Here is a 111896-nt window from a genome sequence, read left to right as displayed (position 1 = left end):
CCTCAGCACCGAAGAAATCTGCGCGCGCTCACGCGAACTGCTGGCGCGCCGCTGCAAGAAGCTGGTCGATCACAACAACTGAATCCTGCCGCACATCTCCACCATGCCCTTTGCCCTGAGCGACAACCGCAAAATCCACTACCAGGTCGAGGGTGAAGGCCCGCCCCTGCTCCTGCACCATGGCTTTACCAGCAGCCTGGAAGCCTGGCGCTTCTTCGGCTTCACCTCGGTGTTGCGCCAGCATTACCAGGTCATCATGTTCGATGCCCTGGGCCATGGCCAGAGCGACAAGCCACATGAAACCGCCGCCTACACCCAGCTGCAGCGCTGCCGCGACGCCGTGGCCGTGCTGGACGCCCTGCAGATCGAGCGCGCCCATTTCTTCGGCTACTCGCTGGGCGGCTGGGTCGGCTACGGGCTGGTACGGCATGCGCCACAGCGCCTGCGCAGCCTCATCCTGGGCGCCGCCCATCCGTATGAAGACCGCAGCTGGGATGGCTTCCACGGCATCGACGGCCGCGACCCCGAGGCCTTCATCGCCACCTTCGAAGCCCTGCTGGACGAACAGATTTCGCCCCAGGTGAAGATGCTCATCCGCGCCAACGACCTGGTGGCCCTGGCCGCCGCCGCCCAGCAACCGCGTCCCTCGCAGCAAGACCTGCTGGCACGGATGGACCTCCCCTGCCTGCTCTTCTGCGGCGACGCCGATGCGCGCCATGCCGCCGTCGAGCGCACTGCGGCCTTGTTGCCACAGGCAGAATTTGTCAGCCTGCCCGGCGTCACGCATTTCGGCGGATTGATGCAAAGCGCGCTGGTACTGCCTCCCGTGCAATCCTTCCTGGCCCGGCAACACGGATGAGCTGCCCGCATCCGCATGCAAAATAAATCACGTCGCCCGCAGACTGCGCTGTTATACTGCGGCCTGCGCGGCGTATAGCCAGTCAAGTCCGCGCCCTCCTCAAGTTCCAACCCGTTTGCCTGCGACTGGCGCCCGTACGGGGCCACAGGCCAAACCCATTTTCAGAGTCTCATGTCATTTTCCGCGCTCGGCTTGTCCGACGAAATCGTTCGTGCCGTTTCCGAACAAGGCTATACCTCCCCCACCCCGATCCAGGCCCAGGCTGTCCCCGCAGTGCTCTCCGGTGGCGACCTGCTGGCCGGCGCCCAGACCGGCACCGGCAAGACCGCCGGCTTCACCCTGCCGCTGCTGCAACGCCTCTCGGCCATGCCGCGCAACAAGATCAACGGTCATCTGCCGATCCGCGCCCTGATCCTGGCCCCCACCCGCGAACTGGCGGCCCAGGTCGAGGAAAGCGTGCGCCAGTACGGCAAGTACCTGCCACTGACCTCGGCCTGCATCTTCGGAGGTGTCGGCATCAATCCGCAGATCACGCTGTTGAAGCGCGGCGTCGATATCCTGGTCGCCACCCCCGGCCGCCTGCTGGACCACATGCAGCAAGGCACCGTGAACCTGCAGCACATCCAGATCCTGGTGCTGGACGAAGCTGACCGCATGCTGGACATGGGCTTCATCCGCGACATCCGCAAGGTGCTCGCCGCCCTGCCGCCCAAGCGCCAGAACCTGCTGTTCTCGGCCACCTTCGCCGACGAGATCAAGAAGCTGGCCGACAGCCTGCTGAACAACCCGGCCCTGATCGAAGTGGCCCGCCGCAACTCCACCGTGGAAGTGATCGCGCAAAAGATCCACCCGGTCGACCGCGACAAGAAGCACCCCATGCTGGCGCACCTGATCAAGACCCACCAGTGGAAGCAGGTGCTGGTCTTCACCCGCACCAAGCACGGCGCCAACAAGCTGGTCGAGCAACTGGCCCGCGATGGCATCACCGCCATGGCGATCCACGGCAACAAGAGCCAGTCGGCCCGCACCAAGGCCCTGGCCGAGTTCAAGGACGGCAAGCTGACCGCCCTGATCGCTACCGACATCGCTGCCCGCGGCATCGACATCGACCAGTTGCCGCACGTGGTCAACTATGATCTGCCCAACGTGCCGGAAGACTACGTCCACCGCATCGGCCGTACCGGCCGCGCCGGCGCCACCGGCGAAGCCGTGTCGCTGGTCTGCGTGGACGAGCGCGACCTGCTGCACGACATCGAGCGCTTCATCAAGCGCGAAATCCCGGTGGAAGTGATCGCCGGTTTCGAACCGGACCCGACCGCCAAGCCGCAACCGATCCAGCTGCGCAGCGGCCAGGGTCGTCACCAGAACGCCGGTGGCGGACGTGGCGGTCAACGCAATGCACCGCGCAAGCCGGCTGCAGCCGGCAATGGTAATGGCGGCTCCAAGCCGGCCAACGCCGGTGGCGGCGCAGCGCAGCAGGCCAAGCCGCGCAATCCCGGCAATGGCAATGCGCCGCGCGGCCAGGGTCGTCCTCAGGGCGGCCAGGCCGGTAATGGCGGTGGCAACGGTGGCAATGGCGGCAACAACGCCAATCGCGCCCCCCGTCCGGCCAATGCCGCGCCGGCCCGCAGCCAGGGTCAGCCGCGCCAGGGCGGCCCGCGTCCGTCCGCGCTCACGCACGGCGGCCAACGCGCCAGCGGCAAGTAATCCGGTCGCGGCACGTCGATTCGATCAGAGGAAAGGGAAGATATGGCAGTTTCCGTCGTCAAGGCCGATCTCGACAATGCAGCCCACGCGGCCGCACTGTTCGAGACCCTCAACGCCTATGCCAGCGACGCCATGGGCGGCGGACAGGCCTTGTCGGACTACGTACGCCAGAACCTGGCGGCAGAACTGAAGAAACGTTCCACCGCCCATGTCTTCCTGGCCTTCGACGGCGACACCCCCGCTGGTCTTGCCACCTGCATCGAAGGGTTCTCGACCTTTTCCTGCAAGCCGCTGCTGAACCTGCATGACCTGGCCGTGATGCCGGCCTATCGCGGCCAGGGCGTGGCCCGGCAGTTGCTGGCCAGCGTGGAACAGCAGGCCCGCGCACTGGGCTGCTGCAAGCTCACGCTGGAAGTCCTGGAAGGCAATACGGTGGCCCGTTCGCTGTATCGCGCCAGCGGCTTCGAAGGCTATGAATTGAAGGCCGAGACCGGCAAGGCGATGTTCATGCAGAAACTGCTGGACTGAACCTGCGCCTGCCCCTTACGCCCGCCCGCACATGACAACGCCCGCATCATCGATGCGGGCGTTGTCTTTTGAAGAGCCGATTTGAAGAACCGGTGACGCGCTCAGCAGCGATACCCCGGCCCCGCCTCCTGCACCAGCCGCAAGGCCGCCTCCCAGGCCAGGTCGATGATGCCGCTGGCCTGGTCGTTGTCGAACTGGCGTGCGGCACGCAGGCGCACTTCCTCCGCCGGCAGGTGCAAGGCGGCCCCACCCGCTTGCGCCGCCACCTGCGCCTGGCAGGCCCGTTCCAGGAAATAGATTTCATGGAAGGCCGCCGCCACCGATTCCCCCGCCGCCAGCAAGCCATGGTTGCGCAGGATCATGGCCTTGTGCGACCCCAGCGCTGCCACCAGCCGCTCCCGCTCTTCGGTATCGAGGGCGATGCCTTCGTACTCGTGATAGGCCAGCTTGCCGTAGAACTTGAGCGCATGCTGGCTGATCGGCAGCAGCCCGTCACGCTGGGCCGAGACCGCGATCCCGGCCGTGGTATGCGTGTGGATCACGCAATGCAGGTCCGGCCGGGCCTGATGCACCGCCGAATGGATCACGAAGCCGGCGCGATTGACCCGCTGCGCCGGCGCGGCGGTGCTGCCCATCTGCACCGCCTGCCCCTGGGCATCCACCTTGACCAGATCGGAAGCGCGCATCTCGTGGAACAGCACGCCATAGCGATTGATCAGGAAGTGACCAGCCTGCCCCGGTACCCGCGCCGAGATGTGCGTATCGATCAGGTCGGTCATGCGGAAATGCGCCAGCAGCCGGTACAGCGCCGCCAGTTCGCAGCGCGCCTGCCACTCCACATCCTCGGCCCCCGTCAGGCCCAGCCGGCGGGCGGCGGCCTGCTCGGCTTCATCAAACTCGACGCCGGCCATGACTCACTTGCCCTGGTTGAGCGCAGCCGGCATGGCGCTGCCCTGCAGCTTGTACTTGGCCAGCAGCTTGTCGTAGGTCCCGTTGGCCTGCAGGCGCTTCAGGGCCTCCAGCACCGCATCACGCAGGCCCGGTTCGCTCTTGGAGACCGGAATGCCGGTCTCCTGCGCAAACAGCGGCTGCCCCAGCAGGACATAGGTATTGGGTTCCATGCCCTGGAAGTAAGGCAGGGTCTCGCTGCCCTGCACCGCCACGTCGATGCGGCCGGTCTTCAACTGGGTGCGCGCATCCACCGAGCCTTCGGTGCCGATCACGGTGATGGCCGGCTTGCCCTTGGCTTCGCAGTTATCCTTGCTCCAGCCGGCGATCTGGCCCGGCCAGTTGGTATTGCGGCTGGCACCGACCTTGGTGCCGCAGACGTCGGCGATGCCCTTGATGCGGGCCGCATTGGCCTGCAGCGTGAAGAATTGCGGGCCAGTCTTCATGTAGTCGATGAAATCGGCCACCTTCTGGCGTTCGGCCGTGTCGCTGATGGCCACCATGGCGATGTCGGCGCGGCCGGTGGTGAGCGAACTGAAGACCTGGGCAAAGGCGGTTTCCTGGTACTCCACCTTCAGGCCCAGTTCCTTGGCGATGGCCGCCCCGAGGTCGATGTCCAGCCCCATCAGCTCGCCCGTGGCCGGGTCCTTGTAGGCGATGGGCGGGTAGTTGGCCTGCGAGGCGATGACCAGCTTGCCGGCCTTCTTGATGCGGTCCGGCAGATCGGCCGCGTGTGCGGCGCTGGCGGCCAGGGTGACGGTGGCGGCCAACGTAGCCAGGCCCAACATGGTCTTGTGTTTCAGCTTCACGGGATTCCCCTTTCTGGTTGAGTTCTGCAATGCCGCATCAGGCCAGGATGGCCGCGATGAATTCCTGGGTACGTCGGTGCTGCGGGCGCGCCAGCACTTCACCGGGGGTGCCGGCCTCGATCACCTGGCCGCCATCCATGAACACCACCCGGTTGGAGACTTCACGTGCAAAGCCCAGCTCATGCGTGACCACGATCATGGTCATGCCGCTTTTGGCCAGATCCTTCATCACCGCCAGCACTTCGCCGACCAGCTCCGGGTCCAGCGCCGAGGTCGGTTCATCGAACAGCATCAGCTTGGGCCGCATGGCCAGTGCGCGGGCAATCGCCACGCGCTGCTGCTGGCCACCGGAAAGTTCAGAGGGATAGGCATCGGCCTTGCCCGCCAGGCCCACCCGGGCCAGCAGGGCCAGCGCCTCTTCCTTCACTTCGGCACGACGGCGCTTCTGCACCACCACCGGGCCTTCCATGATGTTCTGCAGTGCCGTCATATGGGCAAACAGGTTGAAGCGCTGGAACACCATGCCGCTGGCCAGGCGTTGGCGGGCGATCTCGCCGTCGGACAGCTCGATCAACTGGTCGCCACGGCGGCGATAGCCCAGCAATTCACCGCCGACCCAGATGGCCCCGCCATCGATGCTTTCCAGCTGGTTGATGCAACGCAGGAAGGTGCTCTTGCCCGACCCCGAAGGACCGACGATGCAGGTCACGGCACCGGCCTCGACGTCCAGGTTCACGCCCTTGAGCGCGTGGAAGCCACCGTAGTATTTCTGGACCTCATGGGCCACGATCATGGGTGTGCTCATCCTGTGGCTCCCTGTGTGCCGGCCGCACGGGTACGTGCCCGGGCACGGCGCTCGCGGGAAAATACCTGTTCCAGGAAATGCTGGCCGATGGAAAACACCGTCACCACCGCCAGGTACCAGATGGTCGCCACGATCAGCAGTTCGATCACGCGGGCATTGGCGAAATAGATGGTCTGGGCGTTGTGCAGGATTTCGGAAAACTGGATCACGCTGGCCACCGAAGTCAGCTTGATCATGCTGATCACCTCATTGCCCACCGGTGGGATGATCACCCGCATGGCCTGCGGCAGCACGATGCGGCGCAAGGCGGTCAGGCGCGTCATGCCGATGGCCTTGGCGGCCTCGGTCTGGCCGTTGTCCACCGCCAGGATGCCGCCGCGCACCACCTCGGCGGTATAGGCGCCCTGCCCGATGCCCAGTCCCAGGAGGCTGGCCACGAAGGGCGTGATGATGTCCACCGTGCGCGCCTCGAACCAGCCGGGAATACCCATGGTCGGGAACACCAGCGCCAGGTTGAACCACAGCAGCATCTGCAGCAGCAGGGGCGTACCCCGGAAGAACCAGATGTAGAAGGTCGCCACCGCCTTGAGCAGCTTGTTGGGCGACATCACCATCACCGCGAAGACCACGCCCAGCACGATGCCCACCACCATCGCATAGATGGTCATGAGGATGGTGTTCAGGAGACCCTGCAGGATCACCTTGGCCGTCATGAACTTGGCCACCACCGCCCACTCGATCTGGCCGTGGGCGAAGGCGTGTACCACGAATCCCAGCGCCAGCAGGATCAACGCGGCCGACAGCCAGCGTCCGTAGTAGCGGCGCGGTACCACCTTGAGGTGGTCGATGGCATAGGGAGAGATGGTGCTCATGCTGTCGCTCCCGCTGCTGATGGCAACACCGCCTGCTGCGTCCACTGGCGCTGCACAGCCACGGTAGCCTGCAATCTCTCCAGCTGAGCCTGCACCTGCAGCGGTGCGGTACCGCCATGGCCGCTACGCGCCGCCACAGCGGCCTCGGGCGTGAGAACCGTTCGTACTTCCGGCAACAGATGTGAACTAATGACTTTCAACTCTGCATCGCTCAGCTGGTGCAGCTCCACTCCGCGCTCTTCGCAGGCGCGCACCATGGCACCGGTGATCTCGTGCGCCTGGGCGAATGGCACACCGCGTCGCGACAGCCAGTCCGCCACTTCGGTGGCGAGGGTGAAGCCCTGGGTGGCATCGGCGCGCATGCGCTCCTTGTTCACCTGCAGCGTGCGCATCATGCCGGCCATGGCGGGCAAGACCATGTGCAGCACGTCGATGGCCTCGAAGGCCGAATACTTGTCTTCGGACAGATCGCGATTGTAGGAAAACGGCAGCCCCTTCAAGGCCACCAGCATGTCCATCAGCAGCGAGATCAGGCGCGCCGAACGGCCACGCGTGAGTTCGGCGATATCGGGGTTCTTCTTCTGCGGCATGATGGAACTGCCGGTGGAGAAGGCATCGTCCAGTTCCACCCAGCGGAACTGGCGCGACACCCACAGCGTGACTTCTTCCGACAGGCGCGAGAGATGCGTCCCCAGCATGGCACAGACGAACAGGAATTCGGCCACGTGATCACGGCTGCCGACGGCATCGATGGAGTTTTCGCAGGGGCCGTCATAGCCCAGCTCGGCGGCCGAGATCGCCGGATGCAGGGCAATGGCGGACCCCGCCATGGCCGCCGCACCCAGCGGCGAATAGGCGGCGCGCCGGTCCCAGTCGATCAGGCGCGAGATGTCGCGACTGAAGGTCTGCGCATGGGCCAGCAACTGGTGTGCAAACACCACCGGCTGCGCCGCCTGCAGATGGGTGAAGCCGGGCACCAGCGTATCGAGATGCTGGCCGGCCTGGTGCGTCAGGGAGTCCTGCAGGTCCAGCAGCAAGGCGCCGATGGCGCGTGCCTGCTCCCGCAAATAGAGCTTGAGGTTGTTGGCCGCCTGGTCATTGCGCGAACGGCCGGCCCGCAGCTTGGCGCCGGTCGGGCCGAGCGCTTCCACCAGCACGCGCTCCATGAAGGTATGCACGTCCTCGTCGCCTGCCGTGGGCCGCACGGCACCACTGGCGATGGCGGCATCAAGTTCGCCGAGCTTGGCGACGATGGCGTTGCATTCGGCCTCGGTCAGCAGCCCGGCCAGGCGCAACTGGCGCGCATGGGCCTGGGACGAGACGATGTCGAAACGGGTCAGCCGGAAATGATCCAGGCCGCCCCGCGAGAGTGTCATCAGGGCCGGGTCGGGTGGCGAACGGAAACGCGCGCCCCAGAGGCGGGTATCAGTCATGCTGCTTCCTTCTCATGCGGTAGTGGCGGGGTGATGCAATGGGTTGCAGTATCGGGCGCGCGATCAGGCACGATATTTCACACCCGGGAAGACACAGAGCATTTCGTATGCCAGGTTGGCCGCCACCAGCGCGGTGGTGCCGGCCTGGTCATAGGGTGGCGAGACCTCGACCACGTCGGCCGAGACGATGTCCAACCCCTTGCAGCCACGGATGATCTCCATCCCCTGCTGCACCGTCAGTCCGCCGATTTCCGGCGTGCCGGTGCCGGGCGCGAAGGCCGGATCGAGGCCATCGATATCGAAGGTGAGATAGACCGGCCCGTCGCCCATCTGCGCGCGCACCTCTTCCATCAGCGGCGCCAGCGAGCGATGCCAGCACTCCTCGGCCTGCACCACCCGGAAACCCTGGGCGCGGCACCAGTCGAAGTCGTCGGCGTGGTAACCGGTACCACGCAGGCCGATCTGCACCACCCGCTTCGGGTCCAGCAGGCCTTCTTCGAAGGCGCGCCGGAAGGGTGTGCCGTGGGCGATCTTCTCGCCGTTCATGGTGTCGTTGACGTCGGCATGGGCGTCCACGTGGATCAGCCCGACCGGACCGCGATGACGCGCCATGGCCCGCAGGATGGGCAAGGTCAGCGTATGGTCGCCGCCCAGGCTGATGGTCTTGCAGCCGGTGGCATAGATGGCGTCGTAGGCTTCCTCGATCATGCGCACCGAATCCAGCAGGCTGTAGGGATTCAGGGCCACGTCGCCGAGATCGGCCACCTTCAGCGAATCGAAGGGCGCGGCCCGGGTGGCCATGTTGTAGGGGCGCAGCAGCACCGATTCGGTGCGGATCTGGCGCGGACCGAAACGCGTGCCGGAGCGGTTGGAAGTGCCGATATCCAGCGGCACGCCGACGAATCCGACGTCCAGGCCAGCGGGATTTTCCACATGCGGCAGGCGCATCATGGTGGCAATCCCCCCAAAACGGGGCATCACATTACCCCCGAGGGGCTGATATAGTGCATGTTCCATCGATGCTTATCCTTGTATCGCCAATGAGCTTGAATGCATTCTAGCGAGGCATGATTAGCGAAAATATATCGATGTGGCGACGTTTACATCGATTTTCATCAATGCAAGAATGCGGTCTCCCCCCACGACCTCGCCGCCCTCGCCGCCCGCCCACTCATCATGCTCAACAATGTCTTCGATCTGGACCTGCGGCTGATCCGCGTCTTCCTGGCGGTGGTGGATTCGCATGGGGTGTCGGCGGCGCAGGCCAAGCTCAATGTCGGCCAGTCCACCATCAGCGCCCAGTTGAACACGCTGGAGACGCGCCTGGGTTTTCGTCTCTGCGAGCGCGGCCGGGCCGGTTTCAAGCTCACCGCCAAGGGCGAGAAGTTTGCCGATTCGGCGCGCCGCATGATGGATGCGCTCTCCGAGTTCGGCATGGAAGCCCGCAATCTCGACAAGCGCCTGGTCGGCACCCTCTCCATCGGCTTGATCGGCCACACCCCGGCCCACCACAACACCCGACTCTCGGACGTGATCCGCCAGTTCCGCCAGCGTGATGAGGCGGTGCGCATCGAACTGCTGGTGCGCACCCCCAGCGAGCTGGAAGAGATGCTCCTGAACGGCAGCATCCAGATCGCCATCGGCTACTTCTGGCGCCGCGTCACCGCCCTGCAGTACACGCAGCTGATGCTGGAGCGCCAGGTGGCCTATTGCGCCCCGCCCCACCCGCTGTTCGACCAGCCCGGCGAGATCGCCCCGGAACAGGCCGCACAACACGCCTGGGCCTGGCGCGACTATCCGGTGCCGCCCGGCCATGTGCCCATCCACCGGCGCAACATCATGGCCGTGACCGGCAATATGGAAGCCATGTCCATCCTCATCCTCTCCGGCCAGCACCTGGGTTACCTGCCCGAGGAGATGGGGCGCGAGTATGTAGCGCGCGGGCAGATGCGGGCCTTGAACCGGACCGAGCTGTCCTATGAGGTCGGCATCAGCGTGGTCACCAATCGCAGCAGCGTGAACGAACCCATCGTGGCAGCCTTCCTGGAAGACCTGAAGGCGGCGCAATAAGCCACGGTGAAGCGCTGCATGACGCAAAAAAAGGGCAATGCCTGCGCATTGCCCTTCTGCTTTCCACGGCTGATGTGAAGAATCAAGCCGCCATCGCCATCCCGCGCGACTTGCCCGAACTCAGATAGCTGGCGATCGAATCCTGGGTCACCTCGCCCAGGTAGCTGCCATCGTTGGCGATCACCGGCATCCAGCTGGTGCTGTGCTTGTACATCTTGGAGAGCACCACGCGCAGGTTTTCATCCGGGGCGGCATTCATGGTGAAGGGACGGACCATGTCCTCGGCCACGCCGGTATTGCCGCGCACATCACGGCGGGTCAGGTAGCCCAGGGCGCGGTTGTCAGCATCGATGATGGTCAGATAGCGCGAATCCTGGTCATCCATCAGTGCCAGGGCCTGATCGCAAGACACATCCGGCTGCGCCGTGGCGGGGGTGGTGGCGGCCTCGCCGGCACGCACCAGCAGCAGGCGCTTCAAGGTGTGATCCTGGCCGACGAAGGCGCTCACGAAATCATCCTTGGGACGGGCCAGCAAGGTATCGGGATTGTCGAACTGCACCAGCTTGCCGGCGCGGAAGACGGCCACCTTGTCGCCCAGCTTGATGGCTTCGTCGATGTCATGGCTGACCATGATGACGGTCTTGTTCAACTGCCGCTGCATCTGGAAGAACTCGTTCTGGATCGATTCGCGGTTGATCGGGTCGACTGCGCCGAAGGGTTCGTCCATCAGCAGCACCGGGGCGTCCGCCGCCAGGGCGCGGATGACGCCGATGCGCTGCTGCTGGCCGCCGGACAATTCGCGCGGATAGCGCTTGAGGAATTTCTTCGGGTCCAGCGCCACCATGGCCATCAGCTCGGTAGCGCGCTCGCGGCAGCGCTTCTTGTCCCAGCCCAAAAGGCGCGGAACGATGGTGATGTTTTCCTCGATGGTCATGTTGGGGAACAGGCCGATCTGCTGGATCACGTAGCCGATATGGCGGCGCAGTTCGACTTCATCGATGCCGGAGGTGTCCTGCCCGTTCAACAGCACGCGGCCGGAGGTCGGATTGATGAGGCGGTTGATCATCTTCAGGGTGGTGGTCTTGCCGCATCCCGAGGGGCCGAGGAAGACGCAGATTTCGCCTTCGGCCACCTTCAGGCTGACGGCATCCACCGCCTTGACCTGGGTGCCATCCTTTTGGGTGTAGGTCTTGCTCAGTTGGTCCAGTGCTATCATTTTTGAACTCCTTTCGGTGTCAGGATTTTCTGCAGTCGTTGCAGCAGGGTGTCGGCGATGATCGCAAGGACGCTGATCATCACGGCGCCGACCACGAGTTTTTGCATATTGCTCTGGCTGATGGCATGCAGGATCAGCACGCCCAGGCCGCCGGCGCCGATGACGGCGGCAATGGCCATCACGCCGATATTCATCACCACGGCGGTGCGCACGCCGCCCAGGATCACCGGCACCGCCAGCGGCAGGTCCACCATGCGCAGGCGCTGCCAGAAGGTCATGCCGATGCCGATGCCGGCCTCCTTGACGCCGGCTTCGATGTTTTCCAGCGCCAGGTAGGTGTTGCGCATGATCGGCAACAGCGAATACAGGAACACGGCGGTGATGGCCGGCAAGGGGCCGATGCCCGCGCCGAATTTGGAGAACACCGGGATCATCAGCCCGAACAGGGCGATGGAGGGCAGCGTCAGCACGATGGTCGCCAGGCCCATCAGCGGACCAGCCAGCCAGCGCACGCGCACCACCAGGATGCCCAGCGGCACGCCGAAGAGGATCGCCAGGCTGACCGCGATGCCCACCAGCTTCAGGTGTTGCAGGGTCAGTTCAAGGATGTGGGGCCAGTCCGATTGCAGGTATTGGAAGATGTTCATGGTCCCCTCCTCAGATCAGGCCGGCTTGCTTCAAGAAGTCGGCGGCCACCTTGGCCACCGGTTCCTGGTCGATGTCGACGCGCTTGTTCAGTTCGGTCATGGTCGCCGTGTCGATCTTGGCGGCCAGTTCGTTCAATTGCCCGGCCAGCTCGGGGTTCTTCTCCAGGATGTCCTGGCGCACCACCGGGGTCGCCTTGTAGGCGGCGAAGTAGCCCTTGTCATCCTCCAGCAGCTGCAGGTCGAAGCCCTTGATGCGGCCGTCCGAGGCATAGGTCAGGCCGACGAAGATCTGTTCGTTCTTCAGGGCCGTATAGACCAGTCCCGGGTCCATCTGCTTGACCTCGCTGCGATCGAGCTTGAAGCCGTAGAGATCCTGCATCGGCCCCAGGCCGTCGGGGCGGGAGGCGAACTCGTAGTCCACGCCCATGAGGTGGGGCTTGTTGCCTTCGCGATCATCCTCGTTGATGCGATTGGCCAGGTCTTGCAGCGTGTGGATCTGGTACTTCTCGGCCAGCTCGCGCGGCATGGCGAAGGCGTAGGTGTTGTTCAACTCGGACTGGTTCAGCCAGGTCAGGCCACGCGGGGCATCCAGCTCCTTGACCTTCTGGTAGATCTGGTCGGGATCGAGCTTGTCCTCGATGTGGTTGTAGACGATCAGGGCGGTGCCGGTGTAGTCCCAGACGATGTCGAGCTGCCCGCTTTCCAGGGCCGAACGCATCAGGGTGGTACCCAGGCCGTTCTTCAATTCGGTGTCATAGCCCTTGGCGCGCAGGTATTGCGCGGTCATGTCCGAGAGCAGCAATTGCTCGGTGAAATTCTTGCCGCCGATGACCAGGTTCTGCGCCTGCGCACGGGCTGCGCCGAACATGGCCAGGCCCATGGCGAGGGCACACAGGGCGTATTTTGCGATGGTCTTGCTTGTCATGCTTTCCTCTCTACCGCTATGCCGATACGACGGCGTGCGGTCGTTCTTGTGATGGAAGTCTGCGCTGCGCGGCTTCAGGTACGCAGCCCGCGTCGGGCCAGGTAGAGGCCGGAGAGCGTCGTCACCAGGGCATCGAGCACCAGTGCCAGCAAGGCCGTGGCCGCCGCGCCCAGCAGCAGCTGGCCGTGGTTGTTGAGGTAGATGCCGGGGAAGATCAGGCCGCCCAGGCTCTCGCCGCCGATCAGCATCGACAGCGGTGCGGTCCCGACGTTGATCGCCAGCGCGGTGCGCACGCCACCGACGATGATGGGCAGCGCATTGGGCAACTCCACCCGCAGCAGGATCTGGTGCGGCTTCATGCCAATACCGCGCGCCGCCTCCTTCATGGCGGCCGGCACGTTCTTCAAACCCTCGAAGGTATTGCGCACGATGGGCAGGAGCGAAGCCAGCCACAGCGCCAGGATGGTGGGGCCATTGCCGATGCCGAAGAAAGCCAGTGCCAGCGCCAGCACCGCGATGGACGGGATGGTGTTACCGATGTTGAAGATCTGGATGAATTTTTCTGCACTGCGCTGCATCGAGGGACGCGAGAGCGCAATACCGGCCGGAATGCCCGCCACCAGGGCCAGCGCCATGGAAAAGAAGACCAGTTCCAGATGCTTGCCGGTGTAGTAGATCAGGTCACCGCGATACTTCTGGATGACCTCCGGACCGATCCACCAGACCAGTCCTGCAAGGACCAGCGCAATACCGCATGCGCCGGCGAAGACGTGACGAACACGTGTCATGTTACCCCCGTTGGTATAGCCGGCACGACATGACGCCGCGACGACGGGTTATAGAGTCAATTTTTAAGGGGTTCGCTGCCCATCAGGGCGTATCGTTTGGATGCGAACCGAAAGCTGCAAGGGCAGCGATGAAACCGAAGCGATGAAGCCAGCCTCGGCATGATGCACACCGGACAGGGATGGGAACGGGTCACCGTGGAGAACGGGAGGGCGTTCGCGCTGCCAGCCGGAAATTTGGACAACCCGCACAAGCGCGGATCGGACACTGCTGAGAGTCGTAGTTGAACAAGTTATGTCGCGAAGACAAACGATAGTTTAAACCAATCGCTTAATGCTGTCCAGCAATGTAGCAATATGAATCCATAACTTGGAGATCTGAAGCACTTTTAAAAGTTCCCAACAGCGGTCAATATGCTGTTAAAAGAGGGTAACCCGAAAACCGCCCACCCCGCGCTATCCCTTGCCCCAAGCGGCATCCTGCCGAGCTTGGCGAGGATGTAAAGCGTCAAAAAAAAATCGCCAGTCACGGCTGTGACTGGCGATTTTTTTCATGCAACCTGCTGGCGGCGGCCAGCGTCGGAAATCAGGAATCGGCCTGGATCGTATTCAGCGGATGGCCCCAAACACCTTGCCGATGATGGCGCTGCCACTGCCCACCGGGTCCTTGCGGATCGCCTTTTCCTCTTCGCCGATCATCAGGAACAGACCATCCAGCGCGCGCTGCGTGACGTAGCCCTCCACCGTGCTCTGGTCGGCGCTGACCAGTCCGGACTTGGCGACCTGCCCCATCACCGCGTTATAGCGGCCGGAGAGCCCGTTGCGGTCGGTGATCTGCTTGACCAGAGGCAGGAACTTCACGGCCAGCTCACCCGAGGTCTTCTGGCGGAAGAAGTCGGTCACCGAGGTGTCGCCACCGGTCAGGATGTTCTTGGCATCGCTCACCGACATGGACTTGACCGCGTTGATCAGCAGCGGCTTGGCCAGCGGCACGGCGGCTTCGGCGGCGTGGTTCATGTCGGCCACCAGGCCATCGACCTGGCCACCCATGCCGGTCATGCGCAGGATGGGCATGGCCTGCTCCAGAGCACCGGGCAGGTGGATCTTGACCTTGTCGTTATTGAGGAAGCCATTGGGACGCCCGAGGTTGGCGACCGCCGTGCTGGCGCCCTTTTCCAGCGCGGCCTTCAAGCCGGCGCTGGCGTCCTGGTTGCTCAGGTCGGAGAGGGAAAATGCGAAGGCGCTGCAGGAGGCGAGGATCAGGCTGGACGCAACCAGGCGCCGCAGCGGGGAGGAAGGAAGGGACATGCGGAACTCCATCGTGACGGTGCGGCGATGATACCAGCCCTGCCCCGTCTCCCCTATCGGCTCATTTGCCGCGCGACAGCTCCAGGCCAGCGTTGTGCGGCAGCCTGCCGCTGATCGGCACCGAGGCTACCGAGAACAGGCCGATCACCACGAAGGCCGGCCAGAAGTCGGCAGCGACGATGCTGGAATGGCCTTGCAGGTGGTTCGACAGCTGCAGCACAATGCCGGCCACGGTCACGCCCAGGCCCAGCGACAGCTGCTGGATCACGCTGGCCAGGCTGGTGACGCGACCGGCATCGCGGTTGTCGATGTCGGCATAGGCAATCGAATTGAGACAGGTGAACTGCAGCGCCGGGAACACGCCGCCCATCAACACGATGGTGACAATGAGCAGATAAGGCGTATGGATGCTGAAGATACCGTACGCCGCCAGGGCAATACCGGCGAACACGGCATTGACCATCAGCACCGTGCGGAAGCCATAGCGGCGCAGCACACGGCTGGCCAGCAGGCGGATGAACAGCGAGCCGAAGGCCGAGGCACAGGTGATGCTGCCGGCCTGGAAGGCGGTCATCCCCAACCCTTCCTGCAAGGCCAGCGGCAGCAGGAAAGGCACGGCGCCCAGGCCGATGCGAAACAGCGAACCACCCACCACGCTGGCATGCAGGGTGGGAATGCGCAGCAGCCGGAAGTCCAGCAGCGGGAAGGCGATCTGGGTGGAATGGCGGTAGTACATCACCAGCGCGATGGCGCCGATGGAGCACATGGCCACCGGCGTGGCGCCATCCACCAGATGGCTGCCGAACAGCGACAGGCCCAGCATGATCATGGCTGCGCCGACCGAGGTCAGTACAAAACCCTTCACATCCAGCGGTGCCGGGTCGTCTTCCTTGAAGTTCTGGATGAAGCGCTTGGCCAGGTACAGGCCGAGGAAGCAGAACGGGATATTGATCAGGAATACCCAGCGCCAGTGGAAGTAGGTGGTGATGAAACCACCCAGCAGCGGCCCCACCACCGGCCCCAGCAGCGCCGGCAGGGTGAGGTAGCTGACCGCCTTGACCAGTTCGGACTTGTCCACCGAGCGGGCGATGATGACCCGCCCCACCGGCACCATCATGGCCCCGCCGATGCCTTGCAGGAAGCGCGCCGCCACGAAGGTCACCAGCGACCCGGAGACCGCGCACAGGATGGAACCGGTCATGAACACGATCATGGCCGCGCTGAACACCTTGCGCGCGCCCAGCTTGTCGGCCATCCAGCCGGAGATCGGGATGAACACGCCCAGCGCCGCGACATAGGCGGTCATGGCCAGCTTGAGGGTGATCGGGTCCTGGTTGAGATCGCGCGCCAGCGCGGGGAGCGAGGTGGCCAGCACGGTGGCGTCCATGTTTTCCATGAACAGCGCACAGCCGACGATAAGCGGGATGAGCAGCGAAGGTCGCACGATGGGCAACAGATGGCGGAATGAAGGTGGCGGAGGTTCTGTGCCTCCTGAAGCTTCACAGTTTATACCAGTTGAGCTTTTCTTGCGGGCAAGCCCCGCGGGCCTTTGCTGACCGGTGCCTGTTGCTGAACTTCACTTCTGTTTGTAGCTCTACCTTAAGGCAAGGCGCCGTGCGCGCACTACAATGTGCCGGGCCGCCTACTTTTTACGGTTTTGAACTGCACTTTTTCTGGAGCCTGCATGAACAACGACACCCATAGCAAAACCCTGGGCTACCTGCTCTGGATCTTTGGATTCACCGGCGCTCACCGCTTCTACTACGGCAAGCCGGTGACGGGCACGATCTGGTTCTTCACGCTGGGCTTGCTGGGCATCGGCTGGATCATCGACCTGTTCCTGATCCCTTCGATGGACCGCCAGGCCGATGCGCGCTTCGTCGGTGGCGAGGTCAATTACTCGGTGGCGTGGCTGCTGCTGACCTTCCTGGGCCTGTTTGGCGTACACCGCATGTATATCGGCAAGTGGATTTCGGGCATCGTCTACCTGTTCACCGGCGGCTTCTTCCTGCTGGGCGTGCTCTACGATTTCTGGACGCTTAACGCGCAGATTTCGGAACGCAACCACGGTGCCAGGACGTAGGCTCGCGGCGGCACACGGCCGCCGCTATTTCTTCTTCAGGGCCTTCAGGCGCTTGGCGGCGAGATGGACGGTTTCCAGCTGCGCCTTGCGCTTCATCGATTTCCAGTCCTTGATTTCATCCCGGGTGCGCCCGCAGCCGGTACAGACTTCGTGCTTGAGCTTGCACAAGGAGACGCAAGGGCTCTTGACCTCTTTTCCCAATTTCACTTCCCACCTGAATACGCCAAAGGCCTGACTGTACTTCAATGTGGCGGGCGCTGCAGGCCGGGCATCATTGACGGCATCATCAATACGGAAATCGACCGACGAAAAAAGCCCGCATCCTTGCGGATGCGGGCTGCCCACGACTACCTCTGCTACGGTTACTTCAGTTACTGCGTTACTGCATTTGCTGCATTTGCTGCATTTGCTGCATTTGCTACTTTTTGAAACGGCCGTCTGCTTTCCCCGAGTACCAGTCTTTCAAGCAAACGACCGAGGGGAAGTATCCAGATTTGGGCAGGTCGTGAGGATAGGAAAAATCTGAAAAACCGCATTAATCCGTACCGATTACCTTGTCGGTCTTGTCCGTCTTGTCCGTGCGGTCCTGCTTGAAGCGCGTCACCAGCAACTGGTTGATGCGATTGCCCTCGATATCCACCACCTCGAACTTGAAGTCCGAGAACAGCACGAAATCGGTCTTCTTGGGAATCTTGCGCAGCATGTACATGATGAAGCCGGCCAGGGTCTCATAGCCGACCGGGTTGGGATATTCGTCGATGTCCAGTTCGTTCATCACGTCGTTGAGCGGCGTGAGGCCATCCATCAGCCAGGAGTTTTCGTCGCGGCGCACGATCTGCTGCTCTTCCTCGGCCATGGCCAGCAGGTTGCCCATCAACACCCCGGTGACATCGGTGATGCTGATGATGCCCACCACCAGCGCATATTCGTTGACCACGATCGCCAGGTCCTCGTCCATGGCCTTCATGCGCTCCAGCACTTCCCACAGGTTCAGGCTGTCGGGGATGGACAGCGGGGTATGCACCAGTCCCTTGTCGGCCAGGGAAAACTGCTCGCCCTTGAGCAGGCGCTTCAAGACGTCCTTGCTGTCGATATAGCCCAGTACGGCATCGATATGGCCTTCGCAGACCAGGAAGCGCGAATGCGGATGCTCGATGATCTTCTGGCGTATCGTGTCTTCACTATCGGTGAGCAGGAAGTAGACGATGCTGTCGCGCGGCGTCATGGCCGAGGGCACGTAGCGGCTTTCCAGCTCGAACACGTTTTCGATCAGGTGATGCTCCTGCGTGAGCAGCACGCCGGCCTGGGCACCGGCATCGACCATGGCGTGGATCTCGTTGGGGGTGATGACTTCGGTGCGCACCTGGGGCAGGCCGAAGAGCGTGAAAATCCACTTCGACAGGCTGTTGAAGAACCACACCAGCGGCTTGAAGAGCTTCTCCAGCAACAGCATCGGCTTGACCAGCGCCACCGCCGCCCGCTCCGGCGCCACCATGGCCAGGCGCTTGGGCATCAGATCGGCGAAAAGGATGAAGAAGGCCGTCACCACCAGGAAGGACATGGCGAAGCTGACGTTCTCCAGCAGCGGGCCGACATAGAAGGTGCTGATGATCTCGCGCATGTGCGGCGTCAGCGCCGGCTCGCCGACCACACCACCGAGGATGGCCACGGCATTCAGACCGATTTGCACCACCGTGAAGAAATTGCCCGGCTGCGCCTGCAGCGAGAGCACGCGGTCGGCATTTTGCACGCCCTCCTTGGACATCATCTCCAGGCGGATCTTGCGGGAGGCTGCAATGGAAATCTCGGCGCAGGAAAGAAAGGCGCTGACCACCACCAGGAGCAGGATCAGCAGCAGGCTGGCGAATAGGCTCATGTTGTTCTTATCTCATTGATTTGATGTGACATTCTCTCGCGCAACGGGGATAAAAAGCAAATAAAGCAAATACCGGCAAATCCATGGGATTTCCCGGCATTGTCAGCCAACTTCACCTGTGAGGCCCGACGCCTGCCCTCAATAGACGTCGCGCCGGTAACGCCCCTGCTCGGCCAGCGCCTGCAGGGCCGCCTCGCCCAGAATCTCCTGCAGCGCCAGCGTGACGCCGGCCGCCATGCCCTGCAGGCTGCCGCACACGTACAGGCTGGCGCCCTGCTCCACCCACTGCTGCAGCTCAGCGGCGGCCGCGCGCAGCTTGTCCTGCACGTAGACGCCCTGCGCCTGGTCGCGCGAGAAGGCCAGGTCCAGCCGCTGCAGATCGCCCTCGGCCAGCCAGCCCTGCAGTTCGTCGCCATGGAAGAAGTCGTGCCGATGCGAACGCTCGCCGAAGACCAGCCAGTTGCGGCGCTGCCCGGCGGCGATGCGCTGGCGCAGATGCGCTCGCAGGCCGGCCAGCCCGGTGCCGTTGCCGATCAGGATCAGCGGACGGTCGTCCTGCGGGCCATGGAAGGCGGTGTTGACCCGCACCCGCAGGTCGATCTCCTGACCCGGCGCGGCATGCAGGCCCAGCCAGCCGGAACCGATGCCGGCCCGGCCATCGGGCTGGTGCATCAGCCGCACCATCAGCTCCAGGCCACCATCTGCCGGCAGCGAGGCAATCGAATAGGCACGGTGCGGCAAGGGTTTCAGGCGGGCGAGCAGGTCAGCGCCGGACAAGCCGCGCAAGGCCTGCAGCGCTGCGGCCTCATGCGGCAGCAAGCGGCTGGCCAGGGCCGGAGCCAGGGTTGTCGTTTCATTCTGCAAACCCAGCGCCTGTATGAAGTTCTGTACTGCCTGGTCGCTGTTGCGCGGGCCGATCTCGGCGATGTCGCCGGCCTGCCAGCTCGGTGCGGGCAGGTCCAGCGGCGTGAGTTGCAGGTGGTACACCGCTCCACCGGCGCTACCCGGATTGAGCAGCCGACGCTGCGCCAGCCGCCAGCGTCCGTAGGCCGGGGCGCTCCAGTCGGCCTCGTCGCTGTGACCGCTGAGTACGCCCAGCTGATGTTGCCAATGGCGCAGCGCGCCGTCGTCGCCGTTGTCGACGTCGATCACATCGAACAGCGGCTGCGCATGGCGGCGCCCCAGCCAGGCATGCAGCGCATAGCCGAAGGCGCAATATTGCTGGTAGCTGCGGTCGCCCAGCGCCAGCACGCCGAATTGCAGTTGCGGCAGCGGCGCGCCCGGGGACGCCTGCGCCATGCGTTGCGTCAGGGCGGCGGCCATGTCGGGCGCATCGCCCTCGCCGGTGGTGCTGACCACGAACAGGACCAGTCGACTGCGCAGCAGGTCATCCTCCTGCAACTGGTCCAGCGGCAGCACGCGTACCGCCATGCCGCCGGCCCGCAAGCTCTGCGCGCTCTGCAGGGCCAGCCGCTCGGCCGTGCCGGTCTGGCTGGCAAAGGCCAGCAGCACGGTGGCGGCATCGCTGTTGCCTGCGCCCGCCCATTGCGCCTGCTGCCGACGCTGCGCGCGGCGATAGGTGAGCGCCGTCATGACGCAGAAGACGAGGTAGGTCAGCGCGATGAGCGCCGCCAGCAGGTAACGGGTCTGCAGTGCCATGCTCACTCCAGCATGGCGGCCAGGGCCGGGGTCATGGTCTCGCGGTAAGCCTGCGGCTGCGCGCTGATGAACAGCGCCGCAATACCGCGCTGGCGAGCGAAGGCCATGCCGGCCTCCTCGCCCAGCACGGTCAGCACGGTGGCCAGTGCATCGGCCACCATGCACTGCCGGTGCAGTACCGTCACCGAAGCCAGCGCCTGCCGTACCGGTGCGCCAGTACGCGGATCGATGGTGTGGGCATAGCGCTGGCCCTGATGATCGACATAGCGGCGATAGTCGCCCGAGGTCGCCACCGACAGGCCGTGCAGCGCCACCACCATGCCCGGGGCGGTATCGTGCGGGGGCCGTTCCAGCGCCACCCACCAGGGCTGGCCGTCGGCCTTGAGGCCCTGCCCGGCCAGCTCGCCACCGATTTCCACCAGCCAGCTTGCACAGCCAAGTTCATGCAGGGCCTGCGCCACCAGATCGACCGCGTAACCCTTGGCGATGCCTGAAAAATCCAGAGAAACGCCACCGGCCTGCAGCACCCGGCGCTGCTCGCGGTCCAGCACGATGCGCTGCCAGCCGCAGCGCTGGCGCACGGCCGCAAGGCGCTCCGGATCGGGCAGGCGCAGACGGTCGGCGGCCACGCTACCGGCGCCAAAACCCCACAGATCGACCAGCGGCCCGACCGTGGGATCGAAGGCGCCTTCGCTGTCGGCCGCCATGGTCAGCGCGGCATCGAGCACCGTAAAGAACGCTGGCGGCAATGCATGCCAGCTACCGGCCTCGGCCTGGTTGAAGCGGCTGATGATGGACTGCGGCGACCAGGTGCTCATCTCGTCGATCACGCGCTGCAACTGCGCCTGGATGGCATCGGCAATGGCGGCCGTGGCCAGCGCCGGTGGGGCCAGCAACTGCACGCTCCAGGTGGTGCCCATGGTGTCGCCGGCCAGGCGATGGGCCACTGCCCCGGCGGGCAGCGCGGCCGGGGCCTCCAGGTCGATGGGGATCAACACGCGATGGGACATCGTCACCGCTCACACTCCAAACAGGTATCCAAAATGAAAACGGCGCCCGCATCGCAGGCGCCAACAAGGTCGGTCAGGCCGTGCTCAGGGCAGCACTTCGATGGTGGCAATGTAGGTGGCGCGGCGTTGGGTGGCCTGCGGCAGCGTGGTCTTCTGGTCGGCGACGCTGGCTTCCATCCAGTACATGCCCGGGCCCGCCCACTTCACGCTGAACTTGCCATCAGCCGCGGTCTTGAGCTTGGTGTCGAGCAGCTTGTCGCGATAGCGGATGCCGCCGGGCACCAGTTCCACCTCGATGTCGGGGGCCGGCTTGCCATCCAGCAGCAGCTGGAAGGTCGCGGTGTCACCCGCCACCAGGTCGGTGGGATGGGTCACGGGGACCAGCTCCAGACCGGTGCCGGTCGGCGCCAGGGCCGCCGTGGTCGGCTTGCCGGCGGTCACGAAGGTCTCCACCCGGCTATTCATCTGGGTCACCTTCAGTTCGGTGGCGTTGGCCGGGATCTCCTTGGCCAGGGCCTCAGCGCTACCGCGCCAGCGCTTCTGCTGGCCATCGATCTTGTAGCTGGCGAAGACGCCGTTGTTGACCACGGCAATCTTGTAGGTGCCGGGCTGGCTCAGTTGCACATCGAAGGTGCTGCGATACTTGCCGGTGGCGGCATTGACCGCCTGCAGCGGCTTGCCGTCGGGGCCGGTCACGACCAGCCCGTCCAGGCGCAGCGGGAAGTGTTCGAAATAGAACAGGTCGTTGGAGACCGCCGCATCCACCGTCACCCAGGCCTCGCTGCCGGAGAGCACGGTGGCCGAGGGCAGCAGCCACTGGCGATGGGCATGGGCCGACAGCGGCAGGCTGATGGCCAGGGCCAGCGCGGCGATCTTCATGGAACGGGCGGTGAAGTGCTTCAGGGAAAACGTCATGACAGGTTCCTCTTTCTTGATGGTTTTATGGTGTGATGCTGCGCTTCTGTGCCTCAGGGCTTCAGTTCCAGCGCTACCGCCCCCAGTTCACTGCTGCCCTGGCCCTTGGCGCTCTGGACCGACTTGGGCGGCCACTGGAACGGCACCTTGACCAGTTCGCGACCGCCGACTTCGCGGGCGGCTTCCACCATCAGCACATAGTCACCCGGGGCCAGATTGGCCAGCGGCCCCTTGGCAGAACCGAAATTTAGCTTCTGCTCACCCGGCGCGCGGGTGGCACCGCTGACGCCGTCGATCGGCATCTGCTGCTCGCGGCCAGTACGACGCCACCACTGGCGCATATCCTTGAGCCACTTCTCGCCTTCCTTGTCCTTCTTCTTGACGTCGTACCAGACCGCCAGGTTGGCCGCCACGCTCTGGTCGGCCCGTTCAATCCAGGCCGCCAGGTAGGGCCGGTGGTATTCGGCCACATTCAGGGTGGGAACCTCGATCTTCAGGTTCATCTCCGCCGCACCGGCCGGGGCGGCCGTGGCGAACAGCGCCGCCATGGCCAGCGCCAGGGCGGTCGGTTTGAGCAGCATGGAATGACTACGCTTCATGTGACCTCGCAAAATAAGACAGGATGACTGGCTGCAAGCCCACCGGGCTCGTCTGGCTGGGAGAAAAACGCAAGCTTCAATGCATGAACAGCAGCGCCAGCAACAGTGGCGCCACCAGGCCCAGCGCGACCAGCGGCCAGGTGGCCGGGCGCTTGCCGGCATGCATCTGCAACAGGAACAGCCCGGTGATGCAGAACACCAGGCAGGCTACGGCGAAAACATCGATGAACCAGCTCCAGGCGGCGCCGGTATTGCGGCCCTTGTGGAGGTCGTTGAAATAGGAGATCCAGCCGCGATCGGTCTTTTCGTATTCCACCTGCCCGTCTTCCAGCGCCACCCGCAGCCAGGCATCGCCGCCGGGACGTGGCAGCGCCACATAGACTTCGTCGGTCGACCACTCCGCCGCCTGCGTGCCCACCGCCACCGACCATTGCTGGGCCACCCAGTCCCGCACCGGCGCAGGCAAGGGGTCCTTGCTGCCGCCTTTGGTATCGACGGCGGAGGCCGCCTCGGCCTGCTGGCGTAGCGGGGTCAGCAGCGCGGGCGGCAACACCGCGGTGCGATGCACCACCTGCGGCTTTGCTTCGATCTGTGCGGCGTGGTTCAGCGTCAGGCCGGTGACGGCGAAAGCCAGCATCGCCACCAGGCAGATGCCGGAACTGATCCAGTGCCACTGGTGCAGGTGCTTGAGCCAGAAGGCCCGACGCTTCTGGTCCGCAATGGCATTGACAGGGATGATCGAAGAATCCTTCATGAAAGCGACAACCGAAATGAAGCAGGCTGCAAATAATAACAATTCTCAATTATAGCTTTACTGCTGCGCTGTGCCAGCCCCATCGCGGGTCTTTTACTTTGCGATACATGACGATACAAACCCGCCCAGGCAGCTCCCGCAGCCGTCCGTCTCAAGGCGCCAGCCCGGCAGCGATACGCAGCGCCGGGGCCAGTGAGGCCGGCAGCATCGGTCCGTGCGCCAGCCCCGGGAAGCTGCGCATCTGCACCTCCAGCCCCTGGCGCTGACGCAGCCGCACTGCCATTTCCTGCAGCGCCTGGGGCGGTAACCAGGCGCGCGCGGCCAGCATGGCGCGGCTACGTTCATCGAGCTCCCGGGCGGGCTTGCGCTCGCGCTGTTCGGCCTCCCCCACCATCAGCCACAGCCGGGCGCCGGGCGCCTCCGTGAAACGCCGTTCTTCGTCCAGGATCAGACCGCGCTGCCACCACAGCGACGGGCTGGCGGCGATATAGCGGGAGAACAGCCCCGGCCGGGTGAACAGCGTATGCAAGACGAACAAGCCACCATAGGAATGCCCCCACAGACTCAGGCGCCCACTGTCCAATGGCGCCAGCCGGCGCACCTGCGGCAGGATGCGATCCTGCAGCAGGTCCAGGAACACATCGGCCCCACCGCCCCGGCGTCCGCGCAGGGCTTCGTCATCGGCCTGCCCGGCAGGAATGGGCGGCGTGTAGTCATAGGCGCGGGCCGCGACATCGAAGCGCAGGTCAGTGTCGTAGCCGATGGCCACGATCACCGGTGGACCGGCCGCATCCAGCGCCTGCAACTGCGCTTCGTCGATGGCCGCCAGCGCGGCATTGCCGTCCAGCAGGACGATGGCCGGATAACCGTCCGCCGGCGCGGCACGGCGTGGCAGGCACACGGTCACCCGGTAGCCGCGCTGGCCGTCCTGCGAGCGCAGCGCAAAGCGCTCGAAGCGATACCAGGCCGAACCGTGCTCGGCAATCGTCGGCCCCAGCCGCTGCGACAGGTCCGGCTGGGCCGCCGCCATTGCCGGCAGGCTGGCCAGCATGGCGGCCACCAGCAGGCGCCGCCGGTGCAGATCGACGCCGGCCATCAGAAGCGCTGCGTCAGGCTGACCCACAGGCGGCGCCCATCGCCGACGGTGTTGAAGCTCTGCTCATCCAGACGCTTGTCGGTGAGGTTGTAGATCGCCGCGCTGACCGAGGTGAGCTGGTTGATGTCATGCGTCACCCCCAGGTCGGCCAGGGTATAGCCCTGGTACTCCTTGACCCCCGACGAGGAAATGGTGGTGCCGGCAGTCCCCACGCGCGCAGCTGCATTGACCTCCTTGCCGTGGTAGGCCAGCGCACTCCAGACGGTCCAGGCATCGGCCGGGGTCCAGTCGGCACGCAGGTTGAACATGTGCTTGGGCGTGCGGGCCAGCGCATAGCCGTCATAGGCGCCCCCCTTCTGGCGCGAATCGGTATAGGTGTAGTTGGACTTGAACGCCACGCTGCGGGTGGCCTGCCAGCGCCCGCTCAACTCGATGCCCTTGATCGTGGCGCGATCGACGTTGTAGCTGGTCCAGAGACGATAGTTGCTGTTGGCCGACCAGCGCGCAATGCTGCCATTGGCGTTATAGACCAGGGCATTGCTGACCTTGTCCTTGAAGTCGGTGTAGAACAGCGTGGCACCGGCGGCCAGGCCGGCGTGGTTATCCCACTGTGCGCCCATTTCCCAGCTGGTGCTGGTCTCGGGCTTGAGGTTGGGGTCGCCGATGATGACCCCACAGGTGCCGGTGGGGCCGACCGTGCAGCCAGCGCCCCCGGTGGTATAGGCGTAGCCCGGTGCGATGGTGCGAATGTCCGGCGCCCGGAAACCACGCGAGACGCCACCCTTGAGCACCAGTTGCTCGCTGCCATGCCAGACCGCATACAGGCGCGGGCTCCAGTGGTTGCCATAGACCTGGTGGTGGTCCAGGCGCAGGCCGCCGGTGAGGGCCAGGCGTTCAGTCAGCTTCCACTCGTCCTCGACGAACAGCGCCTTCTGGGTGATCTTGAACTGCTGCACCAGGGTACTGCTCACGCCCGGGTTGACGTCGGTCAGGGTGGCCTCGTTCCACTGGCCGCCCAGTACCAGCCAGTGCGCCCCCAGCGGCAGGGACAGCTTGCCGTCCATCACCAGGTTCTCGATCTTGGGGGCGCGCGCGGCCTGGGTGTAGCTGTCGCTGCCGACCGGGCGTTCGGTGTAGCTCTTGCGCTGCGCCTTCTCGTAGGAGATGGACACATCCGAGGTGGCCCAGCCATAGCGACCGGTGTGCGACAGCGACATGTGGTCGCGCGGGTTTTCGTTGTAGGTATCGGCCGTGGTACGCGTGGCCGCCAGGGTGTGATAGCTGGAGGCATCGCGCCGGACCTGGGTGGTGCCGATCTCGGCCAGGATGTCGTGGTCCTTGTTGGGCGTCAGCGCCAGGCGGGCGGTAAAGTCGGTGTCCAGCGCCTTGGTATTGCCGTTGAGGATGCGGTCTTCCTGGCGCTTGTAGACCTTGCCCCACATCTGCAGTCCCAGCACATCGCTGGCGATGGGACCGTTGACGTAGAACTGGCCCTGGTAGGCATCTCCCGAGTCGGCATGCTGCTGCAAGGTGGTATCGACGCTGACCGAGCCGCCCCACTGGCGCGCCACCTTCTTGGTGATGATGTTGATCACGCCGCCCATCGCATCTGAGCCGTAGAGCGAGGACATCGGCCCGCGCACCACCTCGATGCGTTCGATGGCCGCCAGCGGGGGAATGAAGGATTGCTCGAAGCCGGAATTGCCGTTGGTGCGCGCATCGCGCGTGCTCTGCCGCTTGCCGTCCACCAGGATCAGGGTATAGGCACCGGGCAGGCCACGAATGAAAATGTCCTTTTCGCTGGCGGTGCCGGTGACAGTCACGCCCTCGACATCCTTCAAGGCATCGGTAAGGTCGCGAAAGGGCTTCTTCTTCAATTCATCCTGGCCGATGACGGTGATGCTGGCCGGTGCATCGATGACTTCCTGCTCGAAACCGGTGGCGGTGACCACCACCTGGCTGAGGCCGGCTTCGGCCTGCTGTGCCTGCGCCAGACCGGCCGACAAGGCCAGTGCGGCAGCCACCGCGAGCGTCATGCGATTGGGTGTGAAAAGACGGTATGCGTACATGTGATTGCTTCCCCTGTTGGATGCCAGCGTGCCGACGTCCGGGCGCAAACGCTCCCCTGCTGGCCACGGTCATGGCCTGCAACGTCGCTGGGGAAATGGATTTGCGCCAGACCGGACGGGTCCTGGTCGATTGCCGTTGATTTGCAAATGAGAATTATATTCATTTAAAATCGGCAAAAGTTTGTCAAAGTGTGCCAAGCCAAGGCCACCGGAGAAGGAACAAGCATGCAAGCGCAACGCCACATCCTGGTGGTGGATGATCATCCCGATATCTGTGAACCGCTGGCCGCCTACCTGCGCCGCCAGGACCTGCTGGTGAGCATGGCCCTGGATGCCGCGCAGGCGCGCGCGCTGCTGGGCAGGCAACGCTTCGACCTGGTGGTGCTGGATGTGATGATGCCGGGCGAGGACGGCCTCTCGCTGTGCCGCTACATCGACCAGCAGCTGGGTACGCCTGTGATCCTGCTGACGGCCATGGCCTCCAGCGACGACCGCATCCGCGGCCTGGACACCGGCGCCGACGACTACCTGATCAAGCCCTTCGAACCCGGCGAATTGCTGGCCCGCATCCGCAGCGTACTGCGCCGCATCGCCCGCCAACTGCCGGGCGCGGCGCTGCCCGCGGCTCCGCTGGCGGTGCGGCGCTACCTCTTCGATACGTGGACCCTGGATGTGGACAAGCGCGAACTGCGCGACCGCGACGGCGCCAGCGTGACCCTCTCCAGCGTCGAATACCGCCTGCTGCGCGTCCTGCTGGAACATCCCAACACCGTGCTCTCGCGCGACCGCCTGCTGGACCTCACCGCCGGCACCGAAGCCTTGGCCTTCGATCGCAGCATCGACAGCCAGGTCAGCCGCCTGCGCAAGAAACTCGAACCCGACCCGCGCCGCCCCAGCCTGCTCAAGACGGTATGGGGCAACGGTTATCTGCTGGCGGCCCAGGTCAGCGCAGAGCCCGCCGTCTCATGAGACTGTGGCCGCGCACCATGACCGGCCAGTTGCTGGCCCTGCTGCTGGTGGGTCTGGTAGCGGCCCATGCCATCGGCCTGATGCTGGTACTGGGCAATGGCGAACGCATCCACGTGATCTCGCGCGAGCAGATGGCCGAACACGCCGCCATCGCCTGGCGCCTGGGCCTGCTGCCCACGCCCCAGGCCCGGGCGGCGTTGCACCAGGCCAGCCTGGACAGCCGACGCTATACGCTGGACCCGCAACCGCACATCGATGCCCAGCACCAGCGAGGACGCGATCAGGACATCCTGCGCCAGCGCCTGCAGGACCTGCTGGCGCTGCCCGCCGATGCCCTGCGGGTGAGCCTGTACGAACCCCCGGAAGGCCCGGCCACGCTGCGCATGGCGTTGCGCACGCCAGATGGGCATTGGGTCAACACCGTGCAGTTCCCGGTGATCACCCAGGGCTGGCAGCGCCCGCTACGCTTCTCGGTGCCGGTCTCGACGCTGCCGGTGCTGGTCATCGTGGCGCTGTTCCTGCGCCGCATCCTGCGCCCGATCAAGGCCCTGGCACAGGCCGCCGAACGGGTCAGCCGGGGTGAGCAGATCGACGCCCTGCCGGTCACCGGCCCGCAGGAAGCGCGCGACGTCACCAGCGCCTTCAACCTGATGCAACAACGGCTGCGCCGCTTCGTGGAAGACCGCACCCGCATGCTGGCCGCCATCAGTCATGATCTGCGCACGCCGATCACCTCCCTGAGACTACGGGCCGAACTGGTGGACGATGCCGCGCTGCGCACGGCGATGATCCGCACCCTCGAGGAGATGCGGGTCATGGTGGAAGAAACGATGCACTTTGCCCGCGACGATGCCCACGCCGAAGCCACCCAACAGATCGATCTGCAGGCACTATTGCGCGAGATCGCCGAGGAACAGTCGGCCCAGGGCCACCAGGTGCTGCTGGAAGAGGCGACTTCCCAGCCCTATCGCTGCCGCCCGATCCACCTGCGCCGCGCCCTGGGCAACCTGGTGGACAACGCAGTGCGCTATGGCCAGTGCGCGCGCCTGTCGCTGAGGGCGCAGTCCGATGGCGCGCTCACGATCCTGGTCGATGATGACGGCCCCGGCATCGCCGAGGCGCAATTGGAGGAAGTCTTCAAGCCCTTCGTGCGCCTGGACCCGGCCCGCCATCGGGGCCGCGACAGCCATGTCGGCCTCGGGCTGGCCATCGCACGCTCCAGCGTGGAGGCCCATGGCGGGCGCCTGCTGCTGTGCAATCGCAGCGGCGGTGGCCTGCGCGCCCAGGTGAGCTTGCCGGCCTGAAATCTCCCGCGCCGAAGGCTAGCGCAACAGCTCGTAAGGCCCGCCCTTTTCCAGCGCCCGCTGGTAGGCCGGCCGGGCGTGGATGGCCTCCAGGTAGTGGAGCAGCCTGGGATAACGCGCATCCAGCCCACCTCGCGCCCGCAGCCCCTCGACCGGGAAACTCATCTGGATGTCGGCCCCCGTGAACTGCGCCCCGGCGAACCAGCCGTCCTTGCCCAGTTCGGCTTCCATGAACTTGAGCTGCCGCTCCTGCTGCGGCGCGACCACGCGGCTGCGCATGCCCTGCGCCAGCATCCTGGCGATCGGACGGATCAGCACCGGCACGGCCCCGGGCATCTTGGCGAAGATCAGGCCCAGCAATAGCCAGGGCATGGCCGAGCCCTCGGCGAAGTGCAGCCAGTAGCGATAGCGCAGGCGCTCGGCGGTGCCGGCGGCCGGCAGCAGGCCACTGTCGGCGCCGTAGCGCTCCAGCAGGTATTCGATGATGTTGCCCGACTCGGCCACCGTCAGGTCGCCATCGGTGATGACGGGCGACTTGCCCAGGGGATGGACCGCCAGCAGTTCCGGCGGCGCCAGCATGGTCTTGGGATTGCGCTGGTAGAACCTGATCTGGTAATCCAGCCCCAGCTCTTCCAGCAGCCACAGCACGCGCTGCGAGCGGGAGTTGTTCAGGTGATGCACGGTGATCATGGCGGCGTCCTTGTAGAATGCGGGCTTAGCACTTTAACACCGCTGTCCCACATCCCTCTTCCATGGTCGCCATGCCTCTCTACAAACAATTTGCCGACCAGCTGGCGGCCTCGATCCGCGCCGGCGTGCTGCGCCCGGGCGAGCGCATCGCCTCGGTACGCATTGCCAGCCAGCAACACAAGGTCAGTGTCACGACCGTGGTACGCGCCTACGAACTGCTGGAAAGCCAGGGCATCATCGAAAGCCAGCCGCAATCCGGCTACTTCGTGCGGGCCCAGGCCGAGACCGTGGCCATGCCCGTGGCCAAGACCTCGCGCGAGGATCACCCGGCCTGGCAGGAATCGACCGAGGTCGACGTCAGCCGGCTGGTGCTGGCCACGCTCAGGACCATCCAGCAGGACGGCACCGTGCCGCTGGGGTCGCCCTACCCCAACCCGGCGCTGTTCCCCTCGCACCGGCTGGCGCAGTACGCCGGCAAGATCGCCCGCCATGCCAGCCAGTCCAGCGTGTTCGACGACCTGCCGCCGGGCCATCCGGAACTGCTGCGCCAGATCGCCCGCCGCTACCTGGAAAACGGTCTCAAGGTCGATCCCGAGGAAATCGTCATCACCGTCGGTGCGACCGAGGCCATCAACCTCTGCCTGCAAGCCGTGGCCAAGCCGGGCGACACCATCGCGGTCGAGACCCCGACCTTCTACGCCATGCTGCACGCCATCGAGCGACTGGGCATGCGGGCGCTGGAAATCCCCACCGATCCCGAGCGCGGGATGGACGTCGGAGCCCTGGAAGAATGCCTGAAGACGCAAGCCGTGGCGGCCTGCATGGTGATGCCCAACTTCCAGAATCCACTCGGATTCCAGATGCCGGACAGCGAAAAGGAAAGGCTGGTGCGCCTGGCCGAACAGCACCAGATGCCGCTGATCGAAAACGCCGTCTACAGCGAGCTCTATTACGGCAACGCCCATCCGTCCTCGTTGAAGAACTACGACCGCGACGGCCTGGTGCTGCACTGTTCGTCCTTTTCCAAGAGCCTGACCTCGGCCTACCGCATCGGCTGGGCCATGCCCGGCCGCTACCGCGATCAGGTGGAAAAGCTCAAGTTCCTCAACACCCTGGCCACGCCCACCGCGCCGCAACGGGCCATCGCCGAATACCTGACCCAGGGCGGCTACGAGCGTCACCTGCGCCGGGTACGCCGCGCCTTTGCCCAGCAACGCGAGTTGATGCGGCACTTCGTGCTGCGCTTCTTCCCGGAAGGCACGCGGGTCTCCGCGCCCGAAGGCGGTTATGTGCTGTGGGTGGAATTGCCGCCGCAGGTGGATGCGATGGAGCTGTATCGCCGCAGCCTGGCACTGGGCATCACGGTGGCGCCGGGACGCATCTTCGCGGCCACCAATCGCTACAGCCATTTCATCCGGCTCAACTACAGCTATGACTGGTCGAGGGAGATCGAACAGGCCCTCAAACTGATGGGCAAGCTGGTGCAGGAACTGGCGGATTGAGTTGTCTGCGGCTGCTCACGGCGGCGGTGGCGCCTAGGTCGCTCAGGTAGCGCTTACAGAGGCGGCGGCACCAGCAAGCTGACGCTGCCGGTCCCGTCCTCATTCATCGCTACCTGCACCACGCCGGCCTCTTCCAGCGCCGACAGCAGCCGCCGCAAGGTACTCATGCGCAGTTGCGTGCGCTTGGACAGGCGCGCCAGTGACAGCGCGCCGCCCTCCTTCTCTTCGGCGTCGGCCTGCAAGGTTTCGACGATGAGCAGTACCTCGGGCGGCACGCCCAGCTGGCGCGAGCGCTCCTGCAGGTCGCCGCTGCCCGGGTCCGCCGAGTCCGCCATGTCTGCCATGTCCACCATCTCTGCTTACGCCGCCGTGCGCTGCACCGCCGAACGCGACAGCAGCACCGGAATCGACTTCGAGGTCGGCGTGCGGGCCTGGTCGGCAAAGCTTTCCAGCGGCACCAGCGGATTGGTCTCGGGATAGTAGCTGCCGATGCAACCACGGGGAATGTCGTAGGCCACCAGCAGGAAACCATCGGCGCGACGTTCCACGCCATCGTCCCAGACGCTGGTGATATCGACCCACTCGCCATCCTTCAAGCCCAGCATCTGCAGATCGGCCGGGTTGATGAACACCACCCGGCGCTGGCCGAACACACCGCGATAACGGTCGTCCATGCCATAGATGGTGGTGTTGTACTGGTCGTGCGAACGGGTGGTCATCAGGGTCAGCAGCTTCTCGCCGTGGATCGCCCGGGCACGATGGATGGGCGTGTCCTTGGGGATGTCGAGGACCACGAAATTGGCCTTGCCGGTGCTGGTCTTCCAGACCCGGTCACGCGAGGCCACGCCCAGGTGGAAGCCACCCGGATTGGCGATGCGTTCGTTGTAACCCTTGAAGGCGTCGTAGACCTTTTCGATGGCGTCACGGATGCGCGAATAATCCTCGGCGTACCACAGCCAGTCGATCTGGGGACCATTGCTGCGCGACTGCATGGTGGCCTGCGCGATATGCGCCACGATGGCGGTTTCCGACATCAGCTGCTCGGAAGCCGGCTTGTTGATGCCATAGGAGACGTGCACCATGCTCATCGAATCCTCCACCGTCACACCCTGCGGACCGGACTTCTGCATGTCGATCTCGGTGCGGCCCATGGTGGGCAGGATCAGCGCGTCACGGCCATGTACCAGGTGACTGCGATTGAGCTTGGTGGTGATATGCACCGTCAGGTTGCAGGAGCGCATGGCCTCGAAGGTGCGCGGGGTGTCGGGCGTGGCCATGGCGAAGTTGCCGCCCAGGCCGATGAAGACCTTGGTGCGCCCTTCCAGCATGGCCATGACCGAGCCGACGGTGTCGTTGCCGTGGTGACGCGGCGCCTTGAAGCCGAACACCTGTTCCAGGCGATCCAGGAAGGCCGGGGTCGGCTTTTCGTCGATTCCCACGGTGCGGTCGCCCTGCACGTTGGAGTGACCACGCACCGGGCACAGGCCAGCGCCCTGGCGGCCGATGTTCCCGCGCAGCATCATCATGTTCGACAGCAGCTGGATGGTGGCCACTGCATGCTTGTGCTGGGTCAGGCCCATACCCCAGGTGGCGATGACCGCCTTACCCTTGACATAGACCTGGGCCAGCTTTTCGATGTCGTCACGGGAGACGCCGGATTCCTCGACGATGTCGTCCCAGCTTTCGCCACGCGCCTGGGCGGCAAACGCCTCGAAGCCGGCGGTATGTTGCTCGATGAAGGCCACATCGATCACGCGCTCGGTGCCTGCAGCCAGGGCAGCGTCGTCCAGCTCGATGGTGCGCTTGATGACGCCCTTGATCAGCGCCAGGTCACCACCCAGCTTGGGATGGATGAACATGGAACTGATCCGGGTGCTGCCCATGGTCAGCATCTCGACCTTGCTTTGCGGATCGGCAAAGCGCTCCAGACCGCGTTCCTTCAGCGGATTGATGGCCACGATGGTGGCGCCGCGCTTGGAGGCGTGACGCAGCTCGCCCATCATGCGCGGGTGGTTGGTGGCCGGGTTCTGGCCGAACAGCAGCAGCGTGTCGCAGTGGTCGAAGTCTTCCAGCAGCACGGTGCCCTTGCCGACCCCGACAGTCACCGGCAGGCCCACGCTGGTGGGCTCATGGCACATGTTGGAGCAGTCGGGGAAATTGTTGGTGCCGTACTGGCGCACGAACAACTGGAACAGGAAAGCCGCCTCGTTGCTGGCGCGGCCGGAGACGTAGAAGTCGGCCATGTTGGGATCGGGCAAGGCATTGAGATGCTGGCCGATCAGTTCGAAGGCGGCACTCCACTCGATCTTGCGGTACTTGTCGGTGGCGGCGTCGTAGACCATGGGATGGGTCAGGCGGCCGTGTTCTTCCAGCTCATAGTCCGACTGCTGCATCAGCTCGGCCACGGTGTGCTGCGCGAAGAAATCGGGCGTCACCCGCTTCTTGGTCGCCTCGGCGGCCACCGCCTTGACGCCGTTTTCGCAGAATTCGAAGGTGGAGGTATGCTCCCGGTCCGGCCATGCACAGCCGGGGCAATCAAAACCGTCCGGCTGGTTCTGCGACAACAGGGTGCGCAGCCCCTTGCCATCGGCCACGTGTTCCTTGACCAGGTTCAGCGCCACGTATTTCAGTGCGCCCCAGCCGCCTGCGGGTTGATTGTATTGCTCGATTCTTGGTTTGGAAGGCATGATGTCTCGGGTCGGAGTGGAGTCCAGTGTAGGTGAAGTCTAGGTCACACCAACCGCTGCTGGAATGCACAGGAACGCTCGCCGGTTTCGAGTACAGTGCACCACAAGCCGCCCGCGCAAACGCCCCACCCTGCGCTATCCCATTATCCGGCGCCGCCTTGCGGCCGATCACATCAGTCGTCCAGCGGCAAGGCCAGGGTTTCCTTGATTTCCTCCATCACCACATAGCTCTTGGACTGCGCCGCCCCTGGCAGCTGCAGCAGGATATCGCCCAGCAGCTTGCGGTATTCGGCCATGCCCCGGATGCGCGCCTTGATCAGGTAGTCGAAATCGCCGGAGACCAGGTGGCATTCCTGCACCTCGGGAATGCGCAGCACCTCGCGCCGAAACTGCTCGAACATGTTGCCCGACTTGTGGTTCAGCGTGATCTCCACGAACACCAGCAAGGTCGCCCCCAGCGACTCCGGATTGACGCGCGCGTAATAGCCGGTGATGACCCCATCGCGCTCCATGCGCCTGACCCGTTCGATGCAGGGCGTGACCGACAGCCCGACCTGCTCGCCCAGCTCCTTCATGGAAATGCGCCCATCCTTCTGCAGCACCGCCAGGATGCGGTGATCAAGCTTGTCGAGGGTACGGACGGACTGCTGCTGGGTTCTCATGGGATTTTTCCTGTTTCAGCGCGATTTAAATTATTTCTTCCTGAAATCATCAATAAATACGCGAACAAACACTATTTATTCACCCATATCATAGCTGAATCTTCTAATCCACCAGCCTTTTGTAGCGGCATCATTCAAAACGGGGAATCAACATGCGCGTCGTCATTCTTGGAAGCGGTGTCATCGGGGTCACCAGCGCCTGGTATCTGGCCAGGGCCGGCCATGACGTGACCGTACTGGACCGCCAGCCCGGCGCCGCGCTGGAAACCTCGTTCGGCAATGCCGGCCAGATCTCCCCCGGCTACGCCTCGCCCTGGGCTGCCCCCGGTATTCCGTTGAAGGCCATCAAGTGGATGTTCCAGGAACACGCCCCGCTGGCCATCCGCCCGGACGGCACGCTCAACCAGCTGCGCTGGATGTGGCAGATGCTGCGCAACTGCAATGCCGAGAGCTACGCCGTCAACAAGGAGCGCATGGTGCGCCTGGCCGAATACAGCCGCGATTGCCTGCGCGCGCTGCGCGCCGATGTCGGCATCCCCTACGAAGGCCGCGAGCAAGGCACGCTGCAACTGTTCCGCACCCAGGAACAACTGGACGGAGCGGCCAAGGACATCGCCGTGCTCAAGGAAGCCGGTGTTCCCTTCGAACTGCTGCGTCCGGACCAGCTGGGCGGCGCCGAACCGGCGCTGGACAAGGTGCGCGGCAAGCTCACCGGCGGCCTGCGCCTGCCCAATGACGAAACCGGCGATTGCCAGCTCTTCACCACCCGCCTGGCCAAGATGGCCGAACAGCTGGGCGTGAAATTCCGCTACGACGTCTCCATCGATGCACTGGCCATGGCCGGCGGCAAGATCGCCGGCGTCATCTGCGGCAAGGAACTGGTACAGGCCGACAGCTACGTGGTCGCCCTGGGCTCCTACTCGCCGCAGTTGCTCGCCGATGTGCCGGGCCTGCCCGCCATTCCGGTCTATCCGCTCAAGGGTTACTCGATCACCGTGCCCATCACCGACGCCAGCGCCGCCCCGGTCTCGACCATCCTGGACGAAACCTACAAGATCGCCGTCACCCGCTTCGACGACCGCATCCGCGTGGGCGGCATGGCCGAGATCGTCGGCTATGACACCACCCTCAAGGCCAAGCGCCGCGCCACGCTGGAACTGGTGGTCAACGACCTCTTCCCCGGCGCCGGCGACACCCGCCAGGCCAGCTTCTGGACCGGCCTGCGCCCGATGACCCCGGACGGCACGCCGGTGGTCGGCGCCACCCCGGTCTCGAACTTGTTCATCAACACCGGCCACGGCACCCTGGGCTGGACCATGTCCTGCGGCTCGGGACAACTGCTGGCCGACCTGATCTCGGGCCGCCGCCCCGCCATCGCCCATGAAGACCTCTCGGTCGAGCGCTACATGCAGTCGGGCGGCCGGGCGCAGGCCCCGCGCCTGGCAGGTGCCTGATCCGGGCTGACGACAGGACCCACGCCCTGCATCCTTCACCCCAATAGTCTCTTCTGCATCCCTCGCAGAATGGTTGGCCGGAGCGAAATGCCCCGGCCTTTTTTATGGCCGCCGCTCAGCGGCTGCGACGCACCGCCCCCAGCGCCGCCGGGTGGGCCGACGGCACATGCCCGGTCATCTTCCTGAACATCGTGGAAAACGCCGCCGGCCGTTCATAGCCCAGGTCATAGGCGATCACCGTCACCGAATGCCCCAGCGCCAGCCGGGAGATCGCATTGACGATACAGGCCCGCAAGCGCCACTGCTGGAAACCCATCCCCGTCTGCGCCAGGAAACGGCGATTGAAGCTGCGTTCGCTCGTGTGCAGTTGCTCCGCCCACTCCCCCGGACGCGAGCGGATCGACGGCGCCATCATGAAGCTGCGGCACAGCGCGCCCAGCTTTTCCTCCTGCGGCAGCGGCACGTGGACCGGAATCTCGCGGGCACGACCGATCTCGGCCAGGAGCAGGCGCATCAGGTCTTCTTCCCGGCTGTTGGGCGCGTAGAGCGGATCGATGCGGGTCGCCTCGATCAGCAATTCACGCAACAGGGGCGGCACCTCCAGCACCTGGCAGGTCTGCGCCTGACGCGGTGCGTGCTCGGGCTCCACGAAGGCACTGCAGGTCGTCACCGGCAGCAGCATGCGGCTCAGGTGCTCGCGCCCAGACGGAATCCACACCGCGTGCTGCGGCGGCACCACCCAGGCCCCATCCTGCGTGACCACCTGCATCATGCCCGCCAGCCCGAACAGCAATTGCGCCCGCCGATGACTGTGCAGGGGCTGCAGCGAACCGCTGGGATAATCGGCACCCGCCACCACCACCGGACGCGCGATGTCCCCCACGCGGTCGATGGGCAGGGTCGGCGGAGCTGGCGTGGGCTTGGGCATGTGTAAACCGGTGATGGCGCAGATTCAAACATTATTGACCAATGATCGAAAGTCAGTCAAAGCCCCTTTGCTCTACTGTGCTCACTTCTGCAGGGCTTTAACCAACCGGCTTTCGACATGAGACGCACCTATCGTGGCGCTGCCGCCGATGCTCTGATCACGGCTCTTGAAGGTGCTCCCGTCTTTCTACCCATCGCCTGGCGCTACCGATATTCGCCGGCCTGAATCTGGTCAGCGCCCTGTGCATCGCGCAAACCGCCGTCAACCCGGAGCAATTGCAACGCGAACGTGAACGCGCCCTGCGCCAGCAGCAGGAGCAGCGGCCGGACGTGGGCCTGGGTGGTCCCGCCGCCAGCCCGACGCCGCAGGTCTTTCCCGCCGAGGAGCAACCGTGCCGGCTGATTTCATCCATCACCCTGGAGGGCGATCAGGCCGAGCGCTTCCGCTTTGCGCTCGCCAGCGTGACCGGACCGGACGGCGCGCTCGGGCGCTGTCTGGGCTCACAAGGCGTCAATCTGGTGTTGGCCCGGGTGGAGAGCGCCATCGTGGCGCAGGGCTATACCACCACCCGGGTGCTGGCGCGCCCGCAGGACCTGTCGACGGGGCGGCTGGTGTTGAGCGTGCAGCCGGGGCGTGTGCGTCACATCCGCTTTGCTGCCGATGCAAGTGCCCGTGGCACTGCCATCAATGCCCTGCCGCTGAAGCCGGGCGACATCCTCAACCTGCGCGATATCGAGCAAGGACTGGAAAACTTCAAGCGCCTGCCGACCGTGCAGGCTGACATCAAGATCACGCCCTCCGAGGATACCGGTGCCGAGGCGGGCGACAGCGATCTGGTGATCCAGTATCAGCAGGCCTTCCCGTTCCGCCTGACGACCACGCTGGACGATGGCGGCGCCCGCGCCACCGGCAAGTATCTGCTGGGGCTGACGCTGGCCTATGACAACTGGTGGACCCTCAACGACCTCTTCTACGTGAGCGTCAGCCGCAGCCTGAACCATTACGGCGACCACGGCAGCCAGGCCTATACCCTGCATTACTCCCTGCCCTGGGGTGACTGGATGGGCGCGCTCACGATGTCGGGCAACCGTTATCACCAGACCGTGGCCGGGGCCTTCGAGAACTTCGTCTACAGCGGCCGTTCGGAGACCACCGAATTCAAGCTCTCGCGACTGGTCCGGCGCGATGCCGCCAGCAAGAGCACGGTCTTCGTCAAAGGCCTGCTGCGCACTGCCTACAACGCCATCGATGAACTGGAGATCGGCGCGCAGCAGCGTCGCACCAGCGCCTGGGAGGCGGGGCTGAACCACCGCCAGTTCATGGGCGACGCCATTGCCGACGCCACCCTCGCCTATCGTCGTTCGCTGGACTGGCAAGGCAACGAACCGGCGACGCCCTACGACCTGCCGCAGATCGCCTCGCGCTACGGCCTGTGGCTGCTGGATGCCTCGCTGAATGCGCCCTTCCAGTTGGGCTCGGCGCGTCTGCGCTACAGCGGCACGCTGCGCGCACAGTGGAACCGGGGAGCACTGCCGCCGCAGGACCAGTTTTCCATCGGCGGCCGCTATACGGTGCGTGGTTTCGATGGTGAGCTGACCCTGCAGGCCGAACGGGGCTGGTTCCTGCGCAATGAGCTGGCACTGGCCCTGGGTGATAGCGGACAGGAACTGTTTGCCGGCGTCGATACCGGTGCGGTGGCCGGTCCGACGGCGCAGTACCTGACCGGTCGCCGGCTCACGGGTGCGGCGCTGGGCGTGCGCGGCAGCGTGGCAAAGATGAACTACGAGATGTCGCTGGCGACACCCCTGGCCAAGCCGGTGGGCTTTGCCACGGCCGCGCTGACCGGTGGCTTCAGCCTGCAGTGGTCGTTCTGAGCTAGTCGTTCTGACTTAGCGGTCCGAGCTAGCTCGACGTGCGGGAAAAGTCCCACATCATCCCCGGCCAATGGCTGACTGTCGGCCGGGGCGGCTTGCTCAATAATGGCCGCCATGGACCATCGCCGGATGTCCCGGTGCACAGAGTCCGAGGAGACCATCATGGACCGCAATGCTGCTCCCCCCGCCGACGCCCGTCACCAGGACGAGGCCGCCGACATCGCCCGTGCCAACCAACTGCGCTACGTCAACGACGAGATGCCGGGCATCCGCCGCAGCCGCCATGGCAAGGGCTTTGCCTACCATGATGCGCAGGGCCGACTGATACGCGATGCCGAAGTCCTGGCGCGCCTGAAGTCGCTGGCCATTCCACCGGCCTGGGAAGAGGTGTGGATCAGTCCCCATCACAACGGCCATATCCAGGCCACCGGGCGCGATGCGCGGGGTCGCAAGCAGTACCGCTATCACGCCCGCTGGCGCCTGGTGCGCGACGACGCCAAATACCTGCGCATGATCAGTTTTGCCCGCGCCCTGCCCACCATCCGCAAGGTGGTGGAGCAGGATTTGCAGCGGCCCGGCCTGCATCGGCAAAAGGTATTGGCGGCGGTGGTGCATCTGCTGCAGAGCACCTTCATGCGGGTCGGTAACGATGAATACGCGCGGCAGAACAAGTCCTTCGGACTGACCACGCTACGCCATCGCCATGTGCGGGTCGATGGCAGCGATGTGCTGTTCCGCTTCCGTGGCAAGAGCGGGGTGCAGCATGACATCAAGTTGCATGATCCCTATGTGGCACGCATCATCCGCAAGATGCGCGAGTTGCCGGGGCAGGAGCTGTTCCAGTACGTGGATGACGACGGTGAGCGGCACTGCATCGACTCCGGCGACGTCAATGCCTATCTGCGCGAGGCGGCGGGCGAGGATTTCAGCGCCAAGGATTTCCGCACCTGGGCCGGTACGGTGCTGGCTACGCTGGCGCTGCAGGCCTTCGAGCGGGTGGACTCGCAGGCCCAGGCCAAGCAGAACGTGGTCCGCGCCATCGAGAACGTGGCGCGACGGCTGGGCAATACCCCGTCGATCTGTCGCAAATGCTATGTACACCCGGCGGTGATCGAGAGCTATCTCGATGGCAGTTTCGCCGAGTTGCTGGAAGAGCGCGTGCAGGCCGAACTGGTGCAGGAGTTGCATGACCTGTCGCCGGAAGAGGCGGCGGTGCTGGCATTGCTGCAACAGCGCCTGCACGAAGCCGATGAGGCTCCAGCACGCCGGCCGGCGCGCAAGGAAGGCCGCCGGACGAGCAGCACTGCGCGCAAGGCTGCACACGGCAGCGCGCACGCTGCAGGAGCCTGATCGGCAGGATCATTGCCCTCAGCGGGCGCGACGAAAGGTGAGGTTATAGCGGCAGCGACCGGTGAGCGGGTGCTCGCCGTCGCGCAGCACATCCACGCCGTGAAAGGCCAGCCGTGCCGGGCCGCCCCAGACCACCACATCCCCACTCTCCAGCCGCATGCGTTGCGGCTTGTCGCTGCGCTCCATGCCGCCAAAGAGGAAGGTTGCCGGTAAGCCGAGCGAGACCGAGACGATGGGTTGCTGCATGTCTTCTTCGTTACGGTCCTGATGCAGCGACATGCGGGCGCCAGGATCGTAGCGGTTGACCAGGCAGGCGTCCGGCAGGAAGGGAGCAAAGCCGGCCGCCTCGGCCGCCCGCTGTGCCAGTGCGACGAATGCAGGCGGCATGTCGGGCCAGTGTTGCCCGGTCACCGGGTCCAGCGTCTGGTAGCGATAGCCACGACGGTCGGTCACCCAGCCGAATTGCCCGCAATTGCTCATCGCCACCGACATGCGAAAGCCGCCCGGCGTCTGCATATTGCGCAAGGGGGAGTGGGCCAGCACGGTATCGATGGCAGCTACCAGCGCTGCAGCCTCCTCGTCGCTGACGAAGGCGCGCAGCAGGGTCGCCCCCTCGGTGATGGGCTCGATCTCGGGCTCGCGGGGCAGCGCGGCGAACAGGTCACCAGTCACGGCACAGCCTTGGTGCGCGGGGGCGGCGTGGCGATGAACTCGGTGACCGTATCCAGCGTCGGCGCCAGGAATCGCAGCGGCCTTGCCAGGCTACCCACCAGGGAGGCGTGCGAGGTGTTGTCGAAGTAACGTTCCTCTACCGGCACCTGCTGTGCGCGCAGCAGCGTGGCCAGCCCGCTCGTATTGCGGGTAGCCGATACCAGCTTGTCCTTGTGCGAGGCAATCAGCAGCGCGGGTGGCGCACCGGCCTGGACGTGGCGCACCGGTTGCGAATCAGGCGGCGAGTCGGGGGCAAAGAATACCGGCTTGACGTCCGGGTTTTCGATGGGCAGGAAGTCGTAGGGCCCGGCCAGGCCGATCCATCCGCGCAAGGCATCCGGCGAGGCGCCGGCCTGGCGCAGCCAGCGCGCGTCCAGGGCCAGCATGGCCGCGTTATAGGCGCCGGCACTGTGCCCCATGACGAAGACCCGTTGCGGATCGCCGCCCAGTTCGTGCAGGGAACGCAGGGTCCAGGCCAGCGCCTGGGCGCTGTCCTTGAGGAAATCCGGATAACGTACTTCGGGATAGACGCGATAGTCCGGCAGCACGGCGATGATGCCGCGAGAGCTCAAGGCTTCGCCGACGAAGGCGTAGTCCTTGCGGCTGCCTTCGTTCCAGCTGCCGCCATAGAAGAAGACCACCACCGGCAAGCCCTTGGCGCTCGCAGCGTCGGCCTGCGCAGCCGGCCGGTAGATGTCCAGCTTCTGGCGTGGATTGTCGCTGTCGGCGTAGGCCACGCCTTCGGTCTTGATGTAGCTGGAGCTCGGGGTAACCGCGTTGATGGCCGATAGCGGCGAACAGGCGATCAGGCCACCCAGGACCAGAACCGCGCCGGTGAGAGCGAGGCCGGCCTTGCCAAGAACATGCATGCACGACTCCTGCAATATGAAGTAACAGCCATTGTAGCCGCCTCTGCCCGCGCCTTCAGGCGGGCTTGCGGTCGGCGGTGGCTGGCTACGGCTGCGATTGCGGTTGCGGCGGTTGCGGCGGGTGCGCCACTGCCTCGCGCGCCAGCAAGGCCGCCTTGCGCTCGATGCCCCAGCGGTAGCCGGACGGTGATCCATCCTGGCGCACGATGCGATGGCAGGGAATCAGCAAGGCAATCTCGTTGTGCGCGCAGGCGCTGGCCACCGCCCTCACCGCCGCCGGCTGGCCGATGCGGGCGGCCAGTTCGGCGTAGCTCAGCGTCACCCCCGGCGGTATCTCGCGCAGGGCCTGCCACACGCGCTGCTGGAAGGCTGTGCCACGCACGTCCAGTGGCAGCGTGGCGCCACGTTGCGGGTCATCCAGCGCGGCCAGCACCTGCGCCAGTGTCTGCTCGAAGGCGGCATCGCCCGGCGCCAGTTCGGCCTGGGCAAAGCGGTCTTGCAGTTGCTGCACCAGGATCTCGGCATCCTCGCCCAGGGTGACGGCGCAGATGCCCTGCTCGGTGGCCGCCACCAGCAAGGCGCCCAGCCAGCATTGCGCCACCGCGAAGCGGATTTTTTCGCCACGGCCGCCGTGGCGGTAGGCCGCCGGCTTCATGCCCAGGTCGGCATTGCGGTGGGCGTAGAAGCCGCCGCTGGAATTGAAGCCGGCTTCATAGAAGGCCTCGGTGACACTGGCGCGTGAGGCCAGTTGCTGACGCAGGCGCTGCGCGCGCCGGGCGTCGCCATAGGCCTTGGGCGTCAGCCCGGTGTGGGCCTTGAAGAGGCGATGGAAGTGGTAGCGGCTCAAGCCCACGGCCTGGGCCAGGTCCTCGGTGGCGGGCGCCTGCTCGGCGGCTTCGATCAGGCGGCAGGCCTGGGCGATGGCCTGGGCATGGCGTTCCTGCAGCGGTGGCAGGTCGGGCCGACAGCGCTTGCAGGGGCGAAAACCAGCCGCTTCGGCAGCCGCGCCACTGGAGTGGAAGGCCACGTTCTTGCGCAAGGGCGTGCGCGCGCCGCAGGAGGGCTTGCAATAGACGCCGGTGCTCTTGACCGAATACCAGAACAGGCCGTCGAACGCCGGGTCGCGGCGCTGCACGGCCAGCCAGCGTTGCTGGTCGATGAGGGACGGGGCGATTAGGGACGGGTCGGTCAGGGACGGCTCGGCGGATGCGGGGCCCTCCTCCGTGGAGGGCGCGGGGGACGTTGGGGGCCTGGAAATCATCGGGGAGGTCGTGCTCGGCATGGGGTGCTCCTGCTATCGGGTCAGGATGATTCTAGGCGCCCCGTGGCGGCGTCGCACTCGGGCGCTTGCTTTTGAATTCGCAGGCGGCCCGCCCTTTACCTTCACTATCTCATTGGGAGAAGCGAATGCGCTGGCGCGACTTCACCGGCTGCATGACGTGTTCCAGCGGCAGTTCGTGCGACTGCTTGACCTTCTTGAGAGTGATGTTGGATTTGACGTTGGTCACGCCAGGCAGGCGCAGCAGCCGGCTCATCATGAATTCGGAAAACGCCGCCAGGTCGGGGGCCACGATGCGCAGGATATAATCGCCCTCGCCCGTGACGGAAAAGCATTCGGTGACCTCTGGCATCGTTTCCACGGCTTTTTCGAACAATTCGCCCCGGGTTTCGCCCTGGCGATCCAGGGTGACGGTGGTGAAGGCCGTCACGCCCAGGCCGACCACTGCCGGGTCCAGCACGGCGGTGTAGCGTTCGATGACGTGGGCTTCTTCCAGGCGCTGAACGCGACGACTGATCTGGGAGGTGGACAAGTGAACTTTCAGTCCCAGTGCACTGTTGGTAATATGTCCGTCACGCTGCAGCTCGGTCAGCAAGGCCAGATCGTAGCGATCCACATTGATGATGCTCATTTATCTCTCCAATTTTCTTATTTAAGATTTATTTGTGCATATTAACCCCTAATTTGCGCAAAAAACAATCACAAATTGCAGTGACGACGCAATAAACTCCTCGCATGGGCCGGGCTTGCCGGCCTTTCCAATCCGAGGAGACACAGATGGGCCACGCAGAAAGCCAGATCAGCCAACTTGCCGCCGCCAGCACGGACCTGTTCGACAACCCCATGGGGACCGACGGTTTCGAGTTCGTCGAATATACCGCCGCCGACCCGGCCGCCATCGCCGGCGTGCTGGAACTGATGGGCTTTACCGCCGTGGCGCGTCACCGTTCCAAGAACGTGACCCTGTATCGCCAGGGCCAGATCAACTTCATCCTCAACGGTGAGCCGGACAGCAATGCCGCCGCCTTCGCCCAGGTGCATGGCGCCTCGGTCAATGCCATGGCCTTCCGCGTCAAGGATGCGGCCTTCGTCTACAAGCGCGCGCTGGAACTGGGTGCCGAAGGCGTGGAAGCCCGTCTGGGGCCGATGGAACTGAACATTCCGGCCATCCGCGGCATCGGCGGCTCGCTGCTGTATCTGGTGGACCGCTATGGCGACAACGGCTCCATCTATGACGTGGATTTCCAGTTCTTCCCCGGCGTGGAGCGCAATCCCAAGGGCGTGGGCCTGACCTATATCGACCACCTGACCCATAACGTCATGCGCGGCGCCATGGATACCTGGTCGTCGTTCTATACTCGGCTGTTCAACTTCCGCGAGATCAAGTATTTCGATATCGAGGGCAAGGTCACCGGCCTGCGCTCGCGGGCCATGACCAGCCCGTGCGGCAAGATCCGCATTCCCATCAACGAGAGCGCGGACGACAAGTCGCAGATCGAGGAATTCATCAAGCAGTACAACGGCGAGGGCATCCAGCACATCGCCCTGGGCACCGACGACATCTACCAGACCGTGCGCGCCCTGTACGCTCGCGGGGTGCCTCTGCAGGACACCATCGCCACCTACTACGACCTGGTGGAACGCCGCATCCCCGGCCATGGCGAAGACCTGGCCGCCCTGCGCGAGCTGAAGATCCTCATCGATGGCGCCCCCACCGCCGGCCAGGGGCTGCTGTTGCAGATCTTCACCCAGAACCTGATCGGCCCGGTGTTCTATGAAATCATCCAGCGCAAGGGCAACGACGGCTTCGGCGAGGGCAATTTCAAGGCCCTGTTCGAATCCATCGAACTGGACCAGATGCGCCGCGGCGTCATCTGATGGAACGGCCGGCAGCGATGCCGGCCCTGCCCTGCATGCAAGGCGCAGCGCCCTTCCCGGGCCTGCGCCTTTTCCTTTTTTTACATGGCCCGACTCAAGCTTTGCTGGAAGCTGCCGTAACTCTACCCAAAGGCAATCTTGCCTGAACCTGCAAGACTGGCGCCTCGACCGGGGCTGGAGTTCGCATGAACATCGCGTATGAACAAGAAAAAACTGCCGAAGCCACCCAGGCCACCCGTGCAGACACGCTGGACCATGACCCCGCCGAACTGATCGAGCAGCTCAGCCACCGCATCCTGATCCTGCAACAGCAGGCGCAGTCGCTGGCGCGCTTCCCGGCCAATCGCGACGGCAAGCAGCAGCGCCAGTTGCTGCAGCAGCAGATCCGCACCCTCTATCAGCAGTTGTTCGCACTGGAACAACAGCAGGCACGCCAGCGCAGACGCAGCGAGAACTACCTCAGCATGGCCCTGTCGGTGGCTGCCCACGCGGCCCATCACCACGCCCAGAGCGAGGCATTGGCTACGCCCGCTTGAACCCTGCTCTTACCCGCATTCTTCAATAGCGCAGCCGTGTCAGGCTGACCGCACACGCCAGCGCCGCCAACCCGGCGGCGCACCACAACACTAGCGCATACGGCGCATCCGACCACCCCAGCAGCATGGCTACCACCGAGGCGCCCACGGTCTGCCCGGTCAGACGTGCCGTGCCCAGCATGCCGCTGGCGCCACCGGTGCGCTCACGCGGGGCGGCGCTGATCATGGTGCGGTTGTTGGGCGACTGGAACAGCCCGAAGCCGAACCCGCATATCGCAAACTGCAGTGCCATCAGGCCGTCCGGCGTGCCATGGTCGATCGTCAGCAGCGACAACAGGCCCAGGCACATCACCCCCAGCCCTATCCCGCCCAGCAAACCCGCCGCAATGCGGTCCGACAGCTTGCCCGCCACCACCCCGGTCAGGGCCACGGCGATCGGCCAGGCCGTCAGCAACAGCCCGGCGCGCGCGGCGTTGATGCCCAGGTAGTTCTGCAACATGAACGGCAGCATCACGAACACCGCCATCTGCGCCGCGAAGGAACAGAAGGAGGTGCCGATGGACAACGCAAACAAGGGAATGCGCAGCAGGTCCAGCGGCAGCATGGGCGCGCTGGACGACTGCAGCTTGAGCAACAGGAACAGGCTCAGCCCGGTCAGCAAGGCGCAGCCAGCCACCACCCAGACGCCCTGCAGATGGCCGACCGCATCGATGGTATAGAGCAGCAAGCCGATGAAGAACATGCACAGGAGCGCGCTCTGCCGGTCGAAGCGGCGCGGGGCCAGCGGATTGGTGGGCAGCGCCTTGTTGCCCACCACGAGCGCGGCCAGCCCGAGCGGGATATTGATCAGGAACAGCCAATGCCAGGACGCCAGGTGCAGGATGAAGCCGGCCACGGTCGGCCCCAGGGCATTGCCGGTGCCGGCCACCAGGGCGTTGTAGCCGATGGCGCGGCCCAGCAGGCGCGCCGGGTAGATGAAACGGATCAGCGCCGTATTGACCGACAGGATGCCGGCCGCGCCCAACCCCTGCAGCACCCGCGCCAGGCTCAGCTGCAACATGTCATTGCTGGCGGCACAGGCCAGCGAAGCCAGCGTGAAGAGGAACAGCCCGCCCAGATAGACGCGCCGGTAGCCCACCACCTCACCCAGCGAAGCCAGCGGCAGCAGGCACACCGCCATGGCGATCTGGTAGCTGTTGATGACCCAAATGGCATCGGCATCGCTGGCCTTGAGATCGGCCGCCATCGACGGCAGCGCCAGGTTGGCGATGGAACCGTCCAGAACCGCGATGGTGATGCCCAGTACCACGGTGGCGATGGCGAGTAAGCGCTGCCGGGGCGGCAGGCCGTCGGCGTCATGCGGGGCGCCGCTGCGGGTCTGTACGTGCACTGTCTGCTTTCAAGGCTTAAGATAATCCGGGGACGCCGGGGCGTCCGAACGAGGGCGCTATGCTATCACCGCCCTGCCTCCTGCATGCGGTAGACCTCCCGGGCGGTACCACTGAAGAGCGCAGTACGCTCGGATGCGGACACGTCAGCGGTCAGCCGCTTGAAGGCATTCCACAGGCTGACATAACCGAACATGCCCTTGTCCACCGGGAAATTGCTCTCGAACATGCAGCGCTGCGGACCGAAGAGGTCGATGCAGGTGTCGATATACGGTCGCCAGGCCTGCGCCAGCTGGATCGAATCCGGCGGTGCGGCCTGACGATGGAAATCCCAGCCGCCCACGGGCATGCCCAGACCACCCAGCTTGAGCCAGACATTGGGCAAGGCCGCGATGGCGCGCATGCCGCGCTCCCACTCGCGTCGTGCCGCCTCGCGCTGGCCGGCGTAGGGGCCGGCGCCGAGCGGGCCGCCGCAGTGATCCAGGACCAAGCGCGTGTCCGGGCAGGCCTGGGCCAGCGCCAGCACTTCATCCAGCTGGGTGTGATAGGCCCAGACGTCCAGCGACAGGTCGTAGCGCGCCAGCAGGCGCGCACCGGTGCGGAACCTGTCCTGCGCCAGCAGGCCGGGCGGTGGCGGGTGCGGGTTGCTGCGGATGGACGGATCGGCATGCCAGGCCGTGGTATTGCGGATGCCGCGCAGGCGGCCGTTGCCGGCCTGCTGCAGGGCTTCGACCACAGCCTGTACGTCGGCACCCAGCATCAGGTCGGCAAAGCCGACGATGGCCGCGCAGGCGCGCACCGGACCGTAGAGACCGCTGGCCGATTGCGCCGCCACGCCATTGACGAACTCCACCTCGCCCACCGGCTGCATGGCCTGCGGCCCCTCCTGCCGGTACATCGAACGGCATTGCACGAACACCGTCTCGGTGATGCGATGGCCGCTGGACAGATCGGCCATCCACTGCTCGAACAGGTAGCGGTTGCCGGCGCGGTCCCACAGATGGTGGTGGGCGTCGATGATGGGCAGCTCCGGCTCCAGCACCGCTTCCTGCGTCAGGGCCAGCCAGTCGGGGCGTACCTGCAGGTGCGGCGAGGCGGCGGCATCAGCCATGGCGCGACACCGGCTGGCCGATCTGTTCGCAGCCCAGTCGCTTCAGGCTCGCATCGATCCAGCCACGGTCGCTGGTGCCGGCCTGGATGGCCGCCATCTGCGCCACCTCGGCATCATTCTTGGCCTTGGCGGCGGCATAGACGGCGGCGATGTCGTCATAGCCCACGCACAGCAGGCCGTCGTAGTCGCCCACCACCAGGTCACCCGGGGCAATCACCATGCCGTCGATGGCGATGGGCACATTGATCTCGCCCGGACCATCCTTGTAGGGGCCACGATGCGTCACACCAGCAGCGAACACCGGGAAGCTGCCGCCCTGGATGGCATCCAGGTCGCGCACCGCGCCGTAGATGACGATGCCGCCCAGGCCGCGCTGGATGGCATGCGCCACCATCAGCTCGCCGATGATGGCGTTGGACAGGTCGCCCCCGGCATCGACCACCACGATGTCGCCCGGCTCGGCCAGGTCCAGGGCCTTGTGTACCATCAGGTTGTCACCCGGGCGCGACTTCACCGTGATGGCGGCGCCGGCCAGCTTGCCGCCGCGATGCAGTGGCCGCAGGCGCGCACCGGCGGCGGTCATGCGTGCCATCGAATCGCTGATGTTGGCCACCGGGATGGCGGCGAAGTTCTTGACGTCTTGCGCGCTGACCTTGCGCACGCGCTCAAGAATGCGGAATCCTGCTGACATGGTGTTCTCCCTGCAAGAATAAATAGTGAAAGATTCAGCGCAAGCTGGCGCAGAAGCGCTGCACGCGCACGCAAGCCTCACGCAGGCGCTCGGTGGAATCGGCATAGGACAGGCGGAAGTTCGGCCCCTGGCCGAAGGCGCTGCCATGCACCAGCGCCACGCCCTCGGCCTGCAACAGGGCCGAGACGAAGTCCTCGTCATTGCCGATGACCTGGCCGTCTTCGGTGCGCTTGCCGAGCACACGCTCGCAGGAGGGGAAGACATAGAAGGCGCCTTCCGGCACCGGGCAATCCAGACCCTCGGCCTGGTTCAGCATCGACACCACCAGGTCGCGCCGGCCCTGGAATACCTTGCGGCTCTCGTGGATGTAATCCTGCGGACCATTCAGGGCCTCCAGCGCGGCCCATTGCGAGACCGAGCTGGCGCCCGAGGTCAGCTGGCCCTGGATCTTTTCCATGGCCTTGATCAGTGCCAGCGGACCGGCCGCGTAGCCGATGCGCCAGCCGGTCATGGCATAGGCCTTGGAGACGCCGTTCATGGTCAGGGTGCGCTCGTAGAGTTCGGGCGCGATCTGGGCCGGGGTGGTGAATTCGAAGTCGCCGTAGGTCAGGTGTTCGTAGATGTCGTCGGAGAGGATCCAGACCTGCGGATGGCGCTTGAGCACCTCGGCCAGCGCCTCGATCTCGGCACGGGTGTAGGCCGCGCCGCTGGGGTTGCAGGGCGAGTTGAACATCAGCCACTTGGTGCGCGGGGTGATGGCAGCCTCCAGCGCTTCCGGGCGCAGCTTGTAGCCCGCTTCGCGAGTGGTCTTGGCGTACACCACGTGGCCGCCGCACAGGGCCACCAGTTCCGGATAGGAGACCCAGTAAGGGGCCGGCACGATGACTTCGTCGCCGGCATTGACCGTGGCCATCAGGGCATTGGCGATGACCTGCTTGCCGCCGTTGGAAATGATGGTCTGGGCCACGCTGTAATCAAGCTGGTTCTCGCGCTTGAACTTGGCGACCACGGCTTCGCGCAGCTCGGTGATGCCGGCCACCGCCGTATAGCGGGTCTCGCCACGGGCGATGGCAGCGTAGGCGGCCTCTTTGATGTTGTCGGGGGTGTCGAAGTCGGGCTGGCCCGAACTGAGGGCGATCACATTGCGGCCCTGGGCCGCCAGTTCGCGCGCCTTCTGGGTGACGGCGATGGTGGCCGAAGCCTTGATGCGGGAGAGTGAATCGGAAATGAATGCCATGGTGGTCTCGTCTTGTTGATCCCGGCTATCCGGGGGAAATCTTGGGAGATGGTGCGATCAGGCGTGGCGGATGTCGGCCACGAACTTGCGGGCGCGCTCATGCTGCGGTCGCTCGAAGAAGTCCTGCGGGGTGGCGCGCTCCAGCACCTGGCCATCGGCCATGAAGATGAGGCGGTCGGCCACTTCGCGGGCAAAGCCCATCTCGTGGGTGACGCACACCATGGTCATGCCCTCGGCGGCCAGCTGCTTCATCACCTGCAGCACCTCGCCCACCATCTCCGGGTCCAGCGCCGAGGTCGGTTCGTCGAACAGCATCACCGGCGGCTTCATGGCCAGGGCGCGGGCAATCGCCACACGCTGCTGCTGGCCGCCCGAGAGCTGGCCGGGATAGGACTGCGCCTTGCCGGCCAGGCCGACCTTTTCCAGCAGGGCCATGGCGCTGTCGCGGGCGGCTTTCTCGGACAGTTTCAAGACCCGCATGGTGGCCAGCATGACGTTGCGCTCCACACTCATGTGCGGGAACAGGTTGAAGGACTGGAACACGAAGCCGATGCGGCTGCGCAGGCGGTTGATATCGACTCCGTTGCCGTGCACGTCCTGGCCGTCCACGTAGATGTGACCGTCGTTGATGGGTTCGAGCCGGTTGATGGTGCGAATCAGGGTCGACTTGCCCGAGCCCGAGGGGCCACAGACGATCACCACTTCACCACGCTTGATTTCTTCGTTGACGCCGCGCAGGGCGTGGTAGTCGCCGTACCACTTGTTCACATTGTTGAATCGGATCATCAGAGACTCCTGAATTGACGTTTTAGCTTGATACGGCGCTCGGCCAGCCCCACCAGCGAACTGAGCAGGTAGCACAGCACGAAATAGGTCATGGCCAGCAGGAAGTACACCTGGAAGGGCTTGGTCAGCAGTTGCGCATTGACCTGGTAGGCCGCATAGGTGAGTTCGTTGACGCTGATGATGTAGGCCAGCGAGGTGTTCTTGATCAGCGAGATCAGCTGGTTGAGGATGCTGGGGATCATGTTGAACAGCGCCTGCGGCAGCACCACCTCGCGCAGCGTGGTGAAGTAGCTCATGCCCAGCGAGCGCGAGGCCTCGACCTGCCCTTGCGGAATGGCCTGGATGCCGGCCTTGATGACCTCGCCCAGGAAGGCGGTCTCATAGGCCACCAGCGCACAGATCACCGTGGTGGTGCCGGAGATGGACTTGCCGGTCAACAGCGGCACGATGAAGTAGGCCCAGAAGATCAGCATCAGCACCGGCAGCCCGCGCAGGGTATGCACGATGGCGCCGGCCGGCCAGGCCACCCAGCGCACAGTGCTGGTACGGGCGATGCCGAACAGCACCGCCAGCGGGAAGGCGCAGACCAGGCCGGTGACGGCCAGGATCAGGGTCAGGGAGAGCCCGCCGAGAGGACCATGCGGGAATTCGCCGATCAGCAGCTGCAGGCCGTAGGTGCGGAGGATGTCGAAGATATCGAGGATAGCGTGCATGTCAGCGCCCCTTCACTTTCAGATGGCGGCCGTTGTACCAGCCACCGATGGCCATGATCGACCACGACATCAGCAGGTAGAAGGCCGAGGCCAGGGCAAAGGTTTCGAAGGTGCGATAGGTTTCGTTTTCGATCTGGCGGCTGGCGTAGGTCATCTCGGCCACGCCGATGGCCATGGCCAGGCTGGTGGACTTGAACAGCGACAGCGACTGGTTCACCAGGGGCGGCACCGAGATGCGGATGGCCTGCGGCAGCAGCACGTCGCGCATCGATTGCAGATAGGACAGCCCCAGCGCGCGCGCCGCCTCCATCTGCGTGGCCGCCACCGAGCGCATGCCGCTGCGCAGGTCTTCCGACATATAGGCGGCACTGTTGAGCGACAGCGCGATCAGGGCAAAGATGAATTCGCCGTTGTGGTTGTTGATGAAGTCGGTGATCCAGGCGGGCAGCAGTTCGGGGATGCCGAAATACCAGACGAAGATCTGTACCAGTCCCGGCACGTTGCGGTGGTAGTTGACGTAGCCGGCGATGAGCCACTCCAGCGGCGGCAGCGCCAGGGTGCGCAGGCCCACCAGCAGCACCGCCAGCAGAAAGGCGCAGACCCAGGCCGCCGCGAACAGCCACAGCGTGGTGAAGGCGCCGCCGATAAGCCAGTGCAGGTACTGGCCATGCAACACCGCGCCGAAATCAAGATTGAGCATGTGAGCGCTTCCTTGCTAGAACAGCCTGGCGCAGGAAAATCGCCAGGCGAAGGGTAAGCCGGTCCCGCACGCACCGGCCGGGCCGGTGCGCGTGATCCTCGTTGCAGCGGGAACGAAGGCTTGAGTGAAGGGCTTATTGGAAGGCAGAGATCGGCGTGAGCTTCTTCTCGCGCGGGATGTTGAACTTGGTATTGGGGCCGAACCACTTGTTCCAGAGGGCGTCGGTCTCGCCACTCTTTTCCAGTTTTTCGAGGGCGTCGTTGACGGCGGCCAGCAGGGCCGGCTCATCCTTCTTCACGCCCATGGCGGTCGGTTCCCAGGCCAGTTCGCCATTGAGGAACTTGTACTTGCCCTCGGATTCGTTGACGAAGCGGATGCCCGAAGGCTGCGACAGCGCCAGCCCCTGCACCTTGTTCTGGGCCAGTGCCAGGAAGGCGGCCGGGGTGTCCTGGAAGGTCAGGATGGTGGCCTTGGGCAGGACGCGGCGGGCATACAGTTCAGGGGTAGAACCCTTGTTGGCGCTGATGCGCTTTTCGGCCAGGTCCTCGACCTTGTTGAAGCCGGCGTTGCTGTGGGCGATCAGCTTGATCGGCGTCTGGTAGTGCGCAGCGGTGAAATCGATCTGCTGTGCGCGCTCCTTGGTATAGCCCAGCGCGGCCACCACCAGGTCGACCCGGCCCAGCGTCAGTTCAGGAATACGTGCCTCCACCGAGACCCCCTTGTGTTCCAGCTTCACTCCCAGCTGCTTGGCGACCGCATTGCACATGTCGACGTCGAAGCCGACGATCTGGCGCGTGGCCGGATCGGGAAAGCCCAGGGGTTCGCTGCTGGTCAGGGTGGCGCACACCAGGGTGCCGCGCGCCTTGATATCGGCCAGGCGGTCAGCGTGCGCGGCCGTGGAAAACACCAGCGAAACGGCCGCAGCCGCGATTGCCATACAGGTCTTGTTGAAGCGCCCCAAAGTCATTTTCTATCCTTTCCCAGGTTGAACAACGAACATCGATGAAATAAATCATAATTGCATTATGATTTTTAAACAAGCACAATTTGTCCTTATATTTCAGATACTTAGGAGATGCATCGCGGCGGTGCAAAAATCCCTGAAATGGGCATGCAGATTCCCGCCCGCGGTGCAGAGAAGACCGCTGGAGGCGATTTTTTGGTGCGCCGCGCCAATCGAAAAAGGTGATAACCTCGCCCCATTCCGAAATTCGACGTCGATTTATGAAAAAAGAGAATGAGCCCGATAAAAAGGATGCGGCACCCGACCGCACCGTGCTCGGCGCCGAACGCAGCCTGGCCATCCTGAGCGCCTTCATCGATGCCCCCGAGCCGTTCGGCCTGACCGAGCTGGAAGCCCGCACGGGACTGTTCAAGAGCGTGATCCACCGCTACATGATGTCCTTCATCAAGGCGGGTTATGTAGTACAACGTGCTGACAATTCCTACCAGCTGGGACCGCGCGCCTACCAGTTGGGCAAGGCCTTCGAGGCCAGGTTCGACTATGCCGACTTCATCGTGCCGACACTGGAAAAACTGGTACGCGAAACCGGCGAAAGCACGGCCTTCTACATCCGCCAGCAGGAGCAGCGGCTATGCCTGTATGCGGCCGAGACCCCGGCCTCGGTGAAGGCCACCGTCAAGGCGGGCAGCCTGTTCCCGATCGACCAGACCTCCAGTGCGCAGGTACTGCGTTTCTTCTCGGTACCGGGCAATGCGGCGCGCTCGGGTGGGCGCTATGTCTGCATTTCGGTGGGGATCAACAATCCGCTGTCGTCGTCGATGTCGGCGCCGGTGTTCGGTCCCGGCAATGCCCTGGTGGGTTCGCTGACCATCTTCGGGCTGACCTTGCGTTTCGATCCGGCCGCCAGTGGCGCCATGCGGGCCACCCTGCTGCAGATGGCACAGGAACTGTCGGTGCGGCTGGGTGCCTCACCCCAGATCTACCAGTCGCCCGTCAGTGCCGATATCTTCGACGAAGCCGCAGCCCAGGAGGCACTGGCCGCACAGGCCATGGCCGGGGACGGCTAGCATCGGTGACAGGAATAAAAAAACGATGCCGCGGCATCGTTTTTTTACGATAGCAGCCCGGTGGCCCTAACGCAGGCTGGCAATGGGCGTGAGCTTCTTGTCGCGGGGGATGTTGAACTTGGTCTTGGGCCCGAACCAGCGGCTCCAGAGGGCATCGATCTCGCCCTCCTTCTCCATCTCCATCAGACCCTGATTGATGGCGGCCAGCAGCCGGTGTTCGCCCTTTTTCACTCCCAGCGCGGTGGGCTCCCAGGCCAGCGCGCCTTCCACGAAGCGAAAGCGTCCCGTGGATTCGTTGACGAAGCGCACGCCGGACGGCATGGAAATGGCCAGTGCGTCCACCTTGCCCTGCGCCAGCGCCAGGAAGGCCTGCGGAGTATCGACAAAGCCCAGGACCGTGGCCTTGGGCAGTACGCGGCGCGCGGCCTGTTCCGGGGTGGAGCTGCGATTGGCGCTGATGCGCTTGTCGGCCAGGTCCGATACCAGGTTCAGGCCGGAGTCGGATTGCACGATCAGCTTGATCGGGTTCTGGTAATGGGAGGCGGTGAAATCGATCTGGTGCGCCCGTTCGCGGGTGTAACCCAGCGCCGCCGAGACCAGGTCGGCTTCGCCATGGATCAGCGCCGGCAGACGGGCTTCCACGGTCACGCTCTTCTGTTGCATCTGCACGCCCAGCTTGCGCGCCACCGCCGCACACATGTCGACATCGAAGCCGACCACCTGCCGGGTCTGCGGATCGGGATAGCCGAGGGGTTCATTATTGGCCAGCGTGGCACAGACCAGGGTGCCGCGTGCCTGGATGTCAGCCAGCCGGTCGGCATGCGCCGCAGCCGGAAAAAGCCAGGCACTGGCCAACAGCAAGCTGCCCATGCCCAGTTTCTTCATATGCTGCGAAATCATTTTCATGCTTTTCCTCATTGAGCGTCGAGAATAGCCTGAAACGATCCAGGATGTCACTTCCAGCCGACGTCCCGCGACAGCGGGGACCGCCAGAAACACCCGCCAGGCACTGCGATCTGGTATGACATGTCCCTTGCCTGCATCAGAAAAAACGGCCCGGTCGGCGGACGACCGGGCCGTCGCAGGCCATCGGAGCAGCTGCCTGCACGCGCTCAGCCGTGGCCGAGATAAGCCTTGCGCACGTCGCTGTTGGCCAACAGGTTGGCGCCGGTATCCGACATGACCACGTGACCGTTCTCCAGCACATAGCCGCGATCGGCCACCCCCAGTGCCTTGTTGGCGTTCTGCTCGACCAGGAACACCGTCACGCCGCTTTCGCGGATGGTGCGGATGATCTCGAAGATCTGCGCAATCACCAGCGGTGCCAGGCCCAGCGTGGGCTCGTCCAGCAACAGCAGGCGCGGCTTGCTCATCAGTGCACGGCCGATGGCCAGCATCTGCTGCTCCCCGCCGGACATGGTGCCGGCACGCTGGGCGGCACGTTCCTTCAGGCGCGGGAACAGTCCGAAGACATACTCGATGCCTTCTTCGATGGCCTCGTTGCTGGCGAAGAAGGCGCCCATCTTGAGGTTTTCCAGCACGGTCAGGCTGGGGAAGACGCGCCGCCCTTCCGGCGAGATCGCCAGGCCGCGACGCATGATCTCGTGGGTCGGCAATGCGGTGATGTCCTGCCCCTCGAAGATCACGCGGCCGCTGGAGGCACGCGGACGTCCGCACAGCGTCATCAAGAGCGTGGTCTTGCCGGCCCCGTTGGCGCCGATCAGGGTAACGATCTCGCCCTTTTCCACGTTCAGCGATACGCCGTGCAGCGCCTCGATGGCGCCGTAGTGGGTATGCACCTTGTCAAACTGCAGCATCATTCTTCTCCCAGGTAGGCCTTGATCACGCGCTCGTCGCTGCGCACCTCGTCCGGGGTGCCGGTGACGATGGGCTTGCCGTGCTCCATGACGAGGATGCGGTCGGAGATGCCCATGATGAGGCTCATGTCGTGTTCGATCAGCAGCACGGCCACGCCATGTTCGCGACGCAGGCGGTCGATCAGTTGCGAGAGCTCCTGCTTTTCCTGCGGGTTCAGGCCGGCGGCGGGTTCGTCCAGCAACAGCAGGCGCGGCCGGGTGATCATGCAGCGGGCGATCTCCACCCGGCGCTGCAGGCCATAGGAGAGCGTGCCGGCTTCGCGGTTGGCCAGTGCCGTCAGGCCCAGCTGGTCCAGCCAGTAGGCGGCGCGTTGCAGCGCCTCCTGCTCGGAACGACGGTAGCCGGGGGTCTTCAAGAGGCCCGCCAGCAGGTTGGTATTGACCTGCTGGTGTTGCGCCACCAGCAGGTTTTCCACCACTGTCATGGACTTGAAGAGGCGGATGTTCTGGAAGGTGCGCACCAGTCCCTGCTGTGCCACCTGGTGGCTGGGACGGCGGGCGATGGAAACGCCATCGAGCGCGATCTCGCCCGAGGTCGGCTGGTAGAAGCCACTGATGCAATTGAAGACGGTGGTCTTGCCGGCGCCGTTGGGGCCGATGATGGCGAAGACTTCACCTTCCTTGACCGACAGCGAGACGCCATCGACCGCCAGCAGGCCGCCGAAGCGCATCGACAGACTGGACACTTCCAGCATGGTTTTCACAGGTTGGTTCATTGCGGCAGCTCCACATGCGGACGGGTGGCAGGCAGCAGTCCTTGCGGACGCCACATCATCATCAGCACCATCACCAGACCGAAGATGAGCATGCGGTATTCGGCAAAGCTGCGCGCCACTTCCGGCAGTACGGTCAGCAGGATGGCGGCCAGGATCACGCCCAGCTGCGAACCCATGCCACCCAGCACGACGATGGCCAGGATCAGGGCGGACTCGATGAAGGTGAAGGATTCCGGTGTCACCAGTCCCTGGCGGGCGGCGAAGAAGGAACCGGCCAGGCCGGCGAAGGCGGCGCCCAGCGTGAAGGCCGAGAGCTTTACCTTGGTCGGGTTGATGCCCAGCGAGCGGCAGGCGATCTCGTCTTCGCGCAGGGCTTCCCAGGCGCGCCCCATGGGCATGCGCAGCAGGCGGCTGGTGACCAGGTAGGTGAACAACACCATCAGCAAGGCCAGGAAGTACAGGAAGATCACCATGTGCCCACCCTGGTAGGACAGACCGAACACCTGGTGGAAGGTGGTACCGCCTTCGGTCAGCGGATTGCGCGCCATCACCAGGCCGAACACGGTGGGCTTGGGGATGCCGGACACGCCATCCGGGCCGCCGGTCAGGCTGGTCATGTTGTTGAGCAGCAGGCGGATGATCTCGCCGAAGCCCAGCGTGACGATGGCCAGATAGTCACCGCGCAGGCGCAGCACCGGGAAGCCCAGCAGGAAGCCGAACAGCGCCGCAGCCGCCGCCGACAGCGGCAGGCACTCCCAGAACGAGAGGCCGACATACTGGTTCAGCAGTGCATAGGTATAGGCCCCCACGGCGTAGAAGCCGACATAGCCCAGGTCCAGCAGACCGGCGAAGCCGACCACGATGTTCAGGCCCAGGCCCAGCACCACGTAGATCAGCGCCAGGGTCATCACGTCCACGTAGCCGCGCGAACCGAAGAACGGCCACACCAGCGCCGCCATCAGCAGGATGATCACGGCGGCGCGCTGCTGGCGCGGCTGCATGCGCGGCAGGGCCGGCAGCTTCACGCCAGCGGCCGAGCGCGACAGCGCCGGCTTGACCAGCTGGAACAGGAACACGGCAATCACCGCCACCAGCACCGGGGTCCAGTGGGTATTGAGCACCACCCGGTAACCTTCCAGCTGCAATTGCATGCCCAGCAGCGGGATGGTCAGTACGGCGGTCACCAGCGCCGCCGCCACGGCATTCTTGAAAGTCTCAGGCATCACGCCTCCTTGAATAATTCGTTGTCCGTCAGGCGCGCTGCGCTCAGACCTTTTCGATATCGGGCTTGCCCAACAGGCCCGTGGGACGGAACAGCAGGATCAGCACCAGCAGGCCGAAGGACACCACGTCCTTGTATTCCGAAGGCAGGTAGCCGGCGGCAAAGGTCTCGGCCAGGCCCAGCAGGACGCCGCCCAGCATGGCGCCGGGAATGCTGCCGATACCACCCAGCACCGCCGCCGTGAAGGCCTTGATGCCGGCGATGAAGCCGATGTAGGGATTGAGCTTGCCGATGGTCAGCGCGATGAGCACACCGCCGACCGCTGCCAGCATCGCACCCAATACAAACGTGAAGGAAATGACCTTGTTGGTGTCGATACCCAGCAGGTTGGCCATGCCCATGTCCTCGGCGCAGGCGCGGCAGGCGCGGCCCATGCGCGAGCGCGCGATGAATAGCGTGAGCGCCACCATCAGCAGCAGCGTGACACCGACGATGACCATGCGCGAATACGGCACGGTGACGGTGAAGTCGCTGCCCATCTGGAATTCCAGCGCGCCCGAGATCAGCACCGGCACCGACATGTCGCGCGCGCCCTGGCCGATCTGGACATAGTTCTGCAGGAAGATGGACATGCCGATGGCCGAGATCAGCGGCACCAGGCGCGGGCCGCCGCGCAGCGGGCGATAGGCCACGCGCTCGACGGTCCAGCCATACAGGCCGGTGACCAGCACCGACACGATCAGCGCGCCACCCAGCAGCAGCGGCAGGGGGTAGCCGGACTGCACGCCGATGGCGGTGAGCGTCACCAGGCCCACGTAGGAGGCGATCATGTAGATCTCGCCGTGGGCGAAGTTGATCATGCCGATGATGCCGTAGACCATGGTGTAGCCGATGGCGATCAAGGCGTAGATCGCGCCCAGCGAAAGCCCGTTGACGAGCTGCTGGGTCAGTTGTGGGAGCAATTCATTCATGTGGAGGGTCCAGAAGTGGAAATGCCCCATCCGAGAATTTCGCGGTGGGGCATTTCGCTGTTTGACGTCAGGTCAGACGGTCATGCCAACGATTCGCGGGGAATCACTTGGCTTCGGTCTTGGTGGCGTCCTTGTGCCAGGTGAAGACCACGAACTTGAAGGACTTCAGGTCGCCCTTCTTGTCGTATTCGACGTTGCCGATGGGGGTCTTGAAGCTGTTGGCGTGGATGTAGGCCGCGACCTTTTCCGGATCGGTGGACTTGGCGCCGGTGATGGCGTCGGCAATGATCTTCACGCCGGAATAGGCCGGCATCTGGAACGGACCGTTGGCGTCGCGCTTGGCGGCGGCAAAGGCCTTGACCAGGGCAGCATTGGCCGGGTCGGCGGCGAAGTCGGCCGGCAGGGTCACCAGCATGCCTTCGGAAGCCGGGCCGGCAATCGCGGTGATGTCCTTGTTGCCCACGCCTTCGGGGCCCATGAACACGGCCTTGACGCCCTGCTCACGCGCCTGGCGCATGATCAGGCCCATTTCCGGGTGGTAGCCTCCAAAGTAGACGAAGTCCACGCCCTGCGACTTGAGCTTGGTGACGATGGCGGAGTAGTCGCTGTCACCGGCATTGATGCCTTCGAACAGCACCACCGGCACCTTGGCCGCGTCCAGTGCGCCCTTGACCGAGGAAGCCACACCCTGGCCGTAGGACTGCTTGTCGTGCAGCACGGCGACCTTCTTGGGCTTGAGCTTTTCGATCACGTAGCGGGCGGCAGCCGGACCCTGCTGGTCATCGCGACCGATGGTGCGGAAGATGAACTTGTGCGGCTTGGCTTCGGTCAGCTGGGGCGCGGTGGCCGAGGGGGTGATCATCACCACGCCTTCGTTTTCATAGATGTCGGAGGCCGGGATGGTGGAGCCGGAGCAGACGTGACCGATCACGTACTTGATGCCCTGGCTGACGATCTTGTTGGCCACGGCCACGGCTTGCTTGGGTTCGCAGGCGTCGTCCATCATCACGGCTTCGAACTTGTTGCCATTGGCGCCACCGGCGGCGTTGATCTGTTCGATCGCGGTCAGGGCACCGGCCTTGACCATGTCGCCGTACTGGGCCACGGCACCGGTCAGGGGACCGGCGATGGCGATCTTGACGGTCTCGGCATGCGCCACGCCGGCAAAGGCGGCAAAGGTGGCGGCGGCCAGGGCGATCTTGGTCAGACGGCTTGCAGATTTCATTGACGTTTCCTCCAGGATGGAACGGATTCAAGAGGCGCCGTTACCTGGCCAGCAGGCCGGCGCGCGTAGGGCTCCGGTTCTCTGGCCCTGATAATTCCGGGGGCCGGCCGAAGCATGGGGGCAGAGTGTAACACCCTCGTCGTGAAGGGCAACTTTTTTTTGAGAATTGGCGATAGTCCGTCATTTTTACCCTGCTAAATTCGATTTCTCGCACATTTCATGCTGCTTTTCTTCATTTTCCTAAATTTGGTGCAGGCTCGCACCGCAGCATGAGCGATTTCGGTGCGAGGCGCGCAAAGCCACGCTGGTGGCCGCTCTGCGGCCGATCCAGGGAAACCGGTGGCATACCTGACTGGCCGCCATTACAATACCGCCTCGCCCTGCGTTTTCCCGCAGCACAAGACCCGGTTTCGATGCTTCATTTTCTCTCCCGCTCTCCCCAGTTACGCCTGCTGGCCCTGCCGATCCTGGCAGTCATCCTGCTGGCCGCGCTGTTCGTCCCGCGCCCGGCCGGCGCGGCCGACATCCGGCAATACCAGTATCACCAGGTCTTCATCAGCACCTGCCGCGCCGATCCCCGTACCGACAGCATCCGCATGTACTGGAAGGACAGCAGCGGCGCGCCGCTGGGCAATTTCCTGCGGCTCGATGCCCATCTGCGCAGCCAGGGACTGGACATGGTGTGCGCCACCAATGCCGGCATCTACGACAAGCAACTGCAGCCGCTGGGCCTGTATGTGGAAGGCGGCACGCAACTGCGCCGCCTCAATACGCGCAAGAACGCCTACGGCAACTTCTATCTGCAACCGAACGGGGTATTCGTCCTGAGCGACCGCCAGGCCTATATCGTGGAGACCTCGGACTACGAGGCCGAGCTGGGGCTGTGGAATTCGGTGGCACGCTATGCCACGCAATCGGGGCCGCTGCTGATCGTGGATGGCAAGATCAACCCGCGCTTCGATCCCGATTCGGCCAATACGGTGGTGCGCAATGCCGCCTGCCTGGACGCAGGCGGGGTGGTCACGCTGGCCATTGCGCGCAATCCGATCAGCTTCCATGACTTCGCCAGTTTTTTGCGCGACGAACTGAAGTGTAGCGACGCCCTTTATCTGGACGGCAGCATCTCGCGTATGTACCCCACGCTGGAAGCCAATATGGGGCCGGCTTTCGGCGCCATGATCGCGGTGGTCAAGCCGCACGGCGCAAAGTGAGCGGCGAAAAAAAAGCCCGCAGCCAATAAACTGCGGGCAAGTTCCCTATCAAGAGGGAGGTTGAAGGAACAGTTCAACCACCTGTACGACTGCGGGCCGCAAAAAAAAGTTCGGAAAGATTTTGACGCCCTCCCAAGGAGGCAGCACGGCCTGCCCCATGGGTCCATCTCGCCCTGCCCGTCGCGCCCTGTCCCTTTCACTACCCTCTCACTGCCGTACCTCAAAAGAAAGCGCCGCGTCAGTTGCCTGACGCGGCGCATGCAGTGCTGTTCCCACTGCGGGATGATGGTGCGGCTGTTGCCGTTCTTGTCTGGCTCTTGTTATGCGAAGGCTGGCGCTTGAATGCTGTGCTTACTTCTTCTCGCCACCGGCGGTGTCGCCCGTGGGCGCAGGCGGCGTGCTCGGGCTGGTGGCCGAGGAATCCGACGGCGTGGTCGGGGTCGGGGTCGCCGGGGTGGCGGTCGAGCCGGAGTCAGCCGGTGCCGGTGTGGTCGGGGTGGTGGTGGCCGGAGCCGGTTCCGATGCGGCCGGCGGGGTGGCGGCCGGCGTGGCGGGCGCTTCGTCGCGCTTGTTGCAGCCGGCGAGCACGGCAGTAAAGACGGCGGCAGCCAAGAGGGTGTGACGAATCTGCATGTTTTGCCTCCAAAGGTTGTTGATGGGATGTGCCGACATTCGGCCAGATGCTTCTTTGCCGAAGTTCGACTGTTTCTGGATACGGATTATTCCCGCTCCGGCGGCTGCGGGCTGTCAGAAAATGGCGCATCTTGATGTCAGCCATCGCAGGCAATGTGAATCAAAAGGCAACACTTTTTTATCTGAAAACCCGTATCATCGCCGCCTATGAAGACCTTGCCCGCCCTCTTCCTGCCGCCCTCCCCTGGCCGCGGGATTGCCGTGATCACCGCCCTGCTCGCAGGCTTGTCCATGATGTCTGCGGCCCATGCCGACATCACACCTGTCTCGCCGGCGCAGTGTGCCGACATGAAGGCGCGCAAGGTCATCACGGCCGCCAATCCGGTCCCCTGTGCGCGCCTGTCCCGGGTCAGCTTCGACTACACCGACTTCGACGGCGCCACCCGCCAGGGCGTGGTGGTGGTGCTGGATGCGGTAGCGCCGCAAGTGGAGTCGCTGTTCGGCGAACTGCTGTTGCGCTCTTTCCCGCTGGCCGGCGCACGCGCACTGGAAGAGTTCGATGGCGATGACCAGCGCTCCATGGCCGCCAATAACAGTTCCGCCTTCAACGGTCGGCCCATGACCGGCGGCGGTGGCTGGTCCAAGCATGCCTATGGCGCCGCCATCGACATCAATCCCCTGCAGAACCCCTATGTCAGCCAGGCCGGCAGCAGCGCGCAGGAAGTGCTTCCGCCCAAGGGCAGCAGCTACCTGCAGCGCACACCCGCGCAAGCCGGCATGGCCGAGGAAGTGGTGAGCGTGTTCTACGATCACGGCTTCCTGGTCTGGGGTGGCCAGTGGAAGCAACCCATCGACTACCAGCACTTCGAGATCGGCAGCCGTGGCTTCATCGTCCGCCTGGCCAGCCTGCCCAGGGCGCAGGCGCGGGTCGAGTTCGAGCGTTATGTGGCGGCCTATCGCCGGTGCGCGCATCCGGGTGCACCGGGTGCACAGACAGCCGCCACCAGCGACGACGACACGGCGGAAGACACCACCCTGCGCGACCAGTGCGCGGCACGCCTGCGCAAATGAAGCGGTCCGACGCCGCCAGCCGGCACAGGTAAAGATGCGCAAGTTTGGGTAAACCGGCGCAGCAGCGCGCCATCACGCGCCTATACTGCCCCGGCAACATCGGTCTGGGCGCTCGCCCGGGGGGACAGCCTTAATCAGGAGTGCACGCATGTCGATCAATTCCATTTCTTCCATCTACCACGGCAATACGCCAGCCAACACGCAGCAAACGCCGAAGAAGCCGGCCGTCAATTTCAACGACATCCTCAATGCGGCCGGTCAGTCCGCCCAGGTGGCGCAGGCTGCCAGCACCCAGCCCAGCAGCACCGACACCTTCACCACGACGCCGACCCGCACGGTCTGACATCGAGATCCACGCATCACCGTGGGCGAACCGCCCATGAAAAAGGCCGGAGGACGTAGGGCTGTACCTACTTCCTCCGGCCTTTTGATTTGTCAGCGCAAGGCTATACTGCGGCTTCACGCGCCCGACCGGCGCCCTGGAGACCCGATGCCCGAGCAAGCCCCTGAGAGCGCGCTGCAGATTCGCGGCGCGCGCCACGACGACTACCCGCAATGGAAGATCCTGTGGGATGACTACAACGCCTTCTACGGTCGCAGCGGCGCCACCGCCCTGCCCCTGACGGTCACCCAGGCCACCTGGGCGCGCATCCACGATGCCGGCGAGCCGGTCCATGCGCTGGTGGCCGAAGCCGACGGCAGGCTGCTGGGCCTGGCGCATTACATCTACCACCGCAATACCGTCCTGATCGGCCCGACCTGCTATCTGCAGGATCTGTTCACCACCGAAGCCGCGCGCGGACGCGGCGTGGGGCGTGCGCTGATCGAAGAGCTCTACCGCCGTGCGGCTGCTGATGGTGCCGAACGCGTCTACTGGCATACCCACCACGGCAATGCGACGGCGCGCCGGCTCTATGACACGCTGGCCATCGATTCCGGCTTCATCGTCTATCGCAAGAACCTGTAGGCGCGTCTGCGTTCAGGTCTGGGTATTGGCTTCAGATACTGGCCTCAGATACTGGCCTCAGACACTGGCCTCATTGAGCGCCGCGACGATGTCGGCGCGCTTGAGCTCGGGGGCGAACTGCTGGATGAAGTCCAGCGCATAACCGCGCAGGTAGGCGCCTCGGCGCACCGCCAGTCGGGCGATGTTGGCCTTGAACAGGTGCGCCGCATGGATGGCGACCATGTCCTGGTGCTTGCCCTGGTCGACCGCCATCGAGGCCACCAGGCCCACGCCCATGCCCAGCGACACGTATTGCTGGATCACGTCCGAATCCATGGCGGTGAGCACGATGTCGGGCTCGATGCCGGCCTGTCGGAAGGCGTCGTCGATATGGCCCCGGCCGGTAAAGCCGACGTCATAGGTGATCAGGGGCCAGGTCCCCAGGTCTTCCAGGGTCACCTGTTCCAGACCCAGCAGCGGGTGGCCCTTCGGCACCACGATCACGTGGCTCCAGGTGTAGCAGGGGAAGGACACCAGTTCCTTGAACTGCGACAGGCCTTCGGTGGCGATGCCGATGTCGGCCTTGCCGGAGATGACCCATTCGGCGATGTGTTCCGGCGCGCTCTGCTGGAGCGCGATGCGCACCTGCGGAAAGGCGTCACGGAAGGCCTGCACGATGCGCGGCAGCACGTAGCGGGCCTGGGTGTGGGTGGTGGCGATGGAGAGCGTGCCGCTCTGCTCGCCGGCATATTCCTTGCTGGCGCGGCGCAGGTTCTCGGCCTCCAGCAGCAGCCGTTCGACGATGCCCAGGATGCCCTTGCCGGGCTCGGTCAGGCCGGTGAGACGCTTGCCGTTGCGTTCGAAGATTTCCACGCCCAGTTCTTCTTCCAGCTCGCGAATCTGGCGACTCACGCCGGGTTGCGAGGTGAACAGCACATTGGCCACTTCGGTCAGGTTGAAGCCGCAACGGGCGGCTTCGCGGATGGAGCGCAGTTGCTGGAAGTTCATCGTGCCGTCCCTCCTTCCTGCTGGGCGAACACCTGCAGGCGGCGCGGGCGCACCACCAGGGTGTCGCCATGCTTCAGTCCCAGCTGCGCAAAGCGTTCGTTGGGGATGACGGCTTCGATGAGCTCGGCGTTGTCGTCGCGTTCCAGTTCCAGCTGGGCCAGCGGGCCGATGGCATGGGCGCGGCGCAGTTGCACCACGATGCCCTGGGCACCGGGCGCGTAACGTTCCACATCCAGATCGTGCGGCCGCACGTAACCGACGCCGGAAGCATCGCGGGTATCGTCATGGCCGGGCGCCTCGAAACGGGCGCCGGCGGCGTCCAGCACGCCCTCGTGCAGGCGACCATGGAATAGGTTCACATTGCCCAGGAAGCCGTAGACGAAGGGTGAGGCCGGATGGTTGTAGACCGCTTCGGGCGTGCCGATCTGTTCCACCTGTCCCTTGTTCATCAGCACCACCTGGTCGGCCACTTCCAATGCTTCTTCCTGGTCGTGGGTGACGAAGATGCTGGTGACATGCAATTCATCATGCAGGCGTCGCAGCCAGCGGCGCAGTTCCTTGCGCACCTTGGCATCGAGTGCGCCGAAGGGTTCGTCCAGCAGCAGCACGCGGGGCTCGACGGCCAGTGCGCGCGCCAGGGCGATGCGCTGGCGCTGCCCGCCCGAGAGTTGCGGCGGATAGCGGTCGGCCAGCCAGTCCAGTTGCACCAGTTCCAGCAGGCTCTTGACCTTCTCGCGGATGGCCGCTTCCGAGGGGCGCTGGGCGCGCGGCTTCACGCGCAGGCCGAAGGCGATGTTCGCGAACACGGTCATGTGCTTGAACAGGGCGTAGTGCTGGAACACGAACCCGACCTGGCGCTCACGCACATGGCGTGCCGAGGCGTCTTCGCCATCCAGCAGCACCTGGCCGGAGTCAGGCGATTCCAGACCGGCGATGATGCGCAACAGCGTGGTCTTGCCACAGCCCGAGGGCCCCAGCAGCGCGGTCAGTTCGCCGGCCGGGAAGTTGAGCGAGACGTCGTTGAGTGCGGTGAAGCTGCCGAAACGCTTTTGGATGTGATGGACTTCGATGCTCATGAGAACTCCTTAGACTTGCTCGCTGGCGCTGTGCTGCTGGTGCAGCCGCCACTCGATGACACTCTTGATGGCCAGTGTGACCAGGGCCAGGAAAGCCAGCAGCGAGGCCACGGCGAAGGCGCCGGTGATGTTGAATTCGTTGTAGAGGATTTCGACCTGCAGCGGGATGGTGTTGGTCTCGCCCCGGATGTGGCCGGAGACCACCGATACCGCGCCGAACTCGCCCATGGCACGGGCGTTGCAGAGAATCACGCCATACAGCAGGCCCCACTTGATATTGGGCAGGGTCACGTGCCAGAAGGTGCGCCAGCCGGAGGCGCCCAACACCAGCGCGGCCTCCTCTTCCTCGCTGCCTTGCGACTGCATCAGCGGGATCAGCTCGCGCGCCACGAACGGGAAGGTCACGAAGATGGTGGCCAGCACGATGCCCGGCACGGCGAAGAGGATCTTGATGTCATGTTCGCGCAGCCAGGGGCCGAGGTAGCCTTGCAGGCCGAACAGCAGCACGTAGATCAGGCCCGAGATCACGGGCGAGACCGAGAACGGCAGGTCGATCAGGGTCAGCAGCACGTTCTTGCCACGGAACTCGAACTTGGCGATGGCCCATGCCGCCGCCACGCCAAACACCAGGTTCAGCGGCACGGCGATGGCCGCCGTGATCACGGTCAGCTTGATGGCCGACCAGGCGTCGGCCTCGGTGATGGAGGCCACATAGACATCCCAGCCCTTGCGCAAGGCTTCATAGAACACCGCCACCAGCGGCACGAACAGGAACAGCGTCAGGAACACCAGGGCAATGCCGATCAACAGGGCACGCACCCACAACGGTTCCAGCGTGGCTCCGGGGGTGATCGGCGGCTCGCCGCGGGCGATGTTCTGGCCGGCGAGGGAAACAGGCGCGCCACTCATCTCAGGTCCTCTCCGCCCGGCCGCGCTTGCGGGTCCAGGCTTGCAACAGGTTGATGGTCAACAGCAAGACGAAGGACACCAGCAGCATCACCATGGCGATGGCGGTGGCGCCGGCGTAGTCGTACTGCTCCAGCTTGGTGACGATGAACAGCGGCGTGATCTCGGACACCATCGGCATGTTGCCGGCGATGAAGACCACCGAGCCGTATTCGCCGGAGGCACGGGCGAAGGCCAGCGCAAACCCGGTCAGCAGCGCCGGCAGGATGGTCGGGAAGACCACGCGGGTGAAGGTCTGCCAGCGGTTGGCGCCCAGGCTGGCGGCGGCCTCTTCGAGCTCGCGCTCGGCCTCTTCCAGCACCGGTTGCACGGTGCGCACCACGAACGGCAGGCCGATGAAGGTCAGCGCCACCAGCACACCCAGCGGGGTGAAGGCGACCTTGATGCCCAGCGGCGCGAGCAGCTTGCCCAGCCAGCCATTCTGCGAATACAGGGTGGTCAGGGCGATGCCGGCCACGGCCGTGGGCAGGGCAAATGGCAGATCGACCAGAGCGTCGATGATGCGCTTGCCCGGGAAGCGGTAGCGCACCAGCACCCAGGCCACGATGCCGCCGAAGATCACGTTCAGGAAAGCACCGATCAGGGAGGCCCCGAAGCTGAGGCGATAGGACGCCATCACCCGAGGCGAGGTCACGGCATCGATGAAACCGCCCCAGGTCAGCGTGAAGGTCTTCAGGAACAAGGCCGACAGCGGGATCAGGACGATCAGCGCCAGATAGAAGATGGTGAAGCCCAGCGACAATCGGAAACCGGGCAATACGCGCCGGCCGGTCCCGCCGGAAGCGGCCACCGGAGCGGCCCGGGGGGCCGCCAGGGAAACAGGGGAAGCGGACATGTCGTTCTCTTTTTATTACAAATGCGACTATAGGTGACCGATAATCGCATTCGATAGTTATAAAGAGAACGAAGTTTTTTGCATGCCCTTAGAAGGAAAGCGCATAAAGAGCGACCAAAAACCGTCTTTTTACGCCCTGCCCCGGCGCCGGGAAAAGCCTCAGGGAATCTGCTCCAGCAACTCCAGCAACCATTGCTGGCCCTGCGTCCAGTCGCCCAGGCCGGACTCGGAATTGATATGCCCGCGGGGGCCGATGGAGCGGAACTGTGCGCCCCAGGCCTCGGCCCAGTGGCGGGCGCGGTCGGCGCTCATCCAGGGGTCGTTGTCGCTGCCGACCACCAGGGCCGGATACGGCAGCCGGTGGCGTACCGCCGAACTCACGCTGAACTTGGCCGGATCGGCCGGTGCCACCAGCAGGGCCGCCACGATGGGATGGGCCGAGCCCCCTTCGGCCAGCAGGGCTGCGGTGCGCTGCACGGTGGTCAGGCAACCGAAGCTGTGCGCCACGATCACGGTCGGTCGGCCATCGCGCGCCAGCACTTCGCCCAGGCGCTGCGACCAGGCCGGCAGGTCGGGGGTTTCCCAGTCGTCCTGCTGCACCCGTTCGAAGGCCGGATAGAGGCGTTGCCAGCGCGACTGCCAGTGCTCGGGGCCGCTATCGGACAGGCCCGGCGCCACCAGCACGCGGAAATCGGACAGCCGCGCCGGGGCCGGGGAAACGTGGGACGACAGACTCATGCAGGCCTCGCTGTTGAGGATAGGGAAGACCGAGTATGCCTCAAGCGGCATCGCGCATGCCCGATATCTGGTCCGGCAGTCTTGCACCGGGGGTGTCCCACAGATAACCCTGGGCATGGATGGGCTGGGCCAGGGCCTGGCCGAACTGGCTCAGCTTGTCGAAGACCTCGCGGTTCTCGACGCGCTTGAAGAAGATGCGTACGCCCTGCTCCGCCGCCCGCAGCAAGAGCAAGGCCACGCTGTCGGGATCGGGCAGTTCGCGGGCATCGACCTTGATCAGGTCCGGCTTGATCTTGTCCAGCAGGCCCAGCGCCTCCAGCGGGCTATTGGCCGAGACCCCGAGGCGGAAGCCATTGCGGCGGTAATTGTCCAGCACATAGTTGAGCAGCCAGCGCTGGTTGGGCGTGACCACCGGCAATTGCAGCACGATGCGCTCGTGCGGTAACTCCAGTGCCGCCAGGATGCGGCGGTAGGCCACGCCATGGTTGTTGTTGACGGCGGCCAGCAGGCGCGCATGCACCGACAGATGCAGCTCGGGAGCGGCGCTATCGCCCAGGCCGCCCTGCCCGACCTGACGGTAATAGTTGATGGCGTGCAGCATGCGGCACAGGCGGTCCAGCTCGACCGATTCGTCGTCGCTGGCGGCCTGGTCGAGCAGCTTCCAGAGATGGAGTCCGTCATCGACCGCCGAATGACTGCGGGCAAAGGCTTCACATGCGACGATGCTGCCCTGTTCGAAGCTGCGCACCGGCTGGAAGGCCGAGGTCAGCGATGTATTGAAGAAACGCCCTGCGGCACGTCCCTGCTCATCCAGCCAGACCTTGGAGGAGGTCGACTGGGTGGCTTGCAGACGCGCCAGGTAAGCATCCAAAGCCTGATATGCCATCGGGCCTGCTCCTGGAAAAAGTTGCCGCCCGGGCGAGATTGACCGATGGGCGGCCGGACAAGATCACAGCTTGGCGATCGACACTTCGGTGGCCTTGACCAGCGCCACGACTTCGCTGCCGATGGTCAGGCCCAGGTCCTTGACCGAACGGGTGGTGATGACGGAAGTGACGATACCGGCCGGGGTCTCGACATCCACCTCGGACACCACCGAACCTTCGATGATGGCCTTGACCTTGCCCTTGAACTGGTTACGTACGTTGATCGCTTGAATGGTCATGCTCTGCTCCTTGAGGAAACGGCGTCGGCACCTGCCGCGCCGCATGGGTTGAAATGCTCGTGACTGTGGAAATGATTTGGTTCGACGGTGGATCAGACCGCCCACTGCACCTGCTGCACGCCGCGTGGAACGAAAGCGGCTTCCAGCGGCGCCGTGGCAGCCTCGCTGCCAGGATGGCGCAGCACGCGCGCCAGGATGGCTTCTTCCAGCGCGGCAAACTGCGCCTGTCCGCGTGAGCGCGGACGGGCCAGCGTGATGCGCTGATCCAGCGTCACCCGGCCGTCTTCGATGAGCAGCACGCGGTCGGCCAGGGCGACCGCTTCCTGTACGTCGTGGGTCACCAGCAAGGCGGTGAAGCCGCGCTCGCGCCATAGCGATTCGATCAGGGCCTGCATCTCGATGCGGGTCAGGGCGTCCAGCGCACCCAACGGCTCGTCCAGCAACAGCAATTGCGGGTCATGCACCAGCGCCCGGGCCAGGGCCACGCGTTGCCGCTGGCCACCCGAGAGCACCGCCGGCCATTCACCGGCGCGCTGTTCCAGGCCGACCTGCTGCAGGGCGTGCAGGGCAAGCGGCGCGTGCTGCCTGGGCAGCCCCAGCGCCACATTGGCCTGCACCCGCTTCCAGGGCAGCAGGCGCGCATCCTGGAACATGATGCGCACTTCGGGTTCGCCGCCGGCATCGTGTTCATAGACCACCTCACCGCCGCTGGCTGCATCCAGTTGCGCCACCAGGCGCAGCAGCGTGCTCTTGCCGCAACCACTGCGACCGACGATGGCGACGAATTCGCCGGGGGCGATGTCCAGGTCGATGTCGTGCAACACGGTGCGACCGCTGAAGGCCTTGGACACCGCGCGCAGCTTCAAGCCCACGCCGCGACCGGCAGCGCGGCCCAGCTCCTGATTTTCCTGTTGGTCGTGACGCATACGGTTCTCCTGATGCGAATTCATTGGTAGCCCGGATGCCAGCGCAGCCAGAAGCGCTCCAGCGCACGGGCAGCGGTATCGGCCAGCTTGCCCAGCAAGGCATAGAGCAGGATGCCGACCAGCACCACATCGGTCTGCAGGAATTCGCGGGCATTCATGGTCATGTAGCCGATGCCGGCCTGGGCGGAGATGGTCTCGGCCACGATCAGCAACACCCACACCAGGCCCAGCGCGAAGCGCAGCCCGACCAGGATGGATGGCAAGGCGCCCGGCAGGATCACGTCGCGATACAGCGGCCAGCCCGACAGGCCATAGCTCCTGGCCATCTCGATCAAGCCCTGGTCCACCGAGCGGATGCCGTGGAAGGTATTGAGATAGACCGGGAAGAACACGCCCACCGAGACCAGGAACAGCTTGGCTGTCTCGTCGATGCCGAACCACAGGATCACCAGCGGGATCAAGGCCAGGGCCGGAATATTGCGCACCATCTGCAAGGTGGTATCGAGCAGCAGTTCGGCCGAGCGCAGGCTGCCGGAAAGCAGGCCCAGCACCAGGCCCAACCCGGCACCGACCGCAAAGCCCGAGGCCGCGCGACCACTGGAGACGGCCAGGTGACGCCACAGCTCACCGGAGGCCGACAGTTTCCAGGCCGCCGTCAGGACCGCAAACGGTTCCGGCAGGATGCGACTGGACAGCCAGCCGGCCTGCGAGGCCAGTTGCCACCACGCCAGCAGCAGCACCGGCAACAGCCAGCCCACCCAGGCGCCACGCGCCTTGCGCGGCGAGCGGCCAGCCGCACGGGCGGCCTTGCCGGCGGACGCGCTGGTGCTGCTGCTCGTACTGGCGGCGCCGGTGGTAGCGCTGTTCAGCGGATTGGATGCGCTCGTCATGCCTGCCTCAACTGGCCGACACGCGCACCGGCGCGGCCTTGGGAAGCTCGGTGTTGCCGACGATCTCGCCGAAGGGGCCGGTCAGGTTGAATCCCGGCAGGGTCTCGCGCTGCGGACGTGGCAACAGCGGGAAGACCAGCTCGGCGAAGCGATACGATTCTTCCAGGTGCGGGTAGCCCGAGAGGATGAAGGTGTCGATGCCCAGCGCTGCATATTCCTTGAGCCGTTCGGCGACCGTGGGGCCATCGCCCACCAGCGCGGTACCGGCACCGCCGCGCACCAGGCCGACCCCGGCCCACAGGTTGGGGCTCACTTCCAGCTTGTCGCGTCGGCCGCCGTGCAGGGCCGCCATGCGACGCTGCCCTTCCGAATCCATGCGGGCGAAATTGGCCTGGGCCTTGGCGATGGTCTCGTCGTCCAGGCGGCTGATCAGTTCATCGGCGGCGCGCCAGGCGGCTTCGTTGGTCTCGCGCACGATCACGTGCAGGCGGATGCCGAAACGCAGGGTGCGACCGGCGCGGGCGGCGCGTTCGCGCACGCGGGCGATCTTCTCGGCCACGGCCGCCGGTGGTTCGCCCCAGGTCAGGTAGACGTCGACCTGCTCGGCGGCCAGGTCGATGGCCTCGTCCGAGGAACCGCCGAAGTACAGCGGCGGATAGGGTTTCTGCAGGGGCGGATAGAGCGCCTTGGCGCCTTTGACGCGCAGGTGCTTGCCTTCGAAATGGGTCTCTTCGCCGGTATGGGTCTTGGCCAGCACCTCGCGCCAGATCTTGAGGAACTCGTCGGAAATCTCGTAACGCTCGGCGTGGCTGCCGAAGATGCCATCGCTCTCCTGCTCTACCGGGTCGCCGCCAGTGACGACGTTGATCAGCAGGCGGCCATTGGAAAGGCGGTCGAAGGTGGCGGCCATGCGTGCCGACAGCGTCGGCGCGGTCAGGCCGGGGCGCACCGCCACCAGGAATTTCAGGCGGCGGGTGGCATCGATCAGGCTGGCGGCGGCCACCCAGGCGTCTTCGCAGGAACGGCCGGTGGGCAGCAGCACGCCGTCGTAGCCCAGCGTGTCGGCGGCCACGGCGACCTGCTTCATGTAGTCATGACTGACCGGGCGCGCGCCTTCGGTGGTACCGAGGTAGCGGCTGTCGCCATGGGTGGGGATAAACCAGAAAACGTTCATGCTTGACTCCTGTGCTGCGGCAACCGGGTGGACATCATTTGAGGACGGCATCGCTGACCTTGAGTTGTTTGGGGATCAGCTTCAATTCATAGAAGGCATCGGCGATCTTCTGCTGCTCGGCCAGCACCTGGGCATCGACCGGCTTGTAGATGTGGGCGTAGCGCTTCAAGCCGGTTTCGATGATGTCGGCATCCAGGCCCTGGATGGGCGACAGCTGGGCGGCAGCGTCGGCGGTATGGGTACGCACCCATTCACCTTCACGGGTGATCTCTTCCAGCAGGACCTTCTGCACCTGCGGATTCTTCGCCGCGAAAGGACGCGCGCTCAGGAAGAACTGGTGATGGCTGACCGCGCCCACGCCGCTGGCCAGGCGCCGCGCACCGACCTGCTTTTCGGCGGCCGCCTGGAACGGGTCCCAGATCGCCCAGGCATCGACCGCACCACGCTCGAAGGCGGCGCGGGCATCGGCCGGCGCCAGGTAGACCGGCTGGATGTCACTGTATTGCAGGCCGGCCTTCTTGAGCAGGGCCACCACCAGCCAGTGCACATCGGACCCCTTGTTGAAGGCGATCTTCTTACCCTTCAGTTCAGCCACGCTCTTGATCGGTGAATTCTTTTGCACCAGCAGGCCTTCGGCATCCGGGGTCGGGATTTCGTAGGCGGTATAGACGAAGTCGGCACCGGCGGCCTGGGCAAACACCGGCGGGGCTTCACCGACGTAGCCGAAATCGACCGAGCCGACATTGAGCGCTTCCAGCAATTGCGGACCGGCCGCGAACTCGGCCCATTTCACTTCCACGCCCAGCGGCTGCAGGCGCTTTTCCAGCGTGCCGTGGGCCTTGAGCAGGACCAGGGTATTGGCCGCCTTCTGGTAGCCGATGCGCAGAACCTTGGCTTCCTGGGCCTGCACCGCGGCGGCGCCCAGGGCAAGGGTTGCGGTCGCCAGCGCCAGGGCCGACAGGCCGACCAGCGTGCGACGACGGGAGGAATGGACAATCTTGTTCTTGTTGGCGGACACGTTTTTCTCCAGATTTGGGCGTGCAGAGGGCCTTCGGCTGCACCGGCCGATGATCGTTTCAGACGTTTGGTTCAGACGTTCAAGACAGGCCGGATCACTCCAGCCGGTTTCAATACGGGATGTCAGTTTGCGTCGGCAAGCATCAGTAGGAGACGCTGTACTGCAATTGCGAGAACGGTATTTCGCGGAACTCTTCCGGCGCTGCCTTGTGCAGGGCCAACAGGCTGGCGGACAACTGCGCCACGCCTTCATCGACGCGGGTGGCGATGGGCGCATCCAGCACCAGGCCCTGCTCTTCGCTCCAGGTCACCTGGGCTTCGGTGGCGTAGATGCTGGGCAGGACGTGCTTGGGATTGAGCGAGGACAGCACCGGGCGCAAGGCGTAGTCCAGCGCCAGCATGTGCGACTGACTGCCACCGGTGGCCAGCGGCAGCACCAGCTTGTTGGTCAGGCCGAACTGCGGCAGCAGGTCGAGGAAGGCCTTGAGGATGCCGCTGTAGGCCGCCTTGTAGACCGGAGTGGCGACCACCACGGCCGAGGCTTCCTCCACTGTGGACAGGGCAGCCTTGATCTCCGCATTGTTCCAGTCGGCGCGCAGGATGGCCTGGCCCGGCAGGTCGCGCACCTCCAGACGGGCATGGCGGTGGCCGAGCTGGGCCAGCTTGTCGCCGACGTGGTGCAGCAGGCGGGTGGAGCGGGAAGGCGCCGAAGGGCTGCCAGCCAGGAGCAGGATGGTCATGTCTTATGCTTGAGCGTTGAGCGGGAGGAAGCGGCAGGGAGCCGGCGCGGCCGGCGCCCTGCCAGGTTTCAGATCACTTCTTGTTGGGTGCGTAGAGCTGGTCGAAGGTACCGCCATCGGCGAAGTGGGTCTTTTGGGCCTTTTGCCAGCCGCCGAAGTCCTTGTCGATGGTCACCAGGTTCAGCTTGGGGAACTGCGCAGCGTACTTGGCGGCGATCTTGGGATCGATGGGGCGGTAGTAGTTCTTGGCGATGATTTCCTGGCCTTCCTCCGAGTACAGGTGCTTGAGGTATTCCTCGGCCACCTTGCGGGTACCGCGACGGTCCACCACCTTGTCCACCACGGCCACCGGCGGCTCGGTCAGGATGGAGATCGACGGCGCGACGATGTCGAACTTGTCCGGACCCCATTCCTTCAGGGAGATCAGGGCTTCGTTTTCCCAGGCCAGTAGGACATCGCCGATGCCGCGCTCGACGAAGGTGATGGTGGCGCCACGGGCACCGGAATCCAGCACCGGCACGTTCTTGAAGAGCTTGGCGATGTAGTCGCGGGCTGCGTCGTCGCTACCGCCCTTCTGCTTGGCATAGGCCCAGGCGGCCAGGTAGTTCCAGCGCGCACCGCCCGAGGTCTTGGGGTTGGGAGTGATGACGGACACGCCCGGCTTGATCAGGTCGCCCCAGTCCTTGATGCCCTTGGGATTGCCCTTGCGCACCAGGAATACGATGGTGGAGGTATAGGGCGAGCTGTTGTGCGGCAGGCGCTTTTGCCAGTCGGCCGGCAGCAGCTTGGCCTTTTCCGAGATTTCGTCGATGTCGTAGGCCAGGGCCAGGGTCACCACATCGGCATCGATGCCGTCGATGACGGAGCGGCCCTGCTTGCCGGAACCGCCGTGGGAAGCCTTGATGGTGACGTTGTCACCGGCCTTTTCCTTCCAGTACTTGGAAAAGGCCTTGTTATAGTCGGCGTAGAGTTCTCGCGTCGGGTCGTAAGAGACGTTGAGCAGCGAGAGATCGGCCGCCTGTGCGACGTGGGCGGCTTGCGCCAGCACCAGGGTGGCGACGACCGATTTGATGACGTTCTTCAGCATGTCCGTTCCCGAAAGTGTTAGTTGTTTTGGAGCACACAGGTTAATGAGCCTGCTGCCTGAAAAGAACGAATACTTTCTTCTCTCGATATGCGGAAAACAGATATGCAAGCGCAAGCCGCCGGAATAAGGCGGCCCGTCTTTATAACCAAACGTCAGGGAGAGCCAGGAAAGAGGAAACGGGCGTTCGGCAATCCGGAGGGGCGCCCTGCCTCGCCGCACGGCGTGTCCGGAGGCTACCGACAGCCTTGATGCGCCATTGATGCGGGCCAAAAAAGCATGGTCGAACTTTTTGTTCTTTTCACATTGTGGTATAACCTTCATATTGCAACGCACCAGGCTGCGCCATGAAAAAAGAAGCTGCAGGCGAGACAGAACACATTTCCATCCAGGTCATCGAGCGCATGGTGTCGCTGCTCGATGCGCTGGCCGATTACCCGGACCCGGTGAGCCTGAAGGAATTGTCGGCGGCGACCGACCTGCACCCGTCGACCGCGCACCGCATCCTCAACGATCTGGTGGTCAAGCGTTTCGTGGACCGCGTGGAACCGGGCACCTACCGCCTGGGCATGCGTCTGCTGGAGCTGGGCAATATCGTCAAGAGCCGGTTGTCGGTGCGCGAGGCGGCGCTGGACTTCATGCGCGCCCTGCATCGCAAGACCCACCAGACCATCAACCTGTCGGTGCGACAGGCCGATGAAATCGTCTACATCGACCGTTCCTTTTCCGAACGCTCCGGCATGCAGGTGGTACGCGCCATCGGCGGCCGTGCGCCGCTGCACCTGACCTCCACCGGCAAGCTCTTTCTCTCGGTGGATGACCCCAAGAACGTGCGCGCCTATGCCACCCGGACCGGGCTGGCGGGGCATAACAAGAATTCCATCACCGATCTGACCAAGCTGGAACGCGAACTGTCCATGGTGCGCGCCCTCGGCTATGCCCGCGACAACGAGGAGCTGGAACTGGGCGTGCGCTGCATGGCTGCCGGCATCTGCGACGACAGCGGCAAGCTGGTGGCCGGCCTGTCGATCTCGGCCCCGGCCGACCGGCTGCAGGAAGAATGGGTGGATGACCTGGTCAGCACGGCCAACCAGATTTCGTCGGCGCTGGGATATCGGCGGGACCGGGATTGAAGCGAAGGCTAGGCCTGTTCACCTTCAATCAGATCGACCAACAAAAAAGCGAACCATCGGGTTCGCTTTTTTGTTGGTCAGTCAGATTCCTGCGGCGATCAACCCTCGTCGGCCCTGACCATCTTTACACGGGTCAGGTTGTTCGGCTGGTCTTCCACCAGCCACTTGCGCATGCGGGCGGCATCGCCCACGTGCGACAGGCGGCCCTTGGAATCCAGGAACACCATGACGATGGGACGACCTTCGATGCGGGTGTACATCACCAGGCAATGGCCGGCTTCGTTGATGAAGCCGGTCTTTTGCAGGCCGATGTCCCATTCCTTGTTGGAGGTCAGGCGGTTGGAGCTGTTGTACTGCATGGCATGGCCGCTGGGTTCGACCATGTACTTGGGATCGGTAGAGTACTGGCGGATGATGGGGTAGTTATAGGCCGCCACCACCAGCTTGGCCAGGTCGCGAGCGCTGGCCACGTTCTGGCTGGACAGGCCGGTCGAATCCACATAATGGGTATCGGTCATGCCCAGCGCGCGGGCCTTGGCGTTCATGGCCGCCACGAAGGCCGGCAGGCCGCCCGGATAGTTGCGCCCCAGCGCCGACGCGGCGCGGTTCTCGGAACTCATCAGGGCGATGTGCAGCATGTCGTCGCGGCTCAGGGTGGCACCCACGCGCAGGCGCGAGCTGCTGTGCTTTTCGCGGTCGACGTCGTCATCGGTGACGGTCAGCACTTCTTCCATGTTCAGGTGTGCTTCCACCACCACCAGCGCGGTCATCAGCTTGGTGACGGAGGCGATGGGCAGGGCCACCGAGGAATTCTTTTCAAACAGGACCTGCGAGCTGGCCTGGTCGATCACCAGCGCCACATTGGAACGCAGGGCCAACGGATCCGGCGTGAGGTTCAGGCCGGCCAGGTCGCCTGCGGTCATGACCGGTGGCACCACCGGCACCGAGGGGGCGGCCGAGACACGCTGATAGCTGATGTGGCGCTTGCCCTTGACCACGCTGACCTTGCGCACCAGCTTTTCGCGGTTGTTCAGCGAGCCCTTGGCGACCGTGCGGCTGACGGCTGCGGCGGGTCGCTTGGCGACCACCTTCTTGGCCGGTGCCTTCTTGGCGGCGTTGTTGACCGTCTGGGCTGCGGCAGGTGCCAAACCAGCGTGGATGAAAAGTAGCGATGTGAAAATGGCCAGCGCTGTTTTGAACATAGGTGGACCTCCCCCCGAATTTACCCTGATAGTACACAAGAGAAACGTTGGCAGTGTAGCAAAAAGCAGAATTTTCGCAAGAGAATTAAGACGTTAGCGCATTTATTTAAACGGCATTCTATCTCTCGCCCCGGTGCGGAGTCTCACGCTTTTTTCGAGATTTCTCTACAACTACTACGAGGTTCTGCTCAATTTTGTTCGATTTTTAACTAGCAAAACCTGGGCCAACGAGACGGCATGATACCAGTCTAGCGTTCTGCGCCGGATTTCGATGGCGATAACAGAAGGCAATACTGGCCCCAGATGTTCGCTTTCGAGGCATCCGGAGTGCGGGATAACGAGCAGGCAGGGGTAGGAGTTGACCGCCCACCCTGCCGCAGGAGGAGGAAGCAGGCCGTGTTCAGGGCTTGCGGGCGTCCAGCATGGCGACGTCGATGGAGAAGGAGCAGGCCTGGTCCAGCGCGAAATACTGTTTCACCTCTTCCGGCGCGGCCTTCCACAGCGCACGGATGGCCGTGATGTTGTCTTGCGGGGTGCGCATGCGGGCCACCCAGCTGTCGAATTCCAGGCGCAGCTTCCAGGTCTTGTCGCTGTCGATGGCAAAACCGGCGGCCTGCAACAGCTTGCGCCAGGAGTTCAGGCTGATATTGCGGACATGTGAAGTATCGCGCAGCAACTCAATGGCCTGGACGTAGGTATCGGCCAGCACATCGGCCGGTGCGGCGGTATCGATGACGATGAAGCGTCCGCCCGGTTTGAGTACCCGGAACACTTCAGTGAGCGCCTGCGGCAGATTGCGCCAGTGGTGCGCCGAAAAACGGGTACAGACCAGGTCGAAGCTGGCGTCGGGAAACTCCAGCCGGTCGGCGCTGCCCTGGCGCACGGCCAGGTTGTCCAGGCCACGCTCGCGGGCGGCGCTGGCGACTACGTCCAGCATTTCGGCGGCGATGTCGTAGGCAATCACTTTTTCCACCACCGGCGCCACGGCGAAGCTGGCGTGTCCCCCGCCGCACCCCAGATCGAGCACACGAGCGCCGGGAATGGTGGCGGCGATGGCGGCCAGCTCCTGCAGATCAGCCCCCTGGGCGTGTACCGCGCTGGTGAGATAGGCGGCGGCGGTACTGCCGAACTGTTCGGTGACGACTTGCTGATGGCTGCGCATGGCGGGGCTCCTCGATGTGATGGGAAACAGCGGAGTGCGGCTCTGCTGTGGATGAGCGATCAGTCTAGCGAATCCTTATCCTGTTACAAGTTCAGCATTTATACTATTACCCCGACCACCACCCTCCTCTTTCTGCATGGAACCCGATCTTGCCCGCCGCGCCCTGGGAACCTTCCTCAAATCCCAGCGCGAACAGACTGCCCCCTCGCAAGCCGGCCTGCCGCACCTGGCCCATGGCCGGCGTCGCACGCCGGGCTTGCGCCGAGAAGAAGTGGCGCAGTTGTGCGGCATCAGCGTGACCTGGTACACCTGGATCGAACAGGGGCGCACCGACTCGGTCTCGCCGCAGGCGCTGGCGCGCATCGCCGACGCGCTGCACCTGCCGCGCGCCAAGCGGGCCTACTTGTTCGAACTGGCCGGCAAGAAGGACCCGGCGCTGCCGGAGCAACAGGCGGTGGCGGTGATGGCGCCGGAAATCCTGGAAGTGGTCGGCAACTTCCGCGCGCCGGCCTATCTGCTGGATCGCTACTGGAATGCCGTGGCCTGGAACCCGGCGGCGCGCAAGCTCTTCGTGGGGTGGCTGGATCAAGGGGAGGCGGCGCCCAATCTGCTGCGCTTCATGTTCGCCCGCGCGACGGCGCAGGCCTTGACGATCAACTGGGAGCAGCGCGCGCGCCGGCTGGTGGCGGAATTCCGGGCCGACAGTGCCAGCCTGCTGGACGATCCGGATCTGCTGGCGCTGGTGGAGGAGTTGTCAGCCGCCAGTCCGCTCTTCAAGCGGGCCTGGCACTTGCAGGATGTGGTGGAGCGCGAAGGCGGCGAGCGCCGCTTCCAGCATCCGCAATCGGGGGAACTGCGCTATCGCCAGGTCAACTTCCGTGTGGCCAACCGGCCGGACCTGAAACTGGTGACGCTGATGCCGGACGCGCCCGCGCCCGGCTGACCTCATTTGCGGACCACGAAGGCCACGCCGATCACACCTACCAGCATGCCCAGCGCACCGATCAGGCTGAAGGCTTCGCCGAACATCAGCCAGGCCATCACGGCCGTGGTCGGTGGCGTGAGATAGAGCAGGCTGGTGACGCTGGTGGCGGCGCTGCGACGGATCAGCGCAAACAGCAGGAAGATGGCGCCGATCGACAGGGCCAGCACCGACCACAGCAGCGCCGCGATGAATTGCGGAGTCCAGTGGATGTTGCCCAGATGCCAGTCCAGACCTTCCACGGCCACGGCAAAGGGCAGCACCACCACGATGGAGGCGGCGAACTGGATCACGGTGCCGGTGCGCAGATCGAAGTGGGCGCAGTAGCGCTTCTGGTACAAGGTACCGATCGTGATGCACAACAAGGCAAACAGGCACAGGCCGATGCTGGCGGTGGACAGGCCGATCAGCGAAATCTTGTTGGCCACCACCAGCCCTACCCCGCACAGGCCCAGCGCCAGTCCAACCCATTGCCGGCCTCGCACCGATTCACCCAGCAAGGGTGCGGCGAAGGCGGTCAGGATGGGTTGCAGGCCGACGATCAGGGCCGACAGGCCGGCCGGCATGCCGATCTTGATGGCGCACCAGACGCCGGCCAGGTAGCCGGCCTGCAGCAATACGCCAGCCACGGCCACGTGGCGGATGCGGCCGTGCGGCCAGGGCGCGCGAAACAGCAGCACCAGCGGCAGCAGCACGATCAGCACGCCAGTGAAGCGCAACAGCAGGAAGGTCAGCGGCGGCGCATACGGCAGGCCGAACTTGGCGACGATGAAGCCGGTGCTCCAGATCAATACGAACAACAGGGGCACCAGGCTCATCAGGAGCTGGCGCGACCGGCTGGTGCCGGGGGGGGATTGCATCATTTCTTTTCCGTGGGCGGGCCGCATGCGACATGCTCATGCGCGAAGAGGCCCGGGTCATTTCACCGTGCGCTCCAGCGGGCAGCGTGGAGGCCGGCGAGTCTTATCGTTTGCAGGTGGACGGCGACGGTTTGTTCGATATCTCTGCCGTAGCCGCCCGCCATCGTAACCGCAACCGGAATTTTGTGCTCGCGGGCATAGGTGAACACGGTCTCGTCGCGGGCCGCGAGGCCAGCCATGCTCAGTTTCATCTTGCCCAGGCGATCGCCCTCGTGCGGATCGGCACCGGCCAGGTAGATCAGCAACTGCGGGGCGAAGCGCTGCTGCAGCGTTGCCAGGGCGCCCTGCAGGGCGGCCAGATAGTCGACGTCACCGATGCCATCGGGCAGGGCGACGTCGAGATCGCTCCGTTCCTTTTCGAAGGGGTAATTATTCTCTCCGTGCAGGGACAAGGTGAACACCGAATCATCCCGCGCCAGGATGGAGGCGGTGCCGTTACCCTGGTGTACGTCCAGGTCGACGATGGCGACCCGGGCGGCGCGACGTTCGGCCTGCATCAGGCGCGCGGCGATGGCGGCATCATTGAAGACGCAGAAGCCGGCACCGTGGTCGGCATAGGCATGGTGGGTGCCACCGGCCAGGTTGACCGCCACCCCGTCCGCGAAGGCGGCACGGCAGGCGGCGATGGTGGCGCCGGAAGAGCGGCGCGAGCGCTCCACCATCTGCGGCGACCAGGGAAAACCGATCTCGCGCTGCTCGGCTGCGCTCAGATCGCCACGGCTGGCGCGGTCGATATAGTCGGGATGGTGCGCCAGCGCCAGCTCGCCATCGCTGGCGGCCTGGGCTTCCTGGAAATCGATAGCCGGCTGCAGGCTGGCCGCTCCTTCGCGGATCATGCGGTACTTGATCATGGGGAAGCGGTGCCCCGGTGGCAGGGGCAGCACGAAATGGTCGCTGTAAAAGGCCTTCAAGAACAAATTCCTTTCCTGTTAATACGCGTTTCTGCATTGCAATAAGCGTTTTGCGATGCGGCGCAAACGATTGCGCGCAGCGCATTGATAACGTAATTTCATTAGCTCGACAGCAAGTAGCAAAAGAATCGAATTCCTCATCAAAAGTCGCGTAAGTCCTTGATTAGACGTGGATCAATTTTGAAACACTTTTCGCAGTTCTCACGCGATGAAACGTTTGACTTTATGCACGATTAAACTAGAATCCGCCTTGTGCAATGCATCATATTCAAATAAGAAATTTCAGCGGAGATCCACCTTTCCCTTCAGATTGGTCCGTAAGCAATCACTGTCGCAGCATTGTTCATCAACCTATCACCGAGAAGGATGTTTCAACATGACGAACTACACCGAGCAATTTTCTGCTGCTGCCAAAGCCAATGCCGAAGCCCAGATCGCGCTCTTCAGCCAGCTGGCGAGCAAGACCTTTGAAGGCGTGGAAAAACTGGTGGATCTGAACCTGAAGGCGGCCAAGTCCTCGCTCGAAGAAAGCCAGGCTGCGGCCCTGAAGCTGTTTGCTGCCAAGGACCCGCAGGAATTCTTCACCCTCTCCAGCGCGCATGCCCAGCCGACGCTGGAAAAGTCGGTCGCCTACGGCCGTCACCTGAGCGGCATCTTCTCCAGCACCCAGTCGGAACTGACCAAGGCTGCCGAAGCGCAGATCGCCGAAGTCAACCGCAAGGTGGTGGCAATGATCGACGAAGCCGCCAAGAACGCCCCGGCCGGTTCGGAACAGGCGATCTCGATGTTCAAGTCGGCCATCGGCAACATGAGCGCCGGCTACGAACAGTTCACCAAGAACGCCAAGCAGGCCGCTGAAGTGCTGGAAGCCAATGTCAGCAACGCCGTGGACCAGATGTCCCAGGCTGGCGCCAAGGTGACCCGCGCTGCCAAGAAGTAATCAAAGCAATCAACAATCCGGCGCTCGCGCCGATTGCTGAAAGGCCCCGGCTGGACCGGGGCCTTTTTGCGTCTGGCGTTGCGCGTTTCAGGCGCTGATCTGGAACTCGGCACGCAGGGCGCGCAGGCCTTCCTGCATCTTTTCGAAGGCCGGATCCACCTGGGTGGGGTCACCCTTGACGCCCAGGTCGATATGGCGGCGCGTCTGCTGGTCGCCCACGTGCGGCAGGCTGAACACCTTCACCAGCGGAAATTGCGCCTCGATGGCTTCCATCAGCGGGGTCAGGGTCGATTCCATCGCCTCGTACACCAGCATCGAACGTTCGGCCCAGGCATTGCGGTGGAACTGGTCGGCGTAGTGGTTTTCCAGCACCCATTCGAACATCGGCCAGGCCATCACGGGGAAGCCAGGCGCGAAGTAATGGGTGCCTTCGCCGCTGGTATTGGGCAGGGAAAAGCCGGGAATCTTGTTATAGGGATTGGGGATGATGGAGGCGCCCTGCGGGAACTCGCCCATCTTCAGGCGGTGCTGGTTCTCGGGTGCGTCGAAGTCGGGTGTGGCACCGGATTCGCGGGCCATGTCGGCGATGCGCTCCTGGATCTTTTCCTTGGCCTGGGGATGCAGCACCACCGGCACGCCCAGCGCAGCCGCTGCGCACTGGCGGGTGTGATCGTCCGGGGTGGCGCCGATGCCGCCGGTGCAGAACACCACGTCCTGGGTGGCCAGTGTGCGCTTCAGGGTGGCGGTGATGCGGTCGGGGTCGTCGCCCAGATATTCCGCCCAGGACAACTGCAGGCCGCGCTGGCCGAGCAGTTCCAAGACCTTGGGGAAATGCTTGTCGATGCGGCGTCCCGAGAGGATCTCGTCGCCGATGATGATGAGTCCGAATGCCATGCGTCTACCCGCCAGAAAGTTGAAGAAACATGGCGGCGATTATGCCCCATTCGGCAGCGCCGTGGCGGACCGCGCCCTGCCCCGCCGCCCACCTTGTACAAGGACCCGGCGTCAATCAGGCTTCAACGCGGTGTCACATCGATGACTGCGCCGTCTACCGGGCCATCCGGTGGCTGGCCGCTGCGGTAGCGCAGCAGCGCTTCCAGGCAATAGAACTGGAACCACAGGGCGGTAAAGACGAACACCACCACATACAGCCAGATCGCCACCCCGGCCAGTACCGGCAGCAGGACCACCGACAGCACCCCGCCCAGCCACAGCAGAGTGGGCGCCGCACCCAGGGCACCGGCAATGGTGCCCACTGCCAGCAGCGGCCAGCGATGCAGGCGTAGCACGGCGTGCCGCTCCTCGGTGCTGGCGTAGTCGGCCAGGGTGTCGTAGGCCATGACGCGATAGGTCAGCCAGCCCCACAGCAGCGCATGGATCACGAAGGCCAGCGGCGGGATCAGGAATACCCAGATCGTGGCCAGCCACAGGATGGTGAAGACGGCAAAGCACCACAACGAGGTCCACAGGCTGCCGGCGACACTGCCGCCATGGCGCTTGGAGAGCATGGGATAGTGGCGCGCGCCGATGTGGCGGGAAATGGCCGGGATCGTGAACAGGCCGACGAAGACCAGTGCCGTGATGATCATCAGCGGCAGCAGCGTCCACATTGCCAGGAGCGGCACCAGCACCGTCTTCAGGGTCGCCATGCCGAACCAGGCCAGCATGCTGCCGATCTCGCCGAACATGCTGTTGGTCACAAAATAGGCCTGCAGCCAGTCGATGATGGGTTGCAAGCCCAGCCACAGGCAGAGCGCCCACAAGGCCAGCGACACCACGAAGGGCAACACGGTCAGCCACAGCATGCGGATGTGCAGTTGCGCCAGCAGAGCGCGGCCGAAGGAAGCGATGAACAGACGCATCAGCGCGGCTTCCTGCGGGTGAATTCGACCAGACGTTTGATGCCCAGCCATTGCTGCATCCAGAAGCCGCGACCGTAGTCGCGCCCGCGACCGGCGGGCGGCGGCAGCTGATCGCGCACACCGGTCATGGCGAAGCCCTGGCTGAAGTGGGCGGTACGGAAGATCACATCCCAGATCGGGAACAGCACGGCGAAGTTATGCCCGCCCAACGAATTGCGGCCCCGGCTTTCATGGCCAAGGCCGATGGCGTGATGGGTGCGGTGAAAGCGCGGCGAGACCAGCAGGTATTCGCCGATGCGGCCGAAATGGATGCGCACATTGGCATGCTGCAGGCTTTGCAGCATGCGCGAGAGCGAGACCAGCAGGATGTATTGGGAAGGCTCCACGCCGATCAGCACGGCGATCAGGCCAAAGATGATGTCGTGCACCAGGTTGTCCAGCATGTGGTTGCGGTCGTCGCTCCACAGGTTCATGTTCTGCTGGCTATGGTGCAGGCTGTGCAGGGCCCACATCCAGCGCACATTGTGCTGCGCCCAGTGGTAGACGTATTCGCACAGGTCCAGCACCACCATGTAGAGCAGGAAACTGACCAGTGCACGGTCGGTCACGCCGGGCCAGATCTGATCCAGGTTGAAGGTCCCCCAGCCTTCCAGATGCAAGGCCTCGGACAGGTAGGACAGGGCTGGATCGAGCAGCAGGAAGGCGACGATAGGAATGATGCCCAGCCGCTGCAGGACGGTGTAGATGAAATCGTTCCAGCGCGCGCGCGGGTCGGTGATGGGATGCACCGGGATCATGGACTCCAGCGGACGCAGGATCAGGAACAGGATCACCAGTTCGCACAGGCCCACCAGCACGAATTCGGTGCCGGTGAAGGCTTCCTCGACGAATTCGCCCATGCCGGTGAAAAACACCAGCGGCTGCACCAGGGTCTCGAAAAGCCAGCCCTGGACGGTGGCAAAGAGGTCGGAAATGGTCTGGATCATGGATATGCTTGCTTCGGTATGACGGTATAACGGTGTGCCGCGCTGGGCGGGCTGCCGGCAGGCCCCCTGCCGCCGGCGCCGGTTCGACTGGCGCCGGTGTTCAGTGTTCCTTGCCGGCGCCAAACAGGTGGCGATAGGCCGGATGCTCGCGCAGGGTGGCGAAGCAGTAACCCTTCTGCTCCAGCCCGCTGATCAAGGGTTCCAGCACCGCCGGCGCCCACGGATCCTGGCGCGACCAGATGCCCATATGGGCCAGGAAGATATCACCATCCTTGAGGCCATTGAGCGCCTTTTTCAGCAGCATCGCATTGGGGAATTTGTCGCTGGGCAGTTCGTCGCCCGAGAAACCGGCCGGCGCCCAGGCCACGTGGGCATAGCCGCAGGCCTGGCCGGCCTTGAGCAGGTTGGGAGTCAGGCGCCCGCCGGGGGCACGCCACAGCGGGTCGAGCTTGTGGCCGGTCAGCTGCTGGAAGCGCTGGTCGACCCGCTGCATCTCCTCGCAATACTGGGCCGGGGTCCATTGCAGCTTCTTGCCGGCCTGCGCACCGAATTGCGGCCGCACCTCGATCTTGCCGTCCGGCAGGTCGCGAACCACGTAGACATGGTCGAAGGTATGGGTGCCGAAGGCATGGCCCTCCGCCACCAGGCGCTTCCACAGCGGCGCCCAGGCCGGATCCAGGGAGTAGTCACCGTGGATGGTCTTCTCATTGGCCAGGAAGAAGGTGGCCTTGATATGGTGGCGCAGCAGGGTCTGCTCGATCAGTTCGGCCTGGGACTGGCTGCCGGTATCGAAGGTCAGATAGATATGCCCCTTGCAGGCAGCTGCCTCGGCGGCGCCGGATTGCGCAACGGCCTGGCCGGCCGCCAGGATGGCGAACAGGCACAGGCCGCGCAGGGTCTGGGTCGGGAAGGACGGCCTCATCGGGGAGTGGTCATGGGTTGATCAGATATCGGGCGCCCGGTTGTACAGGTAGATGCCGTGCGGCGAGCGGCCCACCGGAATGACCTTGGTCACCGAGCGGCTGGCCAGGTCGATCACGGCGACCTTCTTGCTCCAGCGCAGGGTGGCCCACATGGTCTTGCCATCGGCGGTGACTTCCATGCAGTCCGGACCACCCGGGACCTTGATGGTGCCGACGTTTTCCAGGGTGGTCATGTCGACCACGCTGATGGTGTTGGCCACGCGGTTGGAGACATAGATGAAGCGCTTGTCGCCCTGACCACGGAAGTTGTGGGCACCCACGCCGGTCTTGATCTTCTTGACGATCTTCTGGGTGCGCCAGTCGATCACCTCGACGTAGTCCGCGCCCATGATGCCCACCAGCAGGTACTTGTTGTCCGGGGTCATGACGATGCCGGCCGGCAGCTTGCCCACCGGCATGGTCCACTTGACCTGCTGGGTGGCCAGGTCGATGGCGCTGACCTGGTCGCTGCCCTGCTGGGTGATGAAAGCGGTGGTGCTGGCGTTGTCGAAAGCAATGTGGCTGGGGGTCTTGGCCAGAGGGATGCGCTTGGACAGCTTCAGGTCCTGGCCGTCATAGCTGTAGACATCGACCCGGTCCAGGCGCAGGCCAGTGGCCACGAACCATTTCTGGTCGGGGCTGAAGCCGATCTGGTAGGGGTCGATGATGTCGCGGATCTTGCGCTGCACGGCACCGGTCTTGGGATCCAGGAACAGCAGCTGGTTGCCGGTGGCGCTGGCCACGATCAGGGACTTGTTGTCGGGGGTGGCCATCAGATGGTGCGGCTCCTTGCCGACCGAGAAGGTGGAGAGCTCCTTCTCACCCGTCTGGTCCAGCAGCGACACCGAGGCATCGCCGGAATTGAGCACGACCACCACGTTGGCGTGGGCCGACACCGCGAGGACGGCCGAAACACATGCTGCGCGGAGGGAAAGGGATAAAAGTTGGCTGAATCGACGCAACATGACGAACTTTACACAAAAATGCCTGATCTCATCGTGCACGGAGCACGTCCTCGGCTCTTAACGCATGCCGGGAGCATCCCGCTGACAGGCCTCTGACGCAATATGAAAAAATTTCAATTTTTGGTTTACACTGCCTGCCGTTCCGGTCGCATGCCGCTGCCGGAGCGGCCTGCGAGCCTGTCGCCTGACGGCGACGCCCAGCTCCGGGTTGCCAGTGACCTTGCCCACCGGCATCGGTCAATCCTGGCCAACCGGGGATGAGACCAGCGGCCGCGTCAATACGATCCCTCACCGAAAGGAAAAAGATGTCCACGATCACCACAGCTTCCGGGCTGCAATATGAAGAAATCACCGTAGGCGCGGGCGACGAAGCCAAGGCCGGCAGCCATGTCACCGTGCATTACACCGGCTGGCTACAGAATGCAGACGGCAGCGCCGGCAGCAAGTTCGATTCCAGCAAGGACCGCAATGACCCGTTCGCCTTCCCGCTGGGCGCAGGCCATGTGATCAAGGGCTGGGACGAAGGCGTGCAAGGCATGAAGGTCGGCGGCACCCGCAAGCTGATCATCCCGGCTGGCCTGGGTTATGGCGCACGCGGCGCTGGCGGCGTGATTCCGCCCAATGCCACCCTGATCTTCGAAGTCGAGCTGCTGGGCGTCTGAGCCCGCTGGAGGAGAGAGACATGAGCACCCTGCAAGAACAGTTCGAAGCGGCCGTGGCCGAATCCAAGAGCCTGCCCGAGCGTCCCGACAACATGACCCTGCTGAAGATGTATGGCCTCTACAAGCAGGGCAGCAACGGCGACGTGCAGGGCGAGCGCCCGGGAATGACCGATTTCGTGGCCCGCGCCAAGTTCGACGCCTGGGCCGCGCTCAAGGGCAAGCCGCAAGCCGAAGCGCAGCAGGAATATATCGATATCTTCAATGAACTGAAGGGTTGATGCGGGTGCGGCAGCTGTTCGCTGTTGCCGCATACCGGAAGCGAAAGCGCAAAACAAAATGGGCGCACCCTCGATCGGGTGCGCCCATTTTTTTGTCGCAATGTGGCTGGATCAGCCCTTGACCACGTCGGGGTTGAGCAGGTTGGGCGGGCGCTGGCCGGACAAGGCGGCAATCAGGTTGCCGGCGGCGCAATTGGCCATGGCCAGGCGCGTGGGGGTGGAGGCGCTGGCGATGTGGGGGGTCAGCACCACATTGCTGAGGTCGAGGAATTCCGGCTTGAAGGCCGGCTCGTTCTCGAACACGTCCACGCCGGCTGCGGCGATGCGGCCTTCGCGCAGGGCGGCGATCAGGGCGGCATCATCGACGATGCCGCCACGGGCGATATTGGTCAGGGTGGCGGTCGGCTTCATCAGCGCCAGCTCGGCGGCGCCGATGGTGTGGTGGGTGTCCTTCGAATAGGGCAGCACCAGCACCACGTGGTCGGCCTGCCGGAGCAGATCTTCCTTGCTGACGTAGCGCGCGTTGTTGGCACGCGCCTCCTGCTCCGGCGCCAGGCGCGAGCGGTTGTGGTACAGCACCTGCATGTCGAAGCCGAGCGAGCGGCGGGCGATGGCCTGGCCGATGCGCCCCATGCCGATGATGCCCAGAATGGCGCCATGGATGTCGGGGCCGACGAAGCTGTCGTAGCTCCACTTCTTCCACTGGCCGGCGCGCAGGAAGTGCTCGGATTCGGTGATGCGACGGGCGGCGGCCATCATCAGCGCCCAGCCGAAATCGGCGGTGGTCTCGTTGAGCACATCGGGCGTATTGGTGGCCATCACGCCGGCGCGGGTGGCGGCGGCCACGTCGATGTTGTTGTAGCCCACGGCCATGTTGCAGACCGCCTTCAGTTGCGGATTGGCGGCGAACAGGGCGGCCGTGACCGGCTCGCTGGGTGTGGTGAAGAGGCCGTCCTTGCCGACCGCCTTGGTCAGCAGTTCATCGGCGCTGTAGATGCGGTCGTCCTGGTTGGACTCGACCTCGAAGTGCTGCGCCAGGCGCGCCAATACTTCAGGGAAGACGGCGCGGGCGACGAAGATCTTGGGTTTCATGCGGGTCTCGTGGTCTCGGTTTCGTTATCAATGGGAAGCGGGGCGTAACACTCAGAAGAACAGCAAGCTCATGACGATGAACAGCGGCACCAGGATGCCCACCGACCAGGCCATATAGCCGAAGAAGCTGGGCATGCGGATGCCGCGTTCCTCGGCGATGGCCTTGACCATCATGTTGGGCGCATTGCCGATGTAGCTGTTGGCGCCCATGAAGACGGCCCCGGCAGAGATGGCGGCCAGGGTCGAGGCCAGCGGCCCCATCAGTTCGCGCGCATCGCCGGATGCGGTGTTGAAGAACACCAGGTAGGTCGGGGCATTGTCGAGGAAGGAAGACAGCAGGCCGGTCATCCAGAAATACATCACGTCGTCGGGCCGGCCGTCGGGACCGGTCACGGCGCGCACCACGGCGGCAAAGGCGCCCTGCTCGCCGGCGCGCAGCATGGCGATGACCGGGGCGATGGTAAGGAAGATGGCGGCGAAGAGCTTGCCCACCTCCAGCATCGGCCCCCAGCCGAACTCATTGCCCTCCCGCGCCGACTTCGGCGTGAGCCACAGCGACAGCAGGATCACCAGCAGCAAGGCGCCATCGCGCAGCAGGTTTTGCCATTCCAGCGGCGCACCCATCAGTTCCATGGCCACGCCCGGCTTCCACAGGCCGCTCATGAGCACCAGGGCGACCACGGCGCCCAGCAGCAGGAAGTTGAGCTTGCCCTCCAACTGCAGCGCCGAGTCCGGGGTCGGGTCGAGCGGGCGGCGCTCTTCGCGGTTGAGGTAGAAGTGCCGGTCCAGCAGGTAGAAGATCAGCAGCAGCGCGCCGCACAGGAAGGCCATGGGGCCCAGCAGGTGGCGTGCAGTCCAGAAGAAGTCCACTCCCTTGAGGAAACCCAGGAACAGCGGCGGATCGCCCAGCGGCGTCAACGAGCCACCGGCGTTGGCGACCAGGAAGATGAAGAACACCACCACATGCACCGTATGCCTGCGGTCGTCATTGGCGCGGATGAGCGGACGTATCAGCAGCATGGCCGCGCCGGTGGTGCCCATGATGCTGGCCAGGAGGCTGCCCAGCGCCAGCAGACCGGTGTTGAGGGCCGGCGTGCCGTGCAGGTTGCCGCGCACACAGATACCGCCGGCCACCGTAAACAGCGCGGTGAGCAGGATGATGAAGGGCAGATATTCCGCCACCAGCGCATGCACGCTGATGGCCAAGGCCGCATGCGTGCCGTGCGCGGCGCCGAAGGGCAAGAGGAAGGCCAGTGCCCAGGCAGCGGCGATCTTGCCGAAGTGGTGGTGCCACAGGGCCGGCACTACCAGGGGCAGCACCGCAATGGACAGCAGCACGCCGGCGAACGGCAGGGCCCAGGCCACGGACAGGCCGGCCCCGTCGAGGTCGGCAGCCCATCCGGGCAGGGGAAGTATCAGGCCAAGCAAGGCAAGGAGGATGGCGTTAAGCGGCAAGTGTCGTCCTCAGGTAGGAAGTGAACAAACCCCTCGCCACCGCTGCGGGCGATGGCGGGGAGCCACACTATAGCAGCCGACCTGCCGCTGGCGCGCAAAAACCGTCCAGTGAAAAAACTTTCAGGTATCGCGGGCTCCGCTCACGCCTTGATCTGGAACACCTGGCGCAGATAGTTCACATAAGCCGGGTCATCGCACATGTTCTTGGAAGGGGTGTCGGAGAGCTTCGCCACCGGCTGGCCGTTGCAGCGCACCATCTTCATGACCACCTGCAGCGGCGTATATCCCAGGTCGTTGGTCAGGTTGGTGCCCACACCGAAGGCCACCTTGGCCCGGTCCTTGAAGCGCAGGTACAGGGCGCGCACCTTGTCGAAGTCCAGGCTGTCGGAGAACACCAGCACCTTGCTGGAGGGATCGACGCGATTGTCGCGGTAATGCTGGATCAGGCGCTCGCCCCATTCGAAGGGGTCGCCCGAGTCGTGGCGCGCACCGTCGAAGAGCTTGCAGAAGTACATGTCATAGTCGCGCAGGAAGGCGTCCATGCCATAGACGTCGGAGAGCGTAATACCCAGGTCGCCGCGATATTCACGCGCCCACATCTCGAAAGCGAAGGTCTGTGAATCGCGCAGGCGCGGACCGAGGGCCTGGCAGGCCTGCAAGTATTCGTGGGCCATGGTGCCCAGGGGCGTCAAGTCGTGCTGCATGGCGTACATCACGTTGGAAGTGCCGGCGAAGTGCTCGCCCATGTGCTGCTTCATCTCGTCGATGACTTCGGCATGCCAGCTGCGCGAGAAGCGGCGGCGGGTGCCGTAGTCGGCGATCTTGCAGCCGGCCAGTTCGGCGTCTTCGGTGATGACCGACATCTTCCGGCGCAGGCGCGCCCTGCCCTCTTCCAGGTCGGGCGTGCGCTGGGTGGCGCGGAAATAGACTTCATTGACGATGGCCAGCACCGGCACTTCGAACATGATGGTGTGCAGCCAAGGGCCCTTGACGCTGATCTCGATCTCGCCGTTGCCGACCGGGTCGGGCTGGACGGTGATGTACTTTTCGTTCAGGTGGAACAGGTCGAGGAAGTCGACGAAGTCGCTCTTGATGAAGCGCAGGCCGCGCAGGTAGTTCAGTTCGTCTTCCTTGAAGCGCAAGCGGCACAGGGCGGCGATCTCGGCGCGGATTTCCTCGACGTAGGGGGTCAGATCAATGTGCTCGTTGCGGCATTTGAAGCGATATTCGACTTGGGCGCCGGGGAAGTGATGCAGCACCACCTGCATCATCGTGAATTTGTACAGGTCGGTGTCGAGTAAGGAAGTGATGATCATGAAGTCCGGATGCGGATGCCCCGCATGCTGCCATGTTGATGGTCCACGTGCATGGCGGGTCGCCCCGGAGCGGTCCTGCGCCATGCCTTGACGGCCCCCTTGGGCGCCGCGTGCGCTATCTTAACCGAGATCGGCGATGGCAAAGCCCCCTGCCCCGAGGGGACTTTGGACATGCGCGCCAGGCGATCACTTCGTGGCCGAGCCCGGACGGCGGCTGCGCACGTAGGTGGCCGGGGGCAGATAAGAAGTGCCGTCCAGGTAGCGCCACTCGCGCATGGTGCTGCGACCGTCCTTCTGCGACACCAGCCCGATGAAGGCACCCATGGACGCCTGCTGGTCCAGGGCGCGGAAGCTGAGCTCGCCCAGCGGCGACGACCAGTGCAGGCCGCGCAGGGCCTCGACCAGCGCCTCGCCGTCATATCCTTCACTTTTCTTCAGGCCGGCGGCGATAGCCATCATCGTGGAATAGCCCAGGACGGACGACAACTGCGGGCGTTCGCTGAATTTCTTCAGATAGGCTTCCAGGAAGCGCTGATGGTCGGGGGTGTTGATCTGGTCCCACGGGTAGCCGACGGCCAGCCAGTCGCGGATCGCCTCGCTCTGCGAAGGGTCCAGGCTTTGCGCACCGGCCGAGGCCAGCGACACCACCCGCACCCCGTTGAACAACTGCAGACGGTTGCCGGCCTGCACGAACTTCTGCAGGTCTTCGCCGAAGGTGGCGTTGAAGATGCCGTCCGGACGCGACTGGCGGATAGCCCGCACCACGTCGTCGGCCTTGATCTTGCCCAGCGCCGGCCACTGGTCGCTGACGAATTCCACATCCGGGCGAGCCTGCTTCAACAACATCTTGAAGCTGGCCACGGCGCTCTGGCCGTATTCATAGTTGGGGGCCACCACCGCCCAGCGCCGGCCGGGCAGGCGCGCGGCCTGTTCGGCCAGCATGGCGGCCTGCATATAGGTCGAGGGACGTACGCGGAAGGTGAAACGGTTGCCCTTGTCCAGGGTGATGGCGTCCGACAGGGCATCGCCCACCACCAGCACGGTCTTGCCGCGGGCGGCTTCACGCGCCACCGCCAGGGCCACGTCGGAGAGCATGGTGCCGGTCAGCACCTCGACGCGTTCCTTGCTGACCAGTTCCCTGGCGTTGCGGGCGGCCTGGTCGGCGTCACCATCGTCGTCCCGCACCACCAGCTGCAACGGCCGGCCATGCACACCACCGGCTTCATTGATCTGCTCCAGGGCCAGCGCCAGCCCATTGCGATAGGCTTGCCCGGAAAGTGACTGGCGCCCCTGGCTATTGATCTCGCCGATGCGAATGGCTTCGGCGGCCTTGGCCGGTACGACCGGCAAGGCCAGTGCGGCCAGCAGGCCCAGCACGGCCGGCAAAAGAGAAAGACGGAGGGGGAATGGCTTGGTGTCTTCAGCGTTCACGCCGGGACTTCCTTATCAGTTGATGCGCGGCATCGACCGGCACGCCTGGCGGCCTTGTTCCGTGCGCGGAGGCGGCATCCGGAAGACCTTGGTGGCGGCGGGTCTGGTGGCGAGCTTGTTTATTTACTTATACGTAAACTGTATAAGCCTCATTTGTGGGAAAAATCGAATTACCTTAAAATACAAGGCTTTGCGGCGGGTTGCGCAGCGGCATCCCAAGGGCGCCCACAAGGCGGAGGATGCGGCAGGATGCGCGCAAAATGGACCTCGACAACAGGTTGACCAGCCGCAACATGATTTTAACCGTGCCATATTGCCATCAATTGCGGCGCAGTTAGCCATCGGTTTGAAGAAATTTTACAGATAGGACAGTTATGACCCACGTTGTCACCGATTCCTGCGTCCGTTGCCGCTACACGGATTGCGTGGATGTTTGCCCGGTGGATTGTTTCCGCGAAGGCCCCAATTTCCTCGCGATTGACCCAGACGAATGCATCGACTGCGCCGTGTGCGTGGCCGAATGCCCGGTCAATGCGATCTACGCGGAAGAAGACGTGCCGGCCGACCAGCAGCAATACATTGCCCTGAACGCCGACCTGTCCCGCAGCTGGCCCTCCATCACCAAGACCAAGGCGCCGCTGCCGGACGCCGAGGAATGGAAGGACAAGACCGACAAACTGCAATACCTGCAGCGCTGATCGCTGCGGCAGATCAAGCCGGTCGGGCTCCGGCCCACTCAGAATTGCGGTTGCGCATCCAGCCTGGCAGCACCATCGCCCGAGCCAGATGCGCAGCCGTTTGTATTTGGCCGACGGCAAAGACCCTGCCGGCCACATGGCCTGCGCCAGCCTCGCGGCGCGGACCGCTGCATCATCACTGGCCTATCCCACCGCCATACGGCTTCGCCGTTAGCCCTTCGCCCAGCGCGCAAGTGTGAAAAGCCTCTCTACTGATCTACTGAAACAGGAATATCAAGAAAATCATGGAAAACAATGTCCAGAGCGCGGCAGTCAACGGCGTCATCGATGCCGATGCCGTCATCATCGGCGCCGGCCCGGTCGGCCTGTTCCAGGTGTTCGAACTCGGCCTCCTGGAAATCAAGGCGCACGTGATCGATTCGCTGCCGGTCGTCGGCGGCCAGTGCGTGGAGCTGTATCCGGACAAGCCCATCTATGACATCCCGGCCGTGCCGGTCTGCACCGGCCAGGAACTGACCGACAACCTCCTGAAGCAGATCGAGCCCTTCTCGCCCACCTTCCACCTGGGCCAGGAAGTGACCCTGGTCAACAAGCGCGAAGATGGTCGTTTCGACGTCGAGACCTCCACCGGCACCCGCTTCATCACCAAGACCATCTTCATCGCAGCCGGCGTGGGCTCGTTCCAGCCGCGTACCCTGAAGGTCGAGGGCATCGAACAGTTCGAAGGCTCGCAGGTGTTTTACCGCGTCAAGGAACCGGCCCTGTTCGAAGGCAAGAACATCGTCATCTGCGGCGGCGGCGACTCCGCCCTGGACTGGGCGCTGAACTTCGTGGGCAAGGCCGAATCGGTGATCCTGCTGCACCGTCGCGAGGAATTCCGCGCCGCCCCGGCGTCGGTGGCCAAGATGAAGGAACTGTGCGAACAGTACGAGATGCAGCTGCTGATCGGCCAGGTCACCGGCACCGAGATCAAGGACGGCAAGCTGGCCGAGGTCAAGGTCACCGGTGCCGACGGCGTCACCCGCCGCCTGCCGCTGGACATGCTGCTGGTCTTCTTCGGCCTGTCGCCCAAGCTGGGCCCGATCGCCGAGTGGGGCCTGGATATCGAGCGCAAGCAACTGAAGGTGGTCGATACCGAGAAGTTCGAGACCAACATCCCGGGCATCTTCGCCGTGGGTGACATCAACACCTATCCGGGCAAGAAGAAGCTGATCCTGTCGGGCTTCCACGAAGCCGCGCTGGCCGCCTTCGGCGCTGCGCCCTACATCTTCCCGGAAAAGAAGATCCACATGCAGTACACCACCACCTCGCCCAAGCTGCACAAGATCCTGGGCGTGGAAAGCCCGGTCTTCGACTGAGCCTGCACGACCGCACTACGGCAGCCCTGCTGCCAACCGAGGCCCCCGTCCCGCACGGGGGCTTTTTGTTTCTGCACGGTGTGGCATGAGCTTGTGGGCTGCAAGCCACTGGTCTGACCAGCAAGCAGGGCGTAAGGCAAAGCATGCTATGCTACTGCGTCGCAACAAGGAAGAAGTTGACAAATTAATCACAATATGAATTTGTCAGCCGATGATCGTCGCCAAACGTTTGTGGCACATGCTTGCTGCGCACCTGGTCCGGGCTATCCGCCTGGCAGGCAGGCCAGCCAGTGCTTGTATAAAGGTCAGCTATGCTTTATCAACTGCATGAACTCAATCGCGCGTTTCTGAACCCGATGATGCAATGGGCCGAAACCTCGGCCAAACTCTTCTCGGACCCGGTTTCCCCGCTCGCCCACACTCCCTTCTCGCAACGCATCGCCGCCGGCTATGAGTTGCTCTATCGCCTGTCCAAGGAATACGAAAAGCCGCAGTTCAACATCGGCGAAGTGCCGGTCGATGGCAAGCCCACCGGCATCGTCGAGGAAGTGGTGGAGGAAAAACCCTTCGCCCGCCTGATCCACTTCAAGAAGGATCTCAACGCGCGCCAGATTGCCACCCTCAAGCAGCCTACCGTGCTGGTGGTGGCGCCGCTGTCGGGCCACCACTCCACCCTGCTGCGCGAAACCGTGCGCGCCCTGCTGCAGGAACATGACGTTTTCATCTCCGACTGGACCGATGCCCGCATGGTGCCGGTCGAACAGGGCGAATTCCACCTGCATGACTACGTCTATTACGTCCAGGACTTCATCCGCACCCTGGGTCCGGACGTGCACGTGATCTCGGTCTGCCAGCCGACCGTGCCGGTGCTGGCGGCCATCGCGCTGATGGCCAGCGCCAACGATCCCAAGCTGCCCAGGAGCATGACCATGATGGGCGGCCCCATCGATGCCCGCAAGTCGCCTACCTCGGTGAACGACCTGGCCACCGAAAAGCCCTTCTCCTGGTTCGAGAACACGGTGATCTACAGCGTCCCGGCCAACTATCCGGGCTTCGGTCGCAAGGTCTACCCGGGCTTCCTGCAGCACGCCGGCTTCGTGGCCATGAACCCGCGCCGCCATGCCCAGAGCCACTGGGATTTCTACATGCACCTGCGCGATGGCGACGATGCCTCGGCCGAGGAACACCGCAAGTTCTACGACGAGTACAACGCCGTGCTGGACATGCCGGCCGAGTTCTACCTGGAAACCATCAAGGTGGTATTCCAGGACTTCAACCTGGCCCGTGGCACCTGGGAAATCGAAGGCAAGCTGGTGCGCCCGCAGGACATCAAGTCGGTCGCCCTCTTCACCATCGAAGGCGAACTGGATGACATCTCCGGCTCCGGCCAGACCCAGGCCGCGCAGGAACTGTGCAGCAGCATCCCCAAGGCTCGCAAGCAGCACTTCACCGTACCCAAGGCAGGCCACTACGGCATCTTCTCGGGCCGCCGCTGGCGCGAGATCGTCTGTCCCAAGATCGGCGAATTCATCCGCGCCAATGCCTGATCGGCGCTGGCACGACTGATCCGCCACTCGCCTCGGAACGGCGCCCGTGAAAACGCGGCGCCGTTCTGCTTTGCGCTGGCGGCATGACTTCGGCGCGGTTTGGCCGGATAATAGCGCCCTTATCCTGCAGAACTGCCCGACCGACGTGCCGCCATCCGCCTCCCTCTCGTCCGCTTCGCCGACTTTGTCCACTTCGTCAGCCTCGCTGGCCGACCGTATCGAAGACCTGCTGCCGCAGACCCAGTGCACCAAGTGCGGCTATCCCGCCTGCCGCCCCTATGCCGAAGCCATTGCCGAAGGACGTGCCGAGCACAACCAGTGTCCGCCCGGTGGTGCCGAAGGGGTGGCGCGACTGGCGCAGTTGCTGGGCCGGCCGGTGATCCCGCTCAATCCCGTCCATGGCAGCGAACAGCCGCGTCGCCTGGCCGTGATCGATGAACAGGTCTGTATCGGCTGCACCCTGTGCATCCAGGCCTGCCCGGTGGATGCCATTGCCGGCGCGGCCAAGCAGATGCATACCGTGATCGATGCCCTGTGCACCGGTTGTGACCTGTGCGTGGCGCCTTGCCCGGTGGACTGCATCAGCATGGTGGAGGTCACGCCCGGCCGCACCGGCTGGCAGGCCTGGAGCCAGCAGCAGGCCGACGAGGCCCGTGCCCGTCACGACTGGCGCACTGCGCGCCTGCGTCGCGACAAGCTGGAAAACGATGCCCGCCTGGCCGCCAAGGCCGCCGCCAAATTGAAGGAAGTGGAAGCCGCTGCCGCCGGCACGCCCGAAGAGCAGGCCGAACTGGCCCGCAAGAAGGCCATCATCCAGGCCGCAATGGAACGTGCACGGCAAAAGAAGCTGCAGGCGGCACAAGACAGTCAAGACACGCCAGCCCCGCCGACCAACCCGACCGACAGCGAGCCAGCATGAACCCGACCAAACGCCGCGAGATCTTCGAACGCCTGCGCCAGGCCAATCCCACCCCGACCACCGAGCTGGAATACACCACCCCGTTCGAACTGCTGATCGCCGTGCTGCTCTCGGCCCAGGCCACCGACGTCTCGGTCAACAAGGCCACCCGCAAGCTCTATCCGGTGGCCAATACGCCCGAGGCGATCTTCAGGATGGGCGTGGACCAGCTCGTGCCCTATATCCAGACCATCGGCCTGTATCGCACCAAGGCCAAGAACGTCATCGAGACCTGCCGCATCCTGATCGAACAGCATGGCGGCCAGGTGCCGGAATCGCGCGAGGCGCTGGAAGCCCTGCCGGGAGTGGGCCGCAAGACCGCCAACGTGGTCCTGAACACGGCCTTCGGTCATCCCACCATTGCGGTGGATACGCATATCTTCCGTGTCTCCAACCGCACCGGTCTCGCCCCGGGCAAGGATGTGGACGAGGTCGAACGCAAGCTCATCAAGTTCGTCGCCCCGGAATTCCGCCAGGATGCGCACCACTGGCTGATCCTGCACGGCCGCTATACCTGCATTGCGCGCAAGCCGCAGTGCTGGAACTGCATCATCGCCGACCTGTGCGAATTCAAGCAGAAGACCCCGCTGCCGGCCAAGGGCGTATGAATCACTGAGGGGGTTGCAGACGGTCAGCGCGGCAGGCCGCTGAAGCGCTCCACCGGCACCCAGCGCTGGTCCTTGACTTCGTACATGGTGAAGCTGGGATTCATCAGATCCCCCTCCTGGTTGAACGCCACCGGCCCGCTGATGCCGTCGAAGCGCATGCGGTGCATCGCGCGGGCAATCGCATCGGGGTCGGCGCTACCGGCCTGGCGCAGCCCCTGGATGATGGCCTGGGCCGCCTCATAGGCGAACACTGCATACAGGTCGATATCCGAATCGAAGCTCTGGCTGTAACGCTGGCGGAAGCTCTTCCAGCCTGGCATCTTGTCCTGCGGCGGTCCCGGTTCCAGCACCAGCGTGCCATTGGCATCGGCGCCGGCACGCATCAAGAACGGCAGACCTACGGTCCCGGCCGAGGCCATGAGCCGGGTGTCGAGCTTGAGGCGGCGGATCGACCGCGCCAGGATGCCGGCCTGCCAGTCCAGCCCGCCGAAGAAGATCAGGTCGGGCGCCTGCTTGCGCGCCTGCATCAGTGGCGCATTGAAATCGGAAGTCTTGTCGCTGACCGAATACCGCCCCAGCACCCGGGCGCCCTGCGCCTGCGCCTGACGGGCAAACTGCTCGGCCAATCCCTGGCCGAAGGGGGTACGGTCGTCGATGGTGACTATGGTGCGTACATCGAGCTTGCCGATGGCGTAGTCGGCGGCCAGACGGCCGATGCTCTCGTTGTTGGGAATGGTACGGAAAATGCGCGGATAGGACAGGGAAGTCAGCTTGCGGCTCATCGCCGAAGGGGTGACCTGGATCACACCGGCCGCATGATAGACAGGTGCGGCCACCAGGCTGGTGCCGCTGGTCCAATGCCCGACCACGCCGATGACACGCTGTCCCACCAGATAGCGGGCCACATATTCGGCCGTGCCGGGATCGGCCCGGTCATCCTGGGAAATCAGCTTGAGCCGGTAGGACTTGCCGCCAATGCGCAGGCCGCGCCGGTTGGCCTCGTCCACCGCCAGCTGCGCGCCGTTCTGCATGCTGCGACCCACGGCCATGGAAGCCCCACTGAGCGGACCGGCAAAGCCGATGGCCAGGGTATCTTCGGCACGGCCAGCTTCCTCGGTGGCGGCCGGCAGCAAGGGCTTGCCAGGTGCCGCCCATGCGGCGGGACAACCCACGGCAGCCAGCACCAGCAGCACCACCGCCCGACGACAGGCCCATGGCATCCCGTGGCGGGGAGGCCGGATCAGGCTTCCAACAAAACGCATGCACTATCCCTTCTCGCTGCCGGCCTGACATCCCCCTTCACCGCAACGACGCGGTGCGGCCGGGTATGACCTTGGATGGATTATTCGGATGCTTGTTGTGTGGAAAGAATATTACTTCATAAGCGGCCGCTGCGGGGCCGCGCTGGCCAGGCTGCCTGAAGCCGCTGCCGGAGCAGCGTAGAATAGCGCTTTGTCACCGATTTGCGCACGCCATGTTCACCCCGTCCCAGCACGATGTCCGCCGCTTCTTCTGCGAAGCCTATCGCAAGCACCAGGGCCATGAAATCCTCACGCCGCTGGAGGCCATCGCCCGCGACTGGATCATGCAGCATCCGGAATATCACGACGGCCTGCGCGACGCCGAGGCCGCCATCGCCGCCGATTACTCGGTCGAGCAGGGTCAGAGCAATCCCTTCCTGCACCTGTCGATGCACCTGTCGATCACGGAACAGATTTCCATCGACCAGCCGCCGGGCATCCGCGCCGCCTTCCAGTTGCTGGCGCAGCGCCGTGGCTCGGAGCACGAGGCCCATCACGAGATCATGGAAGCCCTGGGCGAGATGATCTGGAACGCCCAGCGCAATGGCCTGCCCCCGGATGGGGCCGCCTATATCGAAAATATCAAGCGGCGCGCTCAGGGTTGATTTCCTGCGGCCACGGTCATGAAAGGGAATCCGGCGACGAACTGCGCAGCAGGGCCGGGATGCGCTCCTTGAGTTCCGGATCCATCTGCATCTTCTGCAGACAAAGTGCCAGATAAGCCGGATCACTGATCAGTCCGATTGCCTTGTCATAAGCCACATCGACGCTCTGGCCGTAGGCCAGCCGGGCTTTGTCCCAAGCACCCTGCGGCACCGTTCCCCAGTGGGCGATCATCATGGCCAGATCGATGGCATCGCGGCTGGCGACCGACTTGTCACCCCAGCGGTCGGCATTGGCCAACAACTTCTCGGCATACATGTCTTCCGGCGCCAGCACGGGGATGCCCCATTGCGGATGCATTGCTCCCACGACATGGATGTGCCCCTCGCTGACGACTTCGAATTTCACCGGCACATCGTCGATCCGGATGAAGGTACGGATGCCATAGCGATCAGCGCGCACCTCGCGCATCAGCTCAAGCGACGTACGCGCCATCTGTCCCAGGGAAGTATTTGTAATGGTATTGCGCAGGGCGCGGTAGCCTTCCTGAGAACTGCAGAGAAAGTCGACATCCAGGGATTCGCGATATTCGTCCAGCGCCAGGACGATGGCCGTTCCACCACCGAAGAAACACCCACAGCTGAGCAGGAAATCGCCATCCAGCGCTGCGAGCAAACCGGCGATGCGGCGATGATGCGCTCGCTTAAACATGAAGGACGCCGTGACCGTACTGGTGAATCAAGCGATCCAGCATGGCCCGCTCCGCAGGGGGCATGGCGTCCTGGTCGACGAACCTCCAGTTGCGCTCGTAAAGGTCGAACGCCTCCGCACCGGTGATCGCATCGCGAGGATCACGATTCCAGGCGATCAGACGGAGCTGGGGGAAGTCCCCGATGACGACGAGTTCAGCGGCGAAGTTCATGAATCGATTATGCATCATGAACTATTCCTTATCAAACCAGCAGGTCCATCGGCCGGGCACCAGCCTGGCCCGGCCTGCCTGTGCGTCAAGATTCCCCGGTTATTTCCGCAACACCAGCGAGCCCGGCAGGCTGTGGAGGTAGGCCGCGATGTCGTTGATGTCGCGGTCCGTGAGCGGCTTGGCCTGGGCCGACATGATGGCGTTGTTGCGGCCGTTCATGGCGCTGTCGCCGCGCCGGTAAGCGGTCAGGGCATGCTTGAGATAATCCGCATGCTGGCCGGCCAGCCTGGGATAACCGGGATCGATGGGAGAGTTGTAGTCCTTGCCGTGGCAGGAGGCGCAATTGTATTTTTCCACCAGGGCGCGGCCATTGGCCACATCGGCCGCCGCGGCGGTCTGCGACAGCGCGGCGCCAGCCAGCAGCGCCAGGGCGATCAGCTTGTTGTTCATCTCGTGGCTCCCCTTCACTTCTGCTGCGAATAGTAGGCGGCCAGGTCGGCAATGTCCTGGTCCGACAGGCTGGCCGAAATGCCCATCATGGTGGGATGCTTGCGCTCTCCCTTCTGGTAGGCCCGCAGCGCGTTCTCGATGTACTTGGCAGACTGGCCGCCCAGCATCGGTACCTGATAAACCTCGGGGAAACTGGCTTTGTAGCCGGGGATGCCATGGCAACCGATGCACATGGAGACTTTGTTTTCAGCGGCCTTGGCATTGCCGACGATGTCCGCCGCAGACGCACTGCCGAGCATGCCGGTCAAGGCAAGAAACACGAGGTGTTTTTTCATGTGAGCTGGCTAAGATGATTGGACTTGCCATCCGTCCCGCACGTAACGGCTGCGCAACGGACACCCGACGAAACGCATCTTTTGCTACCAGCGGCAAACTTTATCGTACTTGTTAGATTGTGCTGGTCTTGCAGGTTTGGCTGTTCTGCTATGGCTCAACCGGTGCTTCGGCTCAAGCTTGTCTCTCCACTCCCCCTGCCTTGCGCAAAAAACGCTTTTGATTCTAACCAATAAAACCGGCAGCGTCATCCCTGCCCGCAGCACCGGCCGATCGGGCGCAACAGCCCGCCCGCTGCGGCCTGGCGGGCGGACGGGGTGTTATATGCGCTGCAATATCAGGGATATGGAATGTGGCTGATGTCAGCTTCAGGCGACATGACGACTAGCCTGATGATGCAGATCATCTGATTGAACAAGTGAAGCCTGGTGCGACTCCCCATCGGCTGCACCGGCATCGTCTCCCTCATCGTCATCCTCATCCTGCTCGTCTTCGGCTTCATCTTGCAGCGCGGCATGTGAACGCTCGGGGAGAATGAAATACCACGGCCGGACGACGAAACGGCGCAACACCGCCCGCATGGCCACATTACGCGCACGGCGCGGCAGGTCACGCGAGCGCAGGGCCAGCGCCAGGGCGCAGGCGAAGGCCACCGCCACCGACAGCAGGGCGGTGCTGGCCACGCCCCCGGCGGCCAGCCAGAAGGCCGGTGTCATCAGGGATTCCCAGCCCAGGCTGAAGGCGGCGGCCGTCAGCGCGCCGGCCGCCAGGCTGACATGGCGAATATCCAGTGGCAGGCTGAAGAAGGCCGCCACCACCGGCGCCATCCCCAGCAGCACGGCCAGCGCCAGGCTGCCGGCGATGGTGGCGACGTTGCGCTCCAGCCAGGCGGCACAGCGCTGGGCGCGCATGGCCCCCAGGCCATGCACCAGGCGACGATGGTTGGACACCACCTCGCGCACCCGGCGCAGGGCGAACCAGTTGTCGGCAAAGCCTGCGGCCAGGCTGGCCAGCCACAGCAGTATCCCGGTCAGGGCGGCATACAGCGGCGTGGGGCCCACCAGTGACAGGCTGGCCAGGGTCTGGCGCGCCGTCTCCACCGGCATCGACTTGCCACCCAGTGCAAACCAGCCCAGGGCGCACAGCGCGGCCGTGACCGGCACCACCGCCAGCAGATTGCCGAAGATGCCAGCCGATTGCGAGCGCAACAGCTGGCCCGACTCCGCGATCAGCTCGCGCATGCCCTGCCCGTCCAGCTCCCCCATGCGTGAGGCCAGGGCCGGTGCGGTCACCGCCGGCTGGCGCGTGGCCAGCACACCGCCCAGGGCGGCGATCAGCAGGAAGCTGGCGGCATAGTTCAGCGAGGCCAGTGCGCCATCGACAAAGTGCCCCACGCCCAGCGACGACAGGCTCGTCTTGACCAGCGCGGTCCCGGCGATCACGGCACCGCCGATCAGACCGGCCCGCATCACCTTGCGATAGCCGGCACTGTCGCGGGCGATGGCCTGCTCGCGGTGATCGGCGTTGCGCTCCACCATCTTGCGCGCCAGCAGCGCGAAACTGCGCCGCATCAGGCCGCGTACCGAATCACGATGGTGATGCGCGGAAATCAGGTCGCACAGCAGCAACTGCATGCGGCCGGCGCCGGCCTTGGCCGCCATGCCTGGAACGGCCGGGCTGATGGCCGGACCGGGTATGCCGGAGCGCACATCGATCAGGCGCCCGATTCGCTGCAGGTGGGCGCGCATGCGCTCGACCCGGTACACCAGGCTGACCGAGACGCCATATTCATCCAGGTGGGCATAGATGCGGTCGGTCTGGGCGTGGCACACCGCCACCAGCATGCGCACGCTGCGCAGCGCGCCCAGGTCGCCCGGCTGCGCCCGCAGCCAGGTCTCCATCTCGCGCCGCAGCGCCAGGAAGGGCGTGGCGCGCATCGGCATCTTGGGCTCCAGGCGCTGGCGGAAGGCCGGGCTGATGCCATCGGCCACCACCGTCATGGTGAGGTAGGTGATGGCCTCCTCGATCTGTTGCCAGTACATGTGCGAGATGCCGTCGTCAGCCATCAGTTTCCACAGGCGCACCAGCAGCTCATTGTCCAGCTCCACCAGCCAGGCAGCATCCTCCGGATCGGGGAACATGGCCGTAAATAGCGAAGACAGGTCGGTGGGTGACAGATGGCGCGGCAGCACCAGGCGCGCCAGGCGCTCCGAGAGCTCGCCGAAGAAGCCGGGCTCGTGCGGCAGGCCGGTGGTGGAAAAGAGTTCGGGGCCGGTGGCTTCGCGCAGGGTCTTTTGCAGCGCCTTCTGGACCTCGCGTCGCACGTCGCGGTGCTGGTCCAGCCAGTCCAGCATGATCGCCAGCCGCTGACGCCGTACCTTGTGCCAGCTCTGGCGGTCCAGCAGCGATACCGCCGGGCGATGGCGCAGCCACTCGGCCACGTCGATCATCCAGTTGGCGCGTTCATGCCAGCTCGCCGCGGCATCGATGCGTCGCATCAACACCTCCAGCTGGCGGCCGACATCCTGCCGGTCCATGTAACGCGCCTGCATGCCGTGGCGCATTCGTCTCCACACCACCAGCATCTTGAAGAACAGGAATTTCATGGGCAGTGAGCGCCGTGGGCGCTTCCATTTTGTTGCATGCGTAGCCAGGTATATATGAACGATTTCACCAAATTCAAGCCCACTCGGGATGGCATGGGTTTTCCCTTATACTCGGAGAAACACGAATAAACAGGTGGCGCCGCCTTTGCACTGCCGCTGCACCGCCGCATTTGCCAGACACATAGACACACAGACACCATAGGCTTAGCCTCCAGCAACCTGACAAGGACCGCATCCATGCCAGATCATTCCGCATCTTCCCCGCAACCCGAACGTTTCAACGGTAGCGAGAACTACGTCGCCACCGACGACCTCAAGCTGGCCGTCAATGCCGCCCTCACCCTGCAACGCCCCCTGCTGATCAAGGGCGAGCCCGGCACCGGCAAGACCATGCTGGCCGAGGAGGTGGCAGCCGCGCTCGGCCGGCCGCTGCTGCAGTGGCACATCAAATCGACCACCAAAGCCCAGCAGGGCCTGTATGAATATGACGCGGTATCGCGTCTGCGGGATTCGCAACTGGGCGACGAGCGCGTCAAGGATATTCACAACTACATCGTCAAAGGTGTCCTGTGGCAAGCCTTCACCTCGGAAGAGCCGGTGGTGTTGCTGATCGACGAGATCGACAAGGCCGACATCGAATTCCCCAATGACCTGCTGCGCGAAATCGACCGCATGGAGTTCTACGTCTACGAGACGCGTGAGCTGGTGAAGGCGCGGCACCGGCCGCTGGTGGTGATCACCTCCAACAACGAGAAGGAATTGCCGGACGCCTTCCTGCGCCGCTGCTTCTTCCACTACATCAAGTTCCCCGACAAGGCGACCATGCAGAGCATCGTCGATGTGCACTTCCCGCACATCAAACGTGAACTGCTGGCGCAGGCGCTGGAAGCCTTCTACCAGGTGCGGGACGTGCCCGGCATCAAGAAGAAGCCGTCGACCTCGGAGCTGATCGACTGGCTCAAGCTGCTCATGGCCGAGGACATCCCGCCCGAGGCCCTGCACAACCCGGACAACAAGGCCGTGGTGCCGCCGCTGCACGGCGCCCTGCTCAAGAACGAGCAGGACGTGCACCTGTTCGAAAGGCTGGTCTTCATGTCACGCACCAATCGCTGAACCACCACTGAGCACGCCCTACCCGCCCCAGGAGCCGTCATGCAATTCCTCTCGCCGATCACCTTGAAGGGCCAGTTCGCTACCGTCGAGCCACTGCATCCCGAGCATCACGATGCACTCATCGCGGCGGTCTCGGACGGCAAGCTGTGGAAGCTCTGGTACACGGCCATCCCCAAGCCGGAGACCATGCGCGCCGAAATCGAAAGACGCCTGCACCTGCAGCAGCAAGGCAGCATGCTGCCCTTCGTGATCCGCCGCAACGACACCGGCGCCCTGTGCGGGATGACCACCTACATGAACGCCGACGTCGCCAACCGGCGCGTGGAGATCGGCTCGACCTGGTATGCCGCCAGTGCCCAGCGCACCGGCATCAATACCGAGTGCAAGCTGATGATGCTGACCCATGCCTTCGAGGACATGCACTGCATCGCCGTCGAGTTCCGCACCCACTGGATGAACCAGCAATCGCGCGCGGCCATCGCCCGCCTGGGCGCCAAGCAGGATGGCATCCTGCGCAATCACCAGCGCATGCCGGACGGCTCCTATCGCGATACGGTGGTATTTTCCATCATCGAATCGGAATGGCCGACGGTGCGCCGCCATCTGCAGTTCAAGCTGGGGCGCTGAGCCCGCCTGCCCATGCTCATCGATTTCTTCTATACCGTGAAGCAGGCCGGGGTGCCGGCCTCGATCAAGGAATTCCTGACCCTGCTGGAAGCCATGGACCGCCAGGTGATCCATCCTTCCCTGGACGAGTTCTACTATCTGGCGCGGCTGACGCTGGTCAAGGACGAAGCCCACTTCGACAAGTTCGACCGCGCCTTCGGGGCTTACTTCAAGGGCGTGGAAACGATCTTCGAGAAACGGCCCGACATCCCGCTGGAATGGCTGGTCAAGCAACTGCAGCGCGACCTGACCCCGGAACAGAAGGCCGCCATCGAGAAATTCGGCTATGACAAGCTGATGGATCGCTTGAAGCAATTGCTGGAAGAACAGAAGGAACGCCACGAAGGCGGCAGCAAGTGGATCGGCACCGGTGGCGTCTCCCCCTTCGGCCATGGCGGTTTCAACCCGGAAGGCATCCGCATCGGTGGCAAGGGTGGCCAGCGCAGCGCGGTGAAGGTATGGGAGGAACGCCAATACCAGGATTACGACGGCGAGCGCGAACTGGGTACGCGCAACATCAAGGTGGCGCTGCGCCGCCTGCGCCGCTTTGCCCGCGAGGGGCTGGAGGAGGAACTGGCGCTGGACGACACCATCCGCGCCACCGCCAGCAATGCCGGCTATCTCGACATCCGCATGCAACCCGAGCGCAAGAACAAGATCAAGGTCTTGATGCTGTTCGACGTCGGCGGCTCCATGGACGACCACATCGCCCGCACCGAAGAGCTGTTCTCGGCCGCCCGTACCGAATTCAAGAACATGGAGTTCTTCTACTTCCACAACTGCGTCTATGACTACCTGTGGAAGAACAACCGGCGGCGCCACGCCGAACGTTTCCCGACCTGGGACGTCCTGCGCAAGTACACGCCGGACACCAAGCTCATCTTCGTGGGCGATGCCACCATGAGCCCCTACGAGATCGTGCAGCCGGGCGGCGCGGTGGAATACAACAATGCCGAAGCCGGCGCCGACTGGCTGCAGCGTTTCACGGCCGCCTTCCCGCATTTCGTCTGGTTGAATCCCGAGCCGGAAGGGCTATGGCAATACCGCCAGTCGATCGCGCTGATCCGCCAGCTGATGAACGACCGCATGTTCCCGCTCACCATGGATGGGCTGGAGCGGGCGATGCGGCTGCTCAGCAAATGAAGGGTGTGAAGGCTCAGGCCGCCACCGGGGTATAGCCGGCTTCCTCGATGGCCTCGGCGAAGGACTGCGCCGGCAGGCTGCTGTCGATGACCACGCGCTTGTCGGCCACCGTGATATCGACCCGGGCATTGGCGTCCACATCCTTGACGGCCTTGGTGATGACACCGGCGCAGTGGTTGCAGGTCATGTCGTTGACGGTAAAGGTGAGGGGGGTGCTCATGGCATTTCCTTTCATGAAGTGATGGCAATGAGGGAAGCTTAAACCTTCCTACCGTGGCAAGGTCAAGCGCAAGAATTCACCATCCGTGCGAAAATCGGGCTTGACCTTACCATCATGGGAAGGATGAAGATGAAGGCATCCGATTCATCCTCCCGGAGTTCGCCATGAATGATTCCTCCACTGCCACGGCCGAGATCAGCCTCGATATCGAAGGCATGAGCTGCGCCTCGTGCGTGATGCGCGTCGAGAAAGCCCTGAAGAAAATCCCCGGCGTGACCGAGGTCAGCGTCAACCTGGCCACCGAACGCGCCAGCATCGCCACGGCCGACGCGGTCCCGCCTGCCACCCTGATCGCCGCCATCGAAAAGGCTGGCTACCAGGCCCGTGAACATCTGCCCGAACAGGCTAGCACCCCGCCCAGCGGCCGTGCCCTGCCCTCCTGGTGGCCGGTGGCGCTGGCGGCCGCACTCTCGCTGCCGCTGGTGCTGCCGATGCTGCTGGCTCCGCTGGGCAGCAGCTGGAGCCTGCCGCCGCTGTGGCAATGGCTGCTGGCCACGCCCGTGCAGTTCTGGCTGGGCTGGCGCTTCTACCACGCCGGCTGGGGCGCGCTGCGCGCCCGCTCGGGCAATATGGATCTGCTGGTGGCGCTGGGGACCAGCGCCGCCTATGGCCTGTCGCTCTGGCAATGGCTGCGCATGCCGGCCATGGATGGCCATGCCATGGCGATGCCGCATCTCTACTTTGAAAGCTCGGCCGTGGTCATCACCCTGGTGTTGCTGGGCAAATGGCTGGAAGGCCGCGCCAAGCGCCAGACCGCCGACGCCATCGCCGCCCTCAATGCGCTGCGCCCGGACCGCGCCCGCGTGCGCCGTCAGGGGCAGGATATCGAGGTGCCGCTGGCCCAGGTGAAGGTGGGCGACCTGGTGGTGCTGCGCGCCGGTGAGCGGGTGCCGGTGGACGGCGTGGTGCGCGAGGGTCGCAGCCATCTGGACGAAGCCATGCTCACCGGCGAGAGCCGGCCACAGGCCAAGGAGGTCGGCGACACCCTGTCGGCCGGTGCCATCAATGCCGAAGGCGTGCTGGTGTTCGAAACCACCGCCGTCGGTGCCGAGACCGTGCTGGCGCGCATCGTGCGCATGGTGGAGCAGGCCCAGGCCGCCAAGGCGCCGATCCAGCGCCTGGTGGACAAGGTCAGCGCGGTATTCGTGCCGGCCGTGTTGCTGCTGTCCCTGCTGACCTTCCTCGGCTGGGGCCTGGCTGCGGGCGACTGGGAACAGGCCCTGCTCAACGCGGTGGCGGTGATGGTGATCGCCTGCCCCTGCGCCCTGGGCCTGGCCACACCGACCGCCATCATGGCCGGCACCGGCGTGGCGGCGCGCCACGGCATCCTCATCAAGGACGCACAGGCACTGGAAATCGCGCACCGGGTGGATGTGATCGCCTTCGACAAGACCGGCACCCTGACCCTGGGCCGGCCGCGCCTGACCGAACTGGAGGAAGGAGAAGGCGCCGGCCCGTCCGGCAAAGCGCGGCTGCTGGCCCTGGCCGCTGCCCTGCAGGCGCGCAGCGAACATCCGCTGGCCCGCGCGGTGCTGGACGCCGCAGCGACGGAACCCGGCCTGGCGACGCTGCAGGCCAACGATGTGCGCAGTGTTGCCGGCCTGGGTATCGAGGGCGAGGTCGAGGGTCGCACGCTGTATCTGGGCAGCAGCCGCTGGATGCAACAACTGCAGGCCTCGGCCCCGGCCTTGCAGGCGCGTGCGTCGCAGTTGCAGGCGCAGGGACGCACCTTGTCATGGCTGGCGCAACGCGACGCGGAAGGCGTGACGGTGCTGGGCCTGCTGGCCTTCGGCGACCAGATCAAGCCCGGTGCCCGGCAGGCCATCGCCACCCTGCATGCGCTGGGCATCTGCACCGCCATGCTCAGCGGCGACAACCGGGGCGCCGCGCAACAGGTGGCCGATGTGCTGGGCATCCAGGATGTGCGCGCCGAGGTGCTGCCGGGTGACAAGGCCGCTGCGGTCACGGCCCTGCGCGAGAATGGCGCCCACGTGGTGGCGATGGTCGGCGATGGCATCAACGATGCGCCGGCGTTGGCCGAGGCCGATGTTGGTCTGGCCATCGGCACCGGTACCGATATCGCGGTGGAATCGGCCGACGTGGTGCTGATGTCAGGCAACCTGCAGGGCGTGCCGAATGCCATCGCGCTGTCGAAGGCGACGCTGGGCAACATCCGCCAGAACCTGTTCTGGGCCTTCGCCTACAACACCGCGTTGATCCCGGTGGCGGCCGGCGTGCTGTACCCCGCCTGGGGCGTGCTGCTGTCGCCGGTGTTCGCGGCCGGTGCGATGGCCCTCTCCAGCGTGTTCGTGCTGGCCAACGCGCTGCGCCTGCGCCGCTTCCAGCCGCCGATGGCGGATGCCCCCGCTGCGAGCCACTGAAGGAGAACCGTATGAATATCGGTGAAGCCGCCAAGGCCTCCAGCGTGTCGGCGAAGATGATCCGCTACTACGAACAGATTGGTCTGATTCCTGCGGCCGATCGCACCGAGTCCGGCTACCGGGCATATTCGCAGGCGGACATCCACCGCCTGCGCTTCATCCGACGCGCGCGTGATCTCGGGTTCCAGGTGGCCGAGATCGCCGATCTGCTCGGCCTCTGGAACGACACCTCACGCCACAGTGCCGACGTGAAGCATCTGGCTGAGCAGCACATCGCCGACCTGGAACAACGCATCGAGCACATGCGGCAGATGGCCGACACGCTGAAGTCGTTGATCAGCTGTTGTGCGGGGGATGAGCGCCCGGAGTGCCCGATCCTGCAGCGGCTGGGCGAGGACGACGAAATGCAGTTGCCGGTTGATGCACCGAAGACCGGCGCGGTGCGTCGGCGCGCGCACAAGCACTGAGACGCTGCCATGCGCATGAAAAAGCCCGCCCGATGCGGTTGCACCGGGCGGGCTTCGTTGTGGATGCGACGCTGCGGATCACGCGGTGCGCGGCGGAAACCCGGCGTCGTTCACCGCGGCGAAGACCTGCTCCTGCGATACGGTGGTCTGCACCTTGACCAGGCCGGTCGGCGGGTCGGCCACAACGCTGGCGTTGGGATCGATCTGCTGGATCGCACGGGTCACACTGCGTGCGCAGCCGCCGCAGGTCATGCCGTCGACATGGAATTCCATCTGTAGCTCCTTCGGTGCTCTTGGGTGGAGCCAGTGTGCACCTTCCAACGATGGCAGGGTCAAGCGGCGGGCTGAACGCCGGGCATATCGGAGCGTATGAAAACGGCAGCCACCTG

General features: G+C 64.4%; 115 protein-coding genes (1 of these 115 running past the window's edge). 36 read left to right on the top strand and 79 right to left on the bottom strand.

Translation table 11 applies throughout. The annotated features are described in order from the left end of the window. From VE092_RS18220 to VE092_RS18205, 4 genes are all read left to right on the top strand, one after another. A protein-coding gene (locus tag VE092_RS18220) for a VOC family protein (RefSeq protein WP_324879181.1) crosses the window boundary here: on the top strand, positions 1-82 show its 3' portion. 452 nt of this gene lie to the left of the window's left edge; the window shows 82 of its 534 coding nt (coding positions 453-534); its start codon lies beyond the left edge, outside the window; it ends in the stop codon at positions 80-82. 21 nt (positions 83-103) lie between these two features. Then, positions 104-859, top strand: coding sequence for an alpha/beta hydrolase (locus tag VE092_RS18215; RefSeq protein ID WP_324879179.1), 756 nt, complete (start codon positions 104-106; stop codon positions 857-859). Between the two features lie 171 nt (positions 860-1030). Then, complete coding sequence (locus VE092_RS18210) at positions 1031-2566, top strand: DEAD/DEAH box helicase (protein ID WP_324879177.1); 1536 nt, start codon at positions 1031-1033, stop codon at positions 2564-2566. Positions 2567-2608: 42 nt separating this feature from the next. Further along, positions 2609-3094, top strand: a complete 486-nt coding sequence (locus tag VE092_RS18205; protein WP_102661539.1) for a GNAT family N-acetyltransferase — start codon at positions 2609-2611, stop codon at positions 3092-3094. Between the two features lie 101 nt (positions 3095-3195). Here the strand turns inward: VE092_RS18205 and VE092_RS18200 are convergent, their stop codons facing one another. From VE092_RS18200 to speB, 6 genes are all read right to left on the bottom strand, one after another. Further along, a complete protein-coding gene (locus VE092_RS18200; protein ID WP_324879175.1) occupies positions 3196-4005 on the bottom strand; it encodes a class II aldolase/adducin family protein in 810 nt (269 codons plus the stop codon). A gap of 3 nt (positions 4006-4008) precedes the next feature. Then, the gene (locus VE092_RS18195; protein ID WP_182994503.1) at positions 4009-4851 is read right to left on the bottom strand and encodes an ABC transporter substrate-binding protein; all 843 of its coding nucleotides are present in this window, start codon (positions 4849-4851) and stop codon (positions 4009-4011) included. A 37-nt stretch (positions 4852-4888) separates the two neighbouring features. Then, positions 4889-5656: an amino acid ABC transporter ATP-binding protein gene (locus VE092_RS18190; RefSeq protein WP_324879172.1), complete on the bottom strand. Its 768-nt coding sequence runs from the start codon at positions 5654-5656 to the stop codon at positions 4889-4891. After that, complete coding sequence (locus VE092_RS18185; protein ID WP_324879170.1) at positions 5653-6528, bottom strand: amino acid ABC transporter permease; 876 nt, start codon at positions 6526-6528, stop codon at positions 5653-5655. Before VE092_RS18185 ends, VE092_RS18190 begins: the two co-directional genes overlap by 4 nt. After that, the gene (gene argH, locus VE092_RS18180) at positions 6525-7961 is read right to left on the bottom strand and encodes an argininosuccinate lyase (RefSeq protein ID WP_324879168.1); all 1437 of its coding nucleotides are present in this window, start codon (positions 7959-7961) and stop codon (positions 6525-6527) included. Before argH ends, VE092_RS18185 begins: the two co-directional genes overlap by 4 nt. Before the next feature lie 63 nt (positions 7962-8024). Further along, complete coding sequence (gene speB, locus VE092_RS18175) at positions 8025-8978, bottom strand: agmatinase (RefSeq protein ID WP_180667417.1); 954 nt, start codon at positions 8976-8978, stop codon at positions 8025-8027. A gap of 159 nt (positions 8979-9137) precedes the next feature. Between speB and VE092_RS18170 the strand changes: the two genes are divergently transcribed. Continuing rightward, positions 9138-10031, top strand: coding sequence for a LysR family transcriptional regulator (locus VE092_RS18170; RefSeq protein WP_006464556.1), 894 nt, complete (start codon positions 9138-9140; stop codon positions 10029-10031). 82 nt (positions 10032-10113) lie between these two features. Here the strand turns inward: VE092_RS18170 and VE092_RS18165 are convergent, their stop codons facing one another. From VE092_RS18165 to VE092_RS18140, 6 genes are all read right to left on the bottom strand, one after another. Then, complete coding sequence (locus VE092_RS18165) at positions 10114-11247, bottom strand: ABC transporter ATP-binding protein (RefSeq protein WP_324879165.1); 1134 nt, start codon at positions 11245-11247, stop codon at positions 10114-10116. Then, positions 11244-11894: an ABC transporter permease gene (locus tag VE092_RS18160; RefSeq protein ID WP_324879163.1), complete on the bottom strand. Its 651-nt coding sequence runs from the start codon at positions 11892-11894 to the stop codon at positions 11244-11246. Before VE092_RS18160 ends, VE092_RS18165 begins: the two co-directional genes overlap by 4 nt. 10 nt (positions 11895-11904) lie before the next feature. Next, positions 11905-12819 (bottom strand): glycine betaine ABC transporter substrate-binding protein, encoded by a 915-nt coding sequence (locus tag VE092_RS18155; RefSeq protein WP_324879161.1) that lies wholly within the window; start codon positions 12817-12819, stop codon positions 11905-11907. Between the two features lie 74 nt (positions 12820-12893). Continuing rightward, a complete protein-coding gene (locus VE092_RS18150) occupies positions 12894-13607 on the bottom strand; it encodes an ABC transporter permease (protein ID WP_324879159.1) in 714 nt (237 codons plus the stop codon). A 606-nt stretch (positions 13608-14213) separates the two neighbouring features. Further along, a complete protein-coding gene (locus VE092_RS18145) occupies positions 14214-14912 on the bottom strand; it encodes a DUF4197 domain-containing protein (RefSeq protein ID WP_324879157.1) in 699 nt (232 codons plus the stop codon). Positions 14913-14973: 61 nt separating this feature from the next. Continuing rightward, positions 14974-16308: an MFS transporter gene (locus tag VE092_RS18140; RefSeq protein WP_077238243.1), complete on the bottom strand. Its 1335-nt coding sequence runs from the start codon at positions 16306-16308 to the stop codon at positions 14974-14976. A 288-nt stretch (positions 16309-16596) separates the two neighbouring features. On the opposite strand from VE092_RS18140, the gene VE092_RS18135 reads away from it, so the two are divergent. After that, complete coding sequence (locus VE092_RS18135; RefSeq protein ID WP_077238222.1) at positions 16597-16995, top strand: NINE protein; 399 nt, start codon at positions 16597-16599, stop codon at positions 16993-16995. A 24-nt stretch (positions 16996-17019) separates the two neighbouring features. On the opposite strand, the gene VE092_RS18130 is transcribed toward VE092_RS18135, so the two are convergent. The 9 genes from VE092_RS18130 to VE092_RS18090 all read right to left on the bottom strand — a co-directional run bounded on the left by VE092_RS18130 (position 17020) and on the right by VE092_RS18090 (position 26973). Beyond that, positions 17020-17340: a DUF1289 domain-containing protein gene (locus VE092_RS18130; RefSeq protein WP_324879155.1), complete on the bottom strand. Its 321-nt coding sequence runs from the start codon at positions 17338-17340 to the stop codon at positions 17020-17022. A gap of 190 nt (positions 17341-17530) precedes the next feature. Then, positions 17531-18871 (bottom strand): hemolysin family protein, encoded by a 1341-nt coding sequence (locus VE092_RS18125; protein WP_324879153.1) that lies wholly within the window; start codon positions 18869-18871, stop codon positions 17531-17533. A 138-nt stretch (positions 18872-19009) separates the two neighbouring features. Next, on the bottom strand, positions 19010-20530 hold the full coding sequence (locus VE092_RS18120; protein WP_324879152.1) for a sulfite reductase flavoprotein subunit alpha: 1521 nt from the start codon (positions 20528-20530) through the stop codon (positions 19010-19012). Positions 20531-20532: 2 nt separating this feature from the next. Then, a complete protein-coding gene (locus tag VE092_RS18115; RefSeq protein WP_324879199.1) occupies positions 20533-21540 on the bottom strand; it encodes an FAD:protein FMN transferase in 1008 nt (335 codons plus the stop codon). 84 nt (positions 21541-21624) lie between these two features. Further along, complete coding sequence (locus VE092_RS18110) at positions 21625-22455, bottom strand: DUF4198 domain-containing protein (RefSeq protein ID WP_006464544.1); 831 nt, start codon at positions 22453-22455, stop codon at positions 21625-21627. Positions 22456-22508: 53 nt separating this feature from the next. After that, positions 22509-23054, bottom strand: a complete 546-nt coding sequence (locus VE092_RS18105; RefSeq protein WP_039876113.1) for a DUF2271 domain-containing protein — start codon at positions 23052-23054, stop codon at positions 22509-22511. 76 nt (positions 23055-23130) lie between these two features. Next, the gene (locus VE092_RS18100) at positions 23131-23808 is read right to left on the bottom strand and encodes a PepSY-associated TM helix domain-containing protein (protein ID WP_324879148.1); all 678 of its coding nucleotides are present in this window, start codon (positions 23806-23808) and stop codon (positions 23131-23133) included. 151 nt (positions 23809-23959) lie between these two features. Next, complete coding sequence (locus VE092_RS18095) at positions 23960-24904, bottom strand: alpha/beta hydrolase (RefSeq protein ID WP_324879146.1); 945 nt, start codon at positions 24902-24904, stop codon at positions 23960-23962. After that, positions 24904-26973, bottom strand: a complete 2070-nt coding sequence (locus tag VE092_RS18090; protein WP_324879144.1) for a TonB-dependent receptor domain-containing protein — start codon at positions 26971-26973, stop codon at positions 24904-24906. The genes VE092_RS18095 and VE092_RS18090 overlap by 1 nt, the downstream gene beginning before the upstream one ends. 225 nt (positions 26974-27198) lie before the next feature. On the opposite strand from VE092_RS18090, the gene VE092_RS18085 reads away from it, so the two are divergent. After that, complete coding sequence (locus VE092_RS18085) at positions 27199-27942, top strand: response regulator (protein WP_324879142.1); 744 nt, start codon at positions 27199-27201, stop codon at positions 27940-27942. Next, positions 27939-29246, top strand: coding sequence for an ATP-binding protein (locus VE092_RS18080; RefSeq protein ID WP_324879140.1), 1308 nt, complete (start codon positions 27939-27941; stop codon positions 29244-29246). The genes VE092_RS18085 and VE092_RS18080 overlap by 4 nt, the downstream gene beginning before the upstream one ends. A gap of 18 nt (positions 29247-29264) precedes the next feature. On the opposite strand, the gene VE092_RS18075 is transcribed toward VE092_RS18080, so the two are convergent. After that, positions 29265-29936, bottom strand: coding sequence for a glutathione S-transferase (locus VE092_RS18075; RefSeq protein ID WP_324879138.1), 672 nt, complete (start codon positions 29934-29936; stop codon positions 29265-29267). Positions 29937-29998: 62 nt separating this feature from the next. Between VE092_RS18075 and VE092_RS18070 the strand changes: the two genes are divergently transcribed. Then, a complete protein-coding gene (locus VE092_RS18070) occupies positions 29999-31438 on the top strand; it encodes a PLP-dependent aminotransferase family protein (RefSeq protein WP_324879137.1) in 1440 nt (479 codons plus the stop codon). 53 nt (positions 31439-31491) lie between these two features. Here VE092_RS18070 and VE092_RS18065 read toward each other — a convergent pair whose 3' ends face one another. The 3 genes from VE092_RS18065 to VE092_RS18055 form a co-directional block, all read right to left on the bottom strand. Further along, positions 31492-31782, bottom strand: coding sequence for a helix-turn-helix domain-containing protein (locus VE092_RS18065; protein ID WP_324879135.1), 291 nt, complete (start codon positions 31780-31782; stop codon positions 31492-31494). Between the two features lie 15 nt (positions 31783-31797). Continuing rightward, entirely contained in the window at positions 31798-34125 is a 2328-nt protein-coding gene (locus VE092_RS18060) for an FdhF/YdeP family oxidoreductase (protein WP_324879133.1), read from the bottom strand. Between the two features lie 173 nt (positions 34126-34298). Beyond that, positions 34299-34787, bottom strand: a complete 489-nt coding sequence (locus tag VE092_RS18055; protein ID WP_006464533.1) for an Lrp/AsnC ligand binding domain-containing protein — start codon at positions 34785-34787, stop codon at positions 34299-34301. A gap of 152 nt (positions 34788-34939) precedes the next feature. Here VE092_RS18055 and VE092_RS18050 point away from each other — a divergent pair, with 152 nt between their 5' ends. After that, on the top strand, positions 34940-36241 hold the full coding sequence (locus tag VE092_RS18050; protein WP_324879130.1) for a D-amino acid dehydrogenase: 1302 nt from the start codon (positions 34940-34942) through the stop codon (positions 36239-36241). Positions 36242-36356: 115 nt separating this feature from the next. Here the strand turns inward: VE092_RS18050 and VE092_RS18045 are convergent, their stop codons facing one another. Then, positions 36357-37169: an AraC family transcriptional regulator gene (locus VE092_RS18045; protein WP_006464531.1), complete on the bottom strand. Its 813-nt coding sequence runs from the start codon at positions 37167-37169 to the stop codon at positions 36357-36359. A gap of 275 nt (positions 37170-37444) precedes the next feature. On the opposite strand from VE092_RS18045, the gene VE092_RS18040 reads away from it, so the two are divergent. Continuing rightward, entirely contained in the window at positions 37445-39043 is a 1599-nt protein-coding gene (locus VE092_RS18040) for a ShlB/FhaC/HecB family hemolysin secretion/activation protein (protein WP_324879127.1), read from the top strand. A gap of 162 nt (positions 39044-39205) precedes the next feature. Beyond that, positions 39206-40393: a DNA topoisomerase IB gene (locus VE092_RS18035; protein WP_324879125.1), complete on the top strand. Its 1188-nt coding sequence runs from the start codon at positions 39206-39208 to the stop codon at positions 40391-40393. An 18-nt stretch (positions 40394-40411) separates the two neighbouring features. On the opposite strand, the gene alkB is transcribed toward VE092_RS18035, so the two are convergent. The 4 genes from alkB to VE092_RS18015 form a co-directional block, all read right to left on the bottom strand. After that, positions 40412-41065, bottom strand: coding sequence for a DNA oxidative demethylase AlkB (alkB, locus tag VE092_RS18030; protein WP_324879123.1), 654 nt, complete (start codon positions 41063-41065; stop codon positions 40412-40414). Further along, positions 41062-41973: an alpha/beta hydrolase gene (locus tag VE092_RS18025; RefSeq protein WP_324879121.1), complete on the bottom strand. Its 912-nt coding sequence runs from the start codon at positions 41971-41973 to the stop codon at positions 41062-41064. The genes alkB and VE092_RS18025 overlap by 4 nt, the downstream gene beginning before the upstream one ends. 85 nt (positions 41974-42058) lie before the next feature. Further along, positions 42059-43255 (bottom strand): bifunctional DNA-binding transcriptional regulator/O6-methylguanine-DNA methyltransferase Ada, encoded by a 1197-nt coding sequence (ada, locus tag VE092_RS18020; protein ID WP_324879119.1) that lies wholly within the window; start codon positions 43253-43255, stop codon positions 42059-42061. A gap of 109 nt (positions 43256-43364) precedes the next feature. After that, positions 43365-43883, bottom strand: a complete 519-nt coding sequence (locus tag VE092_RS18015; RefSeq protein ID WP_006464522.1) for an Lrp/AsnC family transcriptional regulator — start codon at positions 43881-43883, stop codon at positions 43365-43367. Positions 43884-44029: 146 nt separating this feature from the next. Between VE092_RS18015 and hppD the strand changes: the two genes are divergently transcribed. Both hppD and VE092_RS18005 read left to right on the top strand, forming a co-directional pair. Then, the gene (gene hppD / locus VE092_RS18010; protein ID WP_324879117.1) at positions 44030-45130 is read left to right on the top strand and encodes a 4-hydroxyphenylpyruvate dioxygenase; all 1101 of its coding nucleotides are present in this window, start codon (positions 44030-44032) and stop codon (positions 45128-45130) included. A 185-nt stretch (positions 45131-45315) separates the two neighbouring features. Further along, on the top strand, positions 45316-45666 hold the full coding sequence (locus tag VE092_RS18005; protein WP_324879115.1) for a hypothetical protein: 351 nt from the start codon (positions 45316-45318) through the stop codon (positions 45664-45666). 22 nt (positions 45667-45688) lie between these two features. Here the strand turns inward: VE092_RS18005 and VE092_RS18000 are convergent, their stop codons facing one another. The 8 genes from VE092_RS18000 to VE092_RS17965 all read right to left on the bottom strand — a co-directional run bounded on the left by VE092_RS18000 (position 45689) and on the right by VE092_RS17965 (position 53229). Next, positions 45689-47056, bottom strand: a complete 1368-nt coding sequence (locus VE092_RS18000) for an MFS transporter (protein ID WP_324879113.1) — start codon at positions 47054-47056, stop codon at positions 45689-45691. A 65-nt stretch (positions 47057-47121) separates the two neighbouring features. Next, positions 47122-48165: an amidohydrolase family protein gene (locus VE092_RS17995; protein WP_324879111.1), complete on the bottom strand. Its 1044-nt coding sequence runs from the start codon at positions 48163-48165 to the stop codon at positions 47122-47124. Further along, entirely contained in the window at positions 48158-48856 is a 699-nt protein-coding gene (locus VE092_RS17990; protein WP_324879109.1) for an RraA family protein, read from the bottom strand. Before VE092_RS17990 ends, VE092_RS17995 begins: the two co-directional genes overlap by 8 nt. Positions 48857-48890: 34 nt before the next feature. Continuing rightward, positions 48891-50093: a pyridoxal phosphate-dependent aminotransferase gene (locus VE092_RS17985; protein WP_324879107.1), complete on the bottom strand. Its 1203-nt coding sequence runs from the start codon at positions 50091-50093 to the stop codon at positions 48891-48893. A 57-nt stretch (positions 50094-50150) separates the two neighbouring features. After that, on the bottom strand, positions 50151-50879 hold the full coding sequence (locus VE092_RS17980) for an amino acid ABC transporter ATP-binding protein (protein ID WP_006464515.1): 729 nt from the start codon (positions 50877-50879) through the stop codon (positions 50151-50153). Continuing rightward, on the bottom strand, positions 50879-51592 hold the full coding sequence (locus VE092_RS17975; protein ID WP_324879104.1) for an amino acid ABC transporter permease: 714 nt from the start codon (positions 51590-51592) through the stop codon (positions 50879-50881). Before VE092_RS17975 ends, VE092_RS17980 begins: the two co-directional genes overlap by 1 nt. A gap of 1 nt (position 51593) precedes the next feature. Beyond that, the gene (locus tag VE092_RS17970) at positions 51594-52292 is read right to left on the bottom strand and encodes an amino acid ABC transporter permease (RefSeq protein WP_006464513.1); all 699 of its coding nucleotides are present in this window, start codon (positions 52290-52292) and stop codon (positions 51594-51596) included. Positions 52293-52425: 133 nt separating this feature from the next. Beyond that, the gene (locus VE092_RS17965; protein ID WP_324879102.1) at positions 52426-53229 is read right to left on the bottom strand and encodes an ABC transporter substrate-binding protein; all 804 of its coding nucleotides are present in this window, start codon (positions 53227-53229) and stop codon (positions 52426-52428) included. Positions 53230-53516: 287 nt separating this feature from the next. Between VE092_RS17965 and VE092_RS17960 the strand changes: the two genes are divergently transcribed. Further along, a complete protein-coding gene (locus tag VE092_RS17960) occupies positions 53517-54323 on the top strand; it encodes an IclR family transcriptional regulator (protein ID WP_324879100.1) in 807 nt (268 codons plus the stop codon). Positions 54324-54389: 66 nt separating this feature from the next. On the opposite strand, the gene VE092_RS17955 is transcribed toward VE092_RS17960, so the two are convergent. The 6 genes from VE092_RS17955 to VE092_RS17930 all read right to left on the bottom strand — a co-directional run bounded on the left by VE092_RS17955 (position 54390) and on the right by VE092_RS17930 (position 60334). Next, positions 54390-55229, bottom strand: coding sequence for an ABC transporter substrate-binding protein (locus tag VE092_RS17955; RefSeq protein WP_324879098.1), 840 nt, complete (start codon positions 55227-55229; stop codon positions 54390-54392). Positions 55230-55435: 206 nt separating this feature from the next. Further along, positions 55436-56140: an ABC transporter ATP-binding protein gene (locus VE092_RS17950; RefSeq protein WP_324879197.1), complete on the bottom strand. Its 705-nt coding sequence runs from the start codon at positions 56138-56140 to the stop codon at positions 55436-55438. Beyond that, positions 56140-56916 (bottom strand): high-affinity branched-chain amino acid ABC transporter ATP-binding protein LivG, encoded by a 777-nt coding sequence (livG, locus tag VE092_RS17945; RefSeq protein WP_324879096.1) that lies wholly within the window; start codon positions 56914-56916, stop codon positions 56140-56142. Before livG ends, VE092_RS17950 begins: the two co-directional genes overlap by 1 nt. After that, a complete protein-coding gene (locus tag VE092_RS17940; protein ID WP_324879094.1) occupies positions 56913-58139 on the bottom strand; it encodes a high-affinity branched-chain amino acid ABC transporter permease LivM in 1227 nt (408 codons plus the stop codon). The genes livG and VE092_RS17940 overlap by 4 nt, the downstream gene beginning before the upstream one ends. A 43-nt stretch (positions 58140-58182) precedes the next feature. Then, positions 58183-59109: a high-affinity branched-chain amino acid ABC transporter permease LivH gene (gene livH / locus VE092_RS17935; protein ID WP_006464506.1), complete on the bottom strand. Its 927-nt coding sequence runs from the start codon at positions 59107-59109 to the stop codon at positions 58183-58185. Between the two features lie 103 nt (positions 59110-59212). After that, entirely contained in the window at positions 59213-60334 is a 1122-nt protein-coding gene (locus tag VE092_RS17930) for a branched-chain amino acid ABC transporter substrate-binding protein (RefSeq protein WP_077235111.1), read from the bottom strand. 413 nt (positions 60335-60747) lie between these two features. On the opposite strand from VE092_RS17930, the gene VE092_RS17925 reads away from it, so the two are divergent. After that, on the top strand, positions 60748-61545 hold the full coding sequence (locus VE092_RS17925; RefSeq protein WP_324879089.1) for a phosphodiester glycosidase family protein: 798 nt from the start codon (positions 60748-60750) through the stop codon (positions 61543-61545). Between the two features lie 351 nt (positions 61546-61896). On the opposite strand, the gene VE092_RS17920 is transcribed toward VE092_RS17925, so the two are convergent. Beyond that, positions 61897-62178, bottom strand: coding sequence for a hypothetical protein (locus tag VE092_RS17920; RefSeq protein ID WP_324879088.1), 282 nt, complete (start codon positions 62176-62178; stop codon positions 61897-61899). A 207-nt stretch (positions 62179-62385) separates the two neighbouring features. Here VE092_RS17920 and VE092_RS17915 point away from each other — a divergent pair, with 207 nt between their 5' ends. From VE092_RS17915 to VE092_RS17905, 3 genes are all read left to right on the top strand, one after another. After that, on the top strand, positions 62386-63249 hold the full coding sequence (locus VE092_RS17915) for a M15 family metallopeptidase (RefSeq protein ID WP_324879086.1): 864 nt from the start codon (positions 62386-62388) through the stop codon (positions 63247-63249). A gap of 148 nt (positions 63250-63397) precedes the next feature. Beyond that, on the top strand, positions 63398-63592 hold the full coding sequence (locus tag VE092_RS17910; protein WP_324879084.1) for a hypothetical protein: 195 nt from the start codon (positions 63398-63400) through the stop codon (positions 63590-63592). A 147-nt stretch (positions 63593-63739) separates the two neighbouring features. Then, positions 63740-64216 carry a GNAT family N-acetyltransferase gene (locus VE092_RS17905; protein WP_324879082.1) on the top strand — a complete coding sequence of 159 codons (477 nt, stop codon included), beginning with the start codon at positions 63740-63742 and terminating at the stop codon, positions 64214-64216. A gap of 57 nt (positions 64217-64273) precedes the next feature. Here the strand turns inward: VE092_RS17905 and VE092_RS17900 are convergent, their stop codons facing one another. The 13 genes from VE092_RS17900 to VE092_RS17840 form a co-directional block, all read right to left on the bottom strand. After that, entirely contained in the window at positions 64274-65203 is a 930-nt protein-coding gene (locus VE092_RS17900; protein WP_324879080.1) for a CysB family HTH-type transcriptional regulator, read from the bottom strand. Further along, positions 65200-66279, bottom strand: coding sequence for a sulfate ABC transporter ATP-binding protein (locus tag VE092_RS17895; RefSeq protein ID WP_324879078.1), 1080 nt, complete (start codon positions 66277-66279; stop codon positions 65200-65202). Before VE092_RS17895 ends, VE092_RS17900 begins: the two co-directional genes overlap by 4 nt. Positions 66280-66288: 9 nt before the next feature. Beyond that, positions 66289-67188, bottom strand: coding sequence for a sulfate ABC transporter permease subunit CysW (gene cysW, locus VE092_RS17890; protein ID WP_324879076.1), 900 nt, complete (start codon positions 67186-67188; stop codon positions 66289-66291). Between the two features lies 1 nt (position 67189). Beyond that, positions 67190-68080: a sulfate ABC transporter permease subunit CysT gene (gene cysT / locus VE092_RS17885; protein ID WP_324879074.1), complete on the bottom strand. Its 891-nt coding sequence runs from the start codon at positions 68078-68080 to the stop codon at positions 67190-67192. 159 nt (positions 68081-68239) lie between these two features. Further along, positions 68240-68818, bottom strand: coding sequence for an RBBP9/YdeN family alpha/beta hydrolase (locus tag VE092_RS17880; protein WP_006464493.1), 579 nt, complete (start codon positions 68816-68818; stop codon positions 68240-68242). A gap of 40 nt (positions 68819-68858) precedes the next feature. Beyond that, on the bottom strand, positions 68859-69704 hold the full coding sequence (locus VE092_RS17875; protein WP_324879071.1) for an EAL domain-containing protein: 846 nt from the start codon (positions 69702-69704) through the stop codon (positions 68859-68861). Positions 69705-69767: 63 nt separating this feature from the next. Continuing rightward, the gene (locus tag VE092_RS17870; RefSeq protein WP_006464491.1) at positions 69768-69983 is read right to left on the bottom strand and encodes a TOBE domain-containing protein; all 216 of its coding nucleotides are present in this window, start codon (positions 69981-69983) and stop codon (positions 69768-69770) included. Between the two features lie 92 nt (positions 69984-70075). Continuing rightward, positions 70076-70909 (bottom strand): ATP-binding cassette domain-containing protein, encoded by an 834-nt coding sequence (locus tag VE092_RS17865; RefSeq protein ID WP_324879068.1) that lies wholly within the window; start codon positions 70907-70909, stop codon positions 70076-70078. Between the two features lie 20 nt (positions 70910-70929). Then, on the bottom strand, positions 70930-71799 hold the full coding sequence (ssuC, locus tag VE092_RS17860) for an aliphatic sulfonate ABC transporter permease SsuC (protein WP_324879066.1): 870 nt from the start codon (positions 71797-71799) through the stop codon (positions 70930-70932). A 7-nt stretch (positions 71800-71806) separates the two neighbouring features. Then, a complete protein-coding gene (gene ssuD, locus VE092_RS17855) occupies positions 71807-72973 on the bottom strand; it encodes an FMNH2-dependent alkanesulfonate monooxygenase (RefSeq protein ID WP_324879064.1) in 1167 nt (388 codons plus the stop codon). A gap of 34 nt (positions 72974-73007) precedes the next feature. Further along, positions 73008-73991, bottom strand: a complete 984-nt coding sequence (locus VE092_RS17850; RefSeq protein ID WP_324879062.1) for a sulfonate ABC transporter substrate-binding protein — start codon at positions 73989-73991, stop codon at positions 73008-73010. A 142-nt stretch (positions 73992-74133) separates the two neighbouring features. After that, on the bottom strand, positions 74134-74730 hold the full coding sequence (gene ssuE / locus VE092_RS17845; protein WP_006464486.1) for an NADPH-dependent FMN reductase: 597 nt from the start codon (positions 74728-74730) through the stop codon (positions 74134-74136). Between the two features lie 73 nt (positions 74731-74803). Beyond that, a complete protein-coding gene (locus VE092_RS17840) occupies positions 74804-75817 on the bottom strand; it encodes a sulfate ABC transporter substrate-binding protein (protein ID WP_102661492.1) in 1014 nt (337 codons plus the stop codon). A gap of 344 nt (positions 75818-76161) precedes the next feature. Here VE092_RS17840 and VE092_RS17835 point away from each other — a divergent pair, with 344 nt between their 5' ends. Next, complete coding sequence (locus VE092_RS17835; RefSeq protein ID WP_006464484.1) at positions 76162-76947, top strand: IclR family transcriptional regulator; 786 nt, start codon at positions 76162-76164, stop codon at positions 76945-76947. 98 nt (positions 76948-77045) lie between these two features. On the opposite strand, the gene pbpG is transcribed toward VE092_RS17835, so the two are convergent. Together pbpG and VE092_RS17825 are read right to left on the bottom strand one after the other, a co-directional pair. Further along, a complete protein-coding gene (pbpG, locus tag VE092_RS17830) occupies positions 77046-78149 on the bottom strand; it encodes a D-alanyl-D-alanine endopeptidase (protein WP_324879059.1) in 1104 nt (367 codons plus the stop codon). Positions 78150-78549: 400 nt separating this feature from the next. After that, entirely contained in the window at positions 78550-79311 is a 762-nt protein-coding gene (locus VE092_RS17825; RefSeq protein WP_324879057.1) for a class I SAM-dependent methyltransferase, read from the bottom strand. 136 nt (positions 79312-79447) lie between these two features. Here VE092_RS17825 and VE092_RS17820 point away from each other — a divergent pair, with 136 nt between their 5' ends. Then, the gene (locus VE092_RS17820) at positions 79448-80254 is read left to right on the top strand and encodes a helix-turn-helix transcriptional regulator (RefSeq protein WP_324879056.1); all 807 of its coding nucleotides are present in this window, start codon (positions 79448-79450) and stop codon (positions 80252-80254) included. A 2-nt stretch (positions 80255-80256) separates the two neighbouring features. Here the strand turns inward: VE092_RS17820 and VE092_RS17815 are convergent, their stop codons facing one another. Continuing rightward, entirely contained in the window at positions 80257-81156 is a 900-nt protein-coding gene (locus VE092_RS17815; protein WP_324879054.1) for a DMT family transporter, read from the bottom strand. Positions 81157-81215: 59 nt separating this feature from the next. Then, on the bottom strand, positions 81216-82124 hold the full coding sequence (locus VE092_RS17810) for a histone deacetylase (protein ID WP_324879052.1): 909 nt from the start codon (positions 82122-82124) through the stop codon (positions 81216-81218). Between the two features lie 376 nt (positions 82125-82500). Here VE092_RS17810 and phaP point away from each other — a divergent pair, with 376 nt between their 5' ends. Further along, positions 82501-83064: a TIGR01841 family phasin gene (phaP, locus tag VE092_RS17805; protein WP_102661485.1), complete on the top strand. Its 564-nt coding sequence runs from the start codon at positions 82501-82503 to the stop codon at positions 83062-83064. 87 nt (positions 83065-83151) lie between these two features. Here phaP and VE092_RS17800 read toward each other — a convergent pair whose 3' ends face one another. The 5 genes from VE092_RS17800 to VE092_RS17780 form a co-directional block, all read right to left on the bottom strand. Then, complete coding sequence (locus VE092_RS17800) at positions 83152-83958, bottom strand: competence/damage-inducible protein A (RefSeq protein WP_324879049.1); 807 nt, start codon at positions 83956-83958, stop codon at positions 83152-83154. 122 nt (positions 83959-84080) lie between these two features. Beyond that, a complete protein-coding gene (locus tag VE092_RS17795; protein WP_324879047.1) occupies positions 84081-84926 on the bottom strand; it encodes an EI24 domain-containing protein in 846 nt (281 codons plus the stop codon). Next, positions 84926-85912 (bottom strand): sterol desaturase family protein, encoded by a 987-nt coding sequence (locus VE092_RS17790; protein ID WP_324879045.1) that lies wholly within the window; start codon positions 85910-85912, stop codon positions 84926-84928. The genes VE092_RS17795 and VE092_RS17790 overlap by 1 nt, the downstream gene beginning before the upstream one ends. Positions 85913-86012: 100 nt before the next feature. Continuing rightward, entirely contained in the window at positions 86013-86834 is an 822-nt protein-coding gene (locus VE092_RS17785) for a polysaccharide deacetylase family protein (RefSeq protein ID WP_324879043.1), read from the bottom strand. Between the two features lie 21 nt (positions 86835-86855). Then, positions 86856-87839, bottom strand: a complete 984-nt coding sequence (locus VE092_RS17780) for a beta-propeller fold lactonase family protein (RefSeq protein ID WP_324879041.1) — start codon at positions 87837-87839, stop codon at positions 86856-86858. Positions 87840-88144: 305 nt separating this feature from the next. Between VE092_RS17780 and VE092_RS17775 the strand changes: the two genes are divergently transcribed. Both VE092_RS17775 and VE092_RS17770 read left to right on the top strand, forming a co-directional pair. After that, positions 88145-88501, top strand: coding sequence for an FKBP-type peptidyl-prolyl cis-trans isomerase (locus tag VE092_RS17775; RefSeq protein WP_102661480.1), 357 nt, complete (start codon positions 88145-88147; stop codon positions 88499-88501). Between the two features lie 20 nt (positions 88502-88521). Beyond that, a complete protein-coding gene (locus VE092_RS17770; RefSeq protein ID WP_034340818.1) occupies positions 88522-88779 on the top strand; it encodes an acyl-CoA-binding protein in 258 nt (85 codons plus the stop codon). Positions 88780-88890: 111 nt separating this feature from the next. Here VE092_RS17770 and VE092_RS17765 read toward each other — a convergent pair whose 3' ends face one another. The 4 genes from VE092_RS17765 to VE092_RS17750 all read right to left on the bottom strand — a co-directional run bounded on the left by VE092_RS17765 (position 88891) and on the right by VE092_RS17750 (position 94073). After that, positions 88891-89871 (bottom strand): D-glycerate dehydrogenase, encoded by a 981-nt coding sequence (locus tag VE092_RS17765; protein WP_324879037.1) that lies wholly within the window; start codon positions 89869-89871, stop codon positions 88891-88893. A 51-nt stretch (positions 89872-89922) separates the two neighbouring features. Then, on the bottom strand, positions 89923-91326 hold the full coding sequence (locus tag VE092_RS17760) for a sodium:proton antiporter (protein WP_324879036.1): 1404 nt from the start codon (positions 91324-91326) through the stop codon (positions 89923-89925). Between the two features lie 140 nt (positions 91327-91466). After that, positions 91467-92642, bottom strand: coding sequence for a nicotinate phosphoribosyltransferase (pncB, locus tag VE092_RS17755; RefSeq protein WP_324879034.1), 1176 nt, complete (start codon positions 92640-92642; stop codon positions 91467-91469). A 186-nt stretch (positions 92643-92828) separates the two neighbouring features. Then, positions 92829-94073 (bottom strand): ABC transporter substrate-binding protein, encoded by a 1245-nt coding sequence (locus VE092_RS17750; RefSeq protein ID WP_324879032.1) that lies wholly within the window; start codon positions 94071-94073, stop codon positions 92829-92831. On the opposite strand from VE092_RS17750, the gene VE092_RS17745 reads away from it, so the two are divergent. The 6 genes from VE092_RS17745 to nth all read left to right on the top strand — a co-directional run bounded on the left by VE092_RS17745 (position 94057) and on the right by nth (position 99242). Beyond that, positions 94057-94440 (top strand): hypothetical protein, encoded by a 384-nt coding sequence (locus VE092_RS17745; RefSeq protein ID WP_324879030.1) that lies wholly within the window; start codon positions 94057-94059, stop codon positions 94438-94440. The genes VE092_RS17750 and VE092_RS17745 overlap by 17 nt on opposite strands. Positions 94441-94447: 7 nt before the next feature. Beyond that, the gene (gene fdxA, locus VE092_RS17740) at positions 94448-94771 is read left to right on the top strand and encodes a ferredoxin FdxA (protein WP_310838864.1); all 324 of its coding nucleotides are present in this window, start codon (positions 94448-94450) and stop codon (positions 94769-94771) included. Positions 94772-95055: 284 nt separating this feature from the next. Continuing rightward, the gene (locus VE092_RS17735) at positions 95056-96129 is read left to right on the top strand and encodes an NAD(P)/FAD-dependent oxidoreductase (RefSeq protein WP_324879026.1); all 1074 of its coding nucleotides are present in this window, start codon (positions 95056-95058) and stop codon (positions 96127-96129) included. 311 nt (positions 96130-96440) lie between these two features. Continuing rightward, positions 96441-97676, top strand: a complete 1236-nt coding sequence (locus tag VE092_RS17730; protein ID WP_324879024.1) for a polyhydroxyalkanoate depolymerase — start codon at positions 96441-96443, stop codon at positions 97674-97676. 145 nt (positions 97677-97821) lie between these two features. Beyond that, a complete protein-coding gene (gene rsxB / locus VE092_RS17725; RefSeq protein ID WP_414653509.1) occupies positions 97822-98595 on the top strand; it encodes an electron transport complex subunit RsxB in 774 nt (257 codons plus the stop codon). Then, the gene (nth, locus tag VE092_RS17720; protein ID WP_324879022.1) at positions 98592-99242 is read left to right on the top strand and encodes an endonuclease III; all 651 of its coding nucleotides are present in this window, start codon (positions 98592-98594) and stop codon (positions 99240-99242) included. Before rsxB ends, nth begins: the two co-directional genes overlap by 4 nt. Positions 99243-99265: 23 nt before the next feature. Here the strand turns inward: nth and VE092_RS17715 are convergent, their stop codons facing one another. Then, entirely contained in the window at positions 99266-100462 is a 1197-nt protein-coding gene (locus VE092_RS17715; RefSeq protein ID WP_343653828.1) for a branched-chain amino acid ABC transporter substrate-binding protein, read from the bottom strand. A 254-nt stretch (positions 100463-100716) separates the two neighbouring features. Between VE092_RS17715 and VE092_RS17710 the strand changes: the two genes are divergently transcribed. Then, on the top strand, positions 100717-101148 hold the full coding sequence (locus VE092_RS17710) for a DUF1841 family protein (protein ID WP_324879018.1): 432 nt from the start codon (positions 100717-100719) through the stop codon (positions 101146-101148). Between the two features lie 16 nt (positions 101149-101164). Here the strand turns inward: VE092_RS17710 and VE092_RS17705 are convergent, their stop codons facing one another. The 5 genes from VE092_RS17705 to VE092_RS17685 form a co-directional block, all read right to left on the bottom strand. Continuing rightward, positions 101165-101821: a nucleotidyl transferase AbiEii/AbiGii toxin family protein gene (locus VE092_RS17705; RefSeq protein ID WP_324879016.1), complete on the bottom strand. Its 657-nt coding sequence runs from the start codon at positions 101819-101821 to the stop codon at positions 101165-101167. Between the two features lie 28 nt (positions 101822-101849). Continuing rightward, a complete protein-coding gene (locus VE092_RS17700) occupies positions 101850-102086 on the bottom strand; it encodes a hypothetical protein (protein ID WP_006465378.1) in 237 nt (78 codons plus the stop codon). Between the two features lie 81 nt (positions 102087-102167). Then, a complete protein-coding gene (locus VE092_RS17695) occupies positions 102168-102518 on the bottom strand; it encodes a cytochrome c (protein WP_324879013.1) in 351 nt (116 codons plus the stop codon). 14 nt (positions 102519-102532) lie between these two features. Beyond that, complete coding sequence (locus tag VE092_RS17690) at positions 102533-102853, bottom strand: cytochrome c (protein ID WP_324879011.1); 321 nt, start codon at positions 102851-102853, stop codon at positions 102533-102535. A 366-nt stretch (positions 102854-103219) separates the two neighbouring features. Then, on the bottom strand, positions 103220-105457 hold the full coding sequence (locus VE092_RS17685) for a preprotein translocase subunit TatB (RefSeq protein WP_324879009.1): 2238 nt from the start codon (positions 105455-105457) through the stop codon (positions 103220-103222). Between the two features lie 237 nt (positions 105458-105694). Here VE092_RS17685 and VE092_RS17680 point away from each other — a divergent pair, with 237 nt between their 5' ends. The 3 genes from VE092_RS17680 to VE092_RS17670 are packed head-to-tail and all read left to right on the top strand — an operon-like array spanning position 105695 to position 108379. Continuing rightward, the gene (locus VE092_RS17680; RefSeq protein ID WP_324879007.1) at positions 105695-106570 is read left to right on the top strand and encodes a MoxR family ATPase; all 876 of its coding nucleotides are present in this window, start codon (positions 105695-105697) and stop codon (positions 106568-106570) included. A gap of 39 nt (positions 106571-106609) precedes the next feature. Next, complete coding sequence (locus VE092_RS17675) at positions 106610-107197, top strand: GNAT family N-acetyltransferase (RefSeq protein WP_006465373.1); 588 nt, start codon at positions 106610-106612, stop codon at positions 107195-107197. A gap of 12 nt (positions 107198-107209) precedes the next feature. Further along, positions 107210-108379 (top strand): vWA domain-containing protein, encoded by a 1170-nt coding sequence (locus VE092_RS17670; protein WP_077235060.1) that lies wholly within the window; start codon positions 107210-107212, stop codon positions 108377-108379. 13 nt (positions 108380-108392) lie between these two features. On the opposite strand, the gene VE092_RS17665 is transcribed toward VE092_RS17670, so the two are convergent. Then, a complete protein-coding gene (locus VE092_RS17665) occupies positions 108393-108599 on the bottom strand; it encodes a heavy-metal-associated domain-containing protein (protein ID WP_102661468.1) in 207 nt (68 codons plus the stop codon). A 164-nt stretch (positions 108600-108763) separates the two neighbouring features. Here VE092_RS17665 and VE092_RS17660 point away from each other — a divergent pair, with 164 nt between their 5' ends. Both VE092_RS17660 and cueR read left to right on the top strand, forming a co-directional pair. Next, a complete protein-coding gene (locus VE092_RS17660; protein ID WP_324879001.1) occupies positions 108764-111040 on the top strand; it encodes a heavy metal translocating P-type ATPase in 2277 nt (758 codons plus the stop codon). Positions 111041-111051: 11 nt separating this feature from the next. Continuing rightward, on the top strand, positions 111052-111507 hold the full coding sequence (gene cueR, locus VE092_RS17655) for a Cu(I)-responsive transcriptional regulator (RefSeq protein WP_049427559.1): 456 nt from the start codon (positions 111052-111054) through the stop codon (positions 111505-111507). Between the two features lie 78 nt (positions 111508-111585). On the opposite strand, the gene VE092_RS17650 is transcribed toward cueR, so the two are convergent. After that, the gene (locus VE092_RS17650) at positions 111586-111780 is read right to left on the bottom strand and encodes a heavy-metal-associated domain-containing protein (protein ID WP_295547185.1); all 195 of its coding nucleotides are present in this window, start codon (positions 111778-111780) and stop codon (positions 111586-111588) included. Positions 111781-111896: the final 116 nt, after the last annotated feature.

The sequence above is a fragment of the Herbaspirillum sp. genome, from assembly GCF_035644555.1.
Lineage (GTDB): Bacteria > Pseudomonadota > Gammaproteobacteria > Burkholderiales > Burkholderiaceae_D > Herbaspirillum.
The sequence above is the reverse complement of the archived record's forward strand: the minus strand, read 5'-3'. Positions and strand labels throughout refer to the sequence as shown.

Bases quoted from the DNA above. Each gene is read 5' to 3' on its own strand.
- VE092_RS17870 (WP_006464491.1), bottom strand. From the start codon at position 69,983: ATGACCATTCAAGCGATCAACGTACGTAACCAGTTCAAGGGCAAGGTC.
- VE092_RS17670 (WP_077235060.1), top strand. From the start codon at position 107,210: ATGCTCATCGATTTCTTCTATACCGTGAAGCAGGCCGGGGTGCCGGCC.
- VE092_RS17940 (WP_324879094.1), bottom strand. From the start codon at position 58,139: ATGCCTGAGACTTTCAAGAATGCCGTGGCGGCGGCGCTGGTGACCGCC.
- nth (WP_324879022.1), top strand. From the start codon at position 98,592: ATGAACCCGACCAAACGCCGCGAGATCTTCGAACGCCTGCGCCAGGCC.
- ssuE (WP_006464486.1), bottom strand. From the start codon at position 74,730: ATGACCATCCTGCTCCTGGCTGGCAGCCCTTCGGCGCCTTCCCGCTCC.
- VE092_RS17865 (WP_324879068.1), bottom strand. From the start codon at position 70,909: ATGCGTCACGACCAACAGGAAAATCAGGAGCTGGGCCGCGCTGCCGGT.
- phaP (WP_102661485.1), top strand. From the start codon at position 82,501: ATGACGAACTACACCGAGCAATTTTCTGCTGCTGCCAAAGCCAATGCC.
- livH (WP_006464506.1), bottom strand. From the start codon at position 59,109: ATGAATGAATTGCTCCCACAACTGACCCAGCAGCTCGTCAACGGGCTT.
- VE092_RS18065 (WP_324879135.1), bottom strand. From the start codon at position 31,782: ATGGCAGACATGGCGGACTCGGCGGACCCGGGCAGCGGCGACCTGCAG.
- VE092_RS17880 (WP_006464493.1), bottom strand. From the start codon at position 68,818: ATGAGTCTGTCGTCCCACGTTTCCCCGGCCCCGGCGCGGCTGTCCGAT.
- VE092_RS18140 (WP_077238243.1), bottom strand. From the start codon at position 16,308: ATGGAAAACATGGACGCCACCGTGCTGGCCACCTCGCTCCCCGCGCTG.
- VE092_RS17895 (WP_324879078.1), bottom strand. From the start codon at position 66,279: ATGAGCATCGAAGTCCATCACATCCAAAAGCGTTTCGGCAGCTTCACC.
- VE092_RS18115 (WP_324879199.1), bottom strand. From the start codon at position 21,540: ATGTCCCATCGCGTGTTGATCCCCATCGACCTGGAGGCCCCGGCCGCG.
- VE092_RS17790 (WP_324879045.1), bottom strand. From the start codon at position 85,912: ATGATCCAGACCATTTCCGACCTCTTTGCCACCGTCCAGGGCTGGCTT.
- VE092_RS18015 (WP_006464522.1), bottom strand. From the start codon at position 43,883: ATGAGCATCATCAATGTGGATCGCTACGATCTGGCCTTGCTGACCGAG.
- VE092_RS18070 (WP_324879137.1), top strand. From the start codon at position 29,999: ATGGTCGCCATGCCTCTCTACAAACAATTTGCCGACCAGCTGGCGGCC.
- VE092_RS18155 (WP_324879161.1), bottom strand. From the start codon at position 12,819: ATGACAAGCAAGACCATCGCAAAATACGCCCTGTGTGCCCTCGCCATG.
- VE092_RS18050 (WP_324879130.1), top strand. From the start codon at position 34,940: ATGCGCGTCGTCATTCTTGGAAGCGGTGTCATCGGGGTCACCAGCGCC.
- pncB (WP_324879034.1), bottom strand. From the start codon at position 92,642: ATGATCATCACTTCCTTACTCGACACCGACCTGTACAAATTCACGATG.
- VE092_RS17695 (WP_324879013.1), bottom strand. From the start codon at position 102,518: ATGAACAACAAGCTGATCGCCCTGGCGCTGCTGGCTGGCGCCGCGCTG.
- VE092_RS17875 (WP_324879071.1), bottom strand. From the start codon at position 69,704: ATGGCATATCAGGCTTTGGATGCTTACCTGGCGCGTCTGCAAGCCACC.
- VE092_RS18060 (WP_324879133.1), bottom strand. From the start codon at position 34,125: ATGCCTTCCAAACCAAGAATCGAGCAATACAATCAACCCGCAGGCGGC.
- VE092_RS17840 (WP_102661492.1), bottom strand. From the start codon at position 75,817: ATGCTGAAGAACGTCATCAAATCGGTCGTCGCCACCCTGGTGCTGGCG.
- VE092_RS17660 (WP_324879001.1), top strand. From the start codon at position 108,764: ATGAATGATTCCTCCACTGCCACGGCCGAGATCAGCCTCGATATCGAA.
- VE092_RS17905 (WP_324879082.1), top strand. From the start codon at position 63,740: ATGCCCGAGCAAGCCCCTGAGAGCGCGCTGCAGATTCGCGGCGCGCGC.
- VE092_RS17915 (WP_324879086.1), top strand. From the start codon at position 62,386: ATGAAGACCTTGCCCGCCCTCTTCCTGCCGCCCTCCCCTGGCCGCGGG.
- pbpG (WP_324879059.1), bottom strand. From the start codon at position 78,149: ATGTTCAAAACAGCGCTGGCCATTTTCACATCGCTACTTTTCATCCAC.
- VE092_RS18045 (WP_006464531.1), bottom strand. From the start codon at position 37,169: ATGCCCAAGCCCACGCCAGCTCCGCCGACCCTGCCCATCGACCGCGTG.
- VE092_RS17920 (WP_324879088.1), bottom strand. From the start codon at position 62,178: ATGCAGATTCGTCACACCCTCTTGGCTGCCGCCGTCTTTACTGCCGTG.
- VE092_RS17785 (WP_324879043.1), bottom strand. From the start codon at position 86,834: ATGAGGCCGTCCTTCCCGACCCAGACCCTGCGCGGCCTGTGCCTGTTC.
- VE092_RS17960 (WP_324879100.1), top strand. From the start codon at position 53,517: ATGAAAAAAGAGAATGAGCCCGATAAAAAGGATGCGGCACCCGACCGC.
- VE092_RS17965 (WP_324879102.1), bottom strand. From the start codon at position 53,229: ATGGCAATCGCGGCTGCGGCCGTTTCGCTGGTGTTTTCCACGGCCGCG.
- cysT (WP_324879074.1), bottom strand. From the start codon at position 68,080: ATGTCCGCTTCCCCTGTTTCCCTGGCGGCCCCCCGGGCCGCTCCGGTG.
- argH (WP_324879168.1), bottom strand. From the start codon at position 7,961: ATGACTGATACCCGCCTCTGGGGCGCGCGTTTCCGTTCGCCACCCGAC.
- VE092_RS18095 (WP_324879146.1), bottom strand. From the start codon at position 24,904: ATGGCCGGCGTCGATCTGCACCGGCGGCGCCTGCTGGTGGCCGCCATG.
- VE092_RS17990 (WP_324879109.1), bottom strand. From the start codon at position 48,856: ATGTCAGCAGGATTCCGCATTCTTGAGCGCGTGCGCAAGGTCAGCGCG.
- VE092_RS18160 (WP_324879163.1), bottom strand. From the start codon at position 11,894: ATGAACATCTTCCAATACCTGCAATCGGACTGGCCCCACATCCTTGAA.
- fdxA (WP_310838864.1), top strand. From the start codon at position 94,448: ATGACCCACGTTGTCACCGATTCCTGCGTCCGTTGCCGCTACACGGAT.
- VE092_RS18185 (WP_324879170.1), bottom strand. From the start codon at position 6,528: ATGAGCACCATCTCTCCCTATGCCATCGACCACCTCAAGGTGGTACCG.
- VE092_RS17665 (WP_102661468.1), bottom strand. From the start codon at position 108,599: ATGAGCACCCCCCTCACCTTTACCGTCAACGACATGACCTGCAACCAC.
- VE092_RS17985 (WP_324879107.1), bottom strand. From the start codon at position 50,093: ATGGCATTCATTTCCGATTCACTCTCCCGCATCAAGGCTTCGGCCACC.
- VE092_RS18135 (WP_077238222.1), top strand. From the start codon at position 16,597: ATGAACAACGACACCCATAGCAAAACCCTGGGCTACCTGCTCTGGATC.
- livG (WP_324879096.1), bottom strand. From the start codon at position 56,916: ATGAACCAACCTGTGAAAACCATGCTGGAAGTGTCCAGTCTGTCGATG.
- VE092_RS17735 (WP_324879026.1), top strand. From the start codon at position 95,056: ATGGAAAACAATGTCCAGAGCGCGGCAGTCAACGGCGTCATCGATGCC.
- VE092_RS17925 (WP_324879089.1), top strand. From the start codon at position 60,748: ATGCTTCATTTTCTCTCCCGCTCTCCCCAGTTACGCCTGCTGGCCCTG.
- VE092_RS17975 (WP_324879104.1), bottom strand. From the start codon at position 51,592: ATGCACGCTATCCTCGATATCTTCGACATCCTCCGCACCTACGGCCTG.
- VE092_RS17995 (WP_324879111.1), bottom strand. From the start codon at position 48,165: ATGGCTGATGCCGCCGCCTCGCCGCACCTGCAGGTACGCCCCGACTGG.
- VE092_RS17765 (WP_324879037.1), bottom strand. From the start codon at position 89,871: ATGAAACCCAAGATCTTCGTCGCCCGCGCCGTCTTCCCTGAAGTATTG.
- VE092_RS17950 (WP_324879197.1), bottom strand. From the start codon at position 56,140: ATGCTGCAGTTTGACAAGGTGCATACCCACTACGGCGCCATCGAGGCG.
- VE092_RS17675 (WP_006465373.1), top strand. From the start codon at position 106,610: ATGCAATTCCTCTCGCCGATCACCTTGAAGGGCCAGTTCGCTACCGTC.
- VE092_RS17710 (WP_324879018.1), top strand. From the start codon at position 100,717: ATGTTCACCCCGTCCCAGCACGATGTCCGCCGCTTCTTCTGCGAAGCC.
- VE092_RS17825 (WP_324879057.1), bottom strand. From the start codon at position 79,311: ATGCGCAGCCATCAGCAAGTCGTCACCGAACAGTTCGGCAGTACCGCC.
- VE092_RS18170 (WP_006464556.1), top strand. From the start codon at position 9,138: ATGCTCAACAATGTCTTCGATCTGGACCTGCGGCTGATCCGCGTCTTC.
- cysW (WP_324879076.1), bottom strand. From the start codon at position 67,188: ATGAGTGGCGCGCCTGTTTCCCTCGCCGGCCAGAACATCGCCCGCGGC.
- VE092_RS17820 (WP_324879056.1), top strand. From the start codon at position 79,448: ATGGAACCCGATCTTGCCCGCCGCGCCCTGGGAACCTTCCTCAAATCC.
- VE092_RS17835 (WP_006464484.1), top strand. From the start codon at position 76,162: ATGAAAAAAGAAGCTGCAGGCGAGACAGAACACATTTCCATCCAGGTC.
- VE092_RS18035 (WP_324879125.1), top strand. From the start codon at position 39,206: ATGGACCGCAATGCTGCTCCCCCCGCCGACGCCCGTCACCAGGACGAG.
- VE092_RS18105 (WP_039876113.1), bottom strand. From the start codon at position 23,054: ATGAAGCGTAGTCATTCCATGCTGCTCAAACCGACCGCCCTGGCGCTG.
- VE092_RS17900 (WP_324879080.1), bottom strand. From the start codon at position 65,203: ATGAACTTCCAGCAACTGCGCTCCATCCGCGAAGCCGCCCGTTGCGGC.
- speB (WP_180667417.1), bottom strand. From the start codon at position 8,978: ATGGAACATGCACTATATCAGCCCCTCGGGGGTAATGTGATGCCCCGT.
- VE092_RS17780 (WP_324879041.1), bottom strand. From the start codon at position 87,839: ATGTTGCGTCGATTCAGCCAACTTTTATCCCTTTCCCTCCGCGCAGCA.
- ada (WP_324879119.1), bottom strand. From the start codon at position 43,255: ATGCCGAGCACGACCTCCCCGATGATTTCCAGGCCCCCAACGTCCCCC.
- VE092_RS17970 (WP_006464513.1), bottom strand. From the start codon at position 52,292: ATGCTCAATCTTGATTTCGGCGCGGTGTTGCATGGCCAGTACCTGCAC.
- VE092_RS17815 (WP_324879054.1), bottom strand. From the start codon at position 81,156: ATGATGCAATCCCCCCCCGGCACCAGCCGGTCGCGCCAGCTCCTGATG.
- VE092_RS17700 (WP_006465378.1), bottom strand. From the start codon at position 102,086: ATGATGCATAATCGATTCATGAACTTCGCCGCTGAACTCGTCGTCATC.
- VE092_RS17770 (WP_034340818.1), top strand. From the start codon at position 88,522: ATGAGCACCCTGCAAGAACAGTTCGAAGCGGCCGTGGCCGAATCCAAG.
- VE092_RS18145 (WP_324879157.1), bottom strand. From the start codon at position 14,912: ATGTCCCTTCCTTCCTCCCCGCTGCGGCGCCTGGTTGCGTCCAGCCTG.
- cueR (WP_049427559.1), top strand. From the start codon at position 111,052: ATGAATATCGGTGAAGCCGCCAAGGCCTCCAGCGTGTCGGCGAAGATG.
- VE092_RS17680 (WP_324879007.1), top strand. From the start codon at position 105,695: ATGCCAGATCATTCCGCATCTTCCCCGCAACCCGAACGTTTCAACGGT.
- VE092_RS18025 (WP_324879121.1), bottom strand. From the start codon at position 41,973: ATGCATGTTCTTGGCAAGGCCGGCCTCGCTCTCACCGGCGCGGTTCTG.
- VE092_RS17910 (WP_324879084.1), top strand. From the start codon at position 63,398: ATGTCGATCAATTCCATTTCTTCCATCTACCACGGCAATACGCCAGCC.
- ssuC (WP_324879066.1), bottom strand. From the start codon at position 71,799: ATGACGAGCGCATCCAATCCGCTGAACAGCGCTACCACCGGCGCCGCC.
- VE092_RS18055 (WP_006464533.1), bottom strand. From the start codon at position 34,787: ATGAGAACCCAGCAGCAGTCCGTCCGTACCCTCGACAAGCTTGATCAC.
- VE092_RS18205 (WP_102661539.1), top strand. From the start codon at position 2,609: ATGGCAGTTTCCGTCGTCAAGGCCGATCTCGACAATGCAGCCCACGCG.
- VE092_RS18085 (WP_324879142.1), top strand. From the start codon at position 27,199: ATGCAAGCGCAACGCCACATCCTGGTGGTGGATGATCATCCCGATATC.
- VE092_RS17685 (WP_324879009.1), bottom strand. From the start codon at position 105,457: ATGAAATTCCTGTTCTTCAAGATGCTGGTGGTGTGGAGACGAATGCGC.
- VE092_RS17715 (WP_343653828.1), bottom strand. From the start codon at position 100,462: ATGCCATGGGCCTGTCGTCGGGCGGTGGTGCTGCTGGTGCTGGCTGCC.
- VE092_RS17795 (WP_324879047.1), bottom strand. From the start codon at position 84,926: ATGCGTCTGTTCATCGCTTCCTTCGGCCGCGCTCTGCTGGCGCAACTG.
- VE092_RS18090 (WP_324879144.1), bottom strand. From the start codon at position 26,973: ATGTACGCATACCGTCTTTTCACACCCAATCGCATGACGCTCGCGGTG.
- VE092_RS17690 (WP_324879011.1), bottom strand. From the start codon at position 102,853: ATGAAAAAACACCTCGTGTTTCTTGCCTTGACCGGCATGCTCGGCAGT.
- VE092_RS18005 (WP_324879115.1), top strand. From the start codon at position 45,316: ATGAACATCGCGTATGAACAAGAAAAAACTGCCGAAGCCACCCAGGCC.
- VE092_RS18200 (WP_324879175.1), bottom strand. From the start codon at position 4,005: ATGGCCGGCGTCGAGTTTGATGAAGCCGAGCAGGCCGCCGCCCGCCGG.
- hppD (WP_324879117.1), top strand. From the start codon at position 44,030: ATGGGCCACGCAGAAAGCCAGATCAGCCAACTTGCCGCCGCCAGCACG.
- VE092_RS18165 (WP_324879165.1), bottom strand. From the start codon at position 11,247: ATGATAGCACTGGACCAACTGAGCAAGACCTACACCCAAAAGGATGGC.
- VE092_RS17775 (WP_102661480.1), top strand. From the start codon at position 88,145: ATGTCCACGATCACCACAGCTTCCGGGCTGCAATATGAAGAAATCACC.
- VE092_RS18125 (WP_324879153.1), bottom strand. From the start codon at position 18,871: ATGAGCCTATTCGCCAGCCTGCTGCTGATCCTGCTCCTGGTGGTGGTC.
- VE092_RS17980 (WP_006464515.1), bottom strand. From the start codon at position 50,879: ATGATCCGATTCAACAATGTGAACAAGTGGTACGGCGACTACCACGCC.
- VE092_RS18110 (WP_006464544.1), bottom strand. From the start codon at position 22,455: ATGACGTTTTCCCTGAAGCACTTCACCGCCCGTTCCATGAAGATCGCC.
- ssuD (WP_324879064.1), bottom strand. From the start codon at position 72,973: ATGAACGTTTTCTGGTTTATCCCCACCCATGGCGACAGCCGCTACCTC.
- VE092_RS18120 (WP_324879152.1), bottom strand. From the start codon at position 20,530: ATGGCACTGCAGACCCGTTACCTGCTGGCGGCGCTCATCGCGCTGACC.
- VE092_RS17955 (WP_324879098.1), bottom strand. From the start codon at position 55,229: ATGAAAATGATTTCGCAGCATATGAAGAAACTGGGCATGGGCAGCTTG.
- VE092_RS17650 (WP_295547185.1), bottom strand. From the start codon at position 111,780: ATGGAATTCCATGTCGACGGCATGACCTGCGGCGGCTGCGCACGCAGT.
- VE092_RS18100 (WP_324879148.1), bottom strand. From the start codon at position 23,808: ATGAAGGATTCTTCGATCATCCCTGTCAATGCCATTGCGGACCAGAAG.
- VE092_RS17930 (WP_077235111.1), bottom strand. From the start codon at position 60,334: ATGAAATCTGCAAGCCGTCTGACCAAGATCGCCCTGGCCGCCGCCACC.
- VE092_RS17800 (WP_324879049.1), bottom strand. From the start codon at position 83,958: ATGGCATTCGGACTCATCATCATCGGCGACGAGATCCTCTCGGGACGC.
- VE092_RS18080 (WP_324879140.1), top strand. From the start codon at position 27,939: ATGAGACTGTGGCCGCGCACCATGACCGGCCAGTTGCTGGCCCTGCTG.
- VE092_RS18190 (WP_324879172.1), bottom strand. From the start codon at position 5,656: ATGAGCACACCCATGATCGTGGCCCATGAGGTCCAGAAATACTACGGT.
- VE092_RS17730 (WP_324879024.1), top strand. From the start codon at position 96,441: ATGCTTTATCAACTGCATGAACTCAATCGCGCGTTTCTGAACCCGATG.
- VE092_RS18150 (WP_324879159.1), bottom strand. From the start codon at position 13,607: ATGACACGTGTTCGTCACGTCTTCGCCGGCGCATGCGGTATTGCGCTG.
- VE092_RS18210 (WP_324879177.1), top strand. From the start codon at position 1,031: ATGTCATTTTCCGCGCTCGGCTTGTCCGACGAAATCGTTCGTGCCGTT.
- VE092_RS18215 (WP_324879179.1), top strand. From the start codon at position 104: ATGCCCTTTGCCCTGAGCGACAACCGCAAAATCCACTACCAGGTCGAG.
- VE092_RS18075 (WP_324879138.1), bottom strand. From the start codon at position 29,936: ATGATCACCGTGCATCACCTGAACAACTCCCGCTCGCAGCGCGTGCTG.